This is a genomic window from Streptomyces ferrugineus (assembly GCF_015160855.1).
In the GTDB taxonomy this organism is placed as follows: domain Bacteria; phylum Actinomycetota; class Actinomycetes; order Streptomycetales; family Streptomycetaceae; genus Streptomyces; species Streptomyces ferrugineus.
Genome location: NZ_CP063373.1, coordinates 57,672 through 169,521 on the forward strand (window position 1 = coordinate 57,672; position 111,850 = coordinate 169,521).

Below are 111,850 nucleotides of genomic sequence, written 5' to 3' on the forward strand. Positions count from 1 at the left end.
CGCCTGACCGCAGGCGGTGCCATGACTGGGCCATTGAGACTCCACGGACCTAAGTGGCACAGCCCGCTGAATCAGTAATCAACCTCGCGATTCAAGCGCCCAAGCCGGAGTTACGGCGCCACCGAGCCTTCAATTGGAACCTGTCGTCAACATCCAACTCGCCGAGATTGTGAAGACGGTCGATCATGGACGAAATGCTGACGTGCAAGCGCATGGCCAGACTTGAGATTGTCTCAAGATCCCGAATGTCACCATTGATCTGCGCGAGATGGTCTCGCAGTAGCCAGGTAGGCATCAAGAAGGCGGCCGCGAAGGCGTTAGCGCGCTGCTCTACAAAAAGAGGAGCCCATGGGCCAGAAGCAACAGCTAGCTCACTGGCCCGATTACGATCAAGCAGCAGGTGGGCTAGTTCATGCGCCAGCGTAAAGCGCTCGACCTCGCGACTCTGCCCCCACTTTGTTTGAGTGTTACAAAACACCTTAGGGCGTTGGTTCGGCCCGAAAACAGAAACCGCACGAATTTCCCGATCGGAAAGGGTGATTTTCTCGTGCGGAATATCCAAAGCAGCAAATGCTGAATGAATGTCGACCCATGACCGATCTTGGTGCGCGTTCAGCATTTCACACGCTCGCTCACCAAGCCAGCTTCCCTGCTCTCCTGGTGTTAGCTCTCGCACCTCAACCGGATCAAAGGAGAGTGCAAGCTTGTTAAGCCAAGGTGACGCATCGCTAACGTGATTCTTAACCAGCGCTCCGGCAAGGGTGATCACGTCGTCGCGATTAATAGAAGGGCTGTACGCGCCGTACACCAACTGTGCGTAAGCACTACCTTGAACAACGAGTGCCGTGACGCGATTGGCCCCCGTGATCTCTCGCCGCACACCGTCGGAGACGCCAGCAAGCGCCTGGTCAACGGCCGAAGAGATGTCGTTGTATTTTTCAGTGTCCGTCCCAAGGCCCGCCAGCCAGGCCATACGGTTGAGGGCGTTAGAGTCACTAGAAATCGCTTCGATATTTGCGATCAGAGCGGCCACCCGACGTGAATCAGGTAGCCTTCGCCGAAGCTCCTGTGATGCAGCTTGGAGTACTGCATAAACGACTTCGGCAGCCTTTTCTAGATCAACCTCATAGCGCCTATGCGGGGCAAGGAAGGTGAATTCTTCAGGAATGCCGATGAGCCTCTCGGCTCCTGTAGACACCTCAAGCGAGGATCCATAGCGGCGCATATAGACATCCGGGAAGAGCCCACCTTCGCGGGCAGCCCTAACGCTGTGCCTATCCCACCAAGTGGTCCACTCGTCGAGCCACTCAAATTCATCCAATTCCTTGAGCGAAATCGGAGGACTCTTGGTCAGCGCCATAGCCTCAGCAGCCGAATAGCCGACATTCTTCAGAGGGAGCTGCTCTTCGTGGAAAATAGGGTCCCAGTTTTGGGTTAGCCACTCCAGGAAGGAGATCATATACCAATGGGCAGCCTCAATTACCTCACCCTGCTCAAGGTGCGCACACAGGTTCTCTCCGGCCACCCACAACGCGAAAGAACCCCAAGAGTTGGCCTCCTCAGGGGTAGCGCGATCCTGCTCCCCGTGAGGGTTACGCAAAAACGAAAGCTTGAATGCAAAATCGGCAGGGTCTCCTGCCTGCATCTCCCAATTGCTCACAGTCATTGCGGTCACCAATACTCTTTGATGCTTCGACGCGATACTCGCTGGTCAGCTAACCACTGGCGCCGAAGTCTCTCGGGCACTCTCCTCCACTCGACCGGGAAGCCATGCCAGCAGTCCGGGGCGTGTTCATGCCCACAGTAAGCCCGCTCCCCGTCCGTAGCATATCTCTTACCCGGCTGGCTAGGGTCTACAACGCTGTCTGCTAGGAGTGTAGGCCCGTCAGCTCCCGGCGGGCAGAGCGAGCCGCGCGCGCCCGGCTGCCACGGTTCCTTGTGCTTCGCGTTGGGCTCATACTTCAAGTTCCCCCCAGTTACCGTAAGTAACGCCCATGCTGCCATGCAGCACCAGTGTCCGGGACAGTGCCCCTGAGGAGCAAGGGCCTGAGTCACTCGCACAGGGGATTGCCAGACGCGCGTGCCTTCCCGACCGACGTTCGCAGCGTCGGCCTACTCAGTGACCTTCAATCGATCACTCGGGAAGGTACGCCCTTCGCGTGCTCCCAGAGGCCCGATCCACAGGTCATGAGCATTGCTCGCCAGACGCAGGCCACCGCTCAAGACGCCTATAGCATCGCGTCAGTGCCGTCGCACGACAAGCGCACGGGATGGTGCAAGGAACAAGGAGGAATCACAGGGAAGCGGCCCAGCCCGACGCGGCCACGGTCCGGTCGTTCGCCCAGGTCAACGCCCGAAACGGCCCCAATGGCCGCAGCTTCCCAAGTTGAGATCATCAACGCTTGGGACCGCTTCCTTCTTCACAGCGCGCACCAACGTGTGCTCAATGAAGATCCATCATCTTGAAGTCGCTGGTCACGGGGCTGGTGTGAGTCGTTGATCGTCTCCTCGTGCTGGCCACGGGCGCTTGTCGGCACTCAAGATCGTCTGCCGTTCCGGCGATCACTGGATCCACGGGTTCCCCGGTGTGACCGATCTGCCCTGTGTGTGAGAAGTTCCTGACACACCGAAGCGCGACCATTACGTCAGCTACTACAGCTGAGGGGTAGCCAACCGATGACAGTTGTGGGGGCAGCGGGCGTCTTCGACCCACACACAGCCACAGCGATTGCCCAGGACGGAGCACACACATGCAGGACTTGGCCCGCGGTGCCGCCTTGGCCTACGACGCTTCCGTGATCCTCCGGATCGGGAGCGCGGTTTTCGTCGTGTGTCCGGACGAGCGTCTCCAGTCCCTGTACTACCGCGTGGACGGGGGAGTCCGGTCCGTGTGGCGCTATGTGCGCGGTTCCGAGATCCACCCCAGACTCGTCCAAGAGGCTGAGGAGGCGAACCGCAAGTTGTGGGAGCAGGCTCCCGCCCTCCCTCTCCCCGAGGAGTTCCTCGCCGGTTACCGAGACCTTGCCGCTGCCACCCTCGCGCATCTGGATCGGGACGAGGCCATGTCCCGCGACGAGATCTCCGCGCGTGCCATCGAAACGGTCGGCTTCCTCGAAGCCGGGCTGGACACTGCCGCAGGCGCCGTGGTCTTCGAACGGTCGTGCCAGGCAGTCACCGAGTCACTCCTCGAGGGCTGGGCTGACGACCCACTGTCCACGATGAGACGGCTACGCCGCGAGACCGACGTGTGGGCCCTGGCATACCAGCGGTTCGTGAGGCCGGAACTGGGGCGCTATCACGGCTGACTCTCAGTCAGCTTCAATGAAGATCAGCTATCTTGAAATTGCTGGTCACGGGGCTGGTGTGAGTCGCAGACCGTGTCCTCGTGTTGGTCACGGGCGGTTGCCGGAGCGCAAGATCTGTCGCTTCGGTGATCACGGATCCTCGGTTTCCCCGGCGTGCGCGGGTGCCCGTCCGTACGATCCGGGCGGGAGGTGCGTCAGGTGGCCAGAGACGCAGGACCGGGCCTTCGTGAGATGATCACGGCCCGTAGGGCCGAGCTGAGGCGCAGGCAGAGAAGTTAAGCCAGCAGCTTGAAGAGGTGCGCGACGAGCTGGAGGAACTCGCCGTCGCCGAGCGGGTCGCGCGTCGGCTGGCCGAGCAGCTGCACGCCAAAACGGAACGGGAAGCGACGCCGACGCAGGCTGCCGGGCAGGTCGCGGGCCGTGCGGCGCTGCTGGTGCCGCAGCGCGAGCGCTGTATGGACGAGGCGGTCCTGCCCGCGGACTACCAGCAGATCATGGATGTGGTGCGGCGGGCGCAGGGGCCGGTCATCCAGTCTGCTCTGTCGGAGCCGATGGCTACAGTCCGGACATGCTGCTGCCACGTCCTGTGGAGGGGGCCGAAGGCCCATATGACGCCGAGTACCTGCCCCGGTTGGAGATGACGTTCCACGCTGTTGAAGAGCCCATCACCAAACCCGTCGCCAAGCTGGGCGGCGACCCCGTATGGCTGGATGAGCCCTGCTGGCCAGTGCACCCCGGTACCCGGGAGCCGCTGGACTTCATTGGGCAGTTCCCTGTCCCTGTGGAGGCCAGTGAGGAGCGACGCATGGCGTATCTCTTCCTGTCGTACGACGACTACGAGACCGGTGGTGTGGACCCAGAAGACGGCGAAGCCGTTCTGCTCATTCAGCCTGGTGGCCGGATACCGGAGTTTGCGGCCATTGGGCCGGCGGGGACAAAGGGGCGCTCCCTGTGGCGGTTCGGCCCCGAGGAGAAGTTGGTGCCTGTCGAGTTCCGGGTCGAACTGACGCCGGTTCCGGACGAGGTGGAGCGGAACCTGGAGCTGCATGGCGTCGTCGACGTCGACAACTACCTCGGGGGGCGACCCGCCTACCCCGACTGGGCAGGAGTCAAGGCACCGTGGCGCTTCTACTTCTGTCTGGCAGGCACCGACCTCGACGAGCAGTACTTTCTGAACTTCGCCCATGGCTACGGATACGCCTAGCTGAGCCCCGACCGTCGGGAAGGCCGCCTCAGCTGGGAAGCAGCATAGGACCGTGCCGCCGTCTCGGCTTCCGTCTCATTCAGCGCGGTTCACGGCCGTTCAGGCGAGACCGGGGCCGTCCCCACCACAGTTGGAAAGCGTGCGCGTGATGCGAGTACGTCGACGAGTCGCTCACCCAGCATGGCGTCCACGTAGTCGCACTGACGGCCAGTCACAAGCTCCGGCGTACCAGCTCACGGACTGTCGGTGCGTCTCGCCGTCAGCTATGGGTGCCCTCCCCCAGCCTGCCCCCGCCTACCCCAACCCCCGCACCCGAGCCACACCGTCGGCAAGGACGCGCCGGCAGTACGCAAGGTGACCGCCGTCGTAGCCGCGTGGCCCGCACTCCACCACCAGGATGAGGCCCAGGTACAGGTGGTACAGGGCCAGGCGGTGCTGGAAGGTGGGGCTGGTGAAGTCGAGGGTGCCGCCGGCCTCGGTGTAGCCGGTGGCCAGGTCGCTGTCGGGGCCGGTGTCGCCGCCCATGGCGAGGGAGACCAGTTCGGCGGCGGGGTCGCCCCAGAAGGCTCGTTCGTGGTCGATGAGTCCGGTGATGCGGGGTCGCCGGCGGCCGCTTGCGCAATCCGACGCCTCCGTCTCCTCGATGAAGATGTTGCCCGGCCACAGGTCGTAGTGGACCAGCCGGGGCTCGGTGACCTCGTCCAGGGCGTGTCCGCCCTCGGACACCAGGGTCCGGATGTCAGCGGGCGTCGCGCCCAGCGGTGACTGCCAGCGCGCGGCGTCGTCGAGGAGCGCGTCGACCATGGCGGTGAAGGCCGTCCTCCAGTCCGGGGCGGACAGCGCGGACTCGGCGGCCGGGTAGCCGAAACGGCCGTCCTCGGCGGTCAGGGTGTGCAGCCGGGCGACGGCGGCGCCCAGTTGGCGGCGCAGTTCCCTCGCGGTGGACGGCGGCAGGCGGTCGGCCGCCTTGTCCCACGGGGTGCCGTCCAGGACGGAGACCGCGAGGAAGTCCTCGTCGGCGTGGAGGAGTTCGGGGGTCGGGACGTCCCCGTCCGGCAGCTTCGCGATGCGGCGGTAGACCATGGCCTCGGTCGCGAGGATGCCGCGCTCGTAGCGCAGGACCGCGGCTTCGGGCGGCGGGGCGAGCTTCACTACGGCGGGGCGGCCGTCGTCGAGGAGGACGCGGTAGGCCGTGTTGAACCAGCCGTCGGTCAGCTCGGACTCCAGACGGCATCCGATGCCCGCGGAATCGCGGAGCAGGGCGTCGAGGTCCGCGGGAGACAGGTGGCGCTTGGTCCGGCTCTGCATGGGGCACGCTTTCGGGCGGCGGGGCGGCGGGGCGGCAAGGAGGTGGTGACGGACGCGATCACGGGAGCGCTCCCACAGTGGCGAGTCGCTGCCGACCCGGTCAAGGGCCCCGGCACCGGCCCTCTGAACCCCAGCCCTCCGAAGCCCTGAGCTGAACGGCACTTCACGCGCCGCTCCCGTAGTCCCAGCGGCTGATCTGCCGGCCGCTCCGTACTGCGTTCTCAGTACCGGCGAATGTCGGCAGCCGCACGACGACACGGCACCCCCGTCCCCGAGAGCCTGGGCACACGTTCGAGTCCCAGATGTGGAGACCCCCTGCCGTGGCTACTTTCCTGTATCGAGTGGGCCGTCTGGCCTTCCGGCGGCGCTGGTACGTCGCCCTGGTCTGGGCGGCCGTGCTGGCCGCCGTCGGGCTGGGTGCCCTGAAGGCCCCGGGAGCCTCCGACGAGGAGTTCTCCATGCCGGGCATCGAGTCGCAGAAGGCGTTCGACCTGATGGACGAGCGCTTCCCCGGAGTGACGGCGGACGGTGCGACCGCGCGGGTCGTCTTCGTCGCGCCGGGCGGTGAGAAGGTGACCGCCGGCGAGAACAAGAGGGCCGTCGAGGAGGCCGTGGCCGAGCTGGGCGACGGCTCGCAGGTGGCGTCCGTCGTCGATCCGTTCCGGGCCAAGGCGGTGAGCGAGGACGGTACGACGGCGTACTCGACCGTCACGTACGAGGTCGGCGCCAGCGACCTCACCGATGCCAGCAGGGCCCAGCTCGAGCGGACCATCGACGGGGCCCGGGACTCCGGGCTGGCCGTCGAGGCCGGCGGGAACGCGATGGCCGAGGACGGCGGACCGGGCGGGGCCGCCGAGGTGATCGGCGTCGCGATCGCCGCCGTCGTCCTCCTCGTCACCTTCGGCTCCCTCGCCGCCGCGGGGCTGCCGCTGCTGACCGCCGTGATCGGCGTCGGGGTCAGCATGGCCACGATCCTCGCCCTGTCCTCCGCGCTCGGGCTGTCCACCACCACCGGCACCCTCGCGATGATGCTGGGCCTGGCCGTCGGCATCGACTACGCGCTGTTCGTCGTCTCGCGCTACCGCGAGGAGCGCACCAACGGGCGTACGCCGCGGGAGGCGACCGGGATGGCGGTCGGCACGGCCGGGTCGGCGGTCGTGTTCGCCGGGCTCACCGTCGTCATCGCGCTCGCCGGGCTGTCGGTCGTCGGCATCCCGATGCTCACCAAGATGGGGCTGGCCGCCGCGGGCGCCGTCGTCGTCGCCGTGCTCGTCGCGCTCACGCTGGTTCCCGCCCTCCTCGGCTTCTGGCCCAACGCCGTCCTCGCCCGCCGGGCCCGCAGGAGCGGCCGTATGGAGAAGAGCGGTGGCGACAACGGGGGCACCCGGTGGGCGCGGTTCGTGCTGCGGCGGCCCCTGCCCGTGCTGCTCCTCGGCGTCCTGGGGCTCGGGGCGCTCGCCGTGCCGATGACGGGGCTGCAGCTCGGCATGCCCGGTGACGAGGCGAAGTCGACGTCCACCACCGAGCGGCGGGCCTACGACGCGCTCGCCGACGCCTTCGGGCCGGGCTTCAACGGGCCGCTGACCGTCGTCGTGGACGCCAAGGGCGACGCCGATCCGAAGGGGGCCGTCACCACGATCACCGAGGGGATCGGCAACACCGAGGGAGTCGTGTCCGTCTCTCCGGCCCGCTTCAACGAGGCCGGTGACACCGCCGTCTTCTCCGTCGTGCCGTCCACCGCGCCGACCGACGAGAAGACCAAGGACCTGGTGAGCGTCATCCGCGGCGAGCGGAACGGGGTCGAGGCCGAGACCGGGGCCACGTACGAGGTCACCGGCACCACGGCCCTGAACATCGACATCTCCGACAAGGTGCAGGCCGCGCTGGTGCCGTATCTGATCGTCGTGGTGGGCCTCGCGGTCGTGCTGCTGCTGGTGGTCTTCCGGTCCGTGCTCGTCCCGCTCAAGGCGGCCCTCGGCTTCCTGCTGTCGGTGCTGGCCTCCCTCGGCGCGGTCGTCGTGGTCTTCCAGCAGGGGCACGGCGCCGAACTGCTGGGCGTGGAGCAGACCGGGCCGATCATGAGCCTGATGCCGATCTTCCTGGTGGGCATCGTCTTCGGGCTCGCCATGGACTACGAGGTCTTCCTCGTCTCGCGGATGCGGGAGGCGTACGTCCATGGGGAGCGGTCCGCGCAGGCGGTGGTCTCGGGGTTCCGGCACAGCGCCCGCGTGGTCGTGGCCGCCGCGCTGATCATGATCGCGGTGTTCGCCGGGTTCATCGGGGAGAGCGACTCCATGATCAAGATGATCGGGTTCGGGCTCGCCTCCGCCGTGCTGCTCGACGCCTTCGTCGTACGGATGGCGATCGTGCCGGCCGTGCTGGCGCTGCTCGGCGACCGGGCCTGGTGGCTGCCGAAGTGGCTGGACCGGATCCTGCCGCGCGTCGACGTGGAGGGCGAGGCGCTCAGCCGGCGGACGGAGGCGGATCCGGCCCCCGCCGAGGCGGCCGACCTGGAAGTGGCGCGCACCTGATCCTCCCGCCCCGCCCCCACCGGGACCGCCCGTGACGAAGGACACGGGCGGTCCCGTCGGCCGTTCGCACCCGTAGGCGTCCACCATGGACCCAGCCCACCGACCGGAGAGCACGATGAGCACCAGCCCGGAGCGGCGCTACGCGGACCGACTCGACGAGTTCGCGGGCCGCCACCCCTTCCTCGTCGATTTGGCGCTCGTCATACCGCTGATGGGCTGCGCGACCCTCGGCAGCATGCTCACCCTGCCCGGCGCCGAACCGCCGGACCAGGACCGGACCGCCACCGCGCTGATGGGCGTGGCCTGTCTCGCGCTGCTGAAGCACCGCAGCCACCCGCGCCTCGCCGTGATCGTGAACGCGGTGTGCACCGTGGTCGTGATCGGGCTGGGATATCTGCTCACCCCGCTGCTGCTGGCACCCGTCATGGCGGCGCTGTACTGGCTGGCCGTGGTCACCGACCGCAGGGGCACCCGCGTCTACGGCCTCGCCACCATGGTGGCGGTGATCATCGCGGCGGCGATCTCCGACTCCATGGACCATGTGTCGCTGCTGCTCAGGACGATCGGCCCGTTCTTCTGGCTGCTGCTGCCGCTGGCCGCCGGCAACATGACCCGGCTGCGCCGCGCGTACCTGACGGCGGTGCAGGCCCGCGCCGAGCACGCCGAGCGCACCCGGGAGGAGGAGGCGCGGCTCCGGGTCACCGAGGAGCGCATGCGCATCGCCCGTGAGCTGCACGACGTCGTCGCCCATCACCTGGCCCTGGCCAACGCCCAGGCCGGTACGGCCGCCCACCTGGCGCTCAGCAACCCGGAGCAGACGCAGCGGATCCTCACCGACCTGAACGGCACGACGTCCGCCGCGCTGCGCGAGCTGAAGGCCACGCTGGGGCTGCTGCGGCGCAGCGGCGACGCGGACTCCGCCCCGCTGGAGCCCTCGCCCGGCCTCGCCCGGCTGCCCGAGCTGGTCTCGTCGTGCGCGTCCGCGGGGGTCACCGTCAAGGTCACCACGGAGGGGGAGCCACAGCCGCTGTCCCCGGGCGTGGACCTGACCGCGTTCCGCATCGTGCAGGAGGCGCTCACCAACGTCACCAAGCACGCCACCGCGGAATCCGCGTGCGTACGGCTCGCCTTCTCGGGCTCCCGGCTGCTGATCACGGTCACCAACGACGGTCCCGCCGCCACCCGCGCCGCCGCTCCCGGGACGGTGGAGTGCCGTGGCTACGGCGTCATGGGCATGCGCGAACGCGCCCAGTCGGTCGGCGGTGAACTGAGCGCGGGCCCCCGCCCCGAGGGAGGCTTCGAGGTCACGACCGCGCTGCCGCTGCAGCCGTACGGCGCGGCGGAGGACGCGGCGCTCTGAGGCGGCGCTCTGAGGCGGGCGGAGAAGGCGGCGCGTGCGCCGATCACGACGGACCCTCGACGATCGGGAAGCCCCGTCACGTGTCTGTCTGCCCGGCCTTCCGAGACGTATCTTGGGGGAGAAGGCCCCTGAGGGAGGGCGATTCGATGGCGTGGTTCGTATGGCTGCTCATCGCCGGGGCGCTGGGTGCCGCGGAGTTCTTCACACTGACACTGGTCTTCGGGTTGCTGGCGGGCGCCGCGGTGGTGGCCGCCGTGGTGGCCGGGGTGGGCGTCGGCGTTCTCGGCCAGCTCGTGGCCCTCGGAGTGGCGGCGGCGGCCGGTCTTCTCGTGGTCCGTCCCATCGCGATGCGGCACATGGAACAGCAGCCGATCACGCGCGAGGGCAGTGATGCGCTGATCGGCAAGCGGGCGGAGGTCATGCAGGAGGTCACCGCGAGCCACGGCCTGATCAAGCTCTCCGGCGAGGAGTGGTCCGCCCGCGCCTTCGACGAGACCCTGGTGATACCGGTGGGGGCGCTGGTGGACGTGATGGAGATCGAGGGCGCCACGGCCATCGTCTACCCCCGCGAGCTTCTGCCATGAACGGCTGAACACATAGCGCCGAACACATAGCGCCGAACGCATAGCTCTGAACACACAGCAACGGAGGCACTGTGGATCCAGTTGGCATCCTCGCCCTTGTGGCGGCCCTTGTGGTCATCTTCCTCGTGGCCTCCACGGTGCGGATCGTCCCGCAGGCGCGCCGCTACAACATCGAGCGGTTCGGCCGGTACCGCCGCACGCTGCAGCCCGGCCTGAACCTGGTCCTGCCGGTGGCGGACCGCATCAACACCAAACTCGACGTGCGCGAGCAGGTCTATTCCTCCGACCCCAGGCCGGTGATCACCGAGGACAACCTCGTGGTGAACATCGACACCGTGCTCTACTACCAGATCACCGACCCACGGGCGGCGGCGTACGAGGTCGCCGACTACCTCCAGGCGATCGACCAGCTCACGGTGACCACGCTGCGCAACGTCATCGGCTCCATGGACCTGGAGGAGACGCTCACCTCGCGTGAGGAGATCAACTCCCGGCTGCGTGCCGTGCTCGACGACGCCACCGGCAAGTGGGGCATCCGGGTCAACCGCGTCGAGATCAAGGCCATCGACCCACCGCACACCATCAAGGAGGCGATGGAGAAGCAGATGCGGGCCGAGCGGGACAAGCGCGCGGCCATCCTCCACGCCGAAGGTGAGCGGCAGGCCAAGATCCTCACCGCGGAGGGCACGAAGCAGAAGGACATCCTGGAGGCACAGGGCACCCAGCAGGCCATGATCCTGCGGGCGGACGGCGAGGCGAAGGCGGTGGAACTGGTCTTCCAGGCCGTCCATCGCAACAACGCCGACCCGAAGGTCCTGGCCTACAAGTACCTCGAGACCCTCCCGCACCTGGCGAGCAGCGACAACAACACGTTCTGGGTGATCCCGGGTGAGCTGACCGAGGCGGTCCGGACGGTCACCAGCGCGTTCGGTGACCAGTCGACCGCGGGTGCTCCCACGCCCGCGCAGCCCGCGGAGGCGGCCACCGCCGACGAGACGGCGCCCGAGAGCCGGGTTCCGGAGCTGGGTGCGGGCTCGGCAGGTTCGCTCGACGCCGCGCAGGCCGCCGCCGACGAGGCCGAGAAGCAGGCCGCCGCCGCGGTGAGCGACGCCAAGGCCGAGGCCCAGGCGGCGATGTCCTCCCAGGTGCCACGCCGGGAGCAGCCGTCCACCGACTGAGCCCGCCCCCGGGGGCCCCGGCCGTCAGGTCCGGCCCCCGGCCGTCCCCGCCCCGAGCTCCACCACCCGTGCCCAGGCCGGCGGCGTGTCCGGCACGTACTCGGCGCCGTCCTCGTCCCGCGAGCCACCGGCCGCCCGCCGGGACGAGCGCGGAAACCGGGGGAACAGCCCCACCACCGTCCGGCACGGCGGCCGGGAGCCCGGCCACGGTGTCTGCCCGTCCGTCAGGGCGACCACGACGTCGGGCCGTGGCCGCATCCGCAGCGCCCGGTCGAAGCCCGCCCGCAGATCCGTACCGCCGCCCCCGACCAGCGCGATCCCCTCGGCACCGCACACCCGGTGCACACCCCCGGCCGCCGCGTCGCACGGCACCACGCTCACCAGGTCACGGCGCCCGCCCACGGCACGGGAGATCGCGGCGACCTCCAGCAGCGCGCTGCCCAGCTCGGCGTCGCTCACCGAGCCGGAGGTGTCGATCACCACGCAGACGTGCGGCGGCCGGCGCCGCAGGCTCGGCAGGACGGCGCCGGGCACGGAGGCCGAACGGCGGGAGAGACGGCCGTACGTATAGTCCTCGCCCACCCCCGGACCGGACACGGCCGAGCGCACCGCCGCCCCCAGCAACTCCCGCCAGGGCTGCGGCGGATGGAACACCTCCTCCGCCCACCGCCGCCACCCGTCGGGGGCGTCCCCCGGGCGCCCGGTGATGCCCTGCGCGACCCGGAACCGTACGGCGTCCCGTTCCCGCGCGCTCAGCCCGTGCGCACCGTCCGGCCCGAGATCCCACTCGCGCTCCAGCCCGTCGGCCCCGCTTCCGCAGTCCAGCCAGGCCAGCTCCTGTATCCGTGGCCCCAGCCGGAACTGCCGCAGATAGTCCTCCATCAGCTCGCCGTCGTTCAGCAGCAGGGTCTCCGGTACGACGGCCCCCGCGGGCCGCACCAGCCCGTCCCCGTACACGTCGTCGTTGATCTCGCAGTCCGCGGCGATGTTCATCCGCAGCCGCTCCCCCGGCCCGGTCAGGCCACGCTCGCGCGCCACCCGGTCGCTGCGCCCGTGATGATCGCGCAGCAGGTGCGACACCTCGTGCACCCACACCCCGGCCAGCTCCGCCACCGGCGTCCGCGCCACGAACACCGGCGACACATAGCACCGCCAGTGCCGGTCGACGGCCATCGTCGGCACCCGCCGCGACTCCACGACGTGCAGGGCGAACAGGGCGGTCGCCAGGTAGGGACGGCAGCGGGCGGCGTGCAGACGGGCGGAGAACAGCTTGTCGCGGTCGAGGGCGATCTCGTCACGCCCGTGGATCACCGGCCGCCCACCCCCGCCTTCACGGTGGCCGCCGCCCGGTCCGCCCGCCGCGACAGCGACACGACCCCGGCGAGCCGCTCGATCGACGCCGGAACGTCCCAGTCCGCCGCCCGCAGCGAGGCGAGCGTGCTCGCCGGTACGACGACGAGATCGGGCGCGCCGGTCTCCAGGGCCCGTACCAGCAAGGCCCAGGCCGCGTCCCAACGCTCCTTGTCCGGACGCGCCCGCACCGCCTCCACGACCCCGTCCAGCGCGGCCTGCCGCAGATCGCCCCGCTCGGGCAGCTCGGCCCCGGCCGGGTCGGCGAGCAGCACCTCGGGATCCGGCAGCTCCATCCGGTCCACGCAGGCCAGCAGCTCCAGCCCCGGACCGTCCCCGACCGTCCCCCTGACCAGCAGCGACAGCACGTCCCGCGAGGCCCCCGCCGCTGTGGCGAAGGCGACCAGGCACTGCGTCATCTCCCAGCTCCGCGGCGACGGCCAGGGCCCGCCCCGCCGCGCCTCCCCGCTCGGCAGCCGGTGCACAAGCCCCGGCCGCCCCGAGAGCAGTCCGCCGACCGCACGCCGCGCGAACTCCACGGCCTGCGGCAGCTGTTCCGGATCGAGCCGCGGCAGGGTCGCCCGGGGCCAGGTCCCGGCGAGTCCGCGGACGACGACCTCGTGGTCGTGGGCCCATTGCAGATGCACGAACCGGTTGGCCAGCGGCGCGCTCAGCTCCCAGCCGTCGGCCGCCGAGGACCGCGGATTGGCGGCGGCCACGATCCGCACCCCCGCCGGCAGCCGCAGTGCCCCGATCCGCCGCTCCAGCACCACCCGCAACAACGCGGCCTGCACGGCAGGCGGCGCGGTCGACAACTCGTCCAGGAACAGCAGCCCCCGCCCGGCCTTCACCAGCCGCACGGCCCAGTCGGGCGGAGCCATCGGCACCCCCTGTTCGGCGGGGTCGTCCCCCACGACCGGTAGCCCCGAGAAGTCGGACGGTTCATGAACGCTGGCGATCACGGTGGTCAGGGGAAGGTCCAGCGCGGCGGCGAGCTGCGTGAGCGAGGCGGTCTTGCCGATCCCGGGCTCCCCCCAGAGCAGGACGGGCAGATCGGCGGCGACGGCGAGGGTGAGGGCTTCCAGTTGGGGATCGGGTCGGGGTTCGGTGGTGGTGTCGCGGAGGAGGGCCAACAGGTCGGCGGCCACGTCGAGTTGGGTGGCGGGGAGGGCGTGTGTGGGCATGTGTGATCACCTTGGGTTGTGTGAGGGTGGGGTGGGGGAGGGGGAGCGGAAGAAGACCGCTGGGCGCGGGGCGGGAAGTGGATCAGAAGAAGGTCGCGTGCCGCGGGCGCGCGGGGTTGTCGGAGGTACGGCGACCGCGACTACCACGACCACCACGGGACGGCCGACCGCGATCGCCACGCCCGTCGTACCGGACGCTCCCCGGCCCGGGCCCGATCAGCCCGGCCCGGAAGAGCCCGTAGGTGATACGCCGCCGCGCGACCGTCTCCAGCTCCTCCCGCAACGCCCCGTCACGCAGCACCGCGTCCGGCCCGAGCAGCCCCTCGACGACGGCCAGCGCACCGGCGAAGTCACCGTGCGAGAGCCGTTCACGTACGTCGGGCAGGCATTGGGGATGCCGGTGGGCGTCGTCGATGGCCTGGAGGCAGGGCAGCGGGGTGCCGGTCAGGGCGGCGAGGAGTTCCTCGCGCCGGATCTCCTCGGGTTCGTGGTCGAGCGGCGCCAGTACGCCGCCGACCAGCCCGATCCGATGCCGGGCGCCCCGGCATTCGACGACCCGAGGCGCCCCGGCCGAGTCCGCGGGCGGGTGCCGCGTCGGCGCGGAGCGCTCCGGTACGAGCGCGGAGGCGACCAGCGGATGCAGCCGGCCGACGTCGACCGCCCCGGCCCGCAGCAACTCCAGATCGGGCGGCACCCAGGTGGCGGCGTCGGGAAGCAAGGGCAGAGCGGAGGCGGCCGTCCGGTCGACGCACTCCACGATCCGCACGCCCTCCCCGCCCACGTCCAGCAGAATCCGCCGCCGTCCCTCCAGCCGTACGACGACGCCCCCGGAGGAACGCCCTTCGGCACGAAGCAGCAGCCGCGCCTCCTCGCCCCACCGGCCGACGGCACAGCGAGGTCCGTACGGCGAGGTCAGACCGGGCAGGCCGTCGGCGGAGAACCCGCATCCGACCCGTACGCGCAGCTCACCGGCCCTCTCCGCATCCCACAGATGCCGGTGCAGATCGAGCCGGAACCGCCGGCTGGGCCGCGGATGGGGATGCCCACGAGGCGCAGGGGCGCCGGCAGTCACCGGCCGCCCGCCACCCCACACCGCAAGGCTGATCCGCTGCCCGGCGTCCGCCCAGGCGGGCGGGGTCCGCACCACGAGATACAGCGGCTGTCCACGCCCGTGCCCGGCACCGCCGTACCGGGCGAGGGCGAGGGTCAGGCCAGGACGCAGCAGCCCGTCGGGCGCGATCCGAGGCATGTGCCAGCGCAGCAGATCGGGAGCGAGACACCGAAGATCGTCGCGCACCCGGCCGGCGACTTCCCGCCCGTGATCCCGCGCCAGCGACCGCAGATTCAGATCGACATCGACACCGGCGGCGGCACACGCCCCCGCCCAGTCCCCCGCGACCCGACGAGCGGTCGCGGTCTCGATCATGGAGGCCGGCACGGCGAACTCGCGCACGCGCGGCCAGAAGGAGAGCTCGGAGAGCCGGGAATCCCCGTTCGCGAACCGAGTGCCCATCAGCACTCACCTTGCGCGGACGGGACCCCCAATCTGTCAGCAGAGTGAGTCGTCATCGCGCACGAGCGTAACGCCGCGCGCGCAGCCCCGCGAGGCATTTTCTCCCGGCAACCTTTCGGCTCGCGGCGACCACTGACACATGGCCAGCTCTCACCGAACCGCGTAAGGACTCCCCGTGCCATCCCGCCCGCACCACCACCACCGGTCCCCCCGGAAGCGCCGCACGTACCTCGTCCCCGCCGCGATAGTGGCGACGGTGGCGGTGGCCGTATCCCTGCTCATAGCGTTCCGCCCCGAGCCCGAGCCCAAGGCAACCGAGACCACGACCGGGCCGGTGACCAACGCCCGGTCGACCCCGGCGAGCACAAGCCCCACCCCCAAACCAACGCCGACCCCAACACAGAAGCCGAAACCCAAGCCAAAACCGAAGCCCTCCAGCCCATCACCCACGACGGCCACTCCGACCGCCGCACCACCCCCACAACGGGCATCGGCTTCGGCCCCACTGGCAGGGAGAATCCGCCCCGGGACAACGTACGAAGGAATAGCCACCTTCTACGACGCCGCGGACGGCAACGGAGCCTGCCTCTACGGCCCGACCACCGACGTCATGACGGCGGCCATGAACCACACGGACTACGAGACCTCGAAGGCCTGCGGCGCCTACGTCCAGGTCCGAGCGCGGAACGGCGCCTCGGTGACGGTCCGCATCACCAACGAATGCCCCCTCCCCTGCGCCCCCGGCCAACTCGACCTGAGCGCCCAGGCCTTCGCGAAACTCGCCGCCCCTTCGGCGGGCCGCATCCCCATCACCTGGACCCTGCTGAGCCCGGCGATCCCGGACAAGATCTCGGTCCGCTACAAGACGGGCTCCAGCCCGCACTGGTGCGGCATCCAGGCGGTGGACCACAGAAACCCCTTGGCCCGCCTGGAGTTGAGGACGAGCAACGGCTGGCGACAGCTCCCTCGCACCGAGTACAACTACTTCCTCTCCGAGCAGGGCGAAGGCTGCGGCGCCGCGATCAGGCTCACGGACATTTACGGAGAGACCCTGACGATCGAGGGGCTCGCGATACGACCGGACGCCCTGCAGCCGACCCGGTTCCAGTTCGCAGCACGCTGACGGCGTGGCTTCGTCACGGTCCTTCGCTCGGACTCGGCGACGGTGCCACCCCCGATGTCTCCGTCGCCGACGCCGACGGTTCATTCGTGGGGACCGCTGCCGTGGGGTTCCTCGTGGGCACCGGTGCCGTCGTGCCGGGTGGGGTCGTCGGTGTCGGCGACGATGTCTGGGGCGGGAGGGCCGAAGGAGTGGGGGTGGGGCTCGAAGGCCGGGTCGGGGGCGGGGGCGTGCGGTCGCTCGTCGGGGGCGGTGCCAGCGGGGGTGTCGGGGTCTTCGACTGGTCCGTCGTGAAGGGGAGGGCGATCAGGAGGGCCGTCGCGCAGGTCGCGGCCAGTCCCGTCGCCGTACGCACCAGTCGTCGGCGGGACGCCTTGCGGCGGAGTGTCTCGTAGTGGCCGGGGGGTGGGGCGAGGTGCTCCGCGGGTGGGCGGAGGATGACCGCCAGGGGGTCGTCGGGGGCGAACTCCGGGCCGTTGAGGTCGCCTTCGTCAAAGCGTGTGGTCAAGGCTTCTCCTCAGGTGGACGCGCAGCAGTTCGCGGGCCGCGTGGAGGTCGGCCTTGACGGTCCCTTCCTTGCGTCCGGTCAGCACGGACACCTCCCGGATCGGCATGTCAGCGTAGTAGTGGAGGAGGATCGGGACGCGCAGGCGTTCGGGGAGGGACTGGACCAGGAGGCGGACCGACGGGTCCGACTGTTCCGTGTGGGCGTTCATCGCGGCCTCCGTCGTGGCCCGGCGCATCGCCTTGCGTTCGCGCTCCAGCTTGCGCCAGTGGTCGCGCACGAGGTTCGCCGCCGTGACGTAGAGAAAGCCGCGCGGTTCCTCGACCCGGCTCCAGCGGGCCCACAGCCTGGTGAAGGCCTCCGACGCGATCTCGTGCGCCGTCTCGTCGTCGTCGACGAGACGGCGGCACCAGCCGGCCAGGCGTGGGTACAGGGCGGCGAACAGTTCGGACGCTGCCGTGTCGCGGGACCGTTTCAACGCTCTCCATGGTCGTGAGGGTCGTGCGGGTGGTGATGGTCGGGAGGGGGCCTGTGCGGTACTTGTGGGTCAGCAGTTAAGACGTCAGTGTCGCGAACACGATCACGTTGTCCCGGTACTCGTCTCCCGTGCGCGGACCCCCGCACGTGATCAGGCGCAGCTCCGGGCGGTCCACGTCCCCGTAGACCTCCTCCGCCGGGAAGTCCGCCTTCGCCACCGTCCGTACGGCGCTCACCGCGAACTCCGCCGACGTGCCGTCCTCCCTGCGGGCCACGATCCGGTCACCGCGCCGCAGCTCCGGCAGGCGGCGGAAGACACCGTCCCCGAACGCGCCCACCGTGACATGGCCGAGGATCACCGACGGGCCCACCTGGCCCGGCGTCGGTGAGTGCCGGTACCAGCCCGCACGGTCGTCGGCCGTGATGGGCGGCACCTGGACCGTGCCGTCCGCCGCCAGGCCGAGGCGGATGACCGGGGTGTCGACGTCGATCGCCGGGATCCGGAGGCGGACGGGGGTCGAACGGCCCAGTGCTCGCGCCGAGTTCGCGGACGAGGACGAGGAGCCGTCGCCCGCCCTCCCTCTCGGGCGGCGGGAGTCCACGCCCGCGGCCGGCGTCTTCCCCTCGCCCTGGCCGCCGCATCCCACCAGCAGCGACGCCATCGCCCCTGCGGCGAACGCGCGCCTGGTGAGCGCCGTCATGCCCTGTTCGCCCGGCGCCGTCGTACGACGAACGTCGCCGCGCCGCCCGCGACCAGCAGCGCGGCCGCGCCCCCGCCGATCAGGGCGCCCGGCTGGGTCCCGGAGTCCGAGGCGGTCACGCCGGTGTCGGGTGCGCCGGACGGTACGACGGAGACCTGGCCGCCGTCGGGTACCTGCGTCGGCACGGGCGACGGAGCCGTGGAGGCGGAGGAGGGGGCCTCGGTCGGTTCGGCGGACGGGGTCGGGGCGGCCGAGGCCGAGGGGACGCTCGTCGGGCTGGGGACCGGGGTCGGGGCGGTGGAGTCGGCGAGGGCGGGGGCGGCGCCTGCCAGGAGGGCGGTGCAGGTCAGGGCCAGGGCGCTGAGGATGGTTCGGCGCATGGGCTCGCTCTCTTTCGTCGCGCCGCCGGTACGGCCGTATCCGTACGCGGCGGGCTGGTGTGACGGGTCGAGCGGAGAGACGAGCCGGGGGCGGGGCCGGTTGCAAAGAGATGGCAAAGGCACGTCGCCTGAGTCGGTTCGGCCCCGGGTACGTACGATGAGGGCGTGACAGCCCGTGCACAGCACCACCGTGCGCCGCAGCTCCCCGTTCCGGGGCCGTGGCGCACGTTTCTGCTGCTCGGGCTGCTCGCGGGGCTGTTCGGGATGCACGCGCTCGGGTCCGTGAACGCGGTCGCCGGTGCCCCGCACCACTCCCCGCACTCCCATGCGCGGGCCATGAGCGCCCATACGCCGGTCATGAGCGCCGAATCCGTCTGCGACGGCGGCAGCACGGACGGCGGGCACGTCCAGCACGCCGATCCGACCTGTGCGTCCGGTGCCGTCGGCGCGGGGCCCGTACTGCCGGCCCTGGCGCTCGATCCCGTCGGAGGTGCCGTCTCGGGCGGCCTCGACCGCCCCGACCCGGCCCTCGCTCCCGAGGGCGGGCGCGCGCCTCCCTCACTCGCCGAACTCCAGATCCTGCGGACGTAGGACAAGGCCGAGCCGTCCCCCCTCACCACCGGGGCGTACGGCACCCAGCCATGTCCGTGCCACGCCCCGCCGAGGGCGCGGCAGCCCACGTACACCGCAGGAGTTCTCAGCATGAGCAGTACCCGTACCCTCGTCCGTCGCGCCGCCCTGGCCACGACGGCCACCGCCGCCGCCCTCGTCCTCGCCGCGTGCGGCGGCGACAGCGGCAGCGCCAGCGGCGAGGACACCGCCTCCGGCGCGTCCGCCTCGTCCTCCGCGAGCGCCGACGCCGCAGGCGCGCACAACGACCAGGACGTCACCTTCACGCAGGGCATGATCCCGCACCACCAGCAGGCCCTTCAGATGGCGAAGATGGCCGCGACTCAGGCTTCCTCGGCCGAGGTCAAGGACCTGGCCTCCCGTATCGAGAAGGCCCAGGACCCGGAGATCCAGACCATGTCCGGCTGGCTGAAGGCGTGGGGTGAGGACGTGCCCTCGTCCATGCCCGGCATGGACCACGGCGGCGGTCACTCCGGCGACGACATGCCCGGAATGATGGACACCAAGGACATGGACGAGCTGATGAAGGCGTCCGGCAAGGGCTTCGACACCATGTTCCTGACCATGATGGTCGAGCACCACGAAGGCGCCGTGGAGATGGCCACCACCGAGAAGGAGAAGGGTGAGTACGGCCCGGCGACCCAGCTCGCCGACGCCGTCATCACCGCCCAGACCGCCGAGATCAAGGAGATGAACAAGCTCCTCGGCAAGGGCTGACGCTCCGGGGCGGCGGTGGGGCACGACCCACCGCCGTTCACCGGTGCGCCGCCACCCCGGTCTGGGACAGCCGGCGGTAGTGCTCGCTGCTCGCCAGCAGTTCGTCGTGGGTGCCGGTGGCGGTGATCCGGCCGGCGTCCAGGACCACGACGGCGTCGGCGGCACGGATCGTGGAGTGCCGGTGGGCGATGACCAGCAGGGCGCACTCCTCGGTGATCCGGCGGATCGAGCGGCGCAGCGCCGCCTCGTTGGCCGCGTCCAGATGGGCCGTCGGCTCGTCGAGGAGCAGCAGCGCGGGGTGGGTGAGCAGGGCGCGGGCCAGGGCGATGCGCTGGCGTTCGCCGCCGGAGAGGGACATGCCCCGTTCGCCCGCCTCCGTGTCCAGTCCGTGCGGTGAGCGGGCGACGATCTCGGTGAGCTGCGCCAGCTCGATCGCCCGGTCCAGGTCGGCCGGGTCCGCGTCGGGCGCGGCGTACAGGAGGTTCTCGCGCAGGGTGCCGTACAGCACCGGCGCGTGCTGCTCCACCAGGCCGATCCGGGCGCGGTGTGCGGCCCGGTCCAGGGTGCGCACGTCCCGGCCCTCGAACAGGACGCGGCCGGCGTCGGGGTCGTAGAAGCGCTCGGCCAGCGCGAAGATCGTGGACTTTCCGGCGCCTGAGCTGCCGATCAGGGCGATGTGGGCGTGCCGGGGGACGGTGAAGGAGACGTCGTTCAGGACCGGGCGGGCCGGGTCGTAGCCGAAGCGGACGTCGCGGAATTCCAGTACGGGGGTGGCGGCGGCCGGTGTGCAGGGCGTCGGGAGCGGTTCCGGTCCGGGTTCGGGCGGGAGGTCCAGGACCTCGGTGATGCGCCGCAGCGCGCCCAGGCCCTGGCGCATGGTGCTCAGTGCCTGGAAGACGGCCGCGACGGGGGCCATCAGATACAGCATGTAGAGGAGGAACGCGGCGAGTTCGGCGACCGAGGCCGCCGAGCCGTCCCGGCCGGCCGCCCGCGCGCCGCCGACCAGCAGTACGAGCAGGAACGAGCCGTTGATGGTGAGCATGACCGCCGGGGCCACCACCGCGTCCAGGGCCCCGACCCGCACGCTCTGGGTGTACGCCGACCGCGCCTCGGCCCCGATGCGCAGCGTCTCGCGCTCCTCGGCGCGGCTGGCGCGCACGGTGCGGATGGCGCCCAGGGCCCGCTCCAGCTCGGCCGTCATCGCGCCGGTGGCCCGCTGGGCGTGCAGCGAGGCCCGTTCGATGCCGCGCAGCACCGACGCCACCGCCACCGAGCCGACCGCGATCACGGCCAGCACCAGCAGGAACAGCACCCAGTCCAGCCACACCATCAGCGCGACGACCCCGACCAGGCCGATGGTGCCGGTGACCGCGTCCGTGAAGCCCTCGGAGACCAGCAGCCGCAGGGCGGTGCTGTCGGCGCTGGTCCTGGCGATCAGGTCGCCGGTGCGGCGCCGGTCGTACGTCCGCATGGGCAGCCGCAGGAGATGGGCGATCAGGTCGAGGCGCAGGCCCAGGACGACGCCCTCCCCGGTCCGGGCCAGCGCGTAGCGGGCCACGCCCTGCACGGCGGCCTGGGCGAGGAAGAGGGCGATCAGCAGCCCGATGGGCCCGCCGGTCGGCGCGCCCTCGCCGGCCGCCTCGATGACCCGTTTGACCACCAGCGGCTGGGCGAGGGCGAGCGCGGAGCCGGTCAAGGCCAGCGAGGCGGCCACCGTGACGCGGCGGCCGTGGCCGTGCAGCAGCCGGCGGATCTCCTGCGGGCCGCTGCGGGGCCGTATGTCGGTCATCCGGCGCTCCGCACATGCTCGGAACCGAACCGCTGCAGCACCGTGAACCCGGTGCGCACCCCCGGGATGTCCGCGAGGACCTCCCCGTGCAGCTCCGCCCAGGCGTGGCACGCGAAGCGCCCGCCGATCGACGAGCGCTGCCGCGCGACGACGACCTCGACCGGCAGGCCGAGCGTGGTGAGGTGCACGGCGAGGGCGTAGGAGCGGGCCAGGCACAGCGCCTCGGGGTCGGCCAGCCGCAGGGCGGTCAGGCAGGCCGGCGCCTCGCGGCGGGCGAGGCCGATCGCCTCCGCCGGTTCGGTCCGCCGGCGCACGGTGGGCCGCAGGGTGCGCAGATAGCGCTGGGCCTCGGGCCAGCCGCGGCGCCTGAGCAGCCGGGCGGCCCGGACGGTGCGGGCGGCGGCGAGCAGTCGTGCCCGCCGGGGCGGGCGGTGCGCCGCCGGGCCGGGGTCCCAGAGCAGGGACTCCCAGTCGGCGGTGGGGCTGGGGCTCCTCATGGCGAGGGCGCCGGTTCGGCGAGGTGGGACTCGGTGAGCGTGCCGGTCAGGCTGCTCAGGCCCTCCCGCAGCACCGTGTCGGTGGCGTCGATGCGCTCGCCGAGGTGGCGTACGGCCTCGTCGGTGGTGTCGTACTCGAGGGCGGCCTGGAGCATGAGCGTGGCCACGGGGTTCAGCTCGTAGTACGTGCCTTCCGCGCCGTCCAGCAGCAGTCCGCTGCCGTCGGCGGGGTCGAAGACGGTCTGGTCGGTGAGGCGGAGCAGCGGCATGACGGTCACCTCCGGTCGTCGGCCGTACCGTTCGGCCGAAGTCGTGCTTCGGGTTTGCTTTCGAGGTTGCTTTCCAGGTCGCGCAGGAAGAGCTCGACCATGGCGGAGCAGATCAGGTTCTCGGCGTTGCGGCGCAGCGCCCGCGGGTCGGCGAGCACCTCGGCGAGCCGCCGCGGGTCGACGACGCCCAGGGCGGTCAGCCTGGCGTCGGGGGCGGCGAGGACGCGGGCGAGCGCGTCGGGGTGGCGCAGGCACCAGGTCTCGTCGGGGGCGCCCAGCCAGGTCCGCCCGTAGTGCCGCCGGACGTCCGGCGGCAGCCGGTGCGCGGCGGCCAGCCGCAGCACCGGTTTGTCGATGGTGCGCCCGGCGTGCGGGATGAGGCGATAGGCGTCGGGCAGCCGGGCGGCGAGGCGGCGCAGCGGCCGGGCGCCGAGCGGTTTGGCGAGGTGGATGCCGCGTGGCCGCCACAGGGCCAGGTTGAGGGTGTGCTCCTGGGGCGCGAAGTCCAGGTCGTACGACTCGGGGGCGGCGTCCGGGTGCGGGACGAGGAAGTCGCTGCCGAGTTCCGTCTCGGCGATCGCCTCGGGGTCCGCGTACAGGGAGTACGACGGCCGGGCGCTGCGCAGCAGCCGGCTCAGCTCCCAGCGGGTGCCGAGCAGCCCGCGCAGCATCCACGCCTTCTCGTGCGCCGGCACGTCCGCGGCGAGGATGTCGTGCAGCCCGTAGCGCAGCGGCCCGAAGAGCATGTCCCCCTCCAGGCCGGACACCACCACCCGCACCCCGTCGGCCGCGATGCGGTCGGCGAGGCGCTCCAGGGTGCGCAGCCAGACGTGGTTGAAGGGGTGGGGCAGATCGCGGGCCGTCGCGAAGTAGTCCTCGTCGTCCGTGACGCGCGCGACGGTGACCAGGGGCACGTCGAGGTGCCGGCACACCTGGCGGGCGTACCCGGACTCGTCGGCCGCGGGGTCGTCGGTGCCCATGTGGTACGCCGTGACGTCCGCGCCGTGCTCGGTGAGCGCCGCGAGGACGGTGGCCGAGTCGACGCCGCCGGACAGGAGGATGCCGACGCGGCCGGCGTCGGCCCAGCGGCGGGTCTCCTCGCGCAGCAGGTCGTAGGTGAGGCGGGCGTACTCGCGCAGGGGGGTGCGGCGGGGCAGGTCGAGCGGGGTCACGCGGTCGTAGGTCGCGGTGCGGGTGGAGCGGGGGCCGAGGACGATGAACTGGCCGGGGTGCAGCAGCGGTCCGAGGTCCGGGTAGACGAAGACGTCCTCGCCGCGGCAGCTGCGCCAGAGCGTCTCGCCGTCGAAGTCCGGGAGGCGGCCGTGCAGGAGGTCCCTGGGATCGGTGGACCAGGAGAGGTGCCCGCCGCTCCTGCGGTGGAAGATCTGGTCGGGGCTGCACAGGCCGCGGAATATCAGGATCCGCTGCGGGGTGGCGACGCATCCGGAGAGCTCCGGGGGGAGCGATCCGAGCATACGCGCGGCTATTTCGAATTGCCCGGCGGAGGTGACGTCGTAAATTCTCTGGACGAATTCCAGCGATGGACTGAATACGGGGTGACCGGTGAAAACAAATCGCCGGGTCAACCATTGAAGCGACAAATAACCGTCGGATGTGACGGCCCCTCCCCGCCCACCGATCTCAGCGGGTGAGGGGCCGAACTGGCCTTCTGTCACAGGATGTTGCCGTGGCCGAGGAGGTCAGGAACACCGCGGCGCAGCTGGCCGGTGAGGTCCTCGATGCGTCCTAGTCGGACGACTGTGGGGGCCGTGTACCTCAGCATGTTCTTCACCTTCTTTCCCTCATGAGTAATCTATTACGGAGTACCCAGAATTTCACTTCCAGCCACTGCGCGTCCGATTAAATGTGGGCCGACCCGGTCCACGATCGCCGCGCAGCCGGGGCGGGCGGCCAGCCGCCGGGGTGATCCCGGCGGGGCAGCCAGTCGGGGACGGTGTCGTCCCAGAAGTTGCCGTGGAAACGGACGTTGCGCACGGGGCGGTTGCCCCACTCCTCGCTGCATCCGCCGATCGAGGCGCGGTAGTCGTGGACGGCGTTGCCGCGCACGGTGATCCACCTGCTGCTGTCGTCGGTGTAGATGCCGACGTTCCAGCTGCCGTGGGCGCTGTCGGTGACCGCGTTGCCGCTGACGACCGCGCCGTTCGCGTACGACGTGCCCTGCTCGCCGCGCAGATAGATGCCGCCGCCGTCGGGCAGGAGCCGGTTGGTGGCGAAGACCCGGTTGCCGACGATGCGGTTGCCGCTCATCAGGCTCGACTGTCACCATGCGGCCGGCTCCGCCGGAGGGGCGAGGCGGGGTGACCCGGCACGGCGGGAATCACGGCCCCGGGCACCCGGGTTCACCCCTCACGGCGGCCCGGCCATGTGGCCGCCCGACCGCCGAGGAGGAGCCGACCATGTCCGACGCACCGGCCGAACCCACCGCCCCCGTACACGAGCTCCGCCTCGTGGTCACGGCGGACGACTACGACGCGGCGCTGCGCTTCTACCGGGATGTGCTCGGCCTCCCCGAGCGCGCCGCGTTCTCCTCGCCCGACGGCCGGGTCACCATCCTCGAGGCGGGCCGGGCCACGCTGGAACTGACCGATCCGAACCACGCGGAGTTCATCGACGAGGTGGAGGTCGGCCGACGGGTGGCGGGGCACGTCCGGGTCGCCTTCCAGGTGGACGACTCCACGGCGGCCACGGCAAGGCTGGCGGCGGCCGGCGCCGAGGTCCTGGCGGCGCCCACCCGCACACCGTGGAACTCCCTCAACGCCCGCCTGGAGGCACCCGGCGCCCTTCAGCTGACGCTGTTCACGGAGCTGGGCGGGGAGGGCGGGGACGACGGCGGCGACGCCCGGGCGACCGGACGCGCGTAGACCCCTGCGGCCGCGGAACCGGCCGTCCTCACGGGAGCTTATTCGTCCGTTTCGGTGATAATTGGGAGCATGAGTACCGCGACGTTTGAACTAGCGGCCACGTCGAGCGAAGTACTCAACGTGATCGCCGCCTTTGTGGGTGGAATGGTCATCGCCGGCGCACTGATCTGGGCGGTGCAGTTCGGCATGCGGGTCCGTGACCGGGAGCTGCCACGGCCCACGGTCGGCGAACAGCCGCACCTTCCCGACACCGGTGCGGTGCACGAGGAACGGGAACTGCGGGAGCCCGACGAGGTGCCGCACTCGACGGGCAGGGAACGCCTCCTGCCGCACGAGCTGCACCACGCCGGCAGCAAACGCAGCGAGGACCAGCACCGCAGGCGCTGGCTGCCCGGCAAGAGCGGATCCTTCGGCGGGGGCGGACTGGGGCACTCTTAGCGTCCGGACCGGGCCGATCGGGTGACGTCCGGAGTGCGGGGCCGGCGGTGCGGATCTTCACTGAAGAGACCGAAACGCATCCCTTGGAGCGCCGTATGCCCGGTCATCGCCCCCGCTGGAGCACTACCGCCCTCGCCCTGACGACGGCCGCCGTCCTGGCCGTCCCCGCCCTGACCTCCTGCTCGGACGAGGACACCCCGTCCTCGGTCTCCTCGGCGGCCAGCAAGGCGGCGTCGGCCTTCGCCTCGGCGACGGCGGAGGCGGGGCGGCAGCTCGACGACATCAAGGGCGGCATCGACGCCAAGGACGCGGTGCGCCTCGGCGACCCCACGACCGCTTCCGACGGCCGTGCCGAGGTGGAGGTCACCGCGGCGAACACCACCGACGCGACCAGGTCCTTCGCCGTCCAGATCAACTTCCGGGACGAGAACGGCAATCTCCTCGACGCGACCGTGGTGACCGTCTCGGACGTGGCGGCGGGTGAGACCGGGAAGGACACCGCACGCAGCACCCGCGACCTGGGCGGGGACGTGCGGGCGGAGGTGGCACGGGCGGTGCGCTACTGAGGCGCCGCCGGGCCGGTCACCATGATGTCGATCTGCTCGCTCGTCGCGCTGACGCCGTTCAGGGTCGCCGTCGCCTGGAGGCGGCCCACGCCGGGCGGGAGGGCGCGGGCCGGGGCGCAGGACCAGGTGCCGTCGGGGGCCGCCGCCGTCGCGCAGACCTCTTCCTCCAGGGCGTCGAGGACCGTGACCTGGGCGCCGGGATAGGCCGTGCCGGACGTCTCCGGCAGCGCGTCGAGCGGGACGCCCGAGGCGGGCCGGGACAGGACGGGAGCGGGCAGGCCGACCGTCACGGTGCAGGTACCTCGCTGGCGCACGGCGCCCTTCGCGTCCCTCAGGGCCAGGGTGCAGTCGGGAAGCCGGGTGCCGGGTTCCGCGTCCGGGAGGACCGACAGATGGAAGGGGAAGGTACGGCCCTTCCACGCGGCCGGCGGCTCCTCCCTCGGCGCGGCGGCGCCCTCGAAGGTGTACGTCGCGCTGGCCCCGCCCGCCGTCACCGATCCCCGGTACCCGAGCCCGGTGAACGGCACACCCGTCACCTTCGTCCTCGCCGGCGCCGTCAAGGTCAACGCCGATCCGGCGCCCAGCGGCTCCCCGTCATAGCCGCCGACCTGGACGACCCCCTCCCGACCCGGCTCGATCGTCGCGTACGCCCACAGATCACCGCCGACCGGAGCCGACGTGCCCTGAACGCCGTACGCCGCGGCGCCCGGCATCCCCGGCACGACCAGCGCGCCCGCCGCGGCGAGCGCACCGAGCACCGTTGTCCTCCAACACCCGCGGGACCTGCTCATCGTCGGCGGAGCTCCTCACACACGTCGGCGGCACCCCACCCCCGCCTGCGATTCTCACGCCCGGACCCGCCGATGACGCGCACTGTTCGGCCGTACGGGCCGACGGGTCGGCGCGTACCACCCGTCCGGGCGCCCCTGAGTTGCCTGGACGGCACAACCGCCGGCCGACGCACACCCGACCGAAGCGGCCACCGTCACCCGTCCGCCCCCGGATGCCGGGCCGTCCCCTTCACATCCGCCTCGACCTGACTGCGCGCCGCCCCCTGGTCCCTCGCGTACTCGGTGATCGCCGTCTGGACCGCGAGAGCGAGGTCGCGCCAGGTGCGCCAGGCCCTGTCGTACGTGTCGGTCTGGAGCTCGGTCCACGGGGTGCCGGCGGGCGGTCCGTACCGGTCCCGCAGCTCCTCCACCCCGCTGCGCGCCCGGTCCGCCGGGCGCTGAGGCAGGGCTTTACCGAGCCCATACCAAGTCAAAAGGTTTCCCGGGCTCTCGCATTCGTACTCCCGTACGTGCGGGGGCACGGACCTGTACAGGAGACACGGTGCTCGTTTCACGGAAAGCGGCGGGAACTCTCTTCGTGGGGGGTGCGCTCGCCATGACCATCGGCTCGCTCGTCTATCCCGCCATGCTCGGAGTCAACACGGTCGGCAACGCGCCCGCCCGGATCATCGACACCACGCCGACCGGACCGCTGACGGAGGCCGACCGGGACTTCGTGGTCAAGGTGCGGGCGGCGGGGCTGTGGGAGTACCCGGTGGGACGGATGGCGTTGGAGAAGGGCACGACGAAGCCGGTCAGGATCGCCGGGGAGCATCTGATCGACGGCCACGCCTCGCTCGACGCCGCCTGCCGCAGGGTCGCCGGGCAGTTGGGCATCACGCTGCCCAACCAGCCCTCGTCCCAGCAGCGGGGCTTCGTGGACCAGTTGAACGCCGACGCCGGCCGGCAGTTCGACACCGACATGGCCAACATCCTGCGCATGACGCACGCCCAGATCTTCCCCACGATCGCGAGCATCCGCGCCACCACAAGGAACTCGCTGATCCGCGCCCTGGCCGACCAGGCCAACGACACCGTGCTGGATCACATCACGGTGCTGGAGAAGACCGGCCTGGTCGACTTCACCCAGGCCAACGTCCAGGTGACGTCCTCGCCGCGGCCCTCCGACCCGGCCCTGACCCCGCCGCCCCCGGCGCCGGGCTCGCCGGTCGTCGCCCTCACACCACGGGCGAGCGGGTCGGCGAGCCCGACAGCCGGGTGAGCGTCACGCCAGCCAGACCGTGGTGTCCGGGCCCAGCCGGCCGTCCTCCAGCGGCCCGCTGCTGATCAGCACCTCTCCGGGCGGCAGCGCCACCGCCGCGCCGGAGAGGTTGGCCAGGCACCGCCAGCCGTCCGAGCGCGCGAAGTGCAGCACTCCGGGCGGGCTGTCCGGCGCCCATCGCAGCTCCTCCCCCTGAAGCAGCTTGCGCCGAATCCGCAGGGCCCTGCGGTAGAACTCCAGGGTCGAGCCCTCCACACCGTCCTGGGCCTCGACGGCGTACCGCGCGAAGGCCGACGGCTGCGGCAGCCAGGAGCCGCCCGCGCCGAAGCCGTACGACGGACCGGTCGTCGTCCACGGCAGCGGCACCCGGCAGCCGTCGCGGCCCTTGCGGACACGGCCCGTCTGTTCCCAGACGGGGTCCTGGAGGACCTCGAAGGGGAGGTCGGCGACCTCGGGGAGACCGAGTTCCTCGCCCTGGTAGACGTACGACGAACCGGGCAGCGCCAGCATGAGCAGGGTCGCGGCGCGGGCGCGGCGCAGGCCGGCCGACTCGTCGACGGCCGGGGCGTGGCCGCCGGACAGCAGCCAGGCGTCCACGTCGGTGCCGGGCGGGAGCATCAGTCGGGAGGTGTGGCGTACGACGTCGTGGTTGGACAGCACCCAGGTGGCGGAGGCGCCCGCCGCGCGGGCCGTGGCGAGGGAGTCGGCGATGATCTGCTGCAGTTCGCCGGCGTCCCAACCCGCCTGCAGATACTCGAAGTTGAAGGCCTGGCCGAGTTCGTCCGGGCGGGCGTACAGGGCGCGGCGGGAGCTGGGGTTCACCCAGGCTTCGGCGACCGCCATGCGGGGCGGGCGGTAGGCGTCGAGGACCTTGCGCCAGTCGCGGTAGATCTCGTGGACCTCGTCGCGGTCGTAGAAGGGGTGGGTGCCGGGCGGGAAGCGCGGGAGGGAGTCCTCGCCGCTCAGCTCCGGGGCGCCGAGATCGCGCAGCGGTTCGCCGAGGTCCTTGGCGAGGGCGTGGGCCACGTCGACGCGGAAGCCGTCGACACCGCGGTCGGACCAGAAGCGCAGGGTGGTGCGGAAGTCGGCGCGGACCTCCTCGTTCTCCCAGTTCAGGTCGGGCTGCTCGGGAGTGAACAGGTGCAGGTACCACTGGCCGTCGGGGACGCGCCGCCAGGCGCTGCCGCCGAAGACGGACTGCCAGTCGGTGGGCGGCAGTTCGCCGTGCGGGCCGCGGCCGTCGCGGAAGACGTAGCGCTCGCGGGCGGCGGAGCCGGGGGCGGAGCGCAGCGCCTCCTGGAACCAGACGTGCCGGTGGGAGGTGTGGTTGGGGACCAGGTCGACGATGACCTTCAGGCCGAGGCGGTGGGCCTCGGCGGCCATGGCGTCGAAGTCGTCGAGGGTGCCCAGGCGCGGGTCGACGTCGCGGTAGTCGGCGACGTCGTAGCCGCCGTCGGCCAGTTCGGAGGGGTAGAAGGGGCTGAGCCACAGGGCGTCCACGCCGAGGGCGGCCAGGTGGTGCAGGCGCTGGGCGACGCCCTTGAGGTCGCCCAGCCCGTCGCCGTCGGCGTCGGCGAAACTGCGCGGATAGACCTGGTAGATGACGGCCTGGCGCCACCAGTCGGGGTTGCTGGAGGAGAGGTCGGACACGCGGGCTCCTCTTCGGTGCGTGGTCTTCGCTACGAACTCTGTCCACATCGCCGGAAAGGTGAACGTCTGAGGTGACCGGAGTGGTTGATTCCCGGTGTGGCGAAATTGTGATGACGACTGAACCGGCAAGGCGTTACCGCAGGTTGACAGCGTTCTGCCGGGAGACCCACCATGTGCTCACACTGTGGCGGAAGTGACCAACGCGCCCGGTGTTTTAGACCATGGGGGTGTTGCGTCCCCCCGCACATGCACACGCCAGATGGGATACGCATGTCCATAGCGAGACGTGTCATCGCGCGACGCCTGCTGGGGACGGGCGCCGCATCGCTCGCCCTGTGCGCGGCCACCGTCGCCTCCGCCTCCGGCGCCTGGGCCACCGGCTCGCACGGCGGCGACGGCTGGAAGTCCGGCGGCAGCTATCAGCCCGGCACCGGCGCGGGCACCGAAACGGCCACCGACCGCTGCCAGTTCTCGCTCGACGGCAAGAACTTCTACGACTCGGTCAAGGTCGACGACCAGAACCTGAAGGTCACCGACGACGGCAAGGTCCACATCTCGGTCCGCGCCGCCGCCGACGCCGCGACCTGCACCGCCTCGCTCGCCTCCTACCTCGCCCACGGGCCGACCTTCGCCACCTCCGGCGAGCAGGTCTTCGTCGACTTCGACACCGTCACGGTCAAGCCGGGCGGCACCGACACCCTCGACATCGCCGTGCCCGACGCGGGCTGCTTCGGGCAGATCGACCTGTACCGGGGCGCGGTGAAGTTCGACGGCAAGCTCGACGCCGACGACGGCTTCGAACATGGCGACCTGCCCAAGGGCCCGGACCGCCCGGTCATCAAGGACAAGCTGATCGCGGCCTGGAACGGCGGCACGAAGGACTGCACGACGCCGCCCCCGGCGACCGAGGAGCCCCCGACCACACCGCCGGCCGAGCCGTCCGAGCCGCCGTCCGAGGAGCCGTCGACCCCGGCGGAGGAGACGACGCCGCCGGCCTCCGAGACCCCGTCGACCGAGACCCCGACCCCGGAGCCCTCCGACTCGACATCGGCCCCGGCGCCCTCCCCCAACGGCGGCGGCGACCTCGCCAAGACCGGTGGCAGCAGCGCGACCGGCCCGATCGCGATCGGCGCGGTGGTGCTGATGGCGGGCGGTGCGGCGTTCGTGGTGGCGTCGAAGCGACGCCGTACGGCACGTTCCTGATCGACAGCCGGCACACGGAGGGGCCCGGGGTGGGTGATCACCCCGGGCCCCTCCCGTTCGCCCGCCGGTCGGGGCGCCCGAAAACCGGTGGAACCGCGCCGTGTTGCGCCTTTACCGTGCTGCCGAGCCAAGTCATCCAGCGAAGGACGTGCCCTTGTACACCGTGTGAGACCTCCCGAGTGCTGATCGGTCGCGCGTCGCGCCTCTGCGCCGCGCTGCTTTCTGCTGCGGACTTCTCACTGAAACCGGTGTACTCCTGTGCTCGAAAACTGGGTGGTCACGCCCACCTGCCTTCCGCTCGTCCTCCGCCGTTGCCGCACGTGCGCGTCCGAGCGCTTCCAGGCCAGCGGCAAATTCCGCGTCAACGCACACCACAAGCTCATCGACGCCTGGCTCCTGGTGCTCTGCACCGCCTGCGGCGAGACGGCGAAACTCACGCTCCTGGAGCGGACGAACGTGCGCTCCATACGACCCGAGTTGCTGGACCGGCTCCATGACAACGACCCCGGCCTGACAGCGGAGCTGCTCCAGGATCCGGTCGTTCTCCGCCGCAATCGCATCGCCCTCGACTGGGACGACGCCTGGCGCCTCGACACCGGCGGCGCGGATCACCTGGACCGCGAGGTGATCGACGTCTCGGTCCGCTTCGCGGCGCGGATCCCCGTCCGGCCGGTGCGACTGGTCGCCGAAGGCTGCGGTCTCCCACGGGCCGAGGTCGAGCGACTGATCACGGAGGGAAGACTCGTCTCGGCCGTCCGACTGAGCGGCAGGCTGTGCGACGACTTCACCTTCACCCTCAAGCGCTGAGCGGTCAGGCGCCTTCCACCGTGGTCAGGTACAGCTTCACGAAGCGGGCCACGTCCACGTCCAACGCCACGTCCACCAGGGGCCGTTCGCTGGTGCCGGTGTGGAGTTCGGACTCGCCGTGGCGCAGGCGGCGGTCGACGATCGTCTGGCCGCGGGTCGGGCCGGGGGCCAGGGAGACCTCGACGGGGAGGAGGCTGGTGGTGATGCCCGCCGGGTCCACGACCGCGCAGACCGCGCCCGCGTCGCCGATGCCGCCGGCCTCGGGGTCGGGGGTGATGTCCGGTGCGGCGGGGCGGTGGGCCAGCAGTTCGCCGGCGAGACGGGTGCCGGGGTCCGCGCTCGCGCGCAGGCGTCGTACGTCCGTGCCGTCCACCACGACCTGCTGGAAGACGTCCAGGCCGTACATGGTGAGGGGCACCCCCGCGGTGAGCAGGATCGCGGCCGCCTCCGGGTCGTGCCAGATGTTGAACTCCGCGACCGGCGTGGCGTTTCCGCAGGCCACCGCGCCGCCCATGAAGACGATCCGCTCGATGTTGCGGGTCACCTCGGGGTGGCTGCGCAGCAGCAGGGCGATGTTGGTGAGGGGCGCGGTGGGGATCAGCGTCACCGGGCGCGGGGAGGCGAGGATCTCGCGGCGCAGCAGCGTCACCGCGTCCACGTCGACGGGGGCGCGCCGCGGGGCGGGCAGGCCGATGTCGCCCATGCCGTCCTCGCCGTGCACATGGCGTGCCGAGCGCGCGGGCTCGATCAGCGGCCGGCCGGCGCCCCGGGCGACGGGGATCTCGGGGGCCCCGGCCTGCTCCAGCACGGTCAGGGTGTTGCGTACGACGCCGTCCACGTCGGTGTTCCCGGCCACACAGGTGACCGCGCGCACGTCGAGCCCCGGATGGCGTACGGCGAACAGCAGGGCCAGCGCGTCGTCGACGCCGGTGTCGCAGTCGATGATCACCGGAATGGACCGGCCGACGTGCGTCACGGCGGGCTCCCCTCGTCGCGGGTGCGGTGGCGGGCTCTACGAGAGCGACCTTACGGTGTGCTGTAGGTGGAGTGCGTCGTCGTATGGCGTCGCCGTGCGGTCATGTGCTCGCGGCGACGCCATGCGGCGTCTTTTTGCGCCCTGGAGTGGCGTGTGCGTGTCACGGGGCGTCCCAGAGTTCTGGGGCGCGCGCCGCTGACCTGGCCGCGATCCGGGCCACCAGTTCCGCTCCCGGTACGGCCCCCGGCCTGCGCCCGTCCCGCAGCCGTACGGCCGCGGGCCCGCCGTCCGCCTCCGCCTCCCGCTCCCCGATGACCGCCTGGTACGGCACGAGGCGTGCCGCGCGGACGCGGGCGCCCAGGCTGCCGTGCTCGGGGCCGGCGAGTTCCGCGCGCACACCCATTCGGCGGGCTCGGTGCAGCAGTTTCTCGGCCGGTCCCCGCTGGGCCTGCGCCACCGGCAGGATCAGCAGCTGCACGGGCGCCAGCCAGACCGGGAAGGCGCCGCCGTGCTGCTCGATGAGATGCGCCACGGCCCGCTCGACGCTGCCGATGACGCTGCGGTGCACCATGACCGGGCGGTGCTTGGCTCCGTCGGGGCCGATGTAGTGCAGGTCGAAGCGTTCTGGCTGGTGGAAGTCGATCTGGACGGTGGACAGGGTCGCCTCACGGCCCGCCGGGTCGGCGATCTGGACGTCGATCTTGGGGCCGTAGAACGCGGCCTCGCCCTCGACCGCCTCATACGGGATGCCGGAGCCGTCCAGGACCTCCCTGAGCAGCGCGATCGCGCGGCGCCACAGCTCGGGATCGGCGACGTACTTGCCCCGGCCGCCGCCCCCGCAGGGCAGGGAGAGACGGTGGCGTACGGCCTTGATCCCCAGATCGGCGTAAGCGCGGGCGATGAGTTTCAGGGCGGCGCGGGCCTCGTCGACCGCCTGGTCGAGGGTGCAGAAGACATGGGCGTCGTTGAGGTGGATCGCCCGGACCCGGGTGAGTCCGCCCAGGACCCCCGACAGCTCGGACCGGTACATGCCGCCCAGCTCGGCCATGCGCAAGGGCAGCTCGCGGTAGCTGTGGGACCGGGAACGGTAGATCAGGGCGTGGTGCGGGCACAGGCTCGGACGCAGGACGACCTGTTCGGCGCCCAGCTCCATCGGGGGGAACATGTCGTCGCTGTAGTGGTCCCAGTGCCCGGAGATCTCGTACAGCTCGCGCTTGCCGAGCACGGGCGAGTACACGTGCCGGTACCCGGCCTCGCGTTCCGCTTCCCGGATGTACTCCTCCAGCACATGCCGGACGATCGCCCCGTCCGGCAGCCAGTACGGCAGGCCCGCGCCCATCAGGGGATCGGTGTCGAAGAGGTCGAGCTCGCGGCCGAGTCGGCGGTGGTCGTACCGGTCGTTCATGGCTACTCCTCCGGATGAACGGACGAGCACCCACGACGAAGCCCCGGGGCACTCGCCCCGGGGCTTGGTGATTCGCTCAGCTGTCAGCGCGGCGCCGGGACGGGGTCCGGCGTCGTCGTCAGAGACGGATCGGCGCGCTGCATGGGGGGACCGTAACAGGGGGTGGGTGACGATGTCCCGGTGATTTCACCCGCTGCCCGTGCCGGGCCCGCGTTCGCCGCCAGGATCAACGTGGCCACGGCGACCACCGCGGCGGCGACGCCTCGGGTGTAGCGTCCGGCGGTGCTGGTGCGTTCCTGCACGGCGACCTCGCAACAGCATTGGGTTAACCACGCTTAATACGCGGTTTAACCTAGGGCTGTTGGACTCGAACGGCAAGGGCGCCAGGGGGAGTTGAGCAATGTCGGACCGTGACGACCCGGGGACGATCGGGCGAAGAGTGCAGCAGTTGCGGGCCGATCGCGGGCTGACGCAGCGGCAGTTGGCGGAACCGGCCTACACCCCCGCCTATATCTCCACCCTGGAGGCCGGCCGCGTCCGCGCCTCCGACGACGCGCTGCGGCACATCGCCGAGCGGCTCGGCGTCGCCTTCGAGGAACTCGCGACCGGGCGGCCCGCGCATCTCGTCACGGATCTGCGGCTCAGACTGACCGAGGCCCAGCGCGTTCTCGCCACCGGCGACGCCGAGGCCGCCGTGGCGCAGTACACGGTGCTGCTCGCGGAGGCGGACGCGCACGGGTTCGCCGAGGAGCGGGCCGCCGCGCTGCTCGGGCTCGGCGAGTGCGGGATCGACGCCGGTGAACTCACCGCCGCCCGGCGCCACTTCGAGCACGCCGAGCAGGTACTCGCCGACGCCGACGCGCCACTGCCCGCCCGCGTCCCGGCGCTGCGCGGGCGGGCCGTGTCCCACTACCTCGCCGGTGAGCTGCGGTACGCCGTCTACCTCCTCGAAACCACCCTCGACGAGCTCAATCGCGGCGGACTGCACGACCCCGACGCCCTGCTGCTGCTCTACGCCAGCGTCATCGGCCCCTACATGGACATGGGCGCCCACGCCCGCGCCGCCCAGGCCGCCGAGTACGCCCTCGCCCTCGCCCCGCAGGCCGGCGACCCGGCCCTGGTCGCCCGGATGCACCGGTCCGTCGCCCGCACCCTGCTCGCCGAGGGCCGTATCGCCGAGGCCGACGCCTCCCTCGCCAAGGCCGCCGAGCTGTACCGGCACCTGCAGATCCGTACCGAACTCGCCAACTGCCACTGGATGCGCGGCTACGTCTACGCCCAGAACGGCGACCTGGAGCGCGCCGAGGCCGAGCTGCGCGAGGCGCAGACCATGCTCACCGCCAGGCGCGCCGCCCTCTACACCAGCCAGGTCGCCGTCGAGCTGGCCGACGTACTGCACCGGCGCGGCAAGTCGCAGGAGGCGGCCGGCTTACTGCACGAGGTGCTCAGCGACCTCAGCCCGGAACGCGGCGCGCTGCACTCGGCCGCCGCCCACCGCCTCCTCGGCATCATCGCCGAGGACGCCCGTGACACCGAGGCCGCCGAGGAGCACTACGTCCGCGCCCTGAGCCTGCTGGAGCGCGCGGGCGCGGCCGGTGACCTGGCCGACCTGTGCCGGCTGCTGGGCGACCTGCTGCGCCGCGGCGGCCGGGTGGAGGCGGCGCTGGACGCGTACCGGACGGGGCTCGGGCACCGTACGGCCCCCGGCACCACCACCCTGGGTCCCGCACCCGCACAGCCTCCTCTGTGAGGAACCCGAGCCTGCGCACAGCCGCGACCGGTTAGCCTTCGCAGAGCTATTCGAACAGGGTGGGGACAGGCACGGTGGAGAACCAGCGGACCGTGGTCGACGGACTGCGGCTCGGCATACGCACGCTCGTGTACACCGTGCTCGGCGGCGCCGCGCTCATCGCCATCGCCACCGTCGCCTCCGTCCTCGGGCCCATGCTCGCCCTCGACCTCTACACCCCGCCCGTCGCCGCCTGGTGGACCGTGTTCACGGCGATCGCGGTGCAGGGCGTGCCCTTCCTGCTGCTGGGCACCGTCGTCTCGGCGGCGATCGGGGCCTTCGTGCCGGAGAAGGTCTTCAGCAGGCTGCTGCCGCGCAACCAGGCCCTCGCCGTGCCCGTCGCCGGGGCGGCCGGTGTCGTCCTGCCGGGCTGCGAGTGCGCGTCCGTGCCCGTGGCCGGCAGCCTGATGCGCCGCGGGGTCGCGCCCGCGGCCGCCCTCGCCTTCCTCCTGTCCGCTCCCGCCATCAACCCGGTGGTGCTGGTCGCCACGTCCGTCGCCTTTCCCGGGCAGCCCGAGATGGTGCTCGCCCGGCTCGTCGCCTCACTGTCCACGGCCGTGGTGATGGGCTGGCTGTGGGCCCGCTTCGGCCGCGAGCAGTGGCTGCGGCCGCCCAGACGGCACGCCGACCCGACCGCCACCGGCCTGCGCGCCTTCACCGCCGGCCTGCAGCACGACTTCCTGCACGCGGGCGGCTTCCTGGTGCTGGGTGCGGCGGCCGCGGCGACCTTCAACATCGTCGTGCCGCGGTCGGTGCTGGACCTGTTCACCGGGTCGGTGTGGCTGTCGGTGCTGCTGCTGGCGCTGCTGGCGGTCGTGCTGTGCGTGTGCAGCGAGGCGGACGCCTTCGTCGCGGCCTCCCTCAGCGGCTTCTCGCCGACCGCGCGGCTGGCGTTCATGGTGGTCGGCCCGATGGTGGACCTGAAGCTGATCGCCCTCCAGGCGGGCACCTTCGGGCGGTCCTTCGCGCTCCGGTTCTCGTCCGTGACATGGGTGGTGGCCGTGGTGAGCAGCGTGCTGGTGGGGTGGTGGCTGCTGTGAGGCGGTACGGGCCGACGGTACTGCTGCTCCTGACGGGCGCGGCGATCCTGCGGATATCGCTGTTCAGCGAGCTGTACCTGCGGTATGTGCAGGCGGCGCTGCGGCCGTATCTGGTGGTGTCCGGGTGCGTGCTCGTCGCGCTGGGGGCGGTGGCGGCGCTCGTACGGCGGCGGGAGGGGACGGACGGGGACGAGGAGGATGAGGAGGACGAGGAGGACGAGGGGGAGAAAGAGGAGACGGACGACGGGCACGACCACGGTCACGACCACGGCCACAGCCCTCGAATCGCCTGGCTCCTCACCCTTCCCGCCCTCGCCCTCCTGCTCTTCCCGCCCCCCGCCCTCGGCTCCTACAGCGCCGAGCTCGAGGCGGAGCAGCGTGCGGAGCAGGGCATCGGGACCTTCCCCGCGCTGCCGGCCGGGAACCCGGTGGAGCTGACGCTGGCCGAGTTCGGCTCGCGGGCGCTCTACGACAGCGGACGGTCGCTGTCGGGCCGTACCGTCCGGCTGACCGGCTTCGTCACCCGCGACGACGACGGCACCTGGTACGTCACCCGCCTCCTCATCGCCTGCTGCGCCGCCGACGCCACCACCAGCAAGGTCGAGATCCGGGGCGAGGCGGCTCCGCCGGTCGAGGCGTGGGTCACCGTCACCGGTACTTGGCGGCCCGAGGGAGGGCTCGGCACCGACGCGGCGTGGCCGCCGGTGCTGGACGCGGGGGCGGTGCGTCGGGTCGCGCAGCCGGCCAATCCGTACGAGAAGCGGTGAGTGCCGCGCCGGGGTCGTCGGTCGTCCGCCGCGTCGTCGTGGCTGGTCGCGCCCGCGCGGCGGAGCCGCATATCGATACAGCCCCGCGCCCCTTGGGGGACGCTGCGGTGCCGTCGGGTTTCGGTGGACGTGCCACGGGTAGTCGGCCGGAGCCAGGAGGCCGCGCTCGGAAAACGAGGAGGCTGCCGTGCGGCCCAGAGACGAGCATGGTGAGCAGGGGCCGGATCCGGCGGCGCCCGCGGACCGGGTCGCCAACGGTGTGCGCGGTGCCGGGGTCGGCGAGATACCGGCGCGGCTGTGCGGTGTCGCCGTGGAGCTGCTGCCCGTGACCGGCGCGAGTGTGTCGCTGCACTGTGACGGCATGCCCGTCCAGCTCGGCGCGAGCAATGCGCAGGCCGCGTATGTGACCGAGCTCCAGGCGACCCTGGGCGACGGCCCCTCTCAGTCCGCCGCGCAGAGCGGGGCGCCGGTGCTCGCCTGTGATCTGACGGCCGGGCGGGACGTGCAGCGCTGGCCGGTCTTCGCCCAGCAGGCCACGGCCGCCGGGGTGCGGGCGGTGTACTCGATGCCGCTCGGCAACGACACGGTGTGCGTGGGCACGCTCGACCTCTACCGCGACTCCCCTGGCGACCTCGACGACCGGGAGCTGCGCACGGCGCGGCTGATGGCCGGGATGATGACGGTGGCGCTGATGGCGCTGCCGCGCGTGGAGGACCCGGGGGAGCTGGGGGACGACCGGTGGCTGCACGGCCTCACCACCGACCATGACCAGGTCTACCAGGCCACCGGCATGATCATGGCCCAGCTCGGCGTGGCCACGGACGAGGCGCTGGCGCGGCTGCGGGCGCATGCGTTCGCGCACGGATGTACGGCGCTGGATGTGGCGCGGGACGTGGTGGCGCACCGGTTGCGGTTCGACTCCGCCTAAGATCGTCGGCCATGGACATGGCGGTTCTGTTCTTTGTGCTGTTCGGCGTACTGGCCCTGATGGGCGTCCAGGGCCGGGTCTCCCGGATCGACAAGCGGGTGGCCCGGGTCGAGCGCAAAGTCGACCTGATCTTGGACCATTTGGGGCTGCGCGAGAGCGACCCCCGGATGGACGAGGTGGTGGCGCTGCTGCGCGACGACAAGAAGATCCAGGCGATCAAGCTCTACCGGGAGATCACCGGGGTGGGCCTGAAGGAGGCCAAGGACGCGGTGGAGCAGATGGCCTGACGCTGCTTCAGATCGTGCGCCGGCCCTGCTTCCTGGCCTCCGCCAGTCGGTGGGCGCCCAGTTCGACGGCCGTCCAGGTGGCGTCGGCCGACACCTCGCCGAGGCCGCCGTTGGTGACGGTGATCGCGTCGTCGCCCACGCGGACGGCGGCGACGTCGAGTGTGAGCGTGGGCGCGTCCCCGTACTCGGAGATGCCGCTGAGCACGATCCGCAGCGCCTGCCCCGCGTCACCGACCCGCGGCATCGGCGCCTCGGTGACCTCCACGGCGAGCTGCCCGCCGCGCGCGGTGGCCGTGAACCGGCCGCACTCGTCCGGCAGACCGCCGAGCCACGCCAGCGTCCGGTCCACGTCCTCGGGCCGATGGGCCACGATCTGGTAGCGCATCTGTGCCCCGTCCCACGCGTCGTCCAGCCCGATCGACGCGCGCGTACTGGCGTCCGGACCGAACAGGTCCTCCGCGTACAGGGCGTCGAGCAGCCGCCCGCACGCGCGCGATTCGGTCCGCGCCTTCAGCATGGTCTCCCGCCAGGTCGCGAACCCCTCGGTGGGCACCCAGGGTTCACCGAGATCGTCCTCGCTGATCAGCGCCGCCCGCGCCTGGGCCTCCGTCAGCGTCGGCGCGGCGACGGGAGCGTGCGACGCGGCGCCGGGGGAGGCGGACGAGGCCGAGGCGCGCAGCCCCGGGCCGACCGTCCCCAGGCCGGCGACGGAGGAGCACGCGGACGCGGTCAGCACCACGCCCGCCGAGAACGCGGAGGCGACGACTGCACGGGCCGGGGGACGGGGCATCGCGGGGCCTCCTGGACGCGCTCAAGATCGGTACGTGTTCTGTACGTGTTCTTAAAGCACCACTCCGGGAGTACGACCACCAGTGCGCCGGGCCGTCCGGGTGACGGGGAGCGCCTGTTCAGCACTTCCTCGTGCCGTCCGGCCAGGTCACCGGAGTCTTGATCTTGACGCCCGTCGAGCCCTGGCCCGGGTAGTACCAGAAGGAGTGGCCGTTCTTGCGCTTGCCGTAGTGGACCTCGAGCCAGCCCTGGGAGTTGCGCTCGTACGGGGGGTCTCCCGTCGGATACCTCGACCCGCTCGTCGGGTGGCGGCGACGCATCAGTCGCCGCACACCTGGCGATACGGCACGTCGCGCACGTACGTTCGCCACTGCGCCCGCGTCAGCTCGCTCCCGCCCGCCCGCGCGCACACCGACTCGACCGCCCGGGCCGGGGCGATCGGGTAGCGCTGGAGAGGCACGTGTGCGCTTCCCGCGTACACCGTGCCGCTGTCCGCGCCGAACGCCACGGTGTCGATCGCCTCGCCGGGTGTGATCAGCGGTCCGCCGAGCGGCTGGTGTGTGGCGATGTCCCACAGCTGCAGGCCTCCCGCCTCACCACCCACCGCGAGCGTGCTGCCGTCGGGGCTGACGGCGAGGGCGCTGACGGCCTCGGAGGTGTCGCCGCCGGCCGGGTCGGGGCCGCTGTCCGGTCCACCGGTCATTCCCTCCGGGAGCGCGGGGAAGACGTTCGACAGGGTGGTCCCCTCCCGCCGCCGGACCTCTCCGTCCCACAGAGCCACCCGGCCCGTCTGGTCCCCCGCCGCGAGCCGCGATCCGTCCGGTGCGAAGGCGAGGGCGCCGATCGCGTCGCCCTGGACCAGGTCGCGTCCGGTGCCCCTGCCGCCCGGCAGGCTCGCCGTGCGGTTGTCGCCGACCAGGAGCCCGTCGTCGGGTCGGACGGCCAGGTGACTGCTGGACAGGCCGGTGAGGACGGCCGTCCGGCGGTGGCGGGCGATGTCCCAGGTCTCGTTGGTCAGCTCGCCGATCGCCGGTGTGCGGGTGAGGTGGAGCGTGCCGGCGTCCGGGCCGAGGGCGATCGTGATCACCGCCCCGGCCGATGCCTTCGTCGCCAGGTCCAGCGTCGTGCGGACCCGGCCACGGCTGACGTCCCAGATCGTGAGGCGCTGCGGGGACGCCTCGTAACCGGGCGCCGAGACGGCGTACGCGAGCGCCTTGCCATCGGAGGTGAAGGCCAGGAGGGGGAGGGTGTCCTCAGGGCGTACCGACCGGGAGGGGTCGCGCGATACGGGGAGCGGCGTGGGCGGCAGTGTCTTGAGCAGTCGTCCCTCGCGGGTCTCGCGCAGCTCGAAGCGGTAGGTGTCGCCGGTGCGTCGCGCGGTGGCGAGGGTGCGGCCGTCCGGGCTCAGCCACACCCCGTCCAGTGGCTCGTCCCGCCAGGCGGACGTCACGGCCGTCGCGACGTCCAGGGTGTGGACCGTGCCGGCCTCCAGATAGCGCAGTACCGGGTGGGCGGGGTCCCAGGCCAGACCGCCGAGGTGGCGGTTGTTGAGGGAGTGCCGGAACACCGGGGCGTCGACGCCCAGCCGCCACACCCTGATCTCCTCCCCGTCGGCGGTCGCCAGGAAGCTCCCGTCCTTGCTGAAAGCGGCGTACGTCACTCCCGTGTGGGGGAGGTCGGGCAGCTGCTCCCCCGACCGGACGTCCCAGACCCGCACGCCGCTCGGGATCACCGCGGCGAGCCACCGTCCACCACCGCCGAGCACGAGCTGCAAGCGCTCCTGGCCGCAGACGTCGCCCGCGCGTTCCCAGCGCCCGTGCACCGTGCGCCGGTCCTTGAGGTCCCGCACCTGCGGCGCGCCCCCTCCCCCGGCGGGGCAGACCGCGATCAGCCGGCCGTCCTCGCTCGGCGCCGTGCCGTCCGACTCCGTCTCGAACAGCAGCTTCCCGTCCGCGGCCGAGTGCACCCCCACCCGGTCGCCTTCCACACTGCCCACGGCATACGTGCTCTCGCCGAAGTCCACGAAGGACAACGCCGGCAGCCGGTCACCGACCCATCGTCCGGCGGCCGTGTCCCACAGCCGCACCCCGTCGCCCCGGCCATCCCCGTGGATCGCCAGCAGTCGACCGTCCGGGCTCGCCCCGACCGCGGTGCCGGCCTCCGGCAGCCGCCCCTCGGCGATCCGCCGGTGCCGTGCCACGTCCCAGGTCCGCCAGGTGCGCCCCGCGACGCTGAGCAGGGTGCGCCCGGAGTCCGTCAGACGGCGGAAGGGGCCGTCGCCCGGTGCCGGGTCGCTGAAGGCGTCCAGTTCCTGCTGGCCCAGCGAACCCAGCAGTGCCCGCCGGGTCTCCGGCAGCTCGGACACGCGCCAGGCGGCGACGCCCAGCAGCTGTGCGGTGCGCGGGTCCGTCGTGCGCAGGCCGTCCGCGACGGCGGCGATGCGCCGCGCCTCGTCGTCGATACGGCGGCGCTCGTTGTCCCGGCTCTGGGTCCAGGCGGCCAGAGAGGCGAGCAGCGCCACCACCAGGACCGCCGACAGCACTCCCACGGCGGCCCGCGCCCGGCGCGTCGAGCGGGCGGCGGCCCGGCGCTCCGCCTCTCGGGCGGCCAGCGCGGCGGTGAGAAACTCGCGCTCCGGCACGGTCAGGGAGTAGTCGTGCTCGTGGTCGGGGATCAGCTCCGCCACCCGGTCCAGGCGGGTGCCCCGGTACAGGGCGCCGGGGTCGCGGTCATGCTCCAGCCAGACGCCGGCGGCCTCGGTCAGCCGCCGGTGGTGGCGCAGCCGCTCGCGGTCCTCCTCGATCCAGTCGCGCAGCCGTGGCCAGCTGGTGATCAGCGCCTCGTGGGCGAGCTGGACGGTGTCCTCGTCGACGGTCAGCAGCCGGGCGCGGGCCAGCCGCTCCACCACCACGGGCACGTGGGTGCACGCCCACTCCTCGCGCTCGGCCCGGGTCAGCGGGCGGCGGGTGTCGGGGCTGCCCCGGCCGGGCTCGACCATCCGCAGCAGCAGCCGCCGGGCGGCGTCCGTCTGCTCCGCGGTCAGCTGCCCGTACGCCTCCTCGGCACTCGCGGCGATGGCACCGCGCACCCCGCCCGCCGCCTGGTACGCGGCGAGGGTGAGCACCCGGCCCTTGCGCCGCCGCCAGGTCTCCAGCAGGGCGTGCGAGAGCATCGGCAGCCCGCCGGGTTCGTCGAGGACCTCCTCCACGATCCGCGCGGTCAGCTCCCGCTCCACCAGGAGCCCGACCTCCTGCGCCGGCTTGACGACCGCCTCCCGCAGCTCGTCCGCCGTCATGGGCCCGACCAGCAGTCCGGCGCCGCACAGCGTGTCCGCCAGCCCGCGGTGCTCGCCGCAGCGCGGGTAGAAGTCGGCCCGTACGGCGATGAGCACCCGCAGGCGACTGTCAGGGTCCCGGGCCGCGAGCAGCAGGTCGATGAACCGGGCCCGCTCCGCCCGGTCCCGGCACAGGGTGAAGACCTCCTCGAACTGGTCCACCACCACCCAGCTCTCCGGCTCGTCCGCCGCCGGGGCGAGCAGATGGCCGTACGTGGTGGCCGGCCGGTCGCCAGGCGTGAGCACCCGCAGCACCGCCGGACGCCCCCGGTCGGCGATCTCCTCCTGGAGCCGGGGTATCAGCCCGGCCCGCAGCAGCGAGGACTTTCCGCTGCCGGAGGCGCCGAACACCGCGGCGAACCGGTGCCCGCACACCAGCTCCAGCAGGTCCTCCGTCAGGCGGGCCCGCCCGAAGAACAGCCCTTGGTCGGCCGGCTCGAACCGGGACAGACCGCGGTACGGCGGCGCCGCCTCCTCGTCGTCCTCGCGGACCTCCCCCGCCACCTCCGCCTCGGCGTCCTTCCACCGCGGCTCCCACTCGTCCGGGTCGCCGCCGCAAGCCCGTACATACCCCTGGACGACGGCGAGGGACGGCAGCCGCTCACCGGCCGCGGCCTGCGACAGCGTTGTCGCGGAGAAGCCCGCCGTCTCGGCCATCTTCCGGTACGAGGGGTTCCCCGCGGTCCTGCGCAGCTCCCGCAGCTCGTGCGCGAGCCGCGGCACGGGACCGGCCGTCGGGTCCAGCGGTCTCTCCGGGCGCCCCATGCGCACACCTCCGTATGACCGGCGAAAGGGACATCGAGCGCGACGAACGTACAAGCCGCCCGGTAACGGCAAGGTTGCCCGCAGGTGACGTTGAGGCGATGCGACATGTGATGTCCATCAATCGCCCTTCCGCCCACGAGATTGATCGACCTGACAAAAGGGACGTGCCAATCAACGTTCCGGTTGCCAGCGTCGGGCGTGCCGTCGGGCCGGTCCCCGCGGAGCGCGCCGTCGGCAGACACACGGACAAGCGAAGGAAACCGAATGTCATTTCGTCTTCTCCGGCGCCTGGGCGCGTCACTGGCCGTACCCGCAATCGTCGTAGGCGCCGTCGCCGCTCACGGGCTTCCGGCCACCCACTCGGCGCAGAGCTCGGCCGGCGCCACGGCGGTCACGAGCCCTCTCGATCCCGCCCACACGGAACTGGCCGCCAGTTCGGACACCTGGCACCAGCTGATCTGGGACCTCGACGCAGGCGATCAGGGGTACCAGACACTGATCGGCCAGGTGCGGTCACTGGTCACCGCAACGGGCGGCCGGCGTGAGAACGTGGCTACCGTCAGCGGCAGGAACGCAGCCGTCGACGTCACCTCTCCGAACGCCCACCACGAGTTCCTCGACCTCCAGGTGCAGGGCGGCGGCCGGAGAACCCACCTGATCATTCGCCTCAGCGACCTGTACGTCATCGGCTACTTCTTCTACGAGCCCGGTGCGCCCGGCGCCGGAGGCACCAACGTCTACGTCCCCCTCGCCGACGACAGCCCGACGAACCTGCCGCCGGCGATTCTCCAACCCGGCACCAACGGTTTTACGAGATACCCCAACATGGTCGGGAAGGAGAACTACAACGATCTCGCCGGCCTCGCCGGCACCAACCTGGCCGACCTCCGGATAAGCCCGGCAAGCCTGCAGCAGTCCCTGTTCGCCCTGAGCGACCGTGGCCATCTCCGAAACAACAACCAGGGTGTCATCGCCCGCGGCCTGCTCCAGTTCATCGTCACTGTCAGTGAGGGCATCCGCAGCAGGCGGCTCGCGGGGAGCATGACGGGCATGCTCCAGAGCCACAGCACCATGACCCTCGGTGAGCCCAACCTGGAACTCATGCGCAAGTGGTCCGACATCAGCAACGTCCTGACCGGCGCTTCTACGTCTTCGTCGCCGCCGCCCCCGGTCACCACCAGGTACTGGGGCACGATCGACACCCCCGCCGCGGCCGCGGCACTCCTGCTGGTGGCACTCTTCAACAAGGCGTTCGGCAGCCCGCCCCACGACGAGCTCTGACCGACGGCACCCGCAGGGCTCCTGGAGCCGGCGGGGCGGATGAGGGAGGCGGGGTTCTGAAGCCCGGGGAATTGATTGCCCTGATCGGAGGGGCTGCCGATCAACTCTCCGGCTGCCAGTCTTTGATCTGTGCCGCTCATCCCCCCGAGGGGCACACAGCCGCCGGTGGACACCCCCCGTCCGCCGGCGGCTTCCGGCGTGGCCGTCAGCGCCCGACGTGGCTCACGAAGGCGACGTACGCCTCCGGCGAGAGGGTGAGGGTGCCGACGTCGGGGTTCTTGGAGTCGCGGACGGCGATGTGGGGGGTGAGGGGGGCGACCTCCACGCAGTCGCCGCCACTGCTGCTGCTGTACGACGACTTGCGCCAGACGGCGCCGCCGAGGGGGGCACACTCGACGCAGTCGCCGCCGCTGCTGCCGCTGTAGCTGGACTTACGCCACGTCGCGCTCCTCAGCTGCTGGCTGGTCTCCATAGCGCTCCTCCATCACGTGGGCGATCAGCTCTGCCGAGTCCCGTACCGAGAGCGCGGCAGCTCGCAGTTGATCGTAATGGAGCCAGCCCTCGCTGACACTGTCCGGATTGGCCGTCATGTGCCCCTGGATGAAGTCCTCGGTGTAGACGACGTCCGGGTCGTCGTCGAAGCGCAGGAGGTTGAAGGCGCCCGGCAGTCCCGGGTGTTCCCCCGCCGAGAACGGCAGCACCTGGATCTTCAGGCGCCGTTGGTCCCGGAAGCTCAACAGGTGCGCGAGTTGGCTTCGCATCACCTCCCGGCCGCCCATGGGCCGGTACAGCACCGCCTCGTCGAGCACCACCCACACCAGCGGCGGCTTCTCCTTCTGCACGATGCGCTGCCGTTCCATGCGGGCCGCGACCCGCTCGTCCAGGTTCTCCGGTTGGGGCGCGCCCAGCACCGCCCGCGCGTACTCCTCCGTCTGCAGAAGGCCGTACACCACCTGCGACTGATACGTGGAGATGTACGTCGCCTTCGCCTCCATCTCCGCGTACGGCTGAAACCACGTCGGCAGTTGGCTCCGCAGAACCAACCCCACCAGCCGCGAAAAGCAGCCGTCCGTCAGCAGCGCCGCATCCGCGCGCTCCGCGAACTCCCGCGTCGGCACCTTGTGGGCGGTCTCGATCTGGCCCACCAGGGAGCCGGTGCAGAAGATGCAGTCGCCCAGGTCCCCCTGGGACATCCCCGCCGACTCCCGGTAACGGCGCAGCTCGGAGCCGAAGTAGTCCAGCGGCGAGGCGGTGGGGTCGAGTTTGCGGATGTTGGGCATGCGGCGGTCACCCCCAGGTCAGAACGCGGCGCGGCGTTCATTTCGGTCTGTAGCCGAGCGTAATCACATGACTCCACGCTGGTGGCATGAATCACGTAACTGCCCGGCCGGAGGAAGGACTTGGCCCCCGGTACGGCGCCACCTTCCCCATCCTCGGCGAGCACTCCGCCCGGCACCTGCGCCGCATCCTCCGCCTGTACCTCGCCGCCTGGGGGATGGACGACCTGTACGACCCGGCGTCCCTCGCGCTCACCGAGCTGCTCGCCAATGTCGTACGCCACTGTCCCGACCGGCGTGCCGCGGTGCTGATCCTGCGACTGCCGGAGGGGCGGGGACTGCGCGTCGAGGTCACCGACGCGAGCCCGTACCCGCCGTTGTCCACAGCTGTGGACGAACTCGCGGACGGCGGGCGCGGAGTGGTGATCGTCGATGCCGTCACGGATCGGTGGGGGTGGGTTCCCTTGACCGACCGGCCCGGCAAGACCGTCTGGTTCGAGTGCGACACCAAGGCCGCGGGAGAACGTGAGGTGAACGACGAACGGCGCGAGAGGGACGGGTGTTGACGCCGCGAGGAACATCCCCCCGAAACGCCGAGGACGATTGATCGCCCTGAGCAAACCATGTCGCCGATCAATTCCGCGGTCTCCAGTCTCGGTCTCGTCCCGCCGGACTCCCGGCAGAACGAACCGAACCAAGCGAACTACTGGAGCACCCCACATGTCACAGACAGCCAAGCCCCGCCGACGGTCCCGTCTCGCCCAGGCCGCCGTCGTCCTGGGCAGCGCCGCCGCCCTGACCGTCGGCCTGACGGGCAGCGCGAGCGCCGGCGTCCTGAACCCGCTGCCGTGGAACGCGAGCACCTTCCAGAGCAAGTACATGCCGCGGTTCGACTACGACACGGACGGCTGCTTCCCCGCGGCGGCGGTGGACGCGGGCGGACACCTCAACGGCGGCCTCAAGAACAGCGGCTCGATCACCGGCCAGTGCCGGGACGGCCACCTCGGCAGAGCCAACACGTACTCGCAGTCCCTGTGCAGGAACGGCTGGTGTGCGTACGTCTACGCGCTCTACTTCGAGAAGGACCAGACGCTCAACGGCGCCGACGCCTTCGGGCACCGCCACGACTGGGAGTCCGTCGTGGTCTTCCAGAAGCAGGGCGAGGAGCGCCCCCGTTACCTGGCCGCCTCCCGGCACGGCGGCTACAGCACCCACCCGATCAACGAGGTGCCGATGGACGGCAACCACGTCAAGATCGTGTACCACAAGGACGGCGCGAGCACCCACGCCTTCCGCTTCGCCAAGTGGGGCGAGGACACGGAGGCCTGGGGCCCGGGCAACCAGTGGGACACCCCGGCCCTGGTCACCATGGAACAAATGGACAAGACGCCGCGCGACGCCCTGTGGAACTCCACGTGGGGCCGGGCCAACTTCCCGCTGACCAACAACCTGGTCAGCAACATCAACAAGGCCCGGCCGGGTGAGGTCCCCGCGTTCTGACGCACCCTCCGGACCGGCTGGCTGTCACCCGCTGCTGACCTGCAACTGCTCCAGCCGCTGATGGACGTTCTCCAGGGCGCCTCGCCGGCGCCCCGGCACCTTGCTCCTCAGCTCCGCGAGAGCGGACCCCAGTTCGCGCGCGAGCGCCGTGTCGCGGATCTGCCCCCACTGGTGGTGGGCGCGGTCAACCGCGTCCTCCACCGCGGGCGCGTCCGGGGCCTGCCCCGCGGTGAGCCGCGCCGAGGCGACCGACAGCCACGCCCGGCAACTGCGCACCGGATCCCCCGCCAGCATCGCCAGATCGGCCCGCACCTCACTCCAGTGCAGCCCCTCCGAAGAACCGGGCCCATACACCTGCACCGCCCTGAGCTCCTCCCGAGCGGCCAACTCATCGGCATCATCGTGCCGCCCGGCCTGGACGGCGGTGGTGATGGCGTCGTGGGGGTCGTCCCCACCCCGGACGGAGTTGGGTGACGGAGGCTGGGTGGAACTCGGCGCCGGGGATTGGGCGGGGCTCAGGGCCGGGGGCTCGGCAGCGTCGAGCGTCGGGGGCTGAGGGGAACTGGGCGCCGAGGGCTGGGCGGGGTCGAGGGCCGGGCTCCGCTTGGGGCCGGGCGGGACGGTCGGTTCGGGTGTCGGCGGGGTGCTCGGCAGGGGCGTCAGCACCAGGGTTGGTGGGTTGCTCGGCACGGGGGGAGGTGTGGGGCTCGGGGGGTTGCTCGGGGCGGGGGTGGGCGAGGCGCTCGTCGCGGGCGTCGGCGCAGGGTCCGGCGAAGCGCTCGTCGCGGGCGTCGGTGAGGGGGCCGGCACGGCAGTCGCCTCCAGCGTCGCCTCAGTCTCCGGAGCGGAGGCCGGCGCGGAGGTCGGCACGGCGGCCGTCGTGGGCATCGGCGCGGAGGCTCGTCCGTCGGCCGGTGCAGCAGTCGCCGCGGAGGCGGGTGCGGAGGTCGGCAAGGGAGTTGGCGCAGGGGCCAGTAGCCCGCCCGGTGCTGAAGCCGGTGTCGGTGGCTGCGTCGGGGTCTGGGCCGTCAGGATGATGTCCGTGCCCGGGCCGGAGTCCGGGGAGATGCGGGCCAGGGCATGTTGGTGCAGGTGGTCCAGTGGTGGGCGGTGGCCGCTGCGCAGGAGGGTCGCCACCGCCTTCATGTACGCGGGGCCCGCCACCGTACGGCGGCTCGGCGGTGGGGCGATACGGCCGTACACCGCGCTGTTGCGGCCGGAGTCGAGGGGGTTGGCGCACAGCCACTCCCAGGTCTCCGCGTCGGCGTGCAGATCGACGAGCAGGGACGTCGAGCCCGGTGCGCGCAGGCGCAGTTCCTCGCGGAACCAGTGCCAGGGGAACCCGGTGTAGCGGACCGTGGCCGGGGTGGAGCGGGCCAGTGCGAGGTGGGGCAGGTGCTGGCGGCGGTCCAGCTGCAGTTGGCCGGCGACGAACACCGTGAGCGGGCCGGGGGCGGTCGCGGCGGCCCGCAGGCGGGTCAGGACGGCCTGCGGCTCCAGCGGGTCGGCGAGTTCGACGACGTTCGCGGTGTCGGTGCCGGACAGCACGGCCGGCGGCACCGCGGCCAGGACCGGGAGCACGGACGCCGCGTCCACCAGACAGCCCTTGCCCGCCGGTGAGGCGGCGAGCAGCAGCACGGTTCCGGGCATCGGTCCCTCCCCATCCCCCGTCGATCACGTACGGCAGCACCGTAACCGCTGCTGGTGCAAAGGGGGGATCTCAAGCCTGCAAACGTCCGTTTCCGTCCCCATTCCCCGCATTCCCCACGCCACTTCTCCGCCGTACCGCGAACACCGTCGTGTCATCGGCCAGCCGCCCGCCGCAGTGCCGCAGCGTGCGCTCCCGCACGAACGCGACCAGCCGCGGGGGCCACCCGAGGTCGGGGTCGGCGGCGACGGCCTCGGCGAGGTCGGCGGCGAGCGGGTAGAAGTCGCCGGCGCCGTCCCGCGCCTCGGTCACCCCGTCCGTGGTCAGCAGCAGCGTCTCGCCGGGGCGCAGCGGCACGCGAAGGACGGGCGGCGGGCCGTCGGCGGGGGCGAGTTCGCCCATGCCGAGGGGCAGGCCGTGGTCGGGCGGCAGGGACCGCACCCCGCCGGACCCGACGACGAGCGGGCATTCATGGCCGAGGACGACGGCGTCCACCACGTCCCGGTCCCCGTCGGGGAAGCCGATCAGCACGGCGGTGGCGAACCGATCGCCGTCCTCCCTGCCGAGGGCCACCCGCATCCGGCAGTGCCGCCGCATCCGCTCCTCCAGCCGTGCGGCGACCGCCGCGAGGTCCGGTTCGTGGTAGCCGGCCTCGCGGAAGGTGCCGAGCAGCGCGGCCGCCGCCTCCACCGCGCCCAGCCCCTTGCCCTGGACGTCGCCGAGGATGACGCGGGTGCCGTACCGGCCGGACTGGATGTCGTAGAAGTCGCCGCCGACCCTCGCCTCGCTGTCGGCGGCGAGATAGACGGCCGCGTGCTCCAGGCCGCCCCAGCCCGGCGGCAGCGGGCGCAGCACGGTGCGGCGGATGGTGGCGGCGACGTCCTGCATGTGCAGCATGCGCCGCTCGCCGCGCACCCGGACCACGCAGGCCAGCGTGGCCAGCACTCCGCCGATGCCGGCGAGGACGAGGTCGGGCAGGCCGGCCTGGTACTCGTGCGGCAGCACGGCGTCCGCGCCGATGTAGGTGGCGGGCGCGAGCACCGCGAAGACGGCCGTGCCCCACACCCCGCAGATCGCGGCGGCGATACCGGGCACCAGCACGATCCAGGACAGGATCCGGAAGTCCTCGGTGGTCCTGAAGTCGACGAGCACGATGGCGACGAGCAGCAGCAGCGGCGGCACCCAGGCGAGGCTCCGGCCACGCACCCGCAGCAGCTCCGGCCGCTCCGCGTCACCCTGCAGCCCGGTCGCCCCGTCGCTGACCGCCCTCATGGCCCTCAGCGAAACACGGCGTTCGCCGCGCCGCATCCGGGTACCCGGGGTGTCGCGCCATCGCAACCGACACCCATCGCGAACCGACACCTACCGCGAACCGACACCTTCCGTCGACTTGCCAGCCGACCTCCCCAGGTGTGCCCTGGAGGGCGGGGGGCGAGGAGAGAGGAGTGCTCCCATGGCTCATGCGGCACCCGCGCCCGGCGGACGGGCTTCCGGGACGGGTACGGCCGGCAGGGGCGGCCTGCCCGATGTGTTCAGCGAGCGGACGCACCGCGTCGCGAGCGTGGCCGTACCGGTCGTCCTCGGGCTGGTCTACGGCTACTGGGCCGCGGCGAACCGGCGCTCCGGCGGTGAGATCACCGGCTGGAACCTGCTCTTCGGCTTTGTCACGGCGGCCGCGTTCATGGTGCTCTACGTCGCCGTGCGCTGGGTCGCCTCGCGCACGATCCGCGAGGTGCACGCGATCCTGTGGTCCGCCTTCGCGGGCTGCGCGTTCGGTTTCCTCTACGACCAGACCGACAAGTCCGTCCTGCGGTCCGCGATCATGGGGCTCGTGATCGGCGCCGCCGTCTTCGCAGTGCTGTTCTACCGGTACTACACGCACGAGGACGCCCAGGGCCGCCGTACCGCCTGAAGGAGCGCACGGTTCGGCCCCGGCCGCTCGCCGACACGGCGGCCGGGGCCGAACCGTTCCCCTTCATCCACCCACGAGACCCGGCCTCCTCACTCCTCCCGATCCATGAGACACCCGTTCGGGTGAACCCTCCACCGGAGAGCGACGCCGTGCCGCCGTCTGCAGGCACACCGCTGGCACCGCGGCCCCCGTGACCGTTGCCTGAACGGGTGCCCACACGTCTGCGGAACGCCCTGTCGGCAGCGCTGATCGCCCTGTCGTGCCTCCTCGTGCCGTTCGGCGTGCTCGCGGCCTGGGTGGTCCACGGGCTGTCCGACACCGGCAGATACGTCACGACGATGGCGCCGCTCGCCACCGATCCGGCGGTGCGGGGCGCGGTCGCGGACGCCGTGGAGGCCGGGATCATGCGCGTGGTCGACGACCGGCCGGCGGCGTCGCCCGGTACCGGCTCCGTACGCCCCTTCGTGGACGACGCGGTCCGCTCGTTCACCCGCACCGAGGCCTTCCGCACGGCGTGGGACACGGGCAACCGGGAGCTGCACGACGCCGTGCTGCGCGCCCTGCGGGACGAGCGCGAGCGCGCGGTCACCGTCGATCTCGCCCCGATCACCGCCCAGGTCAAACACCGCCTCGCCGCCGACCACGTCCCGTTCGCACACCGCATCCCGGTCACGCACGCCGAGGTCGACGTGCTCGCGGCCGATGAACTGGACCGGCTCAGAAAGGGCTACCACGTGCTAGAAGTCGCCGGATTCTGGCTGCCCGTCGCGGGCGCCGTGCTCGCCGTCACCGGTATCGCCATCGCCGCGTGCCGCCGCCGCGCGGTCATGGCGACCGCCCTGGGCACGGCGCTCGGGGGCGCGTTCCTGGCTCTGGCGGTGGTGATCGGCCGCCGGCTCACCCTGGCCGACCTGCCGGAGGCGGCCCACCGTCCGGCCGCGGGCGCGATCTACGACGCCCTGACGGCGACCCTGCGCACGGTGTCCTGGCTGCTGTTCGCCCTCGGTATGGCGGTGGCCCTGGTCTGCCGGGTCACGGAGCACTTCGCGCAACGCCGGCGAGCGTCCGGGGCGGCGCCCACCACTGACCCGACCCCCGAGCAGACCCGAGCCCGAGTCTGACGACAAACCCCGCGCACGGGTCCCCTCTCGACCCGACCACACCCTCCGTTCACGGCCCGCCACACCCTCCGCCCGCGCGCCCGACCACACCCTCCGCCCGCGCGCCCGATCACAGAACACGTGGCGCAACGCCGGCGAGCGTCCGCAGCGCGCCCCGCAGATCCGGCTCGGGAGCAGACGCGAGTCCGAGTCTGACCGCGTCCGGCGTGCGGTTCGGGTCGACGGCGAAGGCGGGACCGGGCGTCACCGCGATGCCGTGCGCGGCCGCGGCGGCCGTGAAGGTGTCCGCCCGCCATGGCGCGGGCAGCTCCCACCAGGCGAAATAGGCGCGCGGGTCGGACCGTACGGCGAACCCCCGCAGTTCCTCGGCCACCACCCGCTGCCGCCCCGCCGCATCGGCTCTCTTCTCCTCGACCAGCCGCTCCACCACCCCCTCCCCGATCCACCGCACCGCGGCCTGAACCGCGAACCGCCCCGCACTCCACCCACCGGACCGCACGGCCCCCGCCACCGCCTCGGCCCGCCCTTCCGGCACGACGACGAACCCCACGGTCAGCCCGGGCGCGACCCGCTTGGAGAGACCGTCGACGACGTGGACGAGCCCGGGCGCGTGGACGGCGAGGGGGTCGTCGTCGGTGAGGAACGACCAGATGCGGTCCTCCACGACGGGGATGTTCAGATCGAGCACCGCGCGCGCGAGCCCGCGCCGCCGCTCGGGAGGGGTCGTCACCGAGGTCGGGTTGTGCAGGGTCGGCTGGAGGTACAGCGCGGCCAGCGGAGCGGTGCGGTGGGCAGCGGCGACGGACTCCGCGAGCGGGCCCTCCTCGTCCGTGGCCAGCGGCACCAGCGTGATGCCGAGCCGGGCGGCGATCTCCTTGACCACGGGATACGTCAGCGCCTCGACGCCGACCCGGCCGCCGGGCCGGACCAAGGAGGCGAGGGTGGCGGCGACGGCTTGGCGGGCGTTGCCGGTGAACAGCAGCCGGTCGGGGTCGGGCCGCCAGCCCCGGGTGGCGAGCAGTCCGGCCACCGCCCGGCGGGCCTCGGGCGTGCCGGTGGCGGGGACCGGGCGCAGGGCGTCGGCGAGAACGTCGGGGCGCAGGAGCGGCGCGAGGCCGGGCGCGAGAAGCTCCGGCTCACCCGGCGCCGACGGGTAGTTGAGCTCCAGGTTGACCGGCACGGCGGTCGCCGCCTCGACGAGCGCACGCCCGCTTCCCTCCGGAGCGGCCCGCACGAAGGTCCCGCGACCGACCTCCCCGACCACCAGCCCCCGCCGCACGAGCTCGGCGTACACCCGCCCCGCCGTGGACCCGGCGATCCCACGCCGCCGCGCGAACGCCCGCTGCGGAGGCAGCCGTTGGCCCGGCTTGAGCCGCCCGGCGGCGATGTCGTCGGCGATGCGATCAGCAATCCGCCGAAAGTCACTCACAAGCCCGCCCTCCCACAGTCCTCCCGAGATTGCACCGAGGGCAAAGATCCTATTGCACCGAGGAGCTGAGCGGATCTAGGGTCGTCGACATGAGCCCCTTCCTCGCATACGAGGACAAAGGCGCCGATCTCGGCGCTGATCTCCCCTCCGTCCCCCTCGTCCTCGTCCACGGCCACCCCTTCGACCACACGATGTGGACCCCGCAGATCGAGAAGTTCTCCACCACCCGCCGGGTCGTCGCCCCCGACCTGCGCGGCTACGGCGCCTCCCCGGTCGTCCCCGGCATCACCCCGCTGGCCGCCTTCGCCGAGGACATCGAAACCCTGCTGGACGACCTCGGGCTGGAGACCTTCGTACTGGCGGGCCTGTCGATGGGCGGCCAGATCGTCATGGAGTGCTACGCCCGCTTCCCCGACCGCGTCCGCGGCCTGGTCCTCGCCGACACCTTCCCGGCGGCGGAGACGGACGACGGCAGGCGGACGCGGAACGCCATGGCGGACCGGCTGCTGCGCGAGGGCATGCGCGGATACGCCGACGAGGTGCTGGAGAAGATGGTCGCGCCGTACGCCGCCGCCGAGGTCAAGGCCCACGTCCACCGCATGATGACGGCGACCCCGCCCGAGGGCGCCGCGGCGGCCCTGCGCGGCCGCGCCGAACGCCCCGACTACCGCGACCTGCTGACCCGCGTCACCGTCCCCGCCCTGGTCGTCGTGGGCGCCGACGACACCTACACCCCCGTCCCGGACGCGGAGGCGATGCACGCGGCGCTGCCGGACTCGACACTCCGGGTGATCGAGCGCGCGGCACACATGCCGAACCTGGAGCGGGCGGGGGAGTTCAACGAGGCGCTGGGGGAGTTCCTGGCGAAGGTCCACGACTAGTGGGTGGTCGGCCCAGCCGTGGCTTTCGGGAAGCAGGTCAGTGACGAGGACGGTCCGAATGTGATCGCCTTCGCCGGACCTGACGGCACGGGATGGCCCGAAGAGGCGACGCGTGGTTGCCGAGCCCGCTGATGTGTGGCACAGCCGAGACACGGGGCGGAGCGGTGTTCCAGGAAGCGGTCAGGCGCAGCCGCTGTGTGTGGTGCATGGGCAGTGTGTCGGGTGATGCGGGCCGTGAAGCACACGTTGAACTGTGTCCCGACCAGTCCTGTGATCTCCACATCGAGGCCGGTCTCTTCCTTGACCTCTCGTACAGCCGTCCCGGGCAGCGAGTCGCCAAGGTCCATCCCCCCGCCCGGCAGAGCCCACAGGTCGTTGTCCCTGCGGCGCTGCAGGAGGGTCCGCCCCTTGTCGTCCGACTCACCCTCGCACAGCTCGGCCGGCCGCCCGCCACTTCACCCGAGGCCGCGATTGGGCCCGTTTGAGAGGGTCAGCGCCCCTTCGCCGGAGCACGGGCCGCGAGTACCGGGATGGAAGCGATCTTCTGTGCGTCCAGATGTTCCCAGACCAGTCCGGCCGGGCGGTGCGGTGACCGGCAGGAGATGACCTCGTCGGGTGTGACGATCAGGTCCACCCCGAAGTCGTGATCGGTTGCCGGGAGATCCTCGTCCAGCACCTGAAGTGAGTGGACCGTGGACACGACCACCGTGCGGTCGCTGATCAGCCCGGCCTCCATCAGGAACGCGAACTCAAGATCCGAATACCCCGCTCCCTTGCCGATGCGCACCCCCGCCCGATTTACCGCGACGCTCCCGACGACCACCAAGTCGACGGGCTGGAGATCGACAACGTCGACTCGTGGGGCCACAGTTGCCGCAACCTTGCTGGATGCCGCCTCCTGCGGTGGGACGGACAGCGCGGCGGGGTCGAGGAGGTAGAAGGGGCGGGGGTCGGCGAGTTTCGGCACCGCCATGAAGACCGTTTTCCCCTCGGCGAGAGCGCGAGCGCGCACGGGCAGTTGGGCTTTGTCCGGTACGGCCTTGATGACGGACGCGTTGCGCCAGCCAATCAGCTCGGCGAGTCGCCCTGCGGCGGTTTCGGAGCCCTTGAAGTTCGGGATACGGCCATGAGCCGTCGCGTCGAGAACGGCACCCGACGCGTCGAGCAGACCCCAGACCCTCTCGCGTACGTGCTGCTTCTCCTGGTCCATCCGGGTATGCATGCGAGGCTCCTTCATGCCTTGGTCATGCCGCTTCCATCAACGCCATCAGCCGGTCCTGTGCGTCCTGCACGGCAGGTTCGTTCCGCCATGGGCGCATCTCTCGGGCGGCCCGGAAGACGATGTTCATCCCACCGCCTCCGCGCGTGCCATGCAGTTCGCTTACAGCGTCGGTGAACGCGACGAGTGCGGCGTCCAGGTCATCGCCCCGGAGGCGAGCCAGAGTGAGGTTGCCGAGGACGATCGCCCGGGACTTGCTGCGGTCATGTAGTGCGGCGGCGGTGCCGGCCAAGAGTCCTTCGGCTTTGCGGTATTCGCCGAGCGAGAGGTAGCAGGAGCCGGCCAGGCGGCCGAAGTGAGTGGGGGAGAACAGCTCATGGGCCGCGTCCGCTCCGTGAGCCTGGCTCAGGTGCCTTTCGGCAATTGTCAGAGCGCGTTCGCACTCACCTGCTTCGCCCAGGTAGGCGTGTGCCTCAGCGGCGTGCAACGTGGCGAGCCCCGTAATGACGTGGCTGGTGCAGCGGGCCGTACGGGCTGCCTGGAGTGCCAGGTCCAAGCCTCCTCGGTAGTCGTTGGCGCCGTAGAGTGCCACATAGCAGGTTCGTAAGAGGGCGTGCCCTTCCGTATTCGGGTCGCCCAGATGGCGAGCCACTTCGACACTCTGCGCGTAGTACGAGCGGGCCGTGGTGTGGTCTCGGCGCTGAGACGCATCCCAGACGAGCTGTCCCATGAAGGTCGCCGCATCCGCCTGAAGCATGCGCATCTCACGCTGAACGCGCCCAGGGGGAGCTTCGCCGGCGAGGAAGGTAACCCGGCTCGCGTGATCGGCGGCACGCGCCAGCAACGTCGCGGAGGGCACACGGTCGTAACACTCGCCCAGGGAGTCCATGCCGTTGCGGAGTTCAGCGACCGTCGAGAGATCCACGCGGGACGGGTGGCGCATGGCGTACTCCGTGCGCTCGGTGCGAGGCCGCTCGTCGATGGACGAGATCACCAGGAGTTCGGCCAAGTCCTCCGCACTGACTTGCAGCGCTTGCGCCAGCCGCGGCCGAATCCACGGCTGGGGCGCCACCTTCCCCGACTCCCAGCGCACAACGGTGGAGCGTTCCACCCCCAGTACCTCTGCAAGGCTCTCCTGCGTGAGGCCCACCGCCCGGCGGCGGCGAACGAGGCCGTGACGTTTCAGAGCCATGGAGCGATCTCCTCGCGTCGTACGTCACGTTTTCCGGAGGCGGAATGCCCAGGTCATGCCCGATGATGCGTCATGGATGCCACATCCACGCCTCAATTCTGCTCTGGTTCGCGGCGGCAGGCAGCGGTTCCGTAGATCTGCACCGACCGACTGACAGACGTCAAACCCCGGCGAGGTGGGCTGACCTCCCGGGGCACGGCCGATCTGAACGGAGCAGACCGACATGCGCGACCTTATCCGTCCCCTCGCCGAATGGTTGAGGCTCCTGCTCGCCCCTGGCACCGGCAAGCGCCGCGCGGGCGTGCAATCCGCTGCTTGGTGCCCGATCTCGCCTCATTCCACCGCCGTTCCTGACCCCGCGTGCCTCTCCCTCCCCCTCCACCGCTCCCCCTACGGTCTTCACCTGCCCCTCGACGGCGCCGAATGCCGCCTCGTACGCCCCTACCTCACCGACCACGAACAGGAATGCGCCCGTCGGCGCCGCCACCTCGCGCTCGTGCCCGCCGCCGACACCATGGCCGACCTCGACCGGCACCTGATCGGGGCGAAGGAGGTGACTGCCTGATGGAACGTGCCTCGGAATCCACCACCACACTTCGCCTCCTCCCGTGGACATCCCCGGAGAGCAAGCCGTGCTTCCTCGCCACGGACAGTGAGGGCGGATATCTGTCGCGCCTTGCCGACCGCATGGAAGCCGTGCAACTGGCCACGGCCGCTGACGTACTCGCCTGCGCCCGCAAGGTGCTGGACGACCCCATGTCCCCGCACACCGAAGTGCGCTACGCCGGGATCCGGCTCGCCGAGTGCTTGAGCGATGCGCTGCGCGTCGCCGAGTCGCGCGGCCTGCGTCTTTCCGATGACACCGGGTCGGGAGGAGCACGGTGAGCGCACGCGCCGTGTATCGCTACGTTCCACACACCGTCCGGCACGATCCGGAAGGCGGGATGACCTATGAGATCCGCTGCGAGGCACCGGGATGTGCGGCGGAATCGGGGCGGCGGGATGCGTATGAGGCGCCCAGGACTGGGACCTGCGGCACGCGGGATGCACAAGGCACACCCTCTTTCACCGTGTCGTGACCGACCACGCCTGCAAGCCCCGTCCACACCGACGGCAGAAGGGAAGAAATACGACGTGTCGAGCAGTCCCACGCCACGTGACTCGCCCGCCTCGTTAGATAGGGGGCCACGACGAGCATCCCGCCCGCCGCACGGGTCCCACGAGTGGAGACGAAGTCTTGAGTACGACACTGATCACCGATCACCCCGCATGGATCACCGACACCAACGGGCAGACCGCGCGGGTCGTTCGCCATGACGGCGCCGTCTGGTTCGCTGAATGGACCGGTGACGCGCTCGACCTGCGCCCCGTCGACACAGCGGACAACGCCGCGCCGCCGCTGTCCCGTACGCCCTCGGCCCAACTCCCGCACGGGAAGGCACCGGAACCGTTCCTCCGCCCTCTCGTGGCCCTCGGCACGGTCGTCCGCCTCACCAATCCGTCCCTCTGGGACGCCATCACCACGGCCATCCTGCGCCAGGTCGTACGCGCCGCACAGGCGCGCAAGGTCTACCGGCATTGGTGCACGGAGCACGGCCGGACCGTGGACACTCCGGCCGGACCGATGGCCGTGGTCCCCGACCCGCAGACCGTCTTGCGCCTCCCGGACGAGGCGTTCGCGGAAGCCGGCGCGAAGTTCCACCGGACGGCCCTGCAAGCCGCCGCCACCGCCTACCAGGGCAACCACGAGCGGTGGGCTGCCATGAGCCCCGATGAACTCGTCAAGGCACTCGACGAGGTACCACGCATCGGCCCATGGACGGCATCGGCCGCTGTCGCCGACTACACCGGCGATTTCTCGGTCTACCCACACGGAGACCTCGCGGTCCGCACCTGGGCACGCGCCGCGACCCCCGCCGTGATCCTGCCCGACGACGAGCGCGGATTCGAAGCCCGATGGCGCCGATGGGCGCCGGACCGCCCACAGCTCCACGCCCTGACTCTGTTCACTCTCACCTGGGGGAGCCATGCCCGCACTCAGCATGACGGAGGTACCACCCCGCACCACCCCTGACCTCATCAACGGCGCGGACACCTCCCGCGCCCTCGATGCGCTGTTCGTCAACGCGCCCCTACGCGACTACGACCAGCGTCCCCGCGTCAACGACTACACGTTGCCCGTCCTCGGCATGGCGTACATCGCCACATACGCCACACAGGAGGGGTTCAACGTCGGTGTACTCGACGCAGAAGCGCATGGCCTCGGACTGGCGCAGACCATCGCCACCGTCAACGAGGCGAAACCCCGGTGGGTCGGCATGAACCTCCTTGCCCCCACGTACGAGCTGTCAGCGTGCATCGCGGCCGGACTCGACGAGGACATCCGCCTCATGGTCGGTGGACACCACGCGAAGGCCATGCCCACCACGGTGCTCGCCGACCCCCGCATGAAGCGACTGCACGCGATGATTCTGGGGGAGGGCGAAACCCGTGTGGCCGCGCTCCTCGACGACGAGCGGCGCCGCGCTGAACTGCCCGGCGTGATGTGGCGGGATCACCGACTCGGCACCAACGGCATCGGTCTCGCCCACGGCAAGAATGCTCACCAGTGGACGGCCCCGGACATCGACGCCCTGCCGCTCGTGGACCGCGAGTTCCTGCCACAGGACCCGTACCGCGCCGACGACGGCCGGACCGAAGCGAACATCGTCGGCTCGCGCGGCTGTCCGTACGACTGTGGGTTCTGCGGCGCTGCCGTCTCCGCCAACCCGGACATCAAGATCCGTACCCGCTCACCGGAAGGGATCATCGAAGAACTCGAGCGACTGCACGCCGACCACGGCGTTAGTGCGTTCCGATTCGTGGATGACCTCTTCCTCGGCGCGGACCGGATCATCCGCGACTCGATGGCGGCATTCACCGCCCACCGCATCGGCGAGCGGTACGTCTGGGACGCCACGGGCCGCATCAACGTCCTGCACCGCGCCGACGACGCCCTGTTGGACACCCTCGCCACGAACGGGCTTCGCGAAGTCGCGTTGGGCATCGAGTCAGGCAGTGACCGCGTGCTCAAGGCCATGGACAAGCGCATCACGGCCGATATGACAGCGTCCGTAGCGCGTCGCCTCATGGCTCGCGGCATCAATGTGAAGGGGTATTTCATCCTCGGGTACCCCGACGAGCACCGCGACGACCTCGCCGCGACCGTCGCGCACATCCACAGTCTGTGGACATTGTCCGACCGCTTACCGGGCGCCTTCCGCGCCTCCGTGTTCGAGTTCCGGCCCTACCCGGGTACGCCGATCTGGTCCCGCCTCGTCGAAACCGGCCACGACCCCGTGCAGATGCTCGCGTACGGGGACGTGGACCTCACCGAGCACGGCGCCGACGAGGCCATGCGAGGACGCGACGAATTCAACTTCTCCGTGGGCATTCAGTTCGCCGAGACCCCGCTGACCGAGATCCGCGAGCACCTGGCCGCTCTCTCCCGCGAACAGCACGAGCGCAACGAAGGAGGCATGGCCGCATGACACAGCACCGCGGAACCTTCGTCACCGTGGACGGCCCCGGAGGCGTCGGCAAGTCCACCCTCGTAACCGCGCTCGCCGACTTGCTGCGCGGCCACGGTCACCGGGTGCACTCCACACGCGAGCCGTCCACCCGCCCCATCGGCGCGTTCACCCGCACCCACGCCGATGAGATCAGCGGACACGCCCTCGCCTGCCTCGTCGCAGCCGACCGGTACGACCACCTCGTCCACGAGATACGGCCCCAGCTCGCTGCCGGCCGCACGGTCGTCTGTGACCGCTACCTCGCGTCTACCCTCGTCGTGCAACGCCTCGACGACGTACCGGAACCCTTCCTCCTGGCGCTCAACAACGACGTCACGCTTCCCGACCTCGCGGTCATCCTCACCGCCGAGCCACACGTGGTCGCCGAACGGCTCACGAAACGCGGAGCACACCACCGCTTCGAACGTGACCCCGGCATCCCCGCCCGCGAACTCGCCCTGTACGAGCAGGCAGCCCGGACGCTGCGCGGCATGGACGTGCCTGTCCTCGTCCTCGACACCGGGAACACCACACCATCGGAGGCAGCCGCACAGATCGCCTCATCCCTCGCCCGCCGCCCCGGTAGCGTCGGCCCCAGTGACCCCGACCCGCTCACGGTGGCCCAATGACAATCCTCGACACACACGTGATCCTGCGCAGCGGTGACAAGATCCTCATGTCCCAGCGCGGCGGCCCCTACGGCAACGGCCGATGGCATGTCCCGTCCGGGAAGCTCGACCCCGACGAGCCACTGACCGACGGCGCCGCGCGTGAACTCCTCGAAGAGACCGGCGTCTCCGTAGACCCCGCGCACCTGCGCATGGTCCACGTCGTCCACCACCGCCAGGCGGAAGGCGACCGCATCGGCTTCTTCTTCCTGGCCACCGAGTGGACCGGCGAACCCGTCAACCGCGAGCCCGACAAGTGCCTCGACCTGCGGTGGTTCGACGCTCACGACCTCCCGGACGACATCATCGAATACCCCGCCGCAGGGCTGCGTGGCTACCTCGCCGGCACCGGCACGCTCACCCTGCACGACTGGTAACGCGCCCCCACCCCAGGCGACCCACCCAGGAACGGGGACAGCATGACCCCGCGCCGCCGAAGACCAACGCATCCGATCACTGCCCAAAGGCGAGCAGCCACCCGACCACCTCGACCAGTGGCGAGCCATGGACGCCGACAACACCGCCGCGCTCCGGCGCATCGTCGACGCCCACGGCCGGCCCGGACACGCCCTCGTCGGCACAGAAGCCGCGAACGCCGCGTGGCTACTCGCCCAGCACGCGGACGCGGACCCCGCATTCCAACACCGCGCCCTCGAACTCCGCGCCGCCGCCGGCCTCGAACCGCAAGCCGAGTACGAAGCCCGGGAGACCATGAGCAGAACCGGGCGATCGCCACCCCCTGGACGGTTCCCACTGGGTGACCGGCGCCCCATCGTCGGCGCGCCCCCGGGACCCGTCCCGTCCCGCGCAACCTTCGTCCCACGGCTCCCGTCTTTGAGCGAGAATTCGGGCATCCCACCCGCGAGTGGAAGGTCGGGACTTGGAGACTGCGGCTGCCGAGTGGACGGTGCCACCGGGTGGTATGCGCGGACGGCGGGCCGGGCGGTTCGGGGTCTGGGTCGTCGGTCTGGTGTTGGTGGTCGTCAGCGTGGGTGTCGGCTGCCGGGTCGCCGATGTCGACGGGGTCACCCCGGTTCCGCAGCTGCTGGCGTTTCTGCCGTGGCTGCTCGCGCCCGCCGGCTTCGGGCTGTTGTTCGCCGTGCTCTCGCGCTGGTGGTTCGGTGTCGTGTGGGCGCTCGCGCTGCTCGGGCTGCTGGCCTGGTTCATCGAGCCGTACGGCAAGAGCAGCCGGCCGGGCGGGACGCCGCTGGCCTCGTTCCGGGTGGTGACCTCGAACGTCGAGTTCGGGCACGCGACCGACGCCCTCGTCGCCGCCGTCCGCCGCGAGCGGCCCGACATCGTGTTCGTGCAGGAGTGCGAGTACACCTGCGACGGCAAGCTCAAAGAGGCCCTCGGCGCCGAGTATCCGCACCGGGCGGCACAGGTGGCCGGCGGCTCGGAGGGGTCGGTCGTGCTCAGCCGCTTCCCACTCGACCCCGCCGACGGCGTCGCCGGCACCATGGCCATGCCCGGCGCCGTCGCCGACGTACGCGGGCACGCCGTACGGCTGCAGCTCGCGCATCCCATGCCGCCGCTGCCCGGCCGGACCGACCTTTGGCGGCGGGAGCTGGGTGAGCTGCGGGACCTCGCCGCCGAGGACCGGCGCACACCCCTCGTCCTCGCCGGGGACTTCAACGCCTCCCAGGACCACGCCGCCTTCCGCCGCATCCTGGACACCGGTCTGCACGACGCCGCCCGGCTCGCCGGACACGACCGCGCACCGAGCTGGCCGGCCCGGACGGCACCGGCGTTCGGCGTGCAGATCGACCACGTGCTGCTGTCCGCCGACTTCTCGGTCCGCGCCGCCCGCTTCCTCGACCTGGCCGACACCGACCACCGCGCACTTGTCACCGACCTCACGCTTCACCAGCGACGATGAGCTGAGCAGGTGAACAAGGGTGCTCATAATGGGGCTCATGCCCCGCGAGCTCCCCATCGGCCTCACACCCCCCGACTGGCTCGTGCGGAACCTGCGGGCCCAGCCGGCCCCCGTCAACCGGCCGGCCGTGGTCCGCGCCGCCATCGCGCTGGCCCTGCCCCTGGCCATCGGCCTCGCGTTCGGCCGCCCCTCCTACGGCGCCCTCGCCTCCATGGGCGCCCTCAACGGCGTCATCAGCGACACCGCCGCCGCCTACCGCGTCCGTATCCCCACCATCGCCCTCCCGCAGCTCTTCGGCGCCGTCGGCGTCACCCTCGGCGCCCTGGTCCACGGCCACGGCTGGGTCGCCGTCGCCGCCGTCACCGGCGTCGCGCTGGTCTCCGGGATGATCTCGACGATCGGCGCGGTCGCCTCCGCGTCGGGCCTGGTGCTGCTGCTGACCTGCGTGGTCGGCGCGGGTCTGCCGATGCCGGGCGAGTGGTGGCTGGCGCCGCTGCTGCTGTCCGGCGGCGGACTGCTCGTCCTGGTGCTGGCGCTGCTGGCCTGGCCGCTGAGGTCGGGGGTGCCGGAGCGGGCGGCGGTCGCCGACACCTACCGGACGGTCGCCGACCTGCTGACGGCCGTCGGCGGCGGCGCCCAGGCGTACGACGACGCCCGGCACGCCGTCACCCAGTCCCTGAACCAGTCGTACGACACCGTCCTCGCCCACCGCGCGACCCACCACGGCCGCAGCCCCGAACTGGCCCGTCTGGTGGCCCAGTTGAACGCCATCACCCCGGTCGTCGAGGCCGCCCCCGCCGCCCACCTCACCGGCGCCCCGCTCCCGCCCGAGGTCCCGGAGGCGGTACGCCACCTCGCCTCCGCCGTCGAGACCGGCACCGGCCCGACAGTGCAGAAGCTCCCCGCCCCGACCACCGAGACCGCCCGCGCCGTCGACCACGCCCTGCGGCACGCCGCCGAGGTCGTCACCACCCCCGACGTCGACCCCCGCGGCATCGACGACCGCCTCGGCCGCCCCGCGGCCCTGAGCATCCGCACCGCCCGCGCCCTGCGGGGCGTCACCCTCTCCGCCGCCTCCTGGCGCTACGGCCTGCGCCTGGCCCTGTGCATCGGCCTGGCCCAGACCCTGGTGTCGATCGTCCCGGTCCCCCGCTCCTACTGGGTCGCCCTCACCATCACCTTCGTCCTCAAGCCCGACTTCGGCTCCGTCTTCTCCCGCGCCCTGCTGCGCGCCCTCGGCACGGTCGCCGGCCTGGTGGTCGCGGCGGCGGTGCTGTCGGAGGTGCCGCGCGGCTGGTGGGACGTACCGGCACTGCTGTTGCTCGCGCCGCTCGTCCCGGCGCTCACCCCGCGCGGGTACGGCTACCAGACGGCCGCCATCACCCCGGTGATCCTGCTCGTGTCGGACATCCTGAACCGCGAAGGCACCGGCCTGCTGCTGCCCCGGCTGGTCGACTCCCTCATGGGCTGCGCGATCGCCCTCGTCGCCGGGTATCTGCTGTGGCCGGAGAGCTGGCACACCCGCGTCGGCGACCGTCTCGCGGACGCCGTGGACGGCACCGCGCACTACGTCGAGAGCGCCTTCGGCCCGAACGCCGTGGACCCGCCGGCCCGCGCCCGCATGCGCCGCCGCCTCTACCGCGACCTCTCGGCCATCCGCACGGAGTTCCAGCGCGCCCTGACCGAACCCCCGCCCACCGGCCGCCGGGCGGCCGCGTGGTGGCCCCTGGTCGTGGCGGTGGAGCGGATCGTGGACGCGACGACCGCGGGACGGGTACGGGTGCGCCACGGCGCGGCCCCGCCGTCCGCCGCCGAGGTGACCCAGGTCGTACGTCAGCTGAGGGAGCTGGCGGAGGGCGTACGCAAGGCCGAGACTCCGTACGCGGTCCGCACCGACCTCACGGGCCCGGCCGAGAGCGTCCTGGAGCCGCTGCGGCAAGAGGTGGCCGCGGCGAGGGCGATCGCGTCCCCGCACTGAAACGCGCCCCACAGGCCGGCGCGGCCGCCCTGTGCAGGAGGGCGACCGCGCCATGTGGGGGGTGGGATCAGTGGTTGATCAGTGGTTGATCAGCGGTTGATCAGTGGTTGCTCTTGTGCAGCGCCTTGTCCATCGCCGCGGCGAACCCGTTGGCCCACAGCTGCTCGACCTTGGCCCGCTCATTGGCGTCCGGCTGCGCGTTCGTGCAGGACGGACCGGGACCGCCGCCCGACATCAGCTCGCTGCACGGCCCCTCGTAGTGGTCCGGCAGCCCGAGCACGTGCCCGGTCTCGTGCGCGGTGACGCGAGTCGAGTCGTACTCCTGGTTCTGCTGGTAGTCGAGGAAGATGTACCCGTTGCCGTGCCCGTCCGTGGAGGCGTACGAGCCACGCGGGTCGTTGCCCTCACGGTAGGTGAAGTCGGCGTTCGAGCCCTCCTGGAGCTTGACGTTGGACACCGCGCTGTTCCATATCTGGGTGCTGCGGGCTATCTGTTCGCTGAACTGCGGTGCGGCGGACGCGTCGTAGGTGACCGTGACGGCCGCGAGGCCCGGGTTCGCCGCGCGCTTCTCGGCGACCGACTTCAGCACGGCCTCGAAGAAGGCCCGGCTGGAGTCGGATTCGGCGGACTTGGCGACGTAGCCGGCCTGGACATGGGCCGGGGCCGCGGTCGCCGGGGCGACCGTGCCGAAGCCGAGGGCCGCGACACCGAGACCGACCGCCGTCAGCGAACGGGCGGACAGGGCAGAGGACATGCGCATCGATGACTCCTAGGTGGGGGGTGAGTCGTCAAGGCGAGTGTCGACGCCTGTGTGGCCGCTGTGATGATGGCAAACGGTGATAGCCCGGCCCTATCGGGGCCCCAATTCACAGGTATCAGGGGGGATTTGTGCCGCTGGTGAAAGCGTTGCTTCCGTTTTAATCTCCCCTGGCATGGAGCTCGAGGTCAGACATCTGCGCGCGCTGTGCGCCATAGCCGACACCGGCAGTCTGCACCGGGCCGCGCGCCAACTGGGCGTCGCCCAGCCCTCGCTCAGCACCCAACTGCGGCGGATCGAGCAGGAGCTGGGCGGCGCGTTGTTCGTGCGCGCGAGAACCGGCTGCCGCCCCACCCCGCTGGGCCGTCTGGTCCTCAGCCGCGCCCGTCCGCTGGTGGCCGATATGCGTGCCCTGGTCGCGGAGGCGAGGGCGGCCGCGGTGGGCGGCGCGGAGCTGCGGGTCGGCTCGACGGCGAGCAAGGCGCTGGCGGGCTGGCTGCGCCGGCTGCGCGGCCACGGCCAGGACCCGACGCTCCATATGAACGTCTCCCCGAACGCCCTGCTCCGCATGGTCGCCGACGGCCAGCTCGACGTCGCCTTCGTGCACGAGGTGGAGGGCTGCCCGCTGCGTATCCCGCCCGAACTCCGGCTACGCGTGTTGATGGAGCGCGAACCGCAGTTCGTGTCGCTGCCGACCGACCACCCGGCGGCGGTGAAATCCGAGGTCCGCCTGCGTGACCTGGCCGAAGACCGCTGGATGGTGGACCCGACCGTCGACGGCGAGTGGGACGCCGTGCAGCGGATGTTCCGCGCGGCCGGCGTCAACCCGCACGTCCTGCACGGCGACTACTACACGGCCGACGCCCTGGTCGCCACCGGCGAGGTGGTCGCCGTCTGCCAGCCGACCCACGCCGACAGCCCCACGATGGCGGTACGGCGCCTGCACGGCGACCCCCTCGGCGTACGCCTGCTCCTCGCGGCCCGTACGGAGACGGTCCTCGACGGGGTCTACCCCGCGCTGGAGGAGGCGTACTGGGAGGCGGCCCGGCAGGCGCCGGCGTACCGGGAGTGGCTGGAACACGACGGTGAGCGGCAGCCGCCGGTCCCAGTACTCCCGTGATCGGTGTCCGTGGGGGTCAGACGCCGATGTCGCAGCCGTCCTTGCGCCATACGGCGACGACGGCCGGGCGGACCGCCTTGCCGGGCCCGTCGGGCCAGGTGCTCACCGGGTTGTCGGCGGACGCGCCGTCGACCTCGCCCGGGTGCTGGACGGCGACGACGACACGGCGGTCCTGGATGATCGGGCCGCAGGTCTCGGCACCGTTCGGCACGGTCAGGAACTGCTTCAGCTCACCGCGCCGGGAGCCCTTGACCGGGACACCGAAGAGGCCGTCGTTGGAGCCGAGCGCGTTGCCGTCAGTGGAGATCCACAGGTTGCCGTAGTCGTCGAAGGCGACGTTGTCCGGGCAGGAGATCGGGCTGACCTGGTCCTTCGGGAAGCCCGCGAAGTAGGTCGCCGGATCCTCGGGGTCACCCGCGACGAGGAACAGCGTCCAGGCGAACTTCGTGCTGTCGGCGCGGTTCCAGCGCTCGGTCAGCTCCAGGACCTGGCCGTGCTTGTTGCCGATGCGCGGGTTGGCCTCGTCGACCGGCGCGTTGCCGCTGGTGCCGCGGCGGGAGTTGTTCGTCAGCGCCACGTACACCTTGCCGGTGACCGGGTTGGGCTGGACGTCCTCGGGCCGGTCCATCTTCGTCGCGCCCACCTTGTCACCGGCGAGCCGCGTGAAGACGAAGACCTCCTCCGCGGTCATGCCCTCGACGTGCGAGACGGCGCCGTCGGCGGTGGCGGTGGCCAGCGGAATCCACTCGCCGCTGCCGTCGAACTCGCCGTCGTTCGGGAGCTTGCCGGTGCCGTCGATCTCGATGGCCGGGGAGTCGCCGGTGAGCTTGGCGACGTAGAGGGTCCCCTCGTCGAGGAGGGAGAGGTTGTGCTCGCGGGCCCAGCGGGAGCTGCCGTGGCGCATCCGCTTGCTGCCGACGAACTTGTAGAAGTAGTCGAACCGCTCGTCGTCACCGGAGTACACGACCGGCCGGCCGTCGTGCGTCAGCCGTACGGTCGCGCCCTCGTGCTTGAAGCGGCCCAGCGCGGTGTGCTTGCGCGGGGTGGAGTCCGGGTCGTACGGGTCGAACTCGACGACGTAACCGAAGCGGTGCGGCTCGTTCGGCTCCTGGGCGATGTCGAACCGCTTGTCGAACAGCTCCCACTTGCGCTCGGTCGCGCCGCTGCCGATGCCGTAACGCGAGTCGGTCGTGCGCGTGGCGTTGGCGAAGTACTGGTTGAAGTTCTCCTCGCCGTGGAGCGTGGTGCCCCACGGGGTCTCACCGCCCGCGCAGTTGTTGAGCGTGCCGAGGACCTTGGTGCCGGTGGGGTCGGCGGAGGTCTTGAGCAGGTCCGACCCGGCGGCGGGGCCGGTGAGCCGGAACTCGGTGGTGGCGGTGACGCGCCGGTTGAGACGGTGCCGCGGCACGGGGGTGAGCTTGCCGGTCCTGCGGTCCTCCTCGACGACCACGGCGGCCAGACCGTGGGCCGCCCAGGCGATCTCGACCTGCTCGCGGGTCGGGTTGTCGGCGTCGTACCCGCGGAACATCATCGGTTCGCTGGTGTACTCGTGGTTGGCGACGAGGATCTGGCGGCGGTGCTCGCCACGGAGCGGGAGCAGGGCGAGGAAGTCGCAGTTGTAGCCGAACTGGCCGGCCTGCGCTTCGGCGGTCTGGTTGTCCGGGTCGAATTCCGGCGCACCGCGCAGGATGGGGTCGCCCCAGCGGATGACGACGTTCTGGGCGTATCCCTCGGGGGCGGTCACGACGTCGGCGGTGTTGGGCGCGACCGGCGTGAAGCGCAGGCCGCGGGCGCCTTCGCCCGTGCCGGGCCGGTGCCAACGGTCGGCGGTGGCGGCCTCGGCCTGCGGGGCGGCGGCGACGTTGGCGGCGGTGCCGATCGCGGCGGCCGCGGTGACGACGGCGGCGGCGCGCAGCGTCGTACGACGGCTGACCCCTTCGGCGATGACGTCACCGACGTACGGGTTCGTCGTCGTGTTGGGCACCTCGTGGAAACAGGCGTCTCCACACCGGTACCGACAGGTCAGGGCGGAACGGCCACCGGGATGCGAGTCACTGTTGGTACTGACGATCGGCAACTGAATGCGCATGGCTTGGTACTCCCCTTGCTTCCCCATGAATGCAGCGTGGGGGACGGTAGGGGCACGTTTGTGCGGGAGCGGGGCGATCGAATGAACGACGGGTGAACTGGAGGTATCCGTAGGGAGGTTGGGCGTCCGGCGGCCATCGGCGCGATGGCACTCTTGACGTGCCGGGGGTCCTGTGCCAGCCCCTCCCCAAGATCGCCACCCGGGCCCGCTAACCTTACGTGTCCGTCCTGGCCAGGGATCTACGGGCATCAACTCACGCGAAGGGTTGCGCACATGGGCATTCTCACTCTCCTGCGGAACGCGTTCGGCCGGTCACGCAAGGTACACACCGCCGAAGCAGAGGGTGCGACTCCTTCGCCGGAACCCCAGCCGACGGTCCCCTCCCCGTCCCCCGAACCCCAGCCGACGGCCACCGCCCAGGTACCGGAACCGCGCAGCTCGGAGGCCAGCGACTCGGAGGGGGCGGACCGGCCCGAGAAGACCGAGTCGACCGAGACGACCGAGACGAAGCCTGCGGACAAGGCCGACAAGACGGACGAGGCGGACGAGACAGAAACGGACGAGCACGAGCTGGTCTCGGCCGCCTTCGACAATGTGACGGTGCCCAAGCCGGCGCAGCCGGTGGAGGCAGGGGCCGAGGAGAAGGCGGGGGTCGAGGAGACCGCCGCTGTTGAGGAACCGGCCGCTGTTGAGGAACCGGCCGCTGTTGAGGAACCGGCTGCGGTGGAGCCCGCCGCGGAGGAGCCGACGGCTGAGGAGACGCCGGCCGCCGAGAAGGCAACGGCTGAAAAGCCGGTTGCGGAGACGCCCGCCGCTGACGAGCCGGCCACGGTCGAGCCCGTTACCGAGACGCCCACCGCTGAGGAGCCGACGGCTGAGGAGCCGGCTGCGGAGACGCCCGCCTCTGAGGAACCGGCCGTGGTCGAGGCCGTCGCCGAGACGCCCGTCGCTGAGGAGACGGTCACCGAGGAGCCCGTCGCTGAGGCCCCGGCTGCGGATGAGCCCGTCGCCGAAGAGCCGGCCGCCGAGGCGCCGGCCGTGGTCGAGGAGACGGCGCCCGAGCCGGTGGTGGAGGAGCCCGCGCCGGTCGCAGCCGTGGAGGAGCCGACGCCCGCCCCGGAGCCGACGGCCGAGGTCACGCCCGACGCGGCCCCGGAGCCCGAGGCATCCGCCGAGCCCGAGCCCGCCACCGCGCCCGAAGCCGTGGCCACCCCGGAGCCGGTGGCCGCCGACGGCGAGGACGCCCCACAGGAGGCACCCGCAGTCGACGACGAGACCCGCACGGGTGGTGCGGGTGGGAACGACACCGAGGCCGAAGGCGAAGCCGAGGCCACCGACACCCCCGCCCTCCCCCCGGGCCTCCTCACCGCCTACAACGCCGCCCGAACCGTCCTGCACCAGCAGAACCTCACCGGCACCCGCGCCAAGGTCTACCTCGTCCTCGACCGCTCCGCCTCCATGCGCCCGTACTACAAGGACGGCTCCGCCCAGGCCCTCGCCGAGCAGACCCTCGCCCTCGCCGCCCACCTCGACCCCGAGGCCACCGACCCCACGGTCCACGTCGCCTTCTTCTCCACCGAACTCGACGGCACCGGCGAACTCACCCTCACCGACCACGAGAACAAGATCGACGAGCTGCACGCCGCCCTCGGCCGCATGGGCCGTACCAGCTACCACGTGGCCGTGGACGAGGTGGTCACCCACCACCGGAAGACGGCTCCCGACACCCCCGCCCTGGTGGTCTTCCAGACCGACGGCGCCCCCGACGCCAAGACCCCCGCCACCCACGCCCTCACCGAGGCCGCGAAGAACCACCCCTCCGTGTTCTTCTCCTTCGTCGCCTTCGGGGACCCCGAGCAGAAGGCCTTCGACTACCTCCGCAAGCTGAAGGGGGACAACACGGCCCTCTTCCTGGCCGGCGAGACCCCGCTGGAACTGACCGACCAGCAGGTCTACGAGGGCATCCTGGCGAACTGGCGCCCGTAGCCGAGAGGGGGGTGGACTCCGTCCACCCCCCGAAACGCGGGTGAGTCGATCTTCAGAGGCCCAGTAGGATTTCGACCATGGCGGCCACTGGATCCGAGAAGCAGGGTGGAAAGGCGTACTACGTCTCCACCCCCATTTATTACGTCAACGACGCTCCTCACCTGGGCCACGCCTACACGACCGTCGCAGGGGACGTGCTCACGCGCTGGCACCGTCAGCGCGGCGAGAAGGTGTGGTACCTCACCGGCACGGACGAGCACGGTCAGAAGATCATGCGCACCGCGAACGCCAACGGGGTGTCCCCGCAGGAGTGGTGCGACAAGCTCGTCGAGGAGGCGTGGAAGCCCCTCTGGGAGCACCTGGAGATCGCGAACGACGATTTCATCCGCACCACGCAGAAGCGGCACACGGACCGGGTGCAGGAGTTCGTCCAGGATCTCTACGACAAGGGCGAGATCTACAAGGACAGCTACGAGGGCCCGTACTGCGTCGGCTGCGAGGAGTACAAGCTCCCCGGTGAGCTGCTCGACGGCGAGGGCGAGTACGCGGGCCAGAAGCTCTGCCCGATCCACAAGAAGCCGGTGGAGCTCCTCGAGGAGGAGAACTACTTCTTCAAGCTGAGCGAGTACGCGGAGAAGCTGCTCGCCCACTACGAGGCCAACCCGGGCTTCATCCAGCCCGAGTCCGCGCGCAACGAGGTCGTGAACTTCGTACGGCAGGGGCTCCAGGACCTCTCCATCTCCCGGTCGACCTTCGACTGGGGCGTCCCGGTGCCCTGGGACGCCGGGCACGTCATCTATGTCTGGATCGACGCGCTGCTGAACTACGCCACGGCGGTCGGCTACAACGAGAACCCGGAGAAGTTCGAGTCGACCTTCCCGGCCGACGTCCACCTCGTCGGCAAGGACATCCTCCGCTTCCACGCGATCATCTGGCCGGCCATGCTGATGGCGAACGGCCTGCCGCTGCCCGGCAAGGTCGCTGCCAACGGCTGGCTGATGGTCGGCGGCGAGAAGATGAGCAAGTCCAACCTGACCGGCATCAAGCCGCAGGACCTGACCTCGCACTTCGGCGTGGACGCGTACCGCTGGTACTTCCTGCGCGCGATCGCGTTCGGGCAGGACGGCTCGTTCTCCTGGGAGGACTTCTCCGCCCGCTACACCAGCGAGCTGGCGAACGACTACGGCAACCTCGCCTCCCGCGTCGCCGCGATGGTCGGCAAGTACTTCGGCGGCGAGCTGCCGGCGGCCACGGCCGACGGCGAGGCGGAGAAGGCGATCCACGCCGGCATGGCCAAGGCGGTCGCGGAGGCCGACCGGAAGATCGGCGAGGAGCTGGACTTCCAGGGCGGCATCCTGGCGGTCTTCGACTTCGTCAAGCAGGTCAACGGCTACATCACCGAGCAGGAGCCCTGGAAGGTCGCGAAGGACACGTCCGACGAGGGCAGGGCCCGCCTGGCCACCATCCTCTACACGGCCGCGGAGTCCCTGCGGTCCGTCGCCGTGCTGCTGAACCCGGTCATGCCGGAGACCTCCCAGAAGCTCTGGGACTCCCTGGGCGCGGAGGCCTCCCTCGGCGCCCTCGCGGACCAGCGGGTCCAGGAGTCCGGCGAGTGGGGCGGGCTCCCGGCCGGCACGACGGTCACCAAGGGCGCGGTCCTGTTCCCCCGCCTGGAGGAGAAGCCGACGGCCTGACACCTGCGGCGATCTTTCCGATCTCCGTGTCACGGAGATCGGAAAGACTCCCGTGGATTTCTTGACTGATCCGTGCCCAACTCGGGGACATCACGGGGATGTTGTCCATCCGGTTGGCATCGATCGCACCCCACCGCCACCATGTCCCCCCACACGACCGTATGGTTTCCGCCATGGCAGTCCCTGAGGTCATTCCGATCGCCTACGAGCCGCACGGCCGTACCGAGGCGATCGGCTGTTACGCGGACGGTCAGTTCATGGGATCGGTCACGTACGCCTTCCCCAAGGACTTCGACCTCGGCACCGGCTGGGAAGAGCACAAACGTCTCTACGCGGTCCTGCACACCTTCGACGCCGAGGGCAGGTACCGCGACTCGGAGATCTGGTGCGCGGGCACCTGGGCCGAGCAGCAGCGCGCCCCGCACGGCCCGGACTCGGTCCTCGCCCGTGCCCGCGCCCGTCTCGCGACCCTGCTGCGCAGCCTTCCCCGGCGCACGTACACCGACATCGCGATACGTCCCTTCCAACTCACCGTCGACGGCGTGCTGTTCGGCCTGGTGAGCGGAGAGGACGACGGCGAGCCCTGGGCCGAGCTGTACCCCGACCACCTCGGGTTCGGCGCGCCCTGGGACGGTTCGTACGACACCTGATCGTTTACGCCTCTATGCCTGGACACCCCCGAGGCGCTATACATTGCGAAGATCACACAATGCCATCACATGGGGGGATCCATTCATGGCGCTCTTCGGGAACGCGCACACCATCGACCAGGGGCAGGCGCAGCAGGACTACGCGCGGCTGCTGGGCCACGGTGAGCAGGTGCACGCCGCGTACCTGCTGATACGCGACACCATCCTGTTCACCGACCGCCGTCTGATCCTGGTCGACAAGCAGGGCATCACCGGCAAGAAGGTGGAGTACCACTCCATCCCCTACCGCAGCATCACGCACTTCGCGGTGGAGACCGCCGGCACCTTCGACCTGGACGCCGAGCTGAAGATCTGGCTCTCGGGCTCGGCGACCCCGATCGAGAAGACGTTCACCAAGGGCGTCGACATCTACGAGGTGCAGGCGATCCTGACGCAGTTCGTGGCGAGGTAGCCGCGAGGGGGGGGGCGGTCCGGTTCCCGCGCCGGGACCGAACCGCCCCCCACCGGCATCAGGCGGCGTGGGCCAGGGCGAGCGCCCCGACGACAGGAGCGGCATACACCAGGGGGAACGGGATGTGCGCGTACCGGCGGGCCCGGGCCACGGTGATGGCGGCCCCGGCGAAGTAGAGCACCAGCCCCGATCCCGCCAGCACCCCGATCACCGGCACGAACAGCCCGGCCAGCAGCCCCACGGCTCCCGCGGTCTTGGCCAGCCCGAGCCAGGTCCACCAGGCGCGGGGCACCCTGTAGTCGGTCAGTGCCTCGACGATCCACTGGGCCCGCAGGAGCAGGACGATGCCGGAGAATCCGGCCATCAGGGCGGCCAGAACAGTGACGACGACGTGGGCGACATGCATGGCGGGGCTCCTCGGCGAGAGAGGGTCGGTACGACGGTGTCTCCGTCACAGGGCTGACGCCGGGCGCCGGGAAAGTGTGACGGAGACGGCCGCGCGTCATCTCGCGTACGGCAACGGGGCGTCAGCCCCGGCCCCCGCCCGGTCCTCCGCCGAACCCTCCCTCGGGTGCCTCGCCCGCCGTGACCGTGGCGATCGCCTCCGCCGAGCCCGGTTCGCCCGTCTTCTCGGCCAGGCCACCGGTGGATTCACCGGACGACGAACCGCCCGCGTACACGCGGTACTCCTGCCCGCTCTTGATCGCGGCGGACGAGAAGACGACGTTCTGGACCGTCTTCGACGTCACGTACGTCGCGACGACCTTGCCGTCGGCGTCCACGACGTGGAGGGTCGTGCCGGACGGGACGGACGAGTCCAGGGTCGCCGACAGCCAGCCCTGCCCGGATTCGCTGTCCGGTGCGACGACCATGCCCGCGCTGCCGGCCGCGAGCAGCGTGCCACCGCTCACGGTGAAGCTGCCGTTGACGTCCAGCGCGCCGTTGCCGTTCGTCTCCGGGCCGTTGACGACGACCGTGCCGCCGGTGATCTCGGCGGTGCCGTTGGAGTCGAAGCCGTCGCCGTCGGCGTTGAGGACGAGGGTGCCGCCGGTGACCTTGGCGGTGTAGTCGCCGACGCTCTCGCCCCCGCCGCCACCACCGAAGCCGCCCTGCCCGCCCTGGTCACTCGACGAGGTCTCGCCGCCGGACGCGTTGACACCGTCGTCGCGGGAGGTGACGGTCGTCGAACCGCCGCTGACCAGGATGTCCTTGCCCTCCAGCCCTTCGTTCGACGTCGTGATCCTCAGCGTGCCGTCGCTGATGACGAGGTCGCCCTCGGCGTGCACCCCGTCGTCCCCGGCGGCGGCCGTCACGGTGGCCCCGGCCAGGTGGACGGCCGAGTCGCTGTGCAGGGCGTCGGCGGAGGCGTCGACGTCGACGGTGCCGCCTTCGAGGACGGTGATGACGCCCGACTTCAGGCCGTGTGGCGAGGAGTCGTCGGAGGCCTGGGCGGCGACGTTCACCTTCCCGCCGGTGACCACCACGTCGGTGGCCGCGTCGACCCCGTCGCCCTCGGCGGTGACCTTCACGGTGCCGCCGCTGACGGCGACGTACCCCCGGTCCGCGTCCTCGGTGTCGTCGGCCTTGAGGCCGTCGCCGCCCGCCGTGACGGCGACCGTGCCACCGTTCACGACCAGGTAGTCCTTGCCGCGGATGCCGTCGTCGGCGGCGTCGACCGTCAGGGTTCCGCCCTGGATCACCAGGCCGTCGCCGCTCGCGATGCCGTCGTTGCCGTTGCCCTTCACGGTGAGCGAGCCGCCGCCCCCGATCGTCAGGTCGGCGGCGCTGTACAGCGCGGCGTTCGCCTCGGCGTCCTCGGCGTAGGAGTCGGTGTCGGCGAGCGAGTTCTCGCTGCCGTCGGCGAGGACGACCACGGCCTCGTCGGCGTCGGCGATGTCGATCGCGGCACCCTCGGAGTTGGAGATCTCGACTCCGTCGAGGATGAGGGTGACCTTCGCGTCAGGGGCCTTCACCACCACCTGCCCGTCGTCGAGGCCGCCGCTGAGCCGGTAGGTGCCGGCCGCGGTGATGGTGACGGTCGCCCCGTCGACGCCGACCCCGTCCCCCTCGGCGGACGCGGAGTCGCCGTTCAGCTCGATCTCCACGGCCTCGGACGCGTCGGCGTCCGTGTCCCCGTCCTCGGCGTGGACGTCCTGGTTGTCGGCGAGGACGGCGGCGGCCTTCAGGGAGCCGTCCACGGACGCGGCGGCCGCCGACGACGTACTCGACGCACCCGCCGCGGCCGACGAGGAGCCGTCACCGGACGAGCACCCGGCCAGCACGGCCGTACCGAGTGCCACCGAGGCGAGGACAGCCATCAGCTTCGTACGTATCGCACGCATCGTGCGCGTCCTGCGCACCGATCTCTTGCTCATGCGGGACTCCCGTTCCATGCGAGTGCGGTGGGAAAGTGGCGCCGCAGAACGGGCAGCCAACGATGTGCGGGCAGTTCGGGGCGCAGCGCGGCGAGCCCCGTGCCGTACTTGGAGACCGGGCAGGGCCGGTGCTGCAGGGACCACAGCAGCCGGTCGGCGCCGGACCCGGCCCGCCCCGACTTGGTCTCGACGATGGCCCGGTCCGGGGTGCGCAGCGCGGTCCCGTCGATCCCATGGGGAAGGGCCCAGGTCAGGTCGGTGTCGACGGTCACCCGGGTGCCGCTCGCGGGCAGGAGCAGCGTCGTGCGCCGATACGAGGTGACCAGCGAGGGCGTGAACCGGAACCCGTCGGAGTCGATGCCGGCCGCGGCGAGCGTCTCGTCGGCGTACGCCCGCGCCTCGGACGCGAGCCGCCACTGGCTTCCCTCGTACGGGATGCGCTGCTTGACGGTCGTACCGCGCGGGCCACGGGTCTTGACCTCGAAATAGTGGTCACCGGAGTCGAGGTAGGTGCGGATCCGGAGCTTGAACCGCCGCCGGCGACGGCGCGCGGCGCCCAGGTACCCGTCCAGCTCGGGCGTGTCGAAGTACACGGACCGGTATCCGAAGCGGCGTTCCCGGTCCATCTCCAGAACCCGCACGTCCGCCCCCAACCCCGAGAGAAAGTACGGCAGTTCGCTGACCGGCAGCATGTACTTGCGGTCCAGCCGGGTCAGCAGCGAGGCGCGTTCGACGAGTTCGTCGAGCCCGATGGGCCGCAGGCCGCCGATCAGGGGGGTGAGGGAGTCGGTGGCGCTCATGCCCGCGCTCCCTGCCGGGTGACGGCGGACCCGGCCTCCTCGGGGACCCGCGCGCCCTCGGTCACCACGTACCGCACCTCGACCTGAGTGGTGTCGTTGACGAGGTCGACGCCCTTGACCGACAGATTCACCACGCGGCCGCCCAGCAGCACCTCCAGGTACGCGCGCAGGGCGTCCTCGTCGGTGTACGCGGAGTCGAGCCTCAGGCTCTGCTGCCGGTGCCGGCCGAAGAGGCGGGGGTGGTCGGCGACGTACATGGTGAGGACGATCAGCCCCATCAGGGCGGCCGTCAGCGCGCTCAGGCTCGTGGGGAGCCCGGCGAGCAGCCCGATGGCGAGGGCGGAGAAGTAGTAGGCGATCTCATGCTGCGCGATCTCGTACGACCGCAGCCGGATGATCGACAGGACCCCGAACAGGCCCATGCCGAGACCGATCCCCACGGAGGCCGAGCTCAGCGTGGTGGCGACGGCGAGGACACCGACGTTCACGCCGAGGAAGGCGGCGATCAGGTCCCGGCGGTGGTGGCGGGGGAAGTAGACGCCGAAGGTGAGCAGGGAGATGGCCGCGAGGTCGACGGCGACAAGGACCAGCTGATTCATGGCGGTTACCGCTCCCCGGGTCTGTCGTGACGTGGGCTGTGTGGGCTCATGTCCAGGACGATCGGGGAGCGGGCTGTGAGAACCCTTTGGGCTTCCTTAACCGGCCTTGAGAAACACGCCAGGAGTACGTGAGGTGAACTACACCTGTACGGCGGCATGTTGGCGTCCGGCTGGCGCGCACGCGACCGCGATAATCGGGGCACCATGCTCCCGCCCCCGCCTCGCGATCTGCTGACCGACGTCCTCACGGTCGGCGCCCGCTATCCGCTCGTCCTGGCCGGTGACTGCGCGGTCCGGGCGCATGGTCTGGCCCCGGGAGCCGCTCGGGAGACGGTGCCCCTGGAGTTGGCGACGGAGAGCCCCGAGCCCATGGACCAGATCGCGGCCATGGTCCGCCACGGCCTGACGGAACGCGGTCGGCGGGTACGCCCCCTGGAGACCGACCCGCTCTCCGCCCGCCTGCTCGTCACGGACCCCGGCATGGGTGAGGAACGTACGGTCGACCTCCTGAAGGAGACCTTCTGGCGTCCGCCGGTCATCACCGACCTCGGCCCGGCGCTCGCCATCGAGGACCTCATCGGCACCAAGGTCCGCGCCCTCACCGACCGCGGCGCGGCCCGCGACCTGATCGACGTCCACGCCGCCGCGGCCCACTTCAGCTTCCCCGATCTGGAGGAGCTGGGCCGCCGTCACGCCTGGGACGAGCTGGACCTGGCCGACCTCCAGTCCCGCCTGGAGGCGACGGAACTCCTGGACGACCGGGAGTTCACCGCGCGGGGCCTCGCCGAGGAGTCGGTGCCGGCGCTGCGCGGGTGGGCCCGGGCGTGGGCCGACGACATCGCGGAGCGGCTGCTGGAGGAGGAGGCGCTCAGACCGCCGGCGGAGGAGTGACGTGTGCCGGGCCCATGAGACGCCCCCATGATCCCACGGCGCCTTTACACTTCCCGCGTGTTGTCGGCGCACAGGTGATGCGTCCGGGGTGGAGGGGACTCACATGGGCAGATGGAGCACGGCCGCGTTCGTCGTCGTCGGTCTGATCGGGGGGATGCTGCTGCCGGCCGGCCCCGCGACCGCCGTGCACGGGGCGGTCCCCGGTGACTTCAACCGTGACGGATACCGCGACGCCGTCCTGCCCGCACCCGGCGCGAACGTCTCCGGCAAGGAGGCCGCGGGCGCCGTCGTCGTCCTGTACGGCTCGGCCTCCGGCCTGTCGGCGACCCGCCGCAAGACCATCACGCAGAACACCTCGGGGGTCCCGGGCACAGCTGAGGCGTACGACCGCTTCGGCGCCGCCACCGCCACGGCGGACCTGAACCGGGACGGGTATGCCGACCTGGTGGTCTCCACGCCGTACGAGGACACGGCCGACGGCAGGAACGCGGGGCTTGTGACGGTGCTGTGGGGCAGCAGCGGCGGTCTCACGAGCGGGACGAACCTGTCGACGCCGAGTGACGCCCCTCTGTACTACGGCCTGGACGTGGCCGCGCTCAGCACCGGCGCGGGCGCGAAGACCCAGGTCGCCGTCAGCGGATACGACGGATCAGTGTTCTTCCAGGGGCCGTTCAGCCGCACGGGCACCTTCGGTTCGGCCACGTTCAACCAGGCCACCCCCGCCGTGGAGACCGTCGCGCTCGGCGACTTCGACGGGAACACCACGCCGAACCGGGTCGTCGTCACCACCCGCCTGAGCGGACTCTCCGGCGGCGAGGTCCACATCGATCCCGTGTTCCCGCCGTCCCCCCTGAAGGCCGGCAACGGTCTCATCGCCGCCACCGGCGACATCAACGGCGACGGCTACGCCGATCTCGCGGTCGGTGACCCGGACGAGCCCGAAGTCGCGGGCGCCGACGGCGTGTCGGGCGGGCGGGTGCTGGTCTGGTACGGCTCGGCGACGGGCATCGCGGCCGACGCACGGCCCGTGCGGATCACGCAGAACACCTCCTATGTCCCCGGCGCGAGCGAGAAGGGCGACGCCTTCGGCGGCTCCCTGGCCGTGGCCGACCTGAACCGGGACGGACTGGCCGACCTCGTGGTCGGCGCGCCCCACGAGGCGATCGGCACCAAGCGCGGGGCGGGGATGGTGACCGTGATCCCGGGCCGCGCCTCGGGAGCGCTCGGCAGCGGCTCGTACGCCTTCACCCAGGACACCTCCGGCGTGCCCGGCGCCTCCGAGCCCGACGACGCCTTCGGTACGACGGTCGCCGCCGGGGACGTGAACAGGGACGGCAGGCCCGAGCTGTTCGTCAGCTCGGCGCAGGAGAACACCTTCACCGGCGCCGTCTGGGTGTTCCCCGGCGGCTCCACGCGCCCGACGGCCACCGGCAGCCGCCTGTTCACGGCGAACACCGTCGGCCTCACCCAGCAGGACAGCACGCTCCTCGGCGGGAACGGTCTGCTCTGGGTGATCTGAGCGCACGGGCCGCCCCCTGCCGCGTTCACGCCCGTGTCGCCGCCGTCTGCGCGGCCTGCACGGGGGCGGCCGTCCGCGACCGGCGGATGAACGCCACGCCGCACACCGCGAGAACGGAGGCGGCGGAGAGGGTGTACAGGCCCCCGTTGGTGCTGCCCGTGGTGTCCTGGAGGTAGCCGAAGAGGGTCGGCGAGACGAAACCGCCCAGGTTTCCGATGGAGTTGACCAGGGCGAGCCCGGGCGCCGCGATCCTCAGATCGAGCCCCGACTGGGCCATCGGCCAGAACAGCGTGGCCGCGCACTTCCCCCCGACCGCGGCCAGCGTGAGCGCGGCGAGGCCGAACCAAGGGGAGCCGAGGGTGGCGAGAAAGGTGCCGACGGCCGACAGGACGAGGGCGATCGCCAGATACGGGCGGCGGTCCGGGGCGCGGTCGGTGAAGTGGGCCATCGTGTACATCGCGATCACCGCGCAGATCCACGGCACGGCCGTGAGCAGCCCGACCTGGAAGGGCGACAGCCCGCCGATGTCGTCGACCAGGCTCGGCAGCCAGAAGGTGATCGCGTACCCGGTCAGGGCCATCGCGAAGAACACCGCGGTCAGCAGGGCGACCTGGGGGTGGAGGACCAGCTTCAGCCGGGACGTCCTCGGGGCCCGGTCACGCGCCTCCTTGTCCCGGGCGACCGCCTCGCCGAGCGCGTCCTTCTCCTCCTGGGTGAGCCAGCGGGCGTCCTGGATGCGGGAGACGAGGAAGAAGCCGGCGACGAATCCGACCAGGATCGAGAAGCCGCCCTCCAGCGCGAACATCCAGCGCCAGCCGGCGATCCCGCCCGCCCCGTGCAGTTCGAGGAGCGCGCCCGTGACGGGCCCGGTCACGATGTACGCCGTCGCCGAGCCGCCCAGGAAGATGGCGCTCGCCCGGCCCCGGCTGGAGTCGGGCAGCCACTGGGTGAAGTAGAGCAGCACACCGGGGAAGAACCCGGCCTCCGCGACGCCGAGCAGGAAGCGCAGGGCGTAGAACATCCACACGTTGTGGATGAAGCACATCGCCACGATCACCGCACCCCAGGTGATCATGATGCGGGTCAGCCAGACCCGGGCGCCGAAGCGCTCGAGGAGCATGTTGCTGGGCACCTCGAACAGGGCGTACCCGATGAAGAACAGCCCGGCGCCGAGCCCGTAGGCGGTGGCGCTCACCCCGACGTCGGCCCGCAACTCGTCCTGGACGAAGCCGACGTTCGTCCGGTCCATCTGGTTGACCAGCAGCATCAGGACGAGGATCGGCAGCATCCGGCGCAGGAACTTGCCGACGGCGCGGCGTTCCGCCTCGGGTATCACGACGTCCGACATCGTTGTCTCCCCTGAGTCGTACACATACATGAACCTGAATCACGTACGCGGGCTCGGGGAACGTTACGGAGGCCGGGCTTCCGGGTCAACGGGTTGAGCGGATGTCCATACATGTGATTGCGGGGCGTCTCGTTACGTCCGCCGGTCAGGTGCCGGTGTTGGTGGCCTCGGGGTCGACGCCCATCGTGATCGTCGCGACGACGCCCTTCGCGATGTCGTTCTTCCGGCACTTCAGCTTCAGCAGGCCGCCCTCGGTCCCGTTGTCCTCGTCGAAGAAGAGCTGACCGGTCTTGAAGACCACCTGGCCGCTCTTGTCCGTCCTCCACGTGCCGCGCAGATAGCGCTCGTCGTCCGTCGGCTCCTCATGGACGCCGCCGCCCATCGACTCATAGCCCGAGTACACGCCCAGCGCGTTGCAGTGCCAGATGTCGACCGCGGCGTTCCTGATCGGCTTGCAGGTCTCGGAGTCGATCACCTTGAGGCGGAGGGTGAGCGGGATGCCCTCACGACCTTGCGCCGCGTGAGGTCCTTCTTGTGTTTCGGCCCTTCGGCCGTCCCGCGAACGAAAGCGGCTCGGAACCGACGACGGTTCCGAGCCACTCCAGTGCCGTGGGCTACTTCGGCTGCGGCTTGCGCACCGACAGGTGCAGCTCCTTCAGCCGCGCCTCCTCCAGCTCCGTCGGCGCGCCCATCATCAGGTCCTGGGCGTTGCCGTTGAGCGGGAAGGCGATGGTCTCGCGGATGTTGGGCTCGTCGGCCAGCAGCATCACGATGCGGTCGACGCCGGGGGCGATACCGCCGTGCGGCGGGGCGCCGAAGCGGAACGCGCGCAGCATGCCGGCGAACTTCTCCTCGACGGTCTCGCGGTCGTAGCCCGCGATCTCGAAGGCCTTCAGCATGATCTCCGGCTCGTGGTTCCGGATCGCGCCGGAGGACAGCTCGACGCCGTTGCAGACGATGTCGTACTGCCAGCCCAGGATGTCCAGCGGGTCCTGGGTCTGCAGGGCCTCCAGGCCGCCCTGCGGCATGGAGAAGGGGTTGTGCGAGAAGTCGATCGCGCCGGTGTCCTCGTCCTTCTCGTACATCGGGAAGTCGACGATCCAGCAGAACCGGAAGACGCCCTCCTCGAAGTGCCCGGCCCGCTTGGCGGCCTCGACCCGCACCGCGCCCATGATCTTCGAGACCTCGTCGAACTCGCCCGCGCCGAAGAACACGGCGTGACCGGCCTCCAGGCCGAGGCGCTCGGTGAGGACCTTGACGTTCTCCTCGGTGAGGAACTTGGCGATCGGGCCGGTCAGGGACCCGTCCTCGGTCACCCGCACCCAGGCCAGGCCCTTGGCGCCCTGCGAGACCGCGAAGTCGCCGAGCTGGTCGAAGAACTTACGGGGCTGGTCCTGCACGGCCGGCACGGGCAGCGCGCGCACGTGCTTGCCGGCGAACGCCTTGAACTCCGAGCCCTCGAAGACGTCGGTGATGTCGACGAGCTCCAGCTGGGCGCGCAGGTCGGGCTTGTCGGAGCCGTACTTCAGCATCGCCTCGCGGAACGGGATCCGCGGGAACGGCGAGGTGACGTGGCGGCCGCCCCCGAACTCCTCGAACAGCTCGGTCATCAGCTTCTCGACCGGCTGGAAGACGTCCTCCTGCTCGACGAAGCTCATCTCGATGTCGAGCTGGTAGAACTCGCCCGGCGAGCGGTCGGCGCGCGCGTCCTCGTCACGGAAGCAGGGCGCGATCTGGAAGTAGCGGTCGAAGCCGGAGATCATCAGCAGCTGCTTGAACTGCTGCGGGGCCTGCGGCAGGGCGTAGAACTTGCCCGGGTGCAGACGGGAGGGGACGACGAAGTCCCGGGCGCCCTCGGGGGAGGTCGCGGACAGGATCGGCGTCGCCATCTCGTTGAAGCCCAGCGCCGTCATCTTGTGCCGGATCGCCGAGATCACCGACGTACGCAGCAGGATGTTGCGGTGCATGCGCTCGCGGCGCAGGTCCAGGAAGCGGTACTCCAGGCGCCGCTCCTCGTTGACCCCGTCCTCGGTGTTGATCGTGAACGGCAGCGGGGCGGCAGCGCCGAGCAGCTCGACCTCGCCGACCTCGACCTCGACCTCGCCGGTGGGCAGGTCGGGGTTGATGTTCTCGGCGCCGCGGGAGACGACCTTGCCGTCGACGCGGACCGTGGACTCCTTGGAGAGCTTGTCCAGGGCCTCGTACGCGGGCGTGCCGGGACGGGCCACGAGCTGCGTGATGCCGTAGTGGTCGCGCAGATCGATGAAGAGGATGCCGCCCAGGTCGCGCCGATTGTGCAGCCAGCCACTCAGCCGGACGTCGGTGCCGACGTCAGAGGAGCGGAGCTCGCCGCAGGTGTGGGACCTGTACCGATGCATCGTCGTTCATCCAGTCTTCGCGGATCGGGGTCTGTGTCTCACGGCCGGTGTTTCAGCCTCACGGCCGGTGTTTCACGTGAAACTCCCCCAAGCCTACCGGGCACCCCAAGATCGCCTCCCCACCATTACTGACCAGGTGCCCCGTACAGCTTCGGTGGCAGGGTCCGATCACCTCTTCCTAAAGTGGAGCCCATGCGCACTGGTGAGCCCCTGCCCGCCGTGGGGGAGGTTCTCGCCGCCCTCGCGACCGGACTGTGGCACTGGAACACCGCCACGGGACTGGTCACGGTCGACGCGGAGGCGGCACGGCTGCTCGGGCTGCCCGCCGAAGAGGCCACACTCAGCCAGGCCCAGGTGCGCTCCCGGCTGCATCCGGTGGACTGGAACGAGATCAGCGGGGTCATCCAGCTGGCCGTCGCCGAGGGCACGCTCGGCGAGGTGCGGGTGCGGATCATGGACGAGCGGGGCCGGGTCGTCCGGGTCGGCCGCAGCCGCTTCCACGCCTCCTTCGACCGCAACAAGCGGGCCTACGAGGTCACCGGCTCCCTCCAGGAGGTCACCGAGCCGGTGCCGGGCACCTCCGCGGGGCGTACCGCGGTCACCGGCGACTGGCGGCGCTCACGGGAGGCGTTCCTGCTGGACGCGGGCCGGGCGCTGGCCGAGGCGCGGTCCACGGCCGAGGTGCTGCGGGTCGCGGCCGGACTGTCGATGCCGGGCTTCTCCCCGGACGGGCTCGCGGTGTTCGGGGTGACGGGCGATCGCCTGACGATCATCGGCCACCACGGCCATCAGCCCGGCGACGAGGACCCCTTCACACATATGGCCCTGGACACGGACTATCCGGCCGCCGAGGTGGTCCGCACCGGCCGTGCCGTCTATCTCTCCTCACCCGACAAGTACAAGGACCGCTACCCGCTCACCTGGCCGCTCGCCGCGCACTTCAACCGGCAGTCCTGGGCGTTCCTGCCGCTGACCGTGGCCGGCCGCACGATGGGCGCCTGGATGGCGGCGTTCACCTATCCGGTCGCCTTCACGCCCGACGAGCGGTCCGTGCTGACGACGGTGGCCCGCATGCTGGCCCAGGCCCTCTCGCGCGCCGAGGCCGCCGAGTCCGCGCGGGAGCTGACGGACGGCCTCCAGCGCTCGATGCTGCCCCAGCTCGGCCCCGAGATACCGGGCATGGGCGTCGCCGCGCGCTATGTCCCGACCGGCGGCGGGCTCCAGGTCGGCGGCGACTGGTACGACATGATCCCGCTGCCCAACGGCCGCTTCGCCCTGGTCATCGGCGACGTCCAGGGCCATGACGTGCGGGCGGCGGGCCTGATGGGCCAGCTGCGGATCGCGCTGCGCGCCTACGCCTCCGAGGGCCACCGCCCCGACGCCGTGCTCTCGCGCGCCTCTCGCTTCCTGCACGGGATGACGTTCGGCGCCCTCGACGAGGACCCCTCCGACCTGCGCTTCGCGACCTGTCTGTATGTCGAGGTCGACCCCACGACCGGGCTGCTGGACATCGCCCGGGCCGGCCATCCGGACCCGGCGATCCGGATGACCGACGGCACCGTGCTGGCCCGTCCGACGGCCGGCGGGCTGCCGCTGGGCATCGACCCGGACGCCGACTATCCGACGACCAGGATCACTCTGGAACCCGGCGAGACCATGCTGATCTGCACGGACGGCCTGATCGAGACCGGCGGCCACGACCTGGAGACCGGCTGGAAGCGCATCCGCTCGATCCTCGAGGAGCACGACGGCAATCTGGAGGCACTCGCCGACGCCCTGGTCCAGGCCGTGCACGGCCCGTCCTCCCACCACACCACCGGCCCGCTCGCCGACCGGCGCGAGGACGACATAGCGGTGCTGCTGCTGACCCGGCAGGACGACGGCTGCGGCTGCGGCGAGACGGTGGCCGTGCGGCCACGGATCCGGCGGACCGTGATGTCGGTCGCGCAGGCCGAGCCGGAGCGGGTCGCGGTGGCCCGGCAGCAGCTTCGGGAGCTGCTGCACGACTGGGCCTACGAGGACCAGGTCGACTCGGCGGTGCTGCTGCTGTCCGAGACGCTGACGAACGTCCTCGTCCACACCGACGCCGACGCCCTGCTCCTGGCCGAGGTGCGCGGCGAGCCGGGCGATCGCCGGATGCGGGTCGAGGTCACCGACAACAGCGACGACCTGCCGCACAAGCGCAGCCCCGGGGAGCTGGCGTCGTCCGGACGGGGCCTGATGCTGATCGAGCTGCTGGCCCAGGCATGGGGCGTGGACCCTCGCGGCGAGGGCAAGAGCATCTGGTTCGAGTTCTACGAGTCCGAGGGCGCCGCCGGTTCGGCCGGCGCGGCGGGCGTGGCGCTGCCGTAGCGCTCCCGCAGTTCGCGTACGACGCCGAAGGCGGCGGCGGTGATCGGTACCGCGAGCAGCATGCCGAGGATCCCGGCCACGGAGGCCCCCGCGGTGATCGCCACCATGACGACGGCGGGATGCATCTGCACGGTCCGGCTCTGGACCACGGGCTGCAGCACATGCCCCTCCAGCACCTGCACGGCGAGCACCACCCCCAGCGCCCACAGCGCGATGACGAACCCCCGGTCGGCGAGCGCGACCAGCACGGCGACGGCCCCCGAGACGAAGGCGCCGAGATAGGGGATGTAGGCCCCGACGAAGACGAGCGCACCGAGCCCGGCCGCGCCCGGGACGTCGAGGACGAGCAGGCCGACGGTGATGCAGAGGGCGTCGATGAGGGCGATGACGGTGGTCCCCCGCATGAACCCCTCCACGGCCTGGAACGCCCGCCGGGCCATGGCCTCCACGACGTCCCCGCTGCTGCCCGGGACGACGGACCGCAGGACGCCGGCGGCCTGGTCGGAGTCCCGCAGGAAGAAGAAGACCAGCAGCAGCGCGAGCACCGCGATGGCGATCGTCTCGCCGACGACGCTGACCCCGCTGATGACCCCGGAGGCGGCCGTGCCGCCGAACTTGGTGAGCAGTTCCCTGGCGTTGGAGGCGAGGTCGTCCAGCGAGGTCCCGGCCGCCCCGAAGTGCTTGGTGAGGTCCTGGCCCGCCTGTCTGAGGGAGGCGACGATCTCGTCGCCGCTGTCCACGATCGCGGCGACGACGATGTACACGGCCCCGCCGACGACGGCCACCACGGCGACGCAGGTGAGTCCGGCGGCCACCGACCGGTTGACCTTGGCCTTCACCAGCCGCCGGTGCAGCGGCCCGAGCAGCGCCGTCCCCAGCAGCGCGAGCAGCACGGGCACGACGGCGGTACGGAACTCCACGGCCAGCCGGATGCCGACGTAGACGACCCCGGCGACGAGCAGCACGACGACGCACCAGGCGGCGAGCCGCCGGACGGGGCCGGGGAGCAGCGGGGTGGGGGCCTGCACGGTTCCAGCGGATCACGCGCGGGGCAGGGCTGTCGTGTGCGGGCGGACCGGGTGGGTGACGGGTGCATCCAGGCGAAAGGCCCGGGACCGCACCACAGGGGTGCGGTCCCGGGCCTCGTCGCGGGGTACGGCGGTCAGGCCCCGGCCGGCCCGCCCGCGCTCATGCCGTGCACGGCCGGGACGGTCCCGAGGCGGCCCTTCTGGAAGTCCTCGAAGGCCTGCATGAGTTCGTCCTTGGTGTTCATGACGAACGGGCCGTAGTGGGCCATCGGCTCACGGATCGGCTGCCCGCCGAGGAGGACGATCTCCAGGTCCGGCGTGTGGGAGTCCTGCTTCTCGTCGGCACGGACGGTCAGGGAACCGCCCTCGCCGAAGACCGCGGTCTGGCCGAGGTGGATCGGGCGGCGCTCGGCACCGACCGAGCCCTTGCCCGCCAGCACGTACGCCAGTCCGTTGAAGTCCTCCCGCCACGGCAGCGTGACCTCCGCACCCGGCGCCACCGTCGCGTGGATCATCGTGATCGGGGTGTGCGTGATGCCGGGACCGGCGTGCCCGTCCAGCTCACCGGCGATGACGCGCAGCAGCGCGCCGCCGTCGGGGGTGGTCAGGAGCTGGACGCTGCCACCGCGGATGTCCTGGTAGCGCGGCGCCATCATCTTGTCCTTGGCCGGGAGGTTCACCCACAGCTGCAGGCCGTGGAAGAGACCGCCGGACATGACCAGAGACTCCGGCGGCGCCTCGATGTGCAGCAGGCCCGAGCCGGCCGTCATCCACTGGGTGTCGCCGTTGGTGATGGTGCCGCCACCGCCCTGGCTGTCCTGGTGGTCGAAGATCCCGTCGATGATGTAGGTCACGGTCTCGAAGCCGCGGTGCGGGTGCCAGGGGGTGCCCTTGGGCTCGCCCGGCGCGTACTCCACCTCGCCCATCTGGTCCATCATGATGAACGGGTCCAGGTGGCGGTAGTTGATCCCGGCGAACGCACGGCGCACCGGGAAGCCCTCGCCCTCGAATCCGCTCGGCGCGGTCGTGACGGCGAGCACGGGACGGGCCACCGCCTCCGCGGGCGCTGCGACACGGGGCAGCGTCAGTGGGTTCTCGACGGTCACTGCAGGCATGTCGGTACCTCCTTGTGCGTCCAGTTTAGTTGAGCATTGAACTTCTTGCCACCCCCAACGGGAAAAGCCCGGAGGGCATTCCCACCGGGCTTACTCGCATCCCCGCGTCGGTTCACAGGTCAGGCGGCGAGCTCCGGTTCCCGCTCGGCCGGTTCGGCCGCGGCCTTCGGCCCCCGCCGGTCGTCCCGCATGACCAGCGAAGCCAGCAGCGCCGCCGCCGCGACACCGATCGCGCTGACCGTGAAGGTGGTGGACATCGAGGCGGTGAAGGCCTCGCGGGCGGTGGCGATCAGACCGGCGTCGCGGCCGGCGACCGCACCGGCGATGGAGTGCCTGGCCGCCTCCGGCGTCCCCGCGGGCATCCGGTCCGCGTAGCCGCTCGACAGCAGCGAGCCGAGGATCGCGATGCCGAGCGCGGTGCCGGCCTGCTGGATGGTGTCGTTCAGGGCCGAGCCGACGCCCGCCTTGTCCTCGGGGATGGTGCCCATCAGCGCGCCGACCGCGGCCGGCATCGCCAGCCCCGCGCCGAGCCCGAGCAGTCCGAGCGCCACCGCCGGGACGGCGAAGCCGGAGTCCGCGCCGACCGTGGTCAGCAGGGCGAAGCAGCCCACCATCACCAGCATTCCCGCGAGGATCACCCACCGGTTGCCGTACCGGGCGGCGAGCTGGACGCCCAGGCCGTTGCCGAGCAGGGCCGTGACCGCCAGCGGCAGGAAGGCGAGGCCCGCCTCGAGCGGCGAGTAGCCGAGCACGAACTGCAGATACTGGGTGAGGACCAGCAGCAGACCGCCGTTGCCGATCTGGACGAGCGCCAGGGAGAGCGAACCGCCGCTGAAGTTGCGGTGCTTGAACAGGACCAGGGGCACCATCGGGGACCTGGTGACGTTCTCCCAGATCACGAAGCCGGCCAGGGACACCAGGGCCACGGGCAGGGCGACGGTCCACACCCCGTGCTGCGGGAGCTCGATGATCCACCAGACCAGGGCCGTCATACCGGCCGCCGACAGCACCGCACCCAGCGGGTCGGCCTTCTGCCAGGGCGCCCTGGACTCCGGCATCAGCGTCAGACCGGCGACGATCGCGAGCGCCACGATCGGCACGTTGATGAAGAAGATCGACTGCCAGGAGAAGTGGTCGATCAGGACCCCGCCGAGCACCGGGCTGCCGACCAGGCCGAGCATCGACACCGAGCTCCAGGCCGCCATCGCCCTGCCGCGCTCCTCCTCGTCGAAGACGGTGATGAGGATCGACAGGGTGGACGGCATGATCAGGGCCCCGCCGACACCCATCGCGACACGTACGGCGATCACCTCGCCGGGGTTCGTGCACCAGGTCGCGGCCAGCGAGGCCGCCCCGAAGAGCACGAGCCCGATCAGCATCACCTTCCGGCGCCCGAACCGGTCGCCCAGGCTGCCGGAGGTGAGCAGAAGGCCGGCGAAGACCAGGATGTAGGAGTCGAGGATCCACTGGGTCTGCTGGGCGCTCGCCCCGATGTCCTCGGTCATCACGGGCACCGCGACGGTCAGCGCCATGCTGTCGACGACCAGCACCAGCGTGCTCAGGCAGAGCACGATCAGGATCCACCAGCGGCGTGGATCACGCGTTCCCTTGACGTCCATGACGTTCCCCTCCCGGTTTTCTGAACACCGTTCCTTCGATGCGAACACTGTACGCACAGCGGAACAGTGTTCGCAAGCGATGATTCCTGTACGCTACTTGCGAACGATGTACGCAGCGAGCCGGACCTAGTCGGACCCGAAGGAGCACGATGGCCGCCAAGACCACGAAGCCGAGCCCCATCCCCTCCGTCTGGGCACGTCCTCAGCCCGAGCCCGACCAGCCCACGCTCAGCCGGGCCACGATCGTGCGCGAGGCGATCGCCATGCTGGACGCGGAGGGCGTGGAGGCGCTGAGCATGCGCAAGCTCGCCACCCGGCTGAACGCCGGCGCCGCCTCCCTGTACCGGCACGTCGCCACCAAGGACGAGCTGATGGAGCTGGCCGTCGACGAGGTCGCCGCCGAGATCCACGTACCGCCGGCCGACGGCCCCGACTGGCGCGCGGCCGTGACCGAGTCCGCGCACTCCTTCCGCACGACGGCGCTACGGCACCCCTGGCTGTCCTCGCAGCTCGGCCAGGCCGGGCTCGCCTACCTGGGCCCCAACCTCATGTCCTGCTCCGAGCGGCTGGCCGCCCTGTTCACGGCGGCCGGATTCCCGGACCCGGGCGGCGCGATCGACGCCGTCCTGTCGTACGTGATCGGAATGAGCACCACCGAGGCCGCCTGGCTGATCACGGTCGCCCGCTCCGGCGAGACGGAAGCCGACTTCATCGGGCGCCTGTTGCCCGCCGCCCAGCAGGCCGCCGCGGGCCATGAGCACCTCGCGCCGGGCTACGCCCGCACGGAGGAGGCGGCCATCACGGACCCGGCCGCCCTGCGGGAGGCCAAGTTCGCCGCGGCCCTCGACATCGTCCTCGACGGCCTGGCGCTACGGCTCACCCACTGAGGTCAGCCGTACATCCGGCGCATCGCGAACTCGACCATCTGCTCCACGGCCTTCGCGTCGAACACCATGCGGTGCTCGCCCTCCATGTCGAGGACGAAGCCGTAGCCGGTCGGGAGCAGGTCGATCACCTCGGCGCCGGTGATGACGAAGTACTTGGACTCCTTGCCCGCGTACCGGCGCAGCTCCTTGAGCGAGGTGAACATCGGGATCACCGGCTGCTGGGTGTTGTGCAGGGCGAGGAAGCCGGGGTTGTCGCCGCGCGGGCAGTAGACCTTCGACGTCGCGAAGACCTGCTGGAAGTCCTCGGCGGACAGCTGCCCGGTGGTGAAGGCCCGCACCGCGTCCGCGAGCGAGGGCGGGGACGGCTCGGGGTAGGCCGGCGCCTGCTGGCCGTATCCGCCCACGCCGCCGGGCTGCTGCGGCGGGGCGTACTGCTGCTGTGCAGCGCCTCCATCCATGGGCTGGCCGTATCCATACATGGGCGCAAGCGTACCGAGACCGGCCGGGACGGCGGACCGGTACCGGAAGCCCTGACAAATCGACAGCGACTCGACAGCCACCACCCTGGTTTCGCACAGCCGGCGCTCATAGCGTCGATCGCATCGCGGGAGCGCCTGAAGCGGCCCCCACCAGCAAGGGGACAACCATGCACCGACACCACGACGACGAGGTCCACGAGCACGACAGAGGACTCTCCTACGACCTTCCCGTCCTCGCCCGCCGCCGCATGATCCGGCTGCTGGCGGGCGCGAGCCTGGTCCCGCTGGTGGGCTGCAGCTCGGACGAGGACACCTCTTCGGCGGCCTCCTCCTCCAAGGCCTCCTCGTCGTCGTCCGCCGCCTCCTCCACCGAGTGCGCGACGATCCCGAACGAGACCGCCGGTCCCTACCCCGGCGACGGCTCGAACGGCGTGAACGTGCTGAAGGAGAGCGGTGTCGTGCGCAGCGACATCACCAAGAGCTTCGGTGACTCCGCGGGCGGCACCGCCGAGGGTGTGCCCCTGACGATCACGCTGACGGTCGTGGACGCGGCCTCCGGCTGCGGGACGCCGAAGAAGGGCGCCGCCGTGTACCTCTGGCACTGCGACCGGGACGGCAACTACTCCCTGTACTCCGAGGGCGTCACGGAGGAGAACTACCTGCGGGGCGTCCAGGAGACGGACGACAAGGGTCAGGTCACCTTCAAGAGCATCTTCCCGGCCTGCTACTCGGGCCGCTGGCCGCACATCCACTTCGAGGTCTACGGCAGCCTCGACGACGCCACCGCGGCGACCTCCATCACGAACACCTCGCAGCTCGCGCTGCCGCAGGACGTCTGCGACACGGTGTACGCGACCGACGGCTACAGCCAGAGCGTGCGGAACCTCGGTCAGCTCTCGCTGGAGACGGACAACATCTTCAGCGACGGCTACGACCAGCAGATGGCGACGCTGAAGGGCAGCGTGGCGGAGGGGTACACGGCCACGCTGACGGTTCCGGTGTGACCCGTCACAGATGTCGGGATCGGGGTTGCGTCTTATTACTCGCGGGTAGCATCATCGTAGCTACTTGTTGGTACGTGAACTAGCGCGAGGATCCAAGTGCCTCGCCGATCCCTCTACGGAGCCGTGACCATGGGGCACTACAAGTCGAATCTCCGCGACATCGAGTTCAACCTCTTCGAAGTACTCGGCCGCGACAAGCTGTACGGCACGGGTCCGTTCGAGGAGATGGACGTCGAGACCGCGAAGAGCATCCTCGAGGAGCTGACCCGGCTCTCGGAGAACGAGCTCGCCGAGTCCTTCGCGGACGCCGACCGCAACCCGCCGGTCTTCGACCCGGAGACCAACACCGCACCGGTCCCGGCCTCCTTCAAGAAGAGCTACAAGGCCTTCATGGACTCCGAGTACTGGCGGCTCGGCCTGTCCGAGGAGATCGGCGGCACCACCGCTCCCCCCTCCCTGATCTGGGCGTACGCGGAGCTGATCCTCGGCGCGAACCCGGCCGTGTGGATGTACTCCTCCGGTCCGGCGTTCGCCAACATCCTCTTCGAGGAGGGCAACGAGGTCCAGAAGAAGATCGCGCAGATCGCGGTCGAGCGGACCTGGGGCTCCACCATGGTGCTCACCGAGCCCGACGCGGGTTCGGACGTCGGCGCCGGGCGCACCAAGGCGGTCCAGCAGGAGGACGGCTCCTGGCACATCGAGGGCGTGAAGCGCTTCATCACCTCCGGTGAGCACGACATGGAGGAGAACATCCTTCACTACGTGCTCGCGCGTCCCGAGGGCGCGGGCCCCGGCACCAAGGGCCTGTCCCTCTTCCTCGTGCCGAAGTACCTGTTCGACTTCGAGACCGGCGAGCTGGGCGAGCGCAACGGCGTCTACGCCACCAACGTCGAGCACAAGATGGGCCTGAAGGCCTCCAACACCTGCGAGATGACCTTCGGCGACCAGCACCCCGCCAAGGGCTGGCTGATCGGCGACAAGCACGACGGCATCCGCCAGATGTTCCGGATCATCGAGTTCGCGCGGATGATGGTCGGCACGAAGGCGATCTCGACGCTGTCGACCGGCTACCTGAACGCGCTGGAGTACGCCAAGGAGCGCGTCCAGGGTCCGGACCTGGCGAACTTCATGGACAAGACCGCGCCCAAGGTCACCATCACCCACCACCCCGACGTGCGCCGCTCGCTGATGACGCAGAAGGCGTACGCGGAGGGCATGCGCGCGCTGGTGCTGTACACGGCGTCGGTGCAGGACTCGATCGCCGTCAAGGAGGCCGCGGGCGAGGACGCCAAGACCGAGCACGCGCTCAACGACCTGCTCCTGCCGATCGTCAAGGGCTACGGCTCCGAGAAGGGCTACGAGCAGCTCGCCCAGTCGCTGCAGACCTTCGGCGGCTCCGGCTTCCTGCAGGAGTACCCGATCGAGCAGTACATCCGGGACGCCAAGATCGACACCCTGTACGAGGGCACCACCGCGATCCAGGGCCAGGACTTCTTCTTCCGGAAGATCGTCCGCAACCAGGGCGCGGCCCTGAACTCCCTCGCCGAGGACATCAAGAAGTTCCTGGCGCTCGGTGAGGGCGGCGAGGAGCTCGGCGCGGCCCGCGAGCAGCTCGCGAAGGCCGCCGTGGAGCTGGAGGCGATCGTCGGCCTGATGCTGACCGACCTCGCGGCCACCGAGCAGGACGTCAAGAACATCTACAAGGTGGGCCTGAACACCACCCGCCTGCTGCTGGCCTCCGGCGACGTCGTCGTCGGCTACCTGCTGCTCAAGGGCGCCGCGATCGCCGCCGAGAAGCTTCCGACGGCCTCCTCCAAGGACAAGGCGTTCTACCAGGGCAAGATCGCGGCGGCGAAGTTCTTCGCGGCCAACGTCCTGCCGGGCGTCACCGGCGCGCGCAAGCTCGCCGAGGGCGTCGACCTGGACCTGATGGAGCTCGACGAGGCGGCCTTCTAACCGCCCGGTACCGCTGGGTTCCGGCCAGTCGTTCCGGTCACTCACGGACAATCCACATCGCCCTTACGAGGGCCCGCTCCCCTTCACCGGGAGTGGGCCCTCGTACGTCGTTAAGGTGAACCCCATGAGCGAACCCCCCCGCTTCGACCGCGGCCACACCGACGACCTCATGTCCTTCCTGGCGGCGAGCCCGTCGCCGTACCACGCCGTGGCGAACGCCGCCGAGCGGCTGGAGAAGGCCGGATTCAGGCAGGTCGCGGAGACGGACGCCTGGGACGGGACGAGCGGCGGCAAGTACGTGCTGCGCGGTGGCGCGATCGTGGCCTGGTACGTCCCCGAGGGCGCGGCGCCCCACACGCCGTTCCGGATCGTCGGCGCGCACACCGACTCGCCCAACCTGCGGGTGAAGCCGCAGCCCGACCTCGGCGCGCACGGCTGGCGCCAGGTGGCCGTGGAGATCTACGGCGGACCGCTGCTCAACTCCTGGCTCGACCGCGACCTGGGCCTCGCCGGCCGGGTGACGCTGCGGGACGGCTCCTCGCGCCTGGTGAACGTGGACCGTCCGCTGCTGCGCGTCCCCCAGCTCGCCATCCACCTGGACCGCTCGGTGTCGGCGGAGGGGCTCAAGCTCGACAAGCAGCGCCATCTGCAGCCCGTCTGGGGCCTCGGCGGCGAGGTGCGCGACGGCGATCTGATCGCCTTCCTGGAGGAGACGGCCGGGCTGGCGGCGGGCGAGATCACCGGCTGGGACCTGATGACCCACCCGGTCGAGGCGCCGGCGTACCTGGGCCGGGACAAGGAGCTTCTCGCCGGTCCGCGCATGGACAACCTGCTGTCGGTCCACGCCGGCACGGCGGCGCTGGCCGCGGTGGCCGGCTCGGGCGCCGCACTGCCGTACATCCCGGTCCTGGCCGCCTTCGACCACGAGGAGAACGGTTCCCAGAGCGACACCGGCGCCGACGGGCCGCTGCTCGGCGGCGTCCTGGAGCGTTCGGTGTTCGCGCGCGGGGGAGCGTACGAGGACAAGGCCCGTGCCTTCGCGGCCACCGTCTGTCTCTCCTCCGACACCGGCCACGCGGTGCACCCCAACTACGCCGAGCGCCACGACCCGACGCACCACCCGCGCGTCAACGGCGGACCGATCCTCAAGGTGAACGTCAACAACCGCTACGCGACCGATGGTTCGGGCCGCGCGGTGTGGGCGGCGGCCTGCGAGAGGGCGGAGGTCCCCTTCCAGTCCTTCGTCTCCAACAACTCCATGCCCTGCGGCACCACCATCGGCCCGATCACCGCGGCCCGGCACGGCATCAAGACCGTCGACATCGGGGTGGCGATCCTGTCGATGCACAGCGCGCGGGAGTTGTGCGGTGCGGACGACCCGTGGCTGCTGGCGAACTCTCTGGTGGCGTTCCTGGAAGGGTAGTTCCGGCCGGGTGGGGTACCCGCCTCCGACCGGAACCACCGGACCCGGACAGGGAGGCGACAACTCATGGGCCTGGGCGGGTGCATCATTCTCATCGCCGCAGGAGCCATCCTCACGTTCGCGACCGACTGGGAGATGGAGGGCGTCAATCTCGACCTGGTCGGGGTCATCCTGATGATCGTGGGGCTGATCGGCGTCACGACGTTCAGCAGCATCGCCCGGCGCAGGCGGGTGGTCGTACCGCCCGCGACGCCGGTCGTCGAAGACGACCACCACCACCATCATCGGCGGGACGGGTACAGCGACGGTTACGGCGTCTGAGGCTCCGCCTCGTCGGCCGTCCCGTCGTCCATCCCCGCGAGCACCAGGGGAAGGCGGTCGACGCCGGTCCCGGCCAGGCGGACCGGGACACCCCAGTCCTGCTGGTGCACATGGCAGGCCGGGTACTCGTTGGCCGGGTCGTCGTCGCAGGACGCGGCCATCGCGGAGACATGCAGGACGCCTTCGGGGACGGCCGGGTCGATCTCCAGCGTCCGGGAGAGGTCCGTGTCCGCGCCCTCTCCCGACAGCAGCAGCTCGGGCGGGGTCGACGAGACCAGAAGCCGGGTCGACGGGCCGTACCGGGTGTCTAGCTTCTGGCCCGCCGGGGCCTGGAAGATCACGTCCAAGTGGAGCTTGCCGGGGGTGACTTCGGTGGCGGCACGCTGCGTGCGGTGGGCGACCGCCTCGACGCGCACGGCCTCCTCGGGCAGGCGCAGCCGGGTCAGCCGGTGCCGGGCCGACTCCACGACCACGATGTCGTCGCCGACGAGCACCGCGTCCGACGGCTCTCGCAGATCCGTGGCCAGGGTGGTGACCTCGCCGCTCGCCGGGTCGTAGCGGCGCAGGGCGTGGTTGTAGGTGTCGCTGACCGCGACCGAGCCGTCGGGGAGCGCCGTGACGCCCAACGGGTGTTGCAGCAGGGCCTGTTCGGCGGCGCCGTCGCGGTGGCCGAAGTCGAAGAGGCCGGTGCCGATGGCGGTGTGGACGGCGCCGTCGGTGTCCACCCAGCGCAGGGCGCTGGTCTCTGAGTCGGCCAGCCACAGGCGCTCGGGCGTCGCCGCGAGACCCGACGGCTGGGCGAACCAGGCCTCGGCGCCCGGGCCGTCGACCAGCCCTTCGTTGGTGGTGCCCGCGGCCACCGCGACCGTGCCCGTCGCCGGGTCGTACGTCCACAGCTGGTGGACGCCGGCCATCGCGATCCACACCCGCCCGGCGAAGACCGCCACATCCCACGGCGACGAGAGGTCCACCTCGCGCGCGGGACCGGACGTGGGTGAGCCCTGCCACCACTGCCGGCCGGTGCCCGCGAGGGTGGTGACGGCGCCGGTGGCGAGGTCGAGGCGGCGCAGGGCGTGGTTGACGGTGTCGGCGACGACGACCGAGGCGTCGTCGAGGAGGGTGAGGCCCTGCGGCTCGTTGAACGCCGCCGAGTCCGCCGTGCCGTCGGTGAACGCGCGCGTGCCGGAGCCGATCCGCCGCACGACCGTCTCCCCGTCCGCCGCCAGCTCCACGAGTTGATGCCGGGTGGTGTCGCTGACCAGGAAGGTCCCGCTCGGCAGCAGCAGCGCCTTGCCCGGGAAGCGCAGCACCGTCGGCTCCGGCTCCGGCGCCACGTACGGCCCGTCGCCGCGCCGCAGCGTCCCCTTCGCCTCGTGCTCGGCCTCCAGCTCGGTCACGAGCCGCTCGATGGCGTGCACATGCCCCTCACCGGCGTGCTGCGCGACGACGTATCCCTCAGGGTCGATCACGACGAGCGTCGGCCAGGCCCGCACCGCGTACTGCTTCCAGGTCGCCAGCTCGGGGTCGTCCAGGACGGGATGCGCCACGCCGTACCGCTCCACGGCGTCGACGACCGCACCGTGCTCGGCCTCGTGCACGAACTTGGGCGAGTGGACGCCGATGACGACGACGGTGTCCTGGTGCTTCTCCTCCAGCTCCCTGAGTTCGTCCAGGACATGCAGGCAGTTGATGCAGCAGAACGTCCAGAAGTCCAGGATCACGATGCGTCCGCGCAGGTCGGCGAGGGTGTACGAGCGGTCGCCCGTGTTCAGCCAGCCACCTTCGCCGATCAGCTCGGGGGCCCGGACGCGGACGCGACGGGGAGTGGAGTCGGTCATGGATCAAGCGTGCCACCAGCCACTGACAGTCAGGTCAGCGCATGCCCGGTCGTGGCGTCCACATGGTCCGGGATCTCGTCGTGGCGGTCGCCGACGGTGAGGGTTCCGGTGGGTTCGAGGAGGAGGATGCGGGTGGGCACGGGGGCGTACGGCTTGTGTTCCGTGCCGCGCGGGACCGTGAAGACCGAGCCCTTCGACAGGACGACGGTGCGCTCGCCCGTCGGCTCCCGCAGGGCGATGTGCAGTTCGCCGTCCAGGACCAGGAAGAACTCGTCGGTGTGGTCGTGGACGTGCCAGACGTGCTCGCCCTCGACCTTGGCGACGCGGACGTCGTAGTCGTTGACGGCCGTGACGATGCGGGGGCTCCACTGCTCGGTGAAGGATGCGAGGGCCTGGTCCAGGGAGACGGGTTCGCTGTTCATGGGCTCATCCTGACCGTGGCTCCCGGCTGGCACGAGTGCTAGAAATCGCACATGGCGCATGGATCCTCTCAGCCGGGGCGACCGCACCGGGTCGCCGTGATCGTCGACGAAGGCACCAACCCGTTCGAAGTGGGGGTCGCGACGGAGCTGTTCGGGCTGCCGCGGCCCGAACTGGGCCTCCCGCACCCGCTGTACGAGGTGACGCTGTGTTCGCCGATGCCCGAGGTACGGATGAATCACGGCTTCTTCACGCTGACCGGCGTGCCCGGGCTGGAGGCGGTCGACGAGGCGGACACCCTCGTCGTGCCCGGCCGCCCGGACAACGTCGTGCCGCGCGGCGCCGAGGTCCTGGACGCCATCCGGCGCGGCCACGCGCGCGGAGCGCGCGTGATGAGCCTGTGCACCGGAAGCTTCGCGCTGGCCGAGGCCGGGCTGCTCGACGGGCGGCGGGCCACCACGCACTGGATGTGGGCAGCCGCCTTCCGCGAGCTGCATCCGAGGGTGCTGCTGGACCCGGACGTCCTCTTCGTCGACGAGGGCGACGTCCTGACCGCCTCGGGCAGCGCGGCCGCGCTCGACCTCGGCCTGCACATCTGGCGCCGCGACCACGGCGCGGAGCTCGCCAACGCCGTCTCCCGCCGGCTCGTCTTCGCGGCCCACCGCGACGGCGGGCAGAAGCAGTTCGTGGAGCGGCCGGTGCCCGAGGTGCCGGACGAGTCGCTGGCGCCGCTGCTGGCGTGGGCGCGGGAGCGGCTGGGGGAGCCGCTGACGGTGGCCGACCTGGCGGCGCGGGCGGCCGTGTCGCCGGCCACCCTGCACCGGCGCTTCCGGGCGCAGCTCGGGACGACGCCGCTGGCCTGGCTGACGGGGGAGAGGGTGACGCTCGCGTGCCGGCTGATCGAGCGCGGCGAGGAGCGGCTGGACGTGGTGGCCGCCCGCAGCGGACTGGGAACCGCGGCGAACCTGCGCGCACGCGTGCGGGGCGTGACCGGGCTCAGCCCGTCGGCCTACAGACGGCGTTTCGGACCGGGCGGCGGGGAACGCCTCGTGCATGAGATTCCTCGTACGCGACCGGCTCCTCGGCTTCGGTGACGACTACTGGATCGAGGACGACCGGGGCAACAAGGTGTTCCTCGTCGACGGCAAGGCGATGCGGCTGCGGGACACCTTCGAGCTGAAGGACGCCCAGGGGCATGTCGTCATCGGCATCCACCAGAAGATGCTCGCCCTGCGGGACACGATGGTGATCGAGCGGGGCGGCCGGCCGCTCGCCAGGATCCGCCGCAAGCGGCTGTCCCTGCTGCGCAACCACTACCGGGTGTCCCTGGCGGACGGCAGCACGGAACTCGACGTCAGCGGCAAGATCCTCGACCGGGAGTTCGCCGTCGAGTACGACGGCGAACTGCTGGCCGTCGTCTCCCGGCGCTGGCTGCACGTCCGGGAGACCTACGGCGTGGACGTCGTACGGGACGACGCGGATCCGGCGCTGCTGATCGCGGTCGCGGTGTGCGTGATCCACCTCGCCGAGAAGGAGCGGGACGACAACGACTAGCGGCACATACGCTTCCTCGGCGAGGGCGGGTACGCGCGCGTCGGGGGGAGCGGAAGTGGAGCGCACGAGGCGTTCGGAGCGGCGGAGACAGGAGCTGCGGGAGCGGAGCGGTCGGGTCGAGGACCTCGCCGCCACGATGGCGGCCCCGGCACAGCCGCTGCGGTGGCGGTCCGGTTGGCGCGGCAGGGTCGTCGGTGCCGTGTGGTGTGTGCTGTACGTCGTGCTGGTCGACCGCCCCGAGGGAGCGGGCTGGGCACACCCGGAGCCCGGCGCCCTGTTCTTCGCGGCGTGGACGTCGCTGGTCGCGGCCTGGGTGTTCTGCCGGATCGCACTGTGGCGCATCACCGCGGACCGTGAGGGGGTGTTCGTCCGCCGCATGTGGTCCACGCGCTTCCTGCCGTGGTCGCGGCTCGGCCGGGTGGAGCTGCGCAAGGACGGGATGCTGGAGTTCCTCGGCGTGGAGGGGGCGCCGATGGCGGGCTTCTTCCAGCCGCCGTGGCTGGCCCGGATCACCGGCCGCCCCGGCGTCGGCCAGCACACGGCCGACACTCTGACGGCCATGGCCCGCCATGGTGATCTGCGACCCGCTGCCAGGGCCGCCCGGCCGGCAGCGGGCTCGGCCCTCGCCCGGTGGGCCGTACCGGTGGCCGGCGGCCTGTACGTCGCCGGGGAGCTTCTGCACCGCTGACTCCGGCCGTCCTCGGTGTCACCCCACCGGAGGCGGTCAGCGGCGTGGCGCCGCCAGCCCCAGCATCCGGTCCTTCAGCGCCGGGAACTGATCCCGTGTCACCGCGACCTTGCCCGGGTCGAACTCCACCGTGAGGACCTGCTCCCCCGCGCCGGCCTGTGCGAGCACCTCACCCCAGGGGTCGACCACGATCGAGTGACCGGCCTGTGGAACTCCGGCGTGCGTCCCGGCCGTTCCACAGGCGAGCACGAACGCCTGGTTCTCCACCGCCCGGGCCTGAGCCAGCAGCGTCCAGTGCGCCCGGCGGCGCTCCGGCCAGCCCGCCGGGACGACCAGGGTCTCGGCACCGGCGTCGACGAGACCGCGGAACAGCTCGGGGAAACGGAGGTCGTAGCAGGTGGCCACGCCCAGGACGGTCTCGGGGAGCCGGACCGTCACCAGTTCCTCGCCCGCGCTCATCAGCACCGCCTCGCCCTTGTCGAAGCCGAACCGATGGATCTTCCGGTACGCGGCGGCCAGATCACCGGAGGGAGAGAAGACGAGAGAGGTGTTGTAGAGCGGCCCCTCGGGGTCCCGCTCCGGGATCGAGCCCGCGTGCAGCCATACGCCCGCGTCGCTCGCGGCCTTCGCCATCACCTCGTACGTCGGCCCTTCGAGCGGCTCGGCCTCGCTGCCGAAGCCCTCGTAGGCGAACGCCCCGGTGGTCCACAGCTCCGGCAGCACGACGAGGTCGGCCGCCCCGGCCTGTTCCCGGACGAGCGAGGCTACGCGCACCCTGCGCGATTCGACCGATTCGCCCTCATTGACGTCGATCTGGAGCAGAGAGGCGCGCACACTACCACCGTCCTGGCATTCGAGCCGTTCATACGGGCCTACGATCGTCACACGAAAGCACTGCCGGGGTGCCTCACAGCAGCGTAACTTAGCGTTCCAAGACACCCGCCGACAGCCACCTCCCACTGGCAACGCCGCCACAACCCGCCCGTGTACCGACCGCCGAGGGGTCCCGTTCCGTGAGTCTGCATCCCACCCTCCAGCCCTACGCCGACGCCTGGACCCACTCCATCGAAGCGATATCCGAGCTGGTGACGCCGCTGGTGGAGGGCGAGTGGAATCGGCGGACGCCCTGCCCCGGCTGGTCGGTCCGCGACGTCGTGTCGCATGTCATCGGCCTGGACTGCGAGATGCTCGGCGACCCGCGCCCTATCCACACGCTGCCGCGCGACCTCTTCCACGTCACCAACGACCATCAGCGTTACATGGAGATGCAGGTCGACGTCCGCCGTCATCACACGGCGCCGGAGATGACGTCCGAGCTGGAGTACACGATCATCCGGCGCAACCGCCAGCTGCGCAACGAGTCCCGCGACCCCGGCACCAAGGTGCGCGGCCCGCTCGGGGCGGAGCTCACCCTCGAAGAGTCGATGCGCACTCACGCCTTCGACGTCTGGGTCCACGAACAGGACCTGCGCACCGCCCTCGGCCGCCCCGGCAATCTCGACTCCCCCGGTGCGCACGTGGCCCGGGACGTGCTGCTCGCCGCCCTCCCCGAGATCGTCGCCACCAAGGCCGACGCGCCCCGCAGCTCGGCGATCGTCGTCGACGTGCACGGCCCGGTCGAGTTCCTGCGCACGATCCGCATCGACATCCAGGGCCGCGGCACCCTCGAAACGGCCCCTGCCCTCGGCCCCGCCGCCACCCTCACCCTCGACTGGGAAACCTACTTCCGCCTGGCCTGCGGCCGCACCACACCGGAGGCGGCGGCGGACCGAGTGAAGACAGAGGGCGACGCCGGCCTGACAACGGCCATCCTGCGCAACTTCACGGTGACGCAGTAGCCCAACGGCACCCGCAGGCCCCCTCAACGCCGGCCGACACAATCCAGCCAGCCCGTCCGGCGTTTGAGGACAAGGCCCCTTCAGGGCCGGAGCGGGGTCTGGGGCGGCAGCCCCAGCGGGGGTCGAAGGGGCGAAGCCCCTGGGGATGGGACGGGTAGGGGCGGCGGGGGCGAAATCCGCTGTCGCCCGCCCCCCACCCACGGCTAGCGTCCCGCCGTGACCGATACAGAGACCGCTACAGACGACCACGCCCACGCCAACCAGCCCCCACGCCTGACCCGCCTCACCTTCCACGGCCCCCTGTCGGAAACCCGCGCGACCGCCCTCGTCCAGCGCCTGACCCGCACCAACCCCACCACCGTCCTCGACATCGGCTGCGGCTGGGCCGAGTTGATGCTCCGCATCCTGACCGCCGCACCGAAGGCGACAGGCATCGGAATAGACCTCAACGCCGACGACCTCACCCGCGCCCGCCGCAACGCAGCGGACCGAGGGCTCCAGGAAAGGGCCGAGTTCATCGAGGAGTCGGCCACCAGAACCTCCCGCGGCCCCGCCGACCTCGTCCTGTGCGTAGGCGCGAGCCAGGCCCTGGCCACGCCCAGCACGCCCGACCACACCGCCGAGGCCCTGAGCGAACTACGCCGCCTGGTCACCGACAACGGCCGCGTCCTGCTCGGCGAGGGCTTCTGGCAGCGCCCCCCGACCCCCACCGAACTCTCCGGCATGTGGCCACAGGCCGCCGCCACCGACCACCACGACCTCGCGACCCTCCTGGACCTCGCGGTCGCCGCCGGCTTCCGCCCGGAGTGGACGGAGACGGCGACCTTGGAGGAGTGGGAGGAGTTCGAGTCGGCGTACCAGGCGGACGTCGAGGTGTGGCTCGCCCGGAACCCCGCCCACCCCCTCGCCGCCGAGACCCGCGAGCGCCTCGACCGCCACCGCGCCCAGTGGATGAGCTACCGCGGGGTGCTGGGCCTGGCGTACCTCACGCTCGTCCCGGCCCTGTAGTACCTCAGGCCGCCGCCGGCTCACGCGGGAACGTGCACCGTCTCCACCCTGCTGGCGACCAGCCGTTCCCGCTCCCTGCGCGCCGCCCGCTTCCGCAGCCGCAGGATCTGGCCGACCCCGAGCGCCTGGAGGACGAATACCACCGAGAAGGCGATGGCGTAGTCGCCGCCGGTCGCGTCCAGCAGCACACCGACCGCGAGCAACGTCGTCATCGAGGCGACGAAACCGCCCATGTTGGTGATCCCGGACGCCGTCCCCTGACGCTCCGGCGGATTCGCCGGCCGAGCGAAGTCGAAGCCGAGCATCGAGGCCGGCCCGCACGCACCGAGCACCGCGCACAGCACGATCAGCAGCCACATCGGCGCCGTCTCACCGGGCCAGGCCAGCGTCGTCGCCCACAGCGCCGCCGTCGCCGCGACGGTGCCGAGCGCCAGCGGGAGCCGCGCCTCGTGGTGCCGGGCGACGATCTGGCCGTAGACCAGGCCCACCACCATGTTGGACAGGACGACGAGGGTGAGCAGTTCACCGGCCGTCGCCACCGACAGCCCCTGCGCCTGAACCAGGAACGGCAGCCCCCACAGCAGCAGGAACACCATCGCCGGGAACTGCGTCGTGAAGTGCACCCACAGCCCCAGCCGCGTGCCGGGCTCCCGCCAGGACGCGGCGATCTGGCGACGTACGTACGCCGCGCCCTGGTGCGGCAGCGGCGCCGGCTCGTGTCCCTCGGGGTGGTCCTTCAGGAACAGCAGCACCAGCACGAGTACGACGGCACCCGCGCCCGCGCTGCCCGCGAACGCCGCCGTCCAGCCCACCCCGTGCAGCAGCCGCGCCAGCACCAGCGTGGAGACGAGGTTGCCCGCCATGCCCACGAGGCCGGCGAGCTGCGCGATCAGCGGGCCGCGCCGGGCCGGGAACCAGCGGGTGCCCAGCCGCAGCACGCTGATGAACGTCATCGCGTCGCCGCAGCCCAGCAGGGCGCGCGAGGCGAGGGCGGTGCCGTACGACGGCGAGAAGGCGAAGCCGAGTTGGCCCGCCGTGAACAGCACCACGCCCAGGGTCAGCACCTTCTTGGTGCCGAGCCGGTCGACCAGCAGGCCCACGGGTATCTGCATGCCCGCGTACACGAGCAGCTGGAGGATCGAGAACGTCGACAGGGCCGAGGCGTTCACGTCGAAGCGGTCGGCGGCGTCGAGGCCGGCGACCCCCAGCGACGTACGGAAGATGACGGCGACGAAGTAGACCGAGACGCCTATGCCCCAGACGGCGACGGCGCGGCGGCCGCCCGGGGGGTCGCCGGGCAGTGCGGCGGACCTCATCGCTCCTCACCCCGCGCGAGGTGCGAGAACCAGTCGATGTGCCGGTGGACCAGCCCGACGGCCGCCTCGGCGTCCCCGGAGCGCAGGGCCTGGAGGATCTCCTCGTGTTCGGCGAGGGTCTTGGCGATCCGGTCGGGGTGGGAGTGCAGGACGGCGACGCCCATGCGCAGTTGCCGGTCGCGCAGTTGGTCGTAGAGCCGGGAGAGGATCTCGTTGCCGCCGCTGCGGACGATCTCGGCGTGGAAGCAGCGGTCGGTGACGGCGGCTGCGGCGAGGTCGCCGGCGGCGGCCTGGGCCTTCTGCCGGTCGAGCAGTTCCTGGAGGCGCTCGATGAGTCCGGGGGGCGCGGGTACGGCCTTGCGCGCCGCGTGCTCCTCGACGAGTATCCGCGTCTCCACGACGTCCTTGATCTCCTGCGCGGAGACCGGCAGGACCAGTGCGCCCTTCTTCGGGTAGAGCTTGATCAGCCCTTCGACCTCCAGCCGCAGCAGCGCCTCGCGCACCGGGGTGCGCGAGACCCCGACGGCCTCGGCCAGCTCGCCCTCGGTGAGCAGCGTCCCGCCTTCGTAACGGCGGTCCAGGACGCCCTGTTTGACGTGGGTGTAGACACGGTCGGCGGCGGGGGGCTGCTTGACGGGGGCGGGTGGTGCGGAAGGCATGCGCACATCATAGATACAACACGTACGCATACCGGGAACCCGTCCACCATGCGGACCACTCCGCATCCTTCGGAATCCTCACGCGAAGAAGCACCATTCACCCCAGCGGCTGCACAACCTTCTGTGCTAATTACGTGTCACACACGTGCGGCCCGACCTTCTTCTCCTTCAATTCGGCCGCATTTTCGGGGTATTTCGACGTAATCGGGGTATTTCAGTTGATAACCGCCACCAAGGGCCTCCGTATCCGCAGGGCAGCCGCCGTCGCCATGACCACCGGCGCCGTGTTCGCCACCGGAGCCCTCACCGCGGCACCCGCGCAGGCCGTGACGGCGCCCACCATCACCGCCAAGGGCGGGTATGTGATGAACGGCGCGAACGGCAAGACCCTGTTCACCAAGGCCGCGGACACCAAGAGGCTCACCGCCTCCACCACCAAGATCATGACCGCCAAGGTGGTGCTCTCACAGGCGAACCTGAACCTGAACACCAAGGTGACGATCAGGAAGGAGGTCAGCGACTACATCGTCTCCCAGGGAGCCTCGTCGGCCCGGCTCATCGTCGGCGACAAGGTCACCGTCCGTCAGCTCCTGTACGGGATGATGCTGCCGTCCGGCTGTGACGCCGCGATGACCCTCGCCGACAAGTTCGGCTCCGGCTCCACGGTCAAGGCCCGCACCAAGAACTTCATCGGCAAGATGAACGCCATGGCCAGGAGCCTGGGCATGACCAACACGCACTTCGACTCGTTCGACGGCATAAGCAATGGCTCCAACTACTCGACGCCGCGCGACCTGACGAAGCTGGCGCGCAGCGCCATGAAGAGCGGCACGTTCAAGGCCGTCGTCAAGACCAAGGCGTACACGGCCAAGACCATCACGAAGACCGGCGCCACCCGCACCATGGCGACCTGGAAGAACACCAACACGCTGCTCGGCTGGAACGGCACGCTGGGCATCAAGACCGGCTCCGGCACCCAGGCCAAGTACTGCCTCGTCTTCGCCGCCACGAAGAACGGCGAGTCGGTCATGGGCGCGGTCCTCACCTCACCCTCCGAGGCGAACCGCACCTCCGACGTGAAGAAGCTGGTCAACTACGGCTACGCCCGGATCAGCTGACGCCCGTCCGCGTCAGAGCCACTCCGCGCCAAAGCCAAAGGGGCGGCCACTCGACGGTGGCCGCCCCTTTCGCCGTCACCCGTGGCTCACGCCCAGGTGATCAACCGCTTCGGCTGCTCCAGGATCGCCGCGACGTCGGCGAGCACCTTGGAGCCCAGTTCCCCGTCGACCAGCCGGTGGTCGAAGCTGAGCGCCAGCGTGGTGACCTGGCGCGGCTTCACCTTGCCCTTGTGGACCCACGGCTGGAGCTTGATCGCGCCGACCGCGAGGATCGCGGACTCGCCGGGGTTGAGGATCGGGGTGCCGGTGTCGACGCCGAAGACGCCGACGTTGGTGATGGTCACCGTGCCGCCCTGCATCGCGGCCGGGGTGGTCTTGCCCTCCCGTGCCGTCGACACCAGTTCGCCGAGCGCTTCGGCCAGTTGCGGCAGGGTCCTGGCGTGGGCGTCCTTGATGTTCGGCACGATCAGGCCGCGCGGGGTCGCCGCCGCGATGCCCAGGTTCACGTAGTGCTTCTGCACGATCTCCTGGTTGGCCTCGTCCCAGGACGCGTTGACGTCCGGGTTGCGCTTGATCGCGACCAGCAGGGCCTTGGCGATGAGCAGCAGGGGGTTCACGCGCAGGCCCGCGAACTCCTTGTCCTCCTTGAGCTCCTCGACCAGCTTCATCGTGCGTGTCACGTCGACCGTCACGAACTCCGTGACATGCGGTGCGGTGAACGCCGAGCCGACCATCGCGGCCGCCGTGGCCTTGCGGACGCCCTTGATCGGGACACGGGTCTCACGGGCCGTGTCGTAGGTGACCGCCGGCGCCGGGGCGGTGGCGGGCGCGGCGGCCGGGGCGGCCTGCGGTGCCGGCTCGGCGGCCGGCGGGGCCACGGCCGCGTGGACGTCCTCGCGGGTGATGATGCCGTCCGGGCCGGTCGGCGTCACCGTGGCCAGGTCGACGCCCAGGTCCTTGGCCAGCTTGCGCACCGGCGGCTTGGCCAGCGGCCGGGGCGGCGCCACCGGCTCCGCGGGACCGTGGCCGTTCAGCTCGGACTGCAGGGCCTGGGCCGCGGGCTCCTGGCGCGGGGCGTCGGCCCCCTTGCGCGGGCGGCGCTTGGTCGACGTCTGGGCCACGCCGTAGCCGACCAGCACGGGCTGGCGGCCCTGCGGCTCGGCCTCCTCCGCCGGGGCCTCCGGCTGTGCGGCGGGGGCCTCGGCGGTGGGGGCCTCGGCGGCGGGCGCCGTCCCGCCCGCGACGTCCACGGCGATGATCGCCGTACCGACGTCCACCGTCGTGCCCTCGGGGAAGTGCAGCTCACGGACCACCCCGTCGTACGGGATGGGCAGTTCCACGGCCGCCTTGGCCGTCTCGACCTCGCACACCACCTGGCCGTCGGTGACCGTGTCGCCCGGCTGGACGTACCACTTGAGGATCTCCGCCTCGGTGAGTCCCTCGCCCACGTCGGGCATCTTGAACTCACGCACGGACGCTTCAGTCATCGTCGTCACGACCCTCTCCTCAGTACGCCAGGGCACGGTCGACGGCGTCGAGCACCCGGTCCAGGCCCGGCAGGTACTCCTCCTCCAGGCGCGCCGGCGGATACGGGGCGTGATAGCCGCCCACCCGCAGCACCGGGGCCTCCAGGTGGTAGAAGCAGCGCTCCGTGATCCGGGCGGCGATCTCCGCGCCCGAGCCGAAGAACACCGGCGCCTCGTGGACCACGACCAGACGGCGGGTCTTCTCGACGGAGGCCTGAATCGAGTCGAAGTCGAGCGGGGAGACCGAGCGCAGGTCCAGGACCTCCAGGCTGCGGCCCTCCTCGGCGGCCGCCGCGGCGACCTCCTGGCAGAGCTTCACCATCGGGCCGTAGGCGGCCAGGGTGAGGTCCGTGCCCTCGCGGACCACGCGTGCCTTGTGCAGCGGGCCCGGGATCGCCTCAGTGTTGACCTCGGCCTTGTCCCAGTAGCGCCGCTTCGGCTCGAAGAAGATCACCGGGTCGTCGCTCTGGATGGCCTGCTGCATCATCCAGTACGCGTCGGAGGCGTTGGACGGCGAGACGATCTTCAGGCCCGCCACGTGCGCGAAGAGGGCTTCCGGCGACTCCGAGTGGTGCTCGACCGCGCCGATGCCGCCGCCGTAGGGGATACGGACGACGACCGGGAGCTTGACCTTGCCCAGCGAGCGGGCGTGCATCTTCGCGAGCTGCGTGACGATCTGGTCGTACGCCGGGAAGACGAAGCCGTCGAACTGGATCTCCACCACCGGACGGTATCCGCGCAGGGCGAGACCGATCGCGGTGCCGACGATGCCGGACTCGGCGAGGGGGGTGTCGATGACGCGGCTGTCGCCGAAGTCCTTCTGCAGGCCGTCGGTGACCCGGAAGACACCGCCGAGCTTGCCGACGTCCTCGCCCATGATGACGACCTTGGGGTCCGCGTCCAGGGCGCGGCGCAGCGACTCGTTGATCGCCTTGGCGAGAGCCATCTTCTCGGCCATCTCAGTTACCCCCCTCTACGTCCGAGAACGACGCCTGGTAGGCGGCGAACCGGGCGCGCTCCTCGTCGACGAGCGCATGCCCGTCCGCGTACACGTTCTCGAAGATCGCGAAGTGGTCCGGGTCCGGCATGGCGCGGACCGCCTCGCGCACTCGCTTGCCCAACGCCTCGCTCTCGGCCTCCAGTTCCGCGAAGAATCCCTCGTCCGCGTGATTTGAGGCCTCGAGGTGGCGGCGAAGGCGCAGGATCGGGTCCTTCGCCTCCCAGGCCTGGCGCTCCTCATCCCCCCGGTAGCGGGTGGGGTCGTCGGAGGTGGTGTGGGCGCCCATGCGGTACGTGTACGCCTCGACCAGCGTCGGCCCCTCGCCGCCGCGGGCGCGCTCCAGCGCCCACTTCGTCACGGCGAGGCAGGCCAGGACGTCGTTGCCGTCGACGCGGACGCCGGGGAAGCCGAAGCCCTGGGCGCGCTGGTAGAGCGGCACACGGGTCTGCTTCTCGGTCGGCTCGGAGATCGCCCACTGGTTGTTCTGGCAGAAGAACACCACGGGGGCGTTGTAGACCGCGGAGAAGGTGAAGGACTCGGCCACGTCGCCCTGGCTGCTCGCGCCGTCGCCGAAGTAGGCGATGACCGCGCTGTCGGCGCCGTCCTTGGTGATGCCCATCGCGTAGCCCGTGGCGTGCAGCGTCTGGGAGCCGATGACGATCGTGTAGAGCTGGAAGTTGTTGCTGTTGGGATCCCAGCCGCCGTTGTTCACGCCGCGGAACATGCCGAGCAGGTTCGTCGGGTCGACCCCGCGACACCAGGCGACGCCGTGCTCACGGTAGGTCGGGAAGACGTAGTCGTCCTCGCGGGTGGCCCGGCCGGAGCCGATCTGGGCGGCCTCCTGGCCGAGCAGCGACGCCCACAGGCCCAGCTCGCCCTGGCGCTGCAGGGAGGTGGCCTCGGCGTCGAAGCGTCGGGTGAGCACCATGTCGCGGTAGAGGCCGCGGAGCTCTTCGGGGGTGATGCCGGCGACGTACTTGTCGTACTCGGCGTTCTTGACGCGCTTGCCCTCGGGCGTCAGCAGCTGCACGAGCTCGGGGTCGGCGCCCTGCGATTTCCTTGCGGTTGTGGTCTTGCCGGCCGTGCTCTTGGTACCGGCGCTGCGTCGCGGCTTTCGCGCGGCAGTGCTCTCCACGGTCACGTGTGCTCCTCCGTCGGTCCGGCTACCCGGGTTCGCCGGGTGCCAGTGCGGCTCACCTGAAGCCCTACGGACGCACAGGGTGGGTGCGGCTCGTTGGGGGACAGGCGTGACAGGTGCCCCGGCGAGCGCCCTGCAAAAAGCACGTTACCCAGTGCTCCACATTTCTGTGAAACCCCTCCTGACCTGCGTTTTTGCTTGGATATCCAAGTAAATCGCGAAAGTCGGGAACAACTCCTGGTCACAGCCTTGCAGGGGGCCGGAACAACGGCACGTTATATCGGTGACCCAGGTCACGGGAAGAGGCGCCGGGAAGAGATCGACCGAAAGGAAGATCAAATACAAGCGCGCGTGGAGCCCGTTTCCGGGCCACACGCGCGCGTGGGAGGTGCTTGCGGTTTCAACCGAGCGGGGTCAGCCCCCGGTGGTGCCGTCCGTCGGAGCCGTGGGGGGCGTCGTCGGCACGGTGGGGTCCTCCGTCGGATCCTCGGTGGGGTCCTCCGTCGGATCCTCCGTGGGCTCCTGCGTCGTCGGCTGCTCGGTCGGCGTGTACGAGGGCTGCTCGGTCGGCGTGTACGAGGGCTGCTCGGTCGGCGTGTAGTCCGGGTCGCCGCCCGTGCCGCCACCGTCGTCGGTGACCTCCTCCGTCGGCTCCTCGGTCGGCTCGTCCGTGGGCTCCTCGGTCGCCTTGTCCTCGTCGGCGGTCTGCGACGTGGTCGGCGTCGGTGTGGTGTCCGTACCGCCGCCGCCACCGCCGCCGCCGTTGTTCAGCGCCAGCGCCACGCCCGCCGCGATGGCGATCACCGCGAGGACGGCCAGGATCCACAGCTTGCCGCGACCGCCGCCGCCCTTGTTGCCGTGCCCCTCGAAGCCTCCGTCGTCTCCGCCCCCGTACCGGTTGGGCAGGATCGGCTGCGGGATCTGCGTCGTACCGGCGCCGGAGTCGCCGGGGTGCCCCATGACGGTCGTGTTCGCGAAGCCGGCCGCCGGGGTGTGCCGGCCGTCGTGCACGGCCACCGGGCCGGTGTTCCAGGTGCCGGTGTGGCCGCCCTGGTCGTACAGCATCTGCAGGCCGTACTGGACGAGCCCG

The 111,850-nt window shown here is 71.1% G+C and carries 108 protein-coding genes and 1 pseudogene (2 of these 109 only partly in view); 56 read left to right on the forward strand and 53 right to left on the reverse strand.

Features of this window, described 5'->3' with window-relative positions; translation table 11 throughout:
* Positions 1-7, forward strand: the final stretch of a protein-coding gene (locus tag IM697_RS00250; RefSeq protein ID WP_194043521.1) for a hypothetical protein. The gene continues 272 nt to the left of window position 1, outside the view; only the last 7 of its 279 coding nucleotides appear in the window; its start codon lies beyond the left edge, outside the window; it ends in the stop codon at positions 5-7.
* Between the two features lie 84 nt (positions 8-91).
* Here the strand turns inward: IM697_RS00250 and IM697_RS44420 are convergent, their stop codons facing one another.
* A complete protein-coding gene (locus IM697_RS44420; RefSeq protein WP_228044444.1) occupies positions 92-1,666 on the reverse strand; it encodes an ImmA/IrrE family metallo-endopeptidase in 1,575 nt (524 codons plus the stop codon).
* Between the two features lie 1,084 nt (positions 1,667-2,750).
* Here IM697_RS44420 and IM697_RS00260 point away from each other — a divergent pair.
* The 3 genes from IM697_RS00260 to IM697_RS00270 all read left to right on the forward strand — a co-directional run bounded on the left by IM697_RS00260 (position 2,751) and on the right by IM697_RS00270 (position 4,509).
* Positions 2,751-3,305, forward strand: a complete 555-nt coding sequence (locus IM697_RS00260; protein WP_194043522.1) for a hypothetical protein — start codon at positions 2,751-2,753, stop codon at positions 3,303-3,305.
* A gap of 296 nt (positions 3,306-3,601) precedes the next feature.
* On the forward strand, positions 3,602-3,946 hold the full coding sequence (locus IM697_RS00265) for a hypothetical protein (RefSeq protein WP_194043523.1): 345 nt from the start codon (positions 3,602-3,604) through the stop codon (positions 3,944-3,946).
* Entirely contained in the window at positions 3,874-4,509 is a 636-nt protein-coding gene (locus IM697_RS00270) for a hypothetical protein (protein WP_194043524.1), read from the forward strand. The genes IM697_RS00265 and IM697_RS00270 overlap by 73 nt, the downstream gene beginning before the upstream one ends.
* Positions 4,510-4,803: 294 nt before the next feature.
* Here the strand turns inward: IM697_RS00270 and IM697_RS00275 are convergent, their stop codons facing one another.
* On the reverse strand, positions 4,804-5,817 hold the full coding sequence (locus IM697_RS00275) for a phosphotransferase family protein (RefSeq protein WP_194043525.1): 1,014 nt from the start codon (positions 5,815-5,817) through the stop codon (positions 4,804-4,806).
* A gap of 320 nt (positions 5,818-6,137) precedes the next feature.
* On the opposite strand from IM697_RS00275, the gene IM697_RS00280 reads away from it, so the two are divergent.
* From IM697_RS00280 to IM697_RS00295, 4 genes are all read left to right on the forward strand, one after another.
* Entirely contained in the window at positions 6,138-8,348 is a 2,211-nt protein-coding gene (locus tag IM697_RS00280) for an MMPL family transporter (protein ID WP_194043527.1), read from the forward strand.
* A 115-nt stretch (positions 8,349-8,463) separates the two neighbouring features.
* Complete coding sequence (locus IM697_RS00285; protein ID WP_194043529.1) at positions 8,464-9,708, forward strand: sensor histidine kinase; 1,245 nt, start codon at positions 8,464-8,466, stop codon at positions 9,706-9,708.
* Between the two features lie 146 nt (positions 9,709-9,854).
* Complete coding sequence (locus IM697_RS00290) at positions 9,855-10,292, forward strand: NfeD family protein (RefSeq protein ID WP_194043531.1); 438 nt, start codon at positions 9,855-9,857, stop codon at positions 10,290-10,292.
* Positions 10,293-10,363: 71 nt separating this feature from the next.
* Entirely contained in the window at positions 10,364-11,470 is a 1,107-nt protein-coding gene (locus IM697_RS00295; protein WP_194043533.1) for an SPFH domain-containing protein, read from the forward strand.
* A gap of 24 nt (positions 11,471-11,494) precedes the next feature.
* Here the strand turns inward: IM697_RS00295 and IM697_RS00300 are convergent, their stop codons facing one another.
* From IM697_RS00300 to IM697_RS00310, 3 genes are all read right to left on the reverse strand, one after another.
* Positions 11,495-12,781: a vWA domain-containing protein gene (locus tag IM697_RS00300; RefSeq protein WP_228044445.1), complete on the reverse strand. Its 1,287-nt coding sequence runs from the start codon at positions 12,779-12,781 to the stop codon at positions 11,495-11,497.
* Positions 12,778-14,004 carry an AAA family ATPase gene (locus tag IM697_RS00305; protein ID WP_194043535.1) on the reverse strand — a complete coding sequence of 409 codons (1,227 nt, stop codon included), beginning with the start codon at positions 14,002-14,004 and terminating at the stop codon, positions 12,778-12,780. Before IM697_RS00305 ends, IM697_RS00300 begins: the two co-directional genes overlap by 4 nt.
* A gap of 82 nt (positions 14,005-14,086) precedes the next feature.
* Positions 14,087-15,517: a hypothetical protein gene (locus IM697_RS00310; protein WP_194043537.1), complete on the reverse strand. Its 1,431-nt coding sequence runs from the start codon at positions 15,515-15,517 to the stop codon at positions 14,087-14,089.
* A 334-nt stretch (positions 15,518-15,851) separates the two neighbouring features.
* On the opposite strand from IM697_RS00310, the gene IM697_RS00315 reads away from it, so the two are divergent.
* Positions 15,852-16,640 carry an expansin EXLX1 family cellulose-binding protein gene (locus IM697_RS00315; RefSeq protein ID WP_322734588.1) on the forward strand — a complete coding sequence of 263 codons (789 nt, stop codon included), beginning with the start codon at positions 15,852-15,854 and terminating at the stop codon, positions 16,638-16,640.
* Between the two features lie 13 nt (positions 16,641-16,653).
* Here IM697_RS00315 and IM697_RS00320 read toward each other — a convergent pair whose 3' ends face one another.
* The 4 genes from IM697_RS00320 to IM697_RS00335 all read right to left on the reverse strand — a co-directional run bounded on the left by IM697_RS00320 (position 16,654) and on the right by IM697_RS00335 (position 18,700).
* Positions 16,654-17,145, reverse strand: a complete 492-nt coding sequence (locus IM697_RS00320) for a hypothetical protein (protein WP_194043539.1) — start codon at positions 17,143-17,145, stop codon at positions 16,654-16,656.
* Positions 17,129-17,620: an RNA polymerase sigma factor gene (locus IM697_RS00325; RefSeq protein ID WP_194043541.1), complete on the reverse strand. Its 492-nt coding sequence runs from the start codon at positions 17,618-17,620 to the stop codon at positions 17,129-17,131. The genes IM697_RS00320 and IM697_RS00325 overlap by 17 nt, the downstream gene beginning before the upstream one ends.
* Before the next feature lie 76 nt (positions 17,621-17,696).
* Complete coding sequence (locus IM697_RS00330) at positions 17,697-18,320, reverse strand: class F sortase (protein ID WP_194043542.1); 624 nt, start codon at positions 18,318-18,320, stop codon at positions 17,697-17,699.
* Positions 18,317-18,700: a Tat pathway signal sequence domain protein gene (locus IM697_RS00335; RefSeq protein WP_194043543.1), complete on the reverse strand. Its 384-nt coding sequence runs from the start codon at positions 18,698-18,700 to the stop codon at positions 18,317-18,319. Before IM697_RS00335 ends, IM697_RS00330 begins: the two co-directional genes overlap by 4 nt.
* Positions 18,701-18,865: 165 nt before the next feature.
* Between IM697_RS00335 and IM697_RS00340 the strand changes: the two genes are divergently transcribed.
* A complete protein-coding gene (locus IM697_RS00340) occupies positions 18,866-19,291 on the forward strand; it encodes a DUF6153 family protein (RefSeq protein WP_194043544.1) in 426 nt (141 codons plus the stop codon).
* 111 nt (positions 19,292-19,402) lie between these two features.
* A complete protein-coding gene (locus tag IM697_RS00345; protein WP_194043545.1) occupies positions 19,403-20,047 on the forward strand; it encodes a DUF305 domain-containing protein in 645 nt (214 codons plus the stop codon).
* A 37-nt stretch (positions 20,048-20,084) separates the two neighbouring features.
* Here IM697_RS00345 and IM697_RS00350 read toward each other — a convergent pair whose 3' ends face one another.
* The 5 genes from IM697_RS00350 to IM697_RS00370 form a co-directional block, all read right to left on the reverse strand.
* Positions 20,085-21,836, reverse strand: a complete 1,752-nt coding sequence (locus IM697_RS00350) for an ABC transporter ATP-binding protein (RefSeq protein ID WP_194043546.1) — start codon at positions 21,834-21,836, stop codon at positions 20,085-20,087.
* Positions 21,833-22,333, reverse strand: coding sequence for a lasso peptide biosynthesis B2 protein (locus tag IM697_RS00355; RefSeq protein WP_194043547.1), 501 nt, complete (start codon positions 22,331-22,333; stop codon positions 21,833-21,835). Before IM697_RS00355 ends, IM697_RS00350 begins: the two co-directional genes overlap by 4 nt.
* Positions 22,330-22,602 carry a PqqD family protein gene (locus tag IM697_RS00360; protein ID WP_194043548.1) on the reverse strand — a complete coding sequence of 91 codons (273 nt, stop codon included), beginning with the start codon at positions 22,600-22,602 and terminating at the stop codon, positions 22,330-22,332. Before IM697_RS00360 ends, IM697_RS00355 begins: the two co-directional genes overlap by 4 nt.
* Before the next feature lie 5 nt (positions 22,603-22,607).
* On the reverse strand, positions 22,608-24,077 hold the full coding sequence (locus tag IM697_RS00365) for an asparagine synthase-related protein (protein WP_194043554.1): 1,470 nt from the start codon (positions 24,075-24,077) through the stop codon (positions 22,608-22,610).
* A gap of 385 nt (positions 24,078-24,462) precedes the next feature.
* The gene (locus IM697_RS00370) at positions 24,463-24,870 is read right to left on the reverse strand and encodes a hypothetical protein (protein WP_228044446.1); all 408 of its coding nucleotides are present in this window, start codon (positions 24,868-24,870) and stop codon (positions 24,463-24,465) included.
* Positions 24,871-25,019: 149 nt separating this feature from the next.
* Between IM697_RS00370 and IM697_RS00375 the strand changes: the two genes are divergently transcribed.
* The 3 genes from IM697_RS00375 (at position 25,020) to IM697_RS00385 (ending at position 26,488) form a co-directional block, all read left to right on the forward strand.
* On the forward strand, positions 25,020-25,484 hold the full coding sequence (locus IM697_RS00375; protein WP_194043556.1) for a VOC family protein: 465 nt from the start codon (positions 25,020-25,022) through the stop codon (positions 25,482-25,484).
* 69 nt (positions 25,485-25,553) lie between these two features.
* The gene (locus IM697_RS00380; RefSeq protein ID WP_194043558.1) at positions 25,554-25,922 is read left to right on the forward strand and encodes a DUF6479 family protein; all 369 of its coding nucleotides are present in this window, start codon (positions 25,554-25,556) and stop codon (positions 25,920-25,922) included.
* 95 nt (positions 25,923-26,017) lie between these two features.
* A complete protein-coding gene (locus tag IM697_RS00385) occupies positions 26,018-26,488 on the forward strand; it encodes an FxLYD domain-containing protein (protein ID WP_194043560.1) in 471 nt (156 codons plus the stop codon).
* Here IM697_RS00385 and IM697_RS00390 read toward each other — a convergent pair.
* Both IM697_RS00390 and IM697_RS00395 read right to left on the reverse strand, forming a co-directional pair.
* Entirely contained in the window at positions 26,482-27,279 is a 798-nt protein-coding gene (locus tag IM697_RS00390) for an Ig-like domain-containing protein (protein WP_194043562.1), read from the reverse strand. The genes IM697_RS00385 and IM697_RS00390 overlap by 7 nt on opposite strands.
* 194 nt (positions 27,280-27,473) lie before the next feature.
* Positions 27,474-27,752: a hypothetical protein gene (locus IM697_RS00395; RefSeq protein ID WP_194043564.1), complete on the reverse strand. Its 279-nt coding sequence runs from the start codon at positions 27,750-27,752 to the stop codon at positions 27,474-27,476.
* Positions 27,753-27,874: 122 nt separating this feature from the next.
* Between IM697_RS00395 and IM697_RS00400 the strand changes: the two genes are divergently transcribed.
* Positions 27,875-28,540 carry a DUF4142 domain-containing protein gene (locus IM697_RS00400; protein ID WP_228044447.1) on the forward strand — a complete coding sequence of 222 codons (666 nt, stop codon included), beginning with the start codon at positions 27,875-27,877 and terminating at the stop codon, positions 28,538-28,540.
* Positions 28,541-28,543: 3 nt separating this feature from the next.
* Here the strand turns inward: IM697_RS00400 and IM697_RS00405 are convergent, their stop codons facing one another.
* On the reverse strand, positions 28,544-30,238 hold the full coding sequence (locus tag IM697_RS00405) for a glycoside hydrolase family 13 protein (RefSeq protein ID WP_194043568.1): 1,695 nt from the start codon (positions 30,236-30,238) through the stop codon (positions 28,544-28,546).
* Between the two features lie 222 nt (positions 30,239-30,460).
* Here IM697_RS00405 and IM697_RS00410 point away from each other — a divergent pair, with 222 nt between their 5' ends.
* Both IM697_RS00410 and IM697_RS00415 read left to right on the forward strand, forming a co-directional pair.
* Complete coding sequence (locus IM697_RS00410; protein WP_194043570.1) at positions 30,461-31,393, forward strand: LAETG motif-containing sortase-dependent surface protein; 933 nt, start codon at positions 30,461-30,463, stop codon at positions 31,391-31,393.
* A gap of 258 nt (positions 31,394-31,651) precedes the next feature.
* Positions 31,652-32,200 carry a DUF1062 domain-containing protein gene (locus IM697_RS00415; protein WP_194043572.1) on the forward strand — a complete coding sequence of 183 codons (549 nt, stop codon included), beginning with the start codon at positions 31,652-31,654 and terminating at the stop codon, positions 32,198-32,200.
* 4 nt (positions 32,201-32,204) lie between these two features.
* On the opposite strand, the gene IM697_RS00420 is transcribed toward IM697_RS00415, so the two are convergent.
* From IM697_RS00420 to IM697_RS44425, 3 genes are all read right to left on the reverse strand, one after another.
* Positions 32,205-33,176 carry a nucleoside hydrolase gene (locus IM697_RS00420; RefSeq protein ID WP_194043574.1) on the reverse strand — a complete coding sequence of 324 codons (972 nt, stop codon included), beginning with the start codon at positions 33,174-33,176 and terminating at the stop codon, positions 32,205-32,207.
* A 160-nt stretch (positions 33,177-33,336) separates the two neighbouring features.
* Complete coding sequence (gene thrS / locus IM697_RS00425) at positions 33,337-34,581, reverse strand: threonine--tRNA ligase (protein WP_194043576.1); 1,245 nt, start codon at positions 34,579-34,581, stop codon at positions 33,337-33,339.
* A gap of 83 nt (positions 34,582-34,664) precedes the next feature.
* Positions 34,665-34,883 carry a hypothetical protein gene (locus IM697_RS44425; RefSeq protein ID WP_228044449.1) on the reverse strand — a complete coding sequence of 73 codons (219 nt, stop codon included), beginning with the start codon at positions 34,881-34,883 and terminating at the stop codon, positions 34,665-34,667.
* A 98-nt stretch (positions 34,884-34,981) separates the two neighbouring features.
* Here IM697_RS44425 and IM697_RS00430 point away from each other — a divergent pair, with 98 nt between their 5' ends.
* From IM697_RS00430 to IM697_RS00450, 5 genes are all read left to right on the forward strand, one after another.
* Positions 34,982-36,331, forward strand: a complete 1,350-nt coding sequence (locus IM697_RS00430; RefSeq protein WP_194043578.1) for a helix-turn-helix domain-containing protein — start codon at positions 34,982-34,984, stop codon at positions 36,329-36,331.
* A gap of 74 nt (positions 36,332-36,405) precedes the next feature.
* The gene (locus IM697_RS00435; protein ID WP_194043580.1) at positions 36,406-37,410 is read left to right on the forward strand and encodes a permease; all 1,005 of its coding nucleotides are present in this window, start codon (positions 36,406-36,408) and stop codon (positions 37,408-37,410) included.
* A complete protein-coding gene (locus IM697_RS00440; RefSeq protein ID WP_194049525.1) occupies positions 37,407-38,177 on the forward strand; it encodes a TIGR03943 family putative permease subunit in 771 nt (256 codons plus the stop codon). The genes IM697_RS00435 and IM697_RS00440 overlap by 4 nt, the downstream gene beginning before the upstream one ends.
* 187 nt (positions 38,178-38,364) lie before the next feature.
* The gene (locus tag IM697_RS00445; RefSeq protein ID WP_194043582.1) at positions 38,365-39,105 is read left to right on the forward strand and encodes a GAF and ANTAR domain-containing protein; all 741 of its coding nucleotides are present in this window, start codon (positions 38,365-38,367) and stop codon (positions 39,103-39,105) included.
* An 11-nt stretch (positions 39,106-39,116) separates the two neighbouring features.
* Complete coding sequence (locus IM697_RS00450; RefSeq protein ID WP_194043584.1) at positions 39,117-39,392, forward strand: ribosomal protein L7/L12; 276 nt, start codon at positions 39,117-39,119, stop codon at positions 39,390-39,392.
* A 7-nt stretch (positions 39,393-39,399) separates the two neighbouring features.
* On the opposite strand, the gene IM697_RS00455 is transcribed toward IM697_RS00450, so the two are convergent.
* The 3 genes from IM697_RS00455 to IM697_RS00465 form a co-directional block, all read right to left on the reverse strand.
* Positions 39,400-40,182 carry a hypothetical protein gene (locus tag IM697_RS00455; RefSeq protein WP_194043586.1) on the reverse strand — a complete coding sequence of 261 codons (783 nt, stop codon included), beginning with the start codon at positions 40,180-40,182 and terminating at the stop codon, positions 39,400-39,402.
* Between the two features lie 118 nt (positions 40,183-40,300).
* Positions 40,301-40,501 carry a hypothetical protein gene (locus tag IM697_RS00460; RefSeq protein ID WP_194043588.1) on the reverse strand — a complete coding sequence of 67 codons (201 nt, stop codon included), beginning with the start codon at positions 40,499-40,501 and terminating at the stop codon, positions 40,301-40,303.
* On the reverse strand, positions 40,501-44,280 hold the full coding sequence (locus IM697_RS00465; protein WP_194043590.1) for an nSTAND1 domain-containing NTPase: 3,780 nt from the start codon (positions 44,278-44,280) through the stop codon (positions 40,501-40,503). The genes IM697_RS00460 and IM697_RS00465 overlap by 1 nt, the downstream gene beginning before the upstream one ends.
* Before the next feature lie 264 nt (positions 44,281-44,544).
* Here IM697_RS00465 and IM697_RS00470 point away from each other — a divergent pair, with 264 nt between their 5' ends.
* Complete coding sequence (locus tag IM697_RS00470) at positions 44,545-45,561, forward strand: ribosome-inactivating family protein (RefSeq protein WP_194043591.1); 1,017 nt, start codon at positions 44,545-44,547, stop codon at positions 45,559-45,561.
* Between the two features lie 205 nt (positions 45,562-45,766).
* Here the strand turns inward: IM697_RS00470 and IM697_RS00475 are convergent, their stop codons facing one another.
* Both IM697_RS00475 and IM697_RS00480 read right to left on the reverse strand, forming a co-directional pair.
* Entirely contained in the window at positions 45,767-46,033 is a 267-nt protein-coding gene (locus tag IM697_RS00475) for a DUF397 domain-containing protein (protein ID WP_194043592.1), read from the reverse strand.
* On the reverse strand, positions 45,993-46,841 hold the full coding sequence (locus IM697_RS00480; RefSeq protein ID WP_194043593.1) for a helix-turn-helix domain-containing protein: 849 nt from the start codon (positions 46,839-46,841) through the stop codon (positions 45,993-45,995). Before IM697_RS00480 ends, IM697_RS00475 begins: the two co-directional genes overlap by 41 nt.
* 86 nt (positions 46,842-46,927) lie before the next feature.
* Here IM697_RS00480 and IM697_RS00485 point away from each other — a divergent pair, with 86 nt between their 5' ends.
* On the forward strand, positions 46,928-47,404 hold the full coding sequence (locus IM697_RS00485; RefSeq protein WP_194043594.1) for an ATP-binding protein: 477 nt from the start codon (positions 46,928-46,930) through the stop codon (positions 47,402-47,404).
* A 154-nt stretch (positions 47,405-47,558) separates the two neighbouring features.
* A complete protein-coding gene (locus IM697_RS00490; RefSeq protein WP_194043595.1) occupies positions 47,559-48,338 on the forward strand; it encodes an NPP1 family protein in 780 nt (259 codons plus the stop codon).
* A 24-nt stretch (positions 48,339-48,362) separates the two neighbouring features.
* On the opposite strand, the gene IM697_RS00495 is transcribed toward IM697_RS00490, so the two are convergent.
* A complete protein-coding gene (locus tag IM697_RS00495) occupies positions 48,363-49,988 on the reverse strand; it encodes a hypothetical protein (RefSeq protein ID WP_194043596.1) in 1,626 nt (541 codons plus the stop codon).
* 70 nt (positions 49,989-50,058) lie between these two features.
* Positions 50,059-51,258, reverse strand: coding sequence for a PP2C family protein-serine/threonine phosphatase (locus IM697_RS00500; RefSeq protein ID WP_194043598.1), 1,200 nt, complete (start codon positions 51,256-51,258; stop codon positions 50,059-50,061).
* Positions 51,259-51,439: 181 nt separating this feature from the next.
* Between IM697_RS00500 and IM697_RS00505 the strand changes: the two genes are divergently transcribed.
* Complete coding sequence (locus IM697_RS00505; protein ID WP_194043600.1) at positions 51,440-51,898, forward strand: transglutaminaseTgpA domain-containing protein; 459 nt, start codon at positions 51,440-51,442, stop codon at positions 51,896-51,898.
* Positions 51,899-52,107: 209 nt separating this feature from the next.
* Positions 52,108-53,019, forward strand: coding sequence for a hypothetical protein (locus IM697_RS00510; protein ID WP_194043603.1), 912 nt, complete (start codon positions 52,108-52,110; stop codon positions 53,017-53,019).
* A 109-nt stretch (positions 53,020-53,128) separates the two neighbouring features.
* Here IM697_RS00510 and IM697_RS00515 read toward each other — a convergent pair whose 3' ends face one another.
* Complete coding sequence (locus IM697_RS00515) at positions 53,129-54,448, reverse strand: aminotransferase-like domain-containing protein (RefSeq protein WP_194043605.1); 1,320 nt, start codon at positions 54,446-54,448, stop codon at positions 53,129-53,131.
* Between the two features lie 89 nt (positions 54,449-54,537).
* Between IM697_RS00515 and IM697_RS00520 the strand changes: the two genes are divergently transcribed.
* The gene (locus IM697_RS00520; protein WP_194043607.1) at positions 54,538-55,329 is read left to right on the forward strand and encodes an alpha/beta fold hydrolase; all 792 of its coding nucleotides are present in this window, start codon (positions 54,538-54,540) and stop codon (positions 55,327-55,329) included.
* 143 nt (positions 55,330-55,472) lie between these two features.
* On the opposite strand, the pseudogene IM697_RS00525 reads toward IM697_RS00520, so the two are convergent.
* The 3 genes and pseudogenes from IM697_RS00525 to IM697_RS00535 form a co-directional block, all read right to left on the reverse strand.
* Positions 55,473-55,748: pseudogene (locus tag IM697_RS00525) on the reverse strand (NUDIX domain-containing protein); the annotation flags it as partial.
* A gap of 71 nt (positions 55,749-55,819) precedes the next feature.
* The gene (locus IM697_RS00530; protein WP_194043609.1) at positions 55,820-56,551 is read right to left on the reverse strand and encodes a 5-formyltetrahydrofolate cyclo-ligase; all 732 of its coding nucleotides are present in this window, start codon (positions 56,549-56,551) and stop codon (positions 55,820-55,822) included.
* 22 nt (positions 56,552-56,573) lie between these two features.
* Positions 56,574-57,740, reverse strand: a complete 1,167-nt coding sequence (locus tag IM697_RS00535) for a helix-turn-helix transcriptional regulator (protein ID WP_194043611.1) — start codon at positions 57,738-57,740, stop codon at positions 56,574-56,576.
* A gap of 223 nt (positions 57,741-57,963) precedes the next feature.
* Here IM697_RS00535 and IM697_RS00540 point away from each other — a divergent pair, with 223 nt between their 5' ends.
* The 9 genes from IM697_RS00540 (at position 57,964) to IM697_RS00575 (ending at position 65,816) form a co-directional block, all read left to right on the forward strand.
* Positions 57,964-58,305: a hypothetical protein gene (locus IM697_RS00540; protein WP_194043613.1), complete on the forward strand. Its 342-nt coding sequence runs from the start codon at positions 57,964-57,966 to the stop codon at positions 58,303-58,305.
* Positions 58,305-58,625 carry a hypothetical protein gene (locus tag IM697_RS00545; protein ID WP_194043615.1) on the forward strand — a complete coding sequence of 107 codons (321 nt, stop codon included), beginning with the start codon at positions 58,305-58,307 and terminating at the stop codon, positions 58,623-58,625. The genes IM697_RS00540 and IM697_RS00545 overlap by 1 nt, the downstream gene beginning before the upstream one ends.
* Positions 58,626-58,636: 11 nt before the next feature.
* Positions 58,637-58,819, forward strand: a complete 183-nt coding sequence (locus IM697_RS46075) for a hypothetical protein (RefSeq protein WP_456115001.1) — start codon at positions 58,637-58,639, stop codon at positions 58,817-58,819.
* Between the two features lie 158 nt (positions 58,820-58,977).
* Positions 58,978-59,814, forward strand: coding sequence for a DNA glycosylase family protein (locus IM697_RS00550; RefSeq protein ID WP_194043617.1), 837 nt, complete (start codon positions 58,978-58,980; stop codon positions 59,812-59,814).
* Positions 59,768-61,270, forward strand: a complete 1,503-nt coding sequence (locus IM697_RS00555) for a B12-binding domain-containing radical SAM protein (RefSeq protein ID WP_228044450.1) — start codon at positions 59,768-59,770, stop codon at positions 61,268-61,270. Before IM697_RS00550 ends, IM697_RS00555 begins: the two co-directional genes overlap by 47 nt.
* Complete coding sequence (gene tmk / locus IM697_RS00560) at positions 61,267-61,920, forward strand: dTMP kinase (RefSeq protein WP_194043619.1); 654 nt, start codon at positions 61,267-61,269, stop codon at positions 61,918-61,920. Before IM697_RS00555 ends, tmk begins: the two co-directional genes overlap by 4 nt.
* Entirely contained in the window at positions 61,917-62,336 is a 420-nt protein-coding gene (locus IM697_RS00565) for an NUDIX hydrolase (RefSeq protein WP_194043621.1), read from the forward strand. Before tmk ends, IM697_RS00565 begins: the two co-directional genes overlap by 4 nt.
* Before the next feature lie 503 nt (positions 62,337-62,839).
* Positions 62,840-63,838, forward strand: coding sequence for an endonuclease/exonuclease/phosphatase family protein (locus IM697_RS00570; protein WP_407699593.1), 999 nt, complete (start codon positions 62,840-62,842; stop codon positions 63,836-63,838).
* Between the two features lie 37 nt (positions 63,839-63,875).
* The gene (locus tag IM697_RS00575; RefSeq protein WP_194043624.1) at positions 63,876-65,816 is read left to right on the forward strand and encodes an FUSC family protein; all 1,941 of its coding nucleotides are present in this window, start codon (positions 63,876-63,878) and stop codon (positions 65,814-65,816) included.
* Positions 65,817-65,916: 100 nt separating this feature from the next.
* On the opposite strand, the gene snpA is transcribed toward IM697_RS00575, so the two are convergent.
* The gene (gene snpA, locus IM697_RS00580) at positions 65,917-66,576 is read right to left on the reverse strand and encodes a snapalysin (protein ID WP_194043626.1); all 660 of its coding nucleotides are present in this window, start codon (positions 66,574-66,576) and stop codon (positions 65,917-65,919) included.
* A 172-nt stretch (positions 66,577-66,748) separates the two neighbouring features.
* Between snpA and IM697_RS00585 the strand changes: the two genes are divergently transcribed.
* The gene (locus tag IM697_RS00585) at positions 66,749-67,693 is read left to right on the forward strand and encodes a LysR family transcriptional regulator (RefSeq protein WP_194043628.1); all 945 of its coding nucleotides are present in this window, start codon (positions 66,749-66,751) and stop codon (positions 67,691-67,693) included.
* 16 nt (positions 67,694-67,709) lie between these two features.
* Here the strand turns inward: IM697_RS00585 and IM697_RS00590 are convergent, their stop codons facing one another.
* Positions 67,710-69,782: a PhoX family protein gene (locus tag IM697_RS00590; RefSeq protein ID WP_194043630.1), complete on the reverse strand. Its 2,073-nt coding sequence runs from the start codon at positions 69,780-69,782 to the stop codon at positions 67,710-67,712.
* A 273-nt stretch (positions 69,783-70,055) separates the two neighbouring features.
* On the opposite strand from IM697_RS00590, the gene IM697_RS00595 reads away from it, so the two are divergent.
* From IM697_RS00595 to IM697_RS00610, 4 genes are all read left to right on the forward strand, one after another.
* On the forward strand, positions 70,056-71,768 hold the full coding sequence (locus IM697_RS00595) for a VWA domain-containing protein (protein ID WP_194043632.1): 1,713 nt from the start codon (positions 70,056-70,058) through the stop codon (positions 71,766-71,768).
* A 77-nt stretch (positions 71,769-71,845) separates the two neighbouring features.
* Positions 71,846-73,462: a methionine--tRNA ligase gene (gene metG, locus IM697_RS00600; protein ID WP_194043634.1), complete on the forward strand. Its 1,617-nt coding sequence runs from the start codon at positions 71,846-71,848 to the stop codon at positions 73,460-73,462.
* A gap of 173 nt (positions 73,463-73,635) precedes the next feature.
* Positions 73,636-74,112, forward strand: coding sequence for a hypothetical protein (locus IM697_RS00605; protein ID WP_194043636.1), 477 nt, complete (start codon positions 73,636-73,638; stop codon positions 74,110-74,112).
* Between the two features lie 85 nt (positions 74,113-74,197).
* The gene (locus IM697_RS00610) at positions 74,198-74,563 is read left to right on the forward strand and encodes a PH domain-containing protein (protein ID WP_194043638.1); all 366 of its coding nucleotides are present in this window, start codon (positions 74,198-74,200) and stop codon (positions 74,561-74,563) included.
* A 58-nt stretch (positions 74,564-74,621) separates the two neighbouring features.
* Here the strand turns inward: IM697_RS00610 and IM697_RS00615 are convergent, their stop codons facing one another.
* The 4 genes from IM697_RS00615 to IM697_RS00630 form a co-directional block, all read right to left on the reverse strand.
* Positions 74,622-74,969 (reverse strand): DoxX family protein, encoded by a 348-nt coding sequence (locus IM697_RS00615; RefSeq protein WP_194043640.1) that lies wholly within the window; start codon positions 74,967-74,969, stop codon positions 74,622-74,624.
* A gap of 121 nt (positions 74,970-75,090) precedes the next feature.
* Positions 75,091-76,938, reverse strand: a complete 1,848-nt coding sequence (locus tag IM697_RS00620) for a carbohydrate-binding domain-containing protein (protein WP_228044451.1) — start codon at positions 76,936-76,938, stop codon at positions 75,091-75,093.
* Positions 76,935-77,738, reverse strand: a complete 804-nt coding sequence (locus IM697_RS00625; RefSeq protein ID WP_194043642.1) for a polyphosphate polymerase domain-containing protein — start codon at positions 77,736-77,738, stop codon at positions 76,935-76,937. The genes IM697_RS00620 and IM697_RS00625 overlap by 4 nt, the downstream gene beginning before the upstream one ends.
* Positions 77,735-78,337: a DUF4956 domain-containing protein gene (locus tag IM697_RS00630; protein WP_194043644.1), complete on the reverse strand. Its 603-nt coding sequence runs from the start codon at positions 78,335-78,337 to the stop codon at positions 77,735-77,737. Before IM697_RS00630 ends, IM697_RS00625 begins: the two co-directional genes overlap by 4 nt.
* 204 nt (positions 78,338-78,541) lie before the next feature.
* Between IM697_RS00630 and IM697_RS00635 the strand changes: the two genes are divergently transcribed.
* Positions 78,542-79,228, forward strand: coding sequence for a nucleotidyl transferase AbiEii/AbiGii toxin family protein (locus tag IM697_RS00635; protein WP_194043646.1), 687 nt, complete (start codon positions 78,542-78,544; stop codon positions 79,226-79,228).
* 103 nt (positions 79,229-79,331) lie between these two features.
* On the forward strand, positions 79,332-80,747 hold the full coding sequence (locus IM697_RS00640) for an FG-GAP-like repeat-containing protein (protein ID WP_194043648.1): 1,416 nt from the start codon (positions 79,332-79,334) through the stop codon (positions 80,745-80,747).
* A gap of 25 nt (positions 80,748-80,772) precedes the next feature.
* Here the strand turns inward: IM697_RS00640 and IM697_RS00645 are convergent, their stop codons facing one another.
* From IM697_RS00645 to aspS, 3 genes are all read right to left on the reverse strand, one after another.
* Complete coding sequence (locus IM697_RS00645; RefSeq protein WP_194043650.1) at positions 80,773-82,095, reverse strand: MFS transporter; 1,323 nt, start codon at positions 82,093-82,095, stop codon at positions 80,773-80,775.
* 145 nt (positions 82,096-82,240) lie between these two features.
* Complete coding sequence (locus IM697_RS00650; protein WP_407699594.1) at positions 82,241-82,570, reverse strand: peptidase associated/transthyretin-like domain-containing protein; 330 nt, start codon at positions 82,568-82,570, stop codon at positions 82,241-82,243.
* A gap of 139 nt (positions 82,571-82,709) precedes the next feature.
* Positions 82,710-84,473, reverse strand: a complete 1,764-nt coding sequence (aspS, locus tag IM697_RS00655; RefSeq protein WP_194043652.1) for an aspartate--tRNA ligase — start codon at positions 84,471-84,473, stop codon at positions 82,710-82,712.
* Positions 84,474-84,665: 192 nt separating this feature from the next.
* On the opposite strand from aspS, the gene IM697_RS00660 reads away from it, so the two are divergent.
* The gene (locus IM697_RS00660; protein ID WP_194043655.1) at positions 84,666-86,825 is read left to right on the forward strand and encodes a SpoIIE family protein phosphatase; all 2,160 of its coding nucleotides are present in this window, start codon (positions 84,666-84,668) and stop codon (positions 86,823-86,825) included.
* On the opposite strand, the gene IM697_RS00665 is transcribed toward IM697_RS00660, so the two are convergent.
* The 3 genes from IM697_RS00665 to IM697_RS00675 all read right to left on the reverse strand — a co-directional run bounded on the left by IM697_RS00665 (position 86,768) and on the right by IM697_RS00675 (position 90,587).
* The gene (locus IM697_RS00665) at positions 86,768-87,853 is read right to left on the reverse strand and encodes an AI-2E family transporter (protein ID WP_194043657.1); all 1,086 of its coding nucleotides are present in this window, start codon (positions 87,851-87,853) and stop codon (positions 86,768-86,770) included. The two genes, IM697_RS00660 and IM697_RS00665, sit on opposite strands and share 58 nt — an antisense overlap.
* Before the next feature lie 134 nt (positions 87,854-87,987).
* Positions 87,988-88,968, reverse strand: a complete 981-nt coding sequence (locus IM697_RS00670) for a pirin family protein (protein WP_194043659.1) — start codon at positions 88,966-88,968, stop codon at positions 87,988-87,990.
* A gap of 119 nt (positions 88,969-89,087) precedes the next feature.
* Positions 89,088-90,587, reverse strand: coding sequence for an MFS transporter (locus IM697_RS00675; RefSeq protein WP_194043661.1), 1,500 nt, complete (start codon positions 90,585-90,587; stop codon positions 89,088-89,090).
* Positions 90,588-90,736: 149 nt separating this feature from the next.
* On the opposite strand from IM697_RS00675, the gene IM697_RS00680 reads away from it, so the two are divergent.
* Positions 90,737-91,474: a TetR/AcrR family transcriptional regulator C-terminal domain-containing protein gene (locus tag IM697_RS00680; RefSeq protein ID WP_194043663.1), complete on the forward strand. Its 738-nt coding sequence runs from the start codon at positions 90,737-90,739 to the stop codon at positions 91,472-91,474.
* A 2-nt stretch (positions 91,475-91,476) separates the two neighbouring features.
* Here the strand turns inward: IM697_RS00680 and IM697_RS00685 are convergent, their stop codons facing one another.
* Positions 91,477-91,953, reverse strand: coding sequence for an SseB family protein (locus tag IM697_RS00685; RefSeq protein WP_194043665.1), 477 nt, complete (start codon positions 91,951-91,953; stop codon positions 91,477-91,479).
* Between the two features lie 167 nt (positions 91,954-92,120).
* On the opposite strand from IM697_RS00685, the gene IM697_RS00690 reads away from it, so the two are divergent.
* The 4 genes from IM697_RS00690 (at position 92,121) to IM697_RS00705 (ending at position 96,657) form a co-directional block, all read left to right on the forward strand.
* Complete coding sequence (locus IM697_RS00690) at positions 92,121-92,957, forward strand: intradiol ring-cleavage dioxygenase (RefSeq protein ID WP_194043667.1); 837 nt, start codon at positions 92,121-92,123, stop codon at positions 92,955-92,957.
* Positions 92,958-93,086: 129 nt separating this feature from the next.
* Entirely contained in the window at positions 93,087-94,913 is a 1,827-nt protein-coding gene (locus tag IM697_RS00695) for an acyl-CoA dehydrogenase (RefSeq protein WP_194043670.1), read from the forward strand.
* A gap of 124 nt (positions 94,914-95,037) precedes the next feature.
* On the forward strand, positions 95,038-96,336 hold the full coding sequence (locus tag IM697_RS00700) for a M18 family aminopeptidase (protein ID WP_194043672.1): 1,299 nt from the start codon (positions 95,038-95,040) through the stop codon (positions 96,334-96,336).
* A gap of 66 nt (positions 96,337-96,402) precedes the next feature.
* On the forward strand, positions 96,403-96,657 hold the full coding sequence (locus IM697_RS00705; protein WP_194043674.1) for a DUF6458 family protein: 255 nt from the start codon (positions 96,403-96,405) through the stop codon (positions 96,655-96,657).
* Here the strand turns inward: IM697_RS00705 and IM697_RS00710 are convergent.
* Positions 96,645-98,495 carry an NHL domain-containing thioredoxin family protein gene (locus IM697_RS00710; RefSeq protein ID WP_194043676.1) on the reverse strand — a complete coding sequence of 617 codons (1,851 nt, stop codon included), beginning with the start codon at positions 98,493-98,495 and terminating at the stop codon, positions 96,645-96,647. The two genes, IM697_RS00705 and IM697_RS00710, sit on opposite strands and share 13 nt — an antisense overlap.
* A 29-nt stretch (positions 98,496-98,524) precedes the next feature.
* Entirely contained in the window at positions 98,525-98,917 is a 393-nt protein-coding gene (locus IM697_RS00715) for a cupin domain-containing protein (RefSeq protein WP_194043679.1), read from the reverse strand.
* Between the two features lie 51 nt (positions 98,918-98,968).
* Between IM697_RS00715 and IM697_RS00720 the strand changes: the two genes are divergently transcribed.
* The 3 genes from IM697_RS00720 to IM697_RS00730 are packed head-to-tail and all read left to right on the forward strand — an operon-like array spanning position 98,969 to position 101,157.
* Positions 98,969-100,009 carry a helix-turn-helix domain-containing protein gene (locus tag IM697_RS00720; protein WP_194043681.1) on the forward strand — a complete coding sequence of 347 codons (1,041 nt, stop codon included), beginning with the start codon at positions 98,969-98,971 and terminating at the stop codon, positions 100,007-100,009.
* Positions 99,969-100,469: an LURP-one-related/scramblase family protein gene (locus tag IM697_RS00725; protein WP_194043683.1), complete on the forward strand. Its 501-nt coding sequence runs from the start codon at positions 99,969-99,971 to the stop codon at positions 100,467-100,469. Before IM697_RS00720 ends, IM697_RS00725 begins: the two co-directional genes overlap by 41 nt.
* Before the next feature lie 55 nt (positions 100,470-100,524).
* Positions 100,525-101,157 carry a hypothetical protein gene (locus tag IM697_RS00730; RefSeq protein WP_194043685.1) on the forward strand — a complete coding sequence of 211 codons (633 nt, stop codon included), beginning with the start codon at positions 100,525-100,527 and terminating at the stop codon, positions 101,155-101,157.
* A 36-nt stretch (positions 101,158-101,193) separates the two neighbouring features.
* Here the strand turns inward: IM697_RS00730 and IM697_RS00735 are convergent, their stop codons facing one another.
* Positions 101,194-101,991 carry a carbon-nitrogen family hydrolase gene (locus IM697_RS00735; protein ID WP_194043687.1) on the reverse strand — a complete coding sequence of 266 codons (798 nt, stop codon included), beginning with the start codon at positions 101,989-101,991 and terminating at the stop codon, positions 101,194-101,196.
* Positions 101,992-102,170: 179 nt separating this feature from the next.
* On the opposite strand from IM697_RS00735, the gene IM697_RS00740 reads away from it, so the two are divergent.
* Both IM697_RS00740 and IM697_RS00745 read left to right on the forward strand, forming a co-directional pair.
* Positions 102,171-102,995 carry a maleylpyruvate isomerase family mycothiol-dependent enzyme gene (locus IM697_RS00740; protein ID WP_194043689.1) on the forward strand — a complete coding sequence of 275 codons (825 nt, stop codon included), beginning with the start codon at positions 102,171-102,173 and terminating at the stop codon, positions 102,993-102,995.
* Between the two features lie 216 nt (positions 102,996-103,211).
* Positions 103,212-104,003: an SAM-dependent methyltransferase gene (locus IM697_RS00745; RefSeq protein ID WP_194043691.1), complete on the forward strand. Its 792-nt coding sequence runs from the start codon at positions 103,212-103,214 to the stop codon at positions 104,001-104,003.
* 20 nt (positions 104,004-104,023) lie between these two features.
* Here IM697_RS00745 and IM697_RS00750 read toward each other — a convergent pair whose 3' ends face one another.
* Positions 104,024-105,319 (reverse strand): MFS transporter, encoded by a 1,296-nt coding sequence (locus IM697_RS00750; RefSeq protein WP_194043693.1) that lies wholly within the window; start codon positions 105,317-105,319, stop codon positions 104,024-104,026.
* The gene (locus IM697_RS00755; protein ID WP_194043694.1) at positions 105,316-105,978 is read right to left on the reverse strand and encodes a GntR family transcriptional regulator; all 663 of its coding nucleotides are present in this window, start codon (positions 105,976-105,978) and stop codon (positions 105,316-105,318) included. The genes IM697_RS00750 and IM697_RS00755 overlap by 4 nt, the downstream gene beginning before the upstream one ends.
* A gap of 269 nt (positions 105,979-106,247) precedes the next feature.
* On the opposite strand from IM697_RS00755, the gene IM697_RS00760 reads away from it, so the two are divergent.
* Positions 106,248-107,096, forward strand: a complete 849-nt coding sequence (locus IM697_RS00760) for a D-alanyl-D-alanine carboxypeptidase family protein (protein ID WP_194049529.1) — start codon at positions 106,248-106,250, stop codon at positions 107,094-107,096.
* Between the two features lie 86 nt (positions 107,097-107,182).
* Here the strand turns inward: IM697_RS00760 and IM697_RS00765 are convergent, their stop codons facing one another.
* From IM697_RS00765 to IM697_RS00780, 4 genes are all read right to left on the reverse strand, one after another.
* Positions 107,183-108,592: a dihydrolipoamide acetyltransferase family protein gene (locus IM697_RS00765; RefSeq protein WP_194043696.1), complete on the reverse strand. Its 1,410-nt coding sequence runs from the start codon at positions 108,590-108,592 to the stop codon at positions 107,183-107,185.
* Positions 108,593-108,602: 10 nt separating this feature from the next.
* Positions 108,603-109,580 (reverse strand): alpha-ketoacid dehydrogenase subunit beta, encoded by a 978-nt coding sequence (locus IM697_RS00770; RefSeq protein ID WP_194043698.1) that lies wholly within the window; start codon positions 109,578-109,580, stop codon positions 108,603-108,605.
* A 1-nt stretch (position 109,581) separates the two neighbouring features.
* Positions 109,582-110,763 carry a pyruvate dehydrogenase (acetyl-transferring) E1 component subunit alpha gene (gene pdhA / locus IM697_RS00775; RefSeq protein ID WP_194043700.1) on the reverse strand — a complete coding sequence of 394 codons (1,182 nt, stop codon included), beginning with the start codon at positions 110,761-110,763 and terminating at the stop codon, positions 109,582-109,584.
* 411 nt (positions 110,764-111,174) lie between these two features.
* Positions 111,175-111,850 carry the 3' portion of a protein kinase domain-containing protein gene (locus IM697_RS00780; RefSeq protein ID WP_194043702.1) on the reverse strand. Its footprint extends 890 nt past the window's final position, so only the last 676 of its 1,566 coding nucleotides appear in the window; its start codon lies off the right edge, out of view — the gene reads right to left on this strand; its stop codon occupies positions 111,175-111,177.

Coding starts and splice junctions, on each gene's coding strand:
- IM697_RS44420 (WP_228044444.1), bottom strand. CDS start 1,666: ATGACTGTGAGCAATTGGGAGATGCAGGCAGGAGACCCTGCCGATTTT.
- IM697_RS00260 (WP_194043522.1), top strand. CDS start 2,751: ATGCAGGACTTGGCCCGCGGTGCCGCCTTGGCCTACGACGCTTCCGTG.
- IM697_RS00270 (WP_194043524.1), top strand. CDS start 3,874: ATGCTGCTGCCACGTCCTGTGGAGGGGGCCGAAGGCCCATATGACGCC.
- IM697_RS00275 (WP_194043525.1), bottom strand. CDS start 5,817: ATGCAGAGCCGGACCAAGCGCCACCTGTCTCCCGCGGACCTCGACGCC.
- IM697_RS00285 (WP_194043529.1), top strand. CDS start 8,464: ATGAGCACCAGCCCGGAGCGGCGCTACGCGGACCGACTCGACGAGTTC.
- IM697_RS00290 (WP_194043531.1), top strand. CDS start 9,855: ATGGCGTGGTTCGTATGGCTGCTCATCGCCGGGGCGCTGGGTGCCGCG.
- IM697_RS00305 (WP_194043535.1), bottom strand. CDS start 14,004: ATGCCCACACACGCCCTCCCCGCCACCCAACTCGACGTGGCCGCCGAC.
- IM697_RS00310 (WP_194043537.1), bottom strand. CDS start 15,517: ATGGGCACTCGGTTCGCGAACGGGGATTCCCGGCTCTCCGAGCTCTCC.
- IM697_RS00330 (WP_194043542.1), bottom strand. CDS start 18,320: ATGACGGCGCTCACCAGGCGCGCGTTCGCCGCAGGGGCGATGGCGTCG.
- IM697_RS00335 (WP_194043543.1), bottom strand. CDS start 18,700: ATGCGCCGAACCATCCTCAGCGCCCTGGCCCTGACCTGCACCGCCCTC.
- IM697_RS00345 (WP_194043545.1), top strand. CDS start 19,403: ATGAGCAGTACCCGTACCCTCGTCCGTCGCGCCGCCCTGGCCACGACG.
- IM697_RS00350 (WP_194043546.1), bottom strand. CDS start 21,836: ATGACCGACATACGGCCCCGCAGCGGCCCGCAGGAGATCCGCCGGCTG.
- IM697_RS00355 (WP_194043547.1), bottom strand. CDS start 22,333: ATGAGGAGCCCCAGCCCCACCGCCGACTGGGAGTCCCTGCTCTGGGAC.
- IM697_RS00360 (WP_194043548.1), bottom strand. CDS start 22,602: ATGCCGCTGCTCCGCCTCACCGACCAGACCGTCTTCGACCCCGCCGAC.
- IM697_RS00365 (WP_194043554.1), bottom strand. CDS start 24,077: ATGCTCGGATCGCTCCCCCCGGAGCTCTCCGGATGCGTCGCCACCCCG.
- IM697_RS00370 (WP_228044446.1), bottom strand. CDS start 24,870: ATGAGCGGCAACCGCATCGTCGGCAACCGGGTCTTCGCCACCAACCGG.
- IM697_RS00375 (WP_194043556.1), top strand. CDS start 25,020: ATGTCCGACGCACCGGCCGAACCCACCGCCCCCGTACACGAGCTCCGC.
- IM697_RS00380 (WP_194043558.1), top strand. CDS start 25,554: ATGAGTACCGCGACGTTTGAACTAGCGGCCACGTCGAGCGAAGTACTC.
- IM697_RS00385 (WP_194043560.1), top strand. CDS start 26,018: ATGCCCGGTCATCGCCCCCGCTGGAGCACTACCGCCCTCGCCCTGACG.
- IM697_RS00390 (WP_194043562.1), bottom strand. CDS start 27,279: ATGAGCAGGTCCCGCGGGTGTTGGAGGACAACGGTGCTCGGTGCGCTC.
- IM697_RS00400 (WP_228044447.1), top strand. CDS start 27,875: ATGACCATCGGCTCGCTCGTCTATCCCGCCATGCTCGGAGTCAACACG.
- IM697_RS00405 (WP_194043568.1), bottom strand. CDS start 30,238: ATGTGGACAGAGTTCGTAGCGAAGACCACGCACCGAAGAGGAGCCCGC.
- IM697_RS00410 (WP_194043570.1), top strand. CDS start 30,461: ATGTCCATAGCGAGACGTGTCATCGCGCGACGCCTGCTGGGGACGGGC.
- thrS (WP_194043576.1), bottom strand. CDS start 34,581: ATGAACGACCGGTACGACCACCGCCGACTCGGCCGCGAGCTCGACCTC.
- IM697_RS00430 (WP_194043578.1), top strand. CDS start 34,982: ATGTCGGACCGTGACGACCCGGGGACGATCGGGCGAAGAGTGCAGCAG.
- IM697_RS00450 (WP_194043584.1), top strand. CDS start 39,117: ATGGACATGGCGGTTCTGTTCTTTGTGCTGTTCGGCGTACTGGCCCTG.
- IM697_RS00455 (WP_194043586.1), bottom strand. CDS start 40,182: ATGCCCCGTCCCCCGGCCCGTGCAGTCGTCGCCTCCGCGTTCTCGGCG.
- IM697_RS00460 (WP_194043588.1), bottom strand. CDS start 40,501: ATGCGTCGCCGCCACCCGACGAGCGGGTCGAGGTATCCGACGGGAGAC.
- IM697_RS00465 (WP_194043590.1), bottom strand. CDS start 44,280: ATGGGGCGCCCGGAGAGACCGCTGGACCCGACGGCCGGTCCCGTGCCG.
- IM697_RS00470 (WP_194043591.1), top strand. CDS start 44,545: ATGTCATTTCGTCTTCTCCGGCGCCTGGGCGCGTCACTGGCCGTACCC.
- IM697_RS00475 (WP_194043592.1), bottom strand. CDS start 46,033: ATGGAGACCAGCCAGCAGCTGAGGAGCGCGACGTGGCGTAAGTCCAGC.
- IM697_RS00480 (WP_194043593.1), bottom strand. CDS start 46,841: ATGCCCAACATCCGCAAACTCGACCCCACCGCCTCGCCGCTGGACTAC.
- IM697_RS00485 (WP_194043594.1), top strand. CDS start 46,928: ATGAATCACGTAACTGCCCGGCCGGAGGAAGGACTTGGCCCCCGGTAC.
- IM697_RS00490 (WP_194043595.1), top strand. CDS start 47,559: ATGTCACAGACAGCCAAGCCCCGCCGACGGTCCCGTCTCGCCCAGGCC.
- IM697_RS00495 (WP_194043596.1), bottom strand. CDS start 49,988: ATGCCCGGAACCGTGCTGCTGCTCGCCGCCTCACCGGCGGGCAAGGGC.
- IM697_RS00500 (WP_194043598.1), bottom strand. CDS start 51,258: ATGAGGGCGGTCAGCGACGGGGCGACCGGGCTGCAGGGTGACGCGGAG.
- IM697_RS00505 (WP_194043600.1), top strand. CDS start 51,440: ATGGCTCATGCGGCACCCGCGCCCGGCGGACGGGCTTCCGGGACGGGT.
- IM697_RS00520 (WP_194043607.1), top strand. CDS start 54,538: ATGAGCCCCTTCCTCGCATACGAGGACAAAGGCGCCGATCTCGGCGCT.
- IM697_RS00530 (WP_194043609.1), bottom strand. CDS start 56,551: ATGCATACCCGGATGGACCAGGAGAAGCAGCACGTACGCGAGAGGGTC.
- IM697_RS00535 (WP_194043611.1), bottom strand. CDS start 57,740: ATGGCTCTGAAACGTCACGGCCTCGTTCGCCGCCGCCGGGCGGTGGGC.
- IM697_RS00540 (WP_194043613.1), top strand. CDS start 57,964: ATGCGCGACCTTATCCGTCCCCTCGCCGAATGGTTGAGGCTCCTGCTC.
- IM697_RS00545 (WP_194043615.1), top strand. CDS start 58,305: ATGGAACGTGCCTCGGAATCCACCACCACACTTCGCCTCCTCCCGTGG.
- IM697_RS00555 (WP_228044450.1), top strand. CDS start 59,768: ATGCCCGCACTCAGCATGACGGAGGTACCACCCCGCACCACCCCTGAC.
- tmk (WP_194043619.1), top strand. CDS start 61,267: ATGACACAGCACCGCGGAACCTTCGTCACCGTGGACGGCCCCGGAGGC.
- IM697_RS00565 (WP_194043621.1), top strand. CDS start 61,917: ATGACAATCCTCGACACACACGTGATCCTGCGCAGCGGTGACAAGATC.
- IM697_RS00575 (WP_194043624.1), top strand. CDS start 63,876: ATGCCCCGCGAGCTCCCCATCGGCCTCACACCCCCCGACTGGCTCGTG.
- snpA (WP_194043626.1), bottom strand. CDS start 66,576: ATGCGCATGTCCTCTGCCCTGTCCGCCCGTTCGCTGACGGCGGTCGGT.
- IM697_RS00585 (WP_194043628.1), top strand. CDS start 66,749: ATGGAGCTCGAGGTCAGACATCTGCGCGCGCTGTGCGCCATAGCCGAC.
- IM697_RS00590 (WP_194043630.1), bottom strand. CDS start 69,782: ATGCGCATTCAGTTGCCGATCGTCAGTACCAACAGTGACTCGCATCCC.
- IM697_RS00595 (WP_194043632.1), top strand. CDS start 70,056: ATGGGCATTCTCACTCTCCTGCGGAACGCGTTCGGCCGGTCACGCAAG.
- metG (WP_194043634.1), top strand. CDS start 71,846: ATGGCGGCCACTGGATCCGAGAAGCAGGGTGGAAAGGCGTACTACGTC.
- IM697_RS00605 (WP_194043636.1), top strand. CDS start 73,636: ATGGCAGTCCCTGAGGTCATTCCGATCGCCTACGAGCCGCACGGCCGT.
- IM697_RS00610 (WP_194043638.1), top strand. CDS start 74,198: ATGGCGCTCTTCGGGAACGCGCACACCATCGACCAGGGGCAGGCGCAG.
- IM697_RS00615 (WP_194043640.1), bottom strand. CDS start 74,969: ATGCATGTCGCCCACGTCGTCGTCACTGTTCTGGCCGCCCTGATGGCC.
- IM697_RS00620 (WP_228044451.1), bottom strand. CDS start 76,938: ATGAGCAAGAGATCGGTGCGCAGGACGCGCACGATGCGTGCGATACGT.
- IM697_RS00625 (WP_194043642.1), bottom strand. CDS start 77,738: ATGAGCGCCACCGACTCCCTCACCCCCCTGATCGGCGGCCTGCGGCCC.
- IM697_RS00630 (WP_194043644.1), bottom strand. CDS start 78,337: ATGAATCAGCTGGTCCTTGTCGCCGTCGACCTCGCGGCCATCTCCCTG.
- IM697_RS00635 (WP_194043646.1), top strand. CDS start 78,542: ATGCTCCCGCCCCCGCCTCGCGATCTGCTGACCGACGTCCTCACGGTC.
- IM697_RS00640 (WP_194043648.1), top strand. CDS start 79,332: ATGGGCAGATGGAGCACGGCCGCGTTCGTCGTCGTCGGTCTGATCGGG.
- IM697_RS00645 (WP_194043650.1), bottom strand. CDS start 82,095: ATGTCGGACGTCGTGATACCCGAGGCGGAACGCCGCGCCGTCGGCAAG.
- aspS (WP_194043652.1), bottom strand. CDS start 84,473: ATGCATCGGTACAGGTCCCACACCTGCGGCGAGCTCCGCTCCTCTGAC.
- IM697_RS00660 (WP_194043655.1), top strand. CDS start 84,666: ATGCGCACTGGTGAGCCCCTGCCCGCCGTGGGGGAGGTTCTCGCCGCC.
- IM697_RS00670 (WP_194043659.1), bottom strand. CDS start 88,968: ATGCCTGCAGTGACCGTCGAGAACCCACTGACGCTGCCCCGTGTCGCA.
- IM697_RS00675 (WP_194043661.1), bottom strand. CDS start 90,587: ATGGACGTCAAGGGAACGCGTGATCCACGCCGCTGGTGGATCCTGATC.
- IM697_RS00680 (WP_194043663.1), top strand. CDS start 90,737: ATGGCCGCCAAGACCACGAAGCCGAGCCCCATCCCCTCCGTCTGGGCA.
- IM697_RS00685 (WP_194043665.1), bottom strand. CDS start 91,953: ATGTATGGATACGGCCAGCCCATGGATGGAGGCGCTGCACAGCAGCAG.
- IM697_RS00690 (WP_194043667.1), top strand. CDS start 92,121: ATGCACCGACACCACGACGACGAGGTCCACGAGCACGACAGAGGACTC.
- IM697_RS00695 (WP_194043670.1), top strand. CDS start 93,087: ATGGGGCACTACAAGTCGAATCTCCGCGACATCGAGTTCAACCTCTTC.
- IM697_RS00700 (WP_194043672.1), top strand. CDS start 95,038: ATGAGCGAACCCCCCCGCTTCGACCGCGGCCACACCGACGACCTCATG.
- IM697_RS00705 (WP_194043674.1), top strand. CDS start 96,403: ATGGGCCTGGGCGGGTGCATCATTCTCATCGCCGCAGGAGCCATCCTC.
- IM697_RS00710 (WP_194043676.1), bottom strand. CDS start 98,495: ATGACCGACTCCACTCCCCGTCGCGTCCGCGTCCGGGCCCCCGAGCTG.
- IM697_RS00715 (WP_194043679.1), bottom strand. CDS start 98,917: ATGAACAGCGAACCCGTCTCCCTGGACCAGGCCCTCGCATCCTTCACC.
- IM697_RS00720 (WP_194043681.1), top strand. CDS start 98,969: ATGGCGCATGGATCCTCTCAGCCGGGGCGACCGCACCGGGTCGCCGTG.
- IM697_RS00725 (WP_194043683.1), top strand. CDS start 99,969: ATGAGATTCCTCGTACGCGACCGGCTCCTCGGCTTCGGTGACGACTAC.
- IM697_RS00750 (WP_194043693.1), bottom strand. CDS start 105,319: ATGAGGTCCGCCGCACTGCCCGGCGACCCCCCGGGCGGCCGCCGCGCC.
- IM697_RS00755 (WP_194043694.1), bottom strand. CDS start 105,978: ATGCCTTCCGCACCACCCGCCCCCGTCAAGCAGCCCCCCGCCGCCGAC.
- IM697_RS00760 (WP_194049529.1), top strand. CDS start 106,248: ATGACCACCGGCGCCGTGTTCGCCACCGGAGCCCTCACCGCGGCACCC.
- IM697_RS00770 (WP_194043698.1), bottom strand. CDS start 109,580: ATGGCCGAGAAGATGGCTCTCGCCAAGGCGATCAACGAGTCGCTGCGC.